Raw genomic sequence first — 115343 nt, 5'->3', positions numbered from 1 at the left:
AGTTACTCTTATGATTGTGATAGTAAAGGATTTATGAGTGGTGAAAGATTTTTTAGAAGCAATGATAATCTTAGAACTTTCCATGTAAAAGAAGAGTATTACTATAAAAAAGTAAAAATACCAAAAACTTGTTGAAGTTATAAGTAAAGCAAGAGTAGTATAAATGATCTAGCCATAGGGGGATTGTATCCCCACTTTCGTGGGGCAAGACTTAATAAGTCTTGACAACAATTATACAAAGTAGTATAATTACGATGAATGCAATTTTTAACATACATGCTCTCCTTTCTATGGAGATATGATATGCCGTAGGGGTGCCACCCTATGGCATATCCCTATAACGCAATTATATCATTATTATTTACTAATTTTTCTTAAACTCTATCTTTTTAATAATTGAAGGATAAATAATATGGATGAAAATGTAAAACAAGATATTAAAAAATTATCACTTGATAGAATTTTAATTAACAATGGATACTATTATGATAAAGAAAAAACATCTCAAAACTACAAAGTAGTCAAAAACGATAATGAAAATAAAATTATCATATCTCAAACTAAAAGCGGCAATTATCTATATTTTAATAAAACTGCTAACAATAACTAACCTACTTTGAATTGTATAAGAAATCTGATAAAATAAATATTATTGATAATAAATTTAATGCTTGTAATTAGAAAAGTATAAAAATAATAATGATTTTTATCAGTATAAAGTTATTTAAAAAGATTGTTTTATTTTTTTATTTGAATGTCAATTCATATAAGTCTTAAATTTAGAGCTACATCAAAAACTGAAATTTACAATAAAATAATTTATATAAATATAATATTAAATAAATAAATTTTTCTAATCTCGTTTTTTTTGATATCCTGCCGATTGCAAATCGAATTTAGGAAATTAATTAAATGAAAAATATCCTTTTACTAGGTGGTAGTAACTCTGTAATGGTAAATGGCTTGCAAAAAGCGTTAAAAGAGTATGCAAATGTGACAAATTTAGCTTGAGGAGGTACAACAAGCCTTCAAAATCTATATGAGATATATAGGCCAAAAAATCAAGAAGCTATCAAAAATGCTGATTTAATAATAACTGAATCTGTAATTAATGAACTTATTAGGCATAATTATTCAAAGGAAAATCTATCTTTAGATATAATATTTAAAAATTTGCAATATTTATATGCAACTCTGTATGAGTTTAAAAAGCCAGTTTGTATATTATTGTTGCCATATAGGAGGACTAAAAATTTTCAAATAGTTATCAATATGCATAGATTTTTGGCTAATTATTATGGGTTGAATATTGTTGATATACAAAACTACTATCAAGATAATGAGATGGTCGAGTTTGGAAATAAATTTGATGCTCATCAGTTAGCCGTAGTAAATAGATATGTTGGCAAAGAGATTGCTAAAAATGTTGATTATTTTAAAGTTTCAAATAAAAATTTAGATATTAATTTACCTGAATTTAAAATAGTAACACCGGAAAATATGCAAAGAAATGGTAATTTTAAAATATTTAATGCTAAGAATTCGGTTTTTGATGAAGTGATTTATAGATTAGATAAAGATAATAGTTTGATTATTGACGGATATAAAGGCTGGCAAATTATTGGAATGCATAGCTGGAATTTAGAAAATAATGGAGAGATTACGAAGCTAAAATGGAATGCCCTTATTACACATTGCGGCTCAATTCATTTAAAAAATATAAATCAAAATATTGTTAAGTCAACTTCAAAATTAAACACGCTTTGCGAAATTCAAGCTGAGCCGCTAATTGATAGCAGTCTTATAATTAAATTTAATGATGAAAATTTGCCAAATACTGAATTCCATGAAGCGGCACAAAGTTGGCTTCCAAATTCAATATCTCTCCCATATTTCGACCTAATTGCCTTTTTCTTATGCAAACCAAACCCAAAGATGAAGCTGTTTGATTTAAGCGTTATCCCGACCGATATAGATATAGAGATTGATAAAGATATAGATCGCTCTTATCTGATACCAAATCTAGTATTTTTTAAAGATTCTATGGAGTTTATAGATGAGTATATTAGTCGTCTTTACCCAAATATTGTTAAACATATCGATAGTGTTCTAACACCACAAATTATTAAAAAAACTGAGGCACAAATCTTATCACAATTAAACAAAAATACGCCACAAATTCAGCCATCTATGCAGCTATCGCTAGAAGTAGAAAATAAAATTCTAAAAGATAAAATCAAAGAGCTAGAAACTAATTACCAAAATATTGTTAAACATATTGATAGTGTTCTAACACCGCAAATTATTAAAAAAACAGAGGCTCAAATCTTATCACAATTAAACAAAAATACGCCACAAATTCAGCCGTCTATGCAGCTATCGCTAGAAGCAGAAAATAAAATTCTAAAAGATAAAATCAAAGAGTTAGAAACTAGCTACCAAAAAGCCATAAAAGTTAAAAATCACCTAATCTATAAACTAGGTCAGGCTCTAATAAAAGCTAATAAAAACTGGTATAAAGGTGGATATATTAAATTTATATTTGAAGCTATGAAAATTAAAAAAGAACATAAAAATAAAGATAAATCTAATATATAAAATAAATTTAGAAAATATGTTTTATCATGCAAGGCTTACAATGACAAATTTGGCGTAGTTTTTATTATTGCAAGCTAAATTTTTAAAAATTTCACCAAATTTGTTCTAAATTTCTATTAACTAAAATCAAATTCACTTAAATCTTTATCGCATATTAAATTTATTTTATGTTTTGTTTTTTTATGTTAGAATGTAAAGATCCAAAATAAATATATTTAAATTGAAAAAAAAAGGGGGGGGTACGATGAATTCTAAAGTTTCAAAAATCATTATTTTAGCATGTACTTGCTCATCTCTATCAGCGAATCAGTTTTGGGCTAGTGGCGTGAGTATAAATAGTGGTTGGAGTGCGTATTTGCAGTATCCAAATCAATGCTGGGGCGCCGTAGCTGGTAACACTCTTGGCTGGTGGCAACAAAATGTAGGCATTGAACTAAATTTAAAAGAAGGCGCACCGCAAGGTAATGAAGCTATCACGGATTGGTTTTATCAGAAATATCCACATATTCAAGGCGGATTACAGCCGTATCGTGGGATGATCTACTATCTTGAAGAGTTTTCGCCAAATATCAAAATCTACGAAAACAACAACAACCCAACATATTTAGAAAGAGAGTATGGTCCAACCAAGATTAGTGGAGCGCCATTTTGGACTGAGAGATATAACTATCAAAGTGAAGGTATCACAAAATCTTTGATAGAAAACTTCCAAACAGGCAAGGTCGTAGCTGCGCTTACTGATGATACTCACACGGTTACGCTTTGGGGGATTGAAGTCGATGAGAAAACTGGCAAGATCAAAAAAGGCTATGTGAGCGACTCTGTCAAAGATAAGGCTGGCCAACTCACTTTAAGAGAGGTTATAGGCAACTACGCCCCTGATAATAAGGGCAATGAAACTTTCCGCTTTCTTTATAGCTATTATGTATCTAGCACTAATACTTATGTCACCGATCTTTATGAGATTTATAGTATTACATATCTAAGCATAGATGAAGCTAGAAATAACGGCACATATGTAGATAGCTCTAATAGAAAAGATTGCTTATTGAGCGTTTTACCTGGTAGTGAGTGGGCTTGCGGAATTTCAACTAATGAAGGCAATCAAGGCTCAAGCAACACCGAAAATTCTGGAAATACTGAAAATTCAGGTAGCCAAAATAACGGCAACCAAAGCAACAGCGGAAATTCAAGCAACACCGAAAATTCAGGAAATTCAAATAATCAAGGCTCTACTGGTAATCAAAACACAAATCAAGGTAATACCGGTAGTGGTAGCACAACTCCAGAAAATGGTAACAACAACACCGGAAATTCAAATAACCAAGGCTCAAATAATAACGGCAATCAAAATTCCAACAATCAAGGCTCAAGCAACACCGAAAATTCTGGAAATACTGAAAATTCAGGTAGCCAAAATAACGGCAATCAAAATTCCAACAATCAAGGCTCAAGCAACACCGAAAATTCTGGAAATACTGAAAATTCAGGTAGCCAAAATAACGGCAACCAAAGCAATAACGGAAATTCAAGCAACACTGGAAATTCAGGAAATTCAAATAATCAAGGCGGTGTCTCTAGCGAAAATACCACAAATTTAATTACTCAATCTGTCCAAAATGAGGTAAATAAACATAGTGAGCTTAATCTAGCCTTAGAAACAATAGGTGATACAACCATATATAAAATCCAAAAAAACGGCAAAGATATAGCCTTATATAACCCAAATTTAAGCACTCCGCTTGTAATGAATAGAGGCTTGGTTAATTACAAAATTACCAAAAATGATAATGGTGGCATAGAGATAACCAAATCTACAAACCAAGCAGCTTTAAAAGAAGCCAACGACGCTTCTAAGCTAAGTATGGATATAAACTACGCCGATATCAATAACCTAAATAAAAGGATGGGTGAGCTAAGAGGCATTAACGCAACTGCTGGTAGCTGGGCTAGGATTTTGGGCGGACAGGGCAGTAGTGATGGATTTGAAAATAAATTTACCCATGTTCAAGCTGGTTTTGATAAACAAAGTCAAATTTCAAGCGGCTCTATTTTTAGCGGTATTACAGTAACTCACACAAGTAGCGATATAGATGGCGATAACGCAAAAGGCGATGTCAAAACAATCGGCGGTGGATTTTATATCTCTGGAGTATTTGATAATGGCTGGTATGTGGATGCCATCGCAAAATACACAAGAAATAACCATAAAATGGATTATAACTTCCCAAATATGAGTTTGAGCTTTTTGGATACAGATTATAATACAAACTCACTTTATCTAGGTGGAGAATTTGGATATAGATTTGATTTTAATAATTTTTATATCGAGCCTCAAGCCGAGTTTGTCTATCTCAACACTAGTGGCGCAACTCTAAATAGCAATGGATTTGAAATGGAGATTAAAGACTCTGATTTGCTAGTTGGTAGGGCTGGATTTAACTTTGCTAGAGAGGTTTGGCTAGGCAAGATTAGGGCTTATGCGCTTGGTGGGCTTAGCTATCAATGGGAGATGGTAAAAAATGCTGAGATTATAATAGATGGCGATAGCGCTAAAAACAATAATAAAGACTCTAGAATGCTTATGAATTTGGGTCTAAATATGGTAGCTAGTGAGAATTTAAGAATTGGCTTAACTTTAGAAAAATCTGCATTTGGTGATTATGATACAGACTTAGCTGTAAACTTAAATGCTAGATATTCATTTTAAGCTGGGTAGAGTGAGATATTTTTAAATTTTTATTTAGTGTTAAATTTATTTTGCTAGACTTATACGCAAATTTAAATTGGAGGAAAAATGAGTCTATATAATAGAAATCTCTCATCGCAACAAAATGAGTTTAGTCGCACTTATGAGAGTGAGCAATCTTTTAGCGCTAGAGCGACTTTTGTCAAGCAAACTTATCAGCTTCTTAGTGCTTCGCTTCTAGCGGCAACTGTGGGTGCATATATCGGCGTTGATTATGTTAAAAGCTTTAGTTGGATGCTTTTAATCCTTGAGCTTGGAATGCTTTTTGGGCTATTTTTTACACGCAAAAATCCAACTCTAGCTCTATTTTTGCTATTTGGATTTACATTTGTAAGCGGTCTTACTCTTGGCCCAGTGCTTAATACCTATATCGGTGCTGGTATGGGGCATATCATCACTCAAGCATTTTTGATGACTACTGTGGCTTTTGGTGGGTTAACAATTTTTGCTTTTAATACTAAGCGTGATTTTTCATCAATGGGTAAAATGCTATTTATCACACTAATTGTAATTGTCGTAGCTGGGCTTTTAAATTTATTTTTTCAAAGCACAATGTTAGCTACTATCATTTCAGCAGTTGGTGCGATACTATTTAGCGCATATATCTTATATGATACTCAGATGATTTTGCGTGGCGGATATGATAGCCCTGTGCTTGCTGCAGTTTCGTTGTATCTTGATATTTTAAATTTATTTATCTCTCTTCTTAATCTTCTTGGTATATTTAACCGAGAATAATCAGAGCCACCGCTGTGGTGGCTTAACTAAATTTTTAACTTTTTTTGCTATAATCACGAGCTAATTACACCAATCAAAGGATACTCGTGAGTTCAATTCTTCTTATTATACAAGTTTTGCTAGCAGTGATTTTGACTATTGTCATATTACTACAAAAGAGTGCTTCTATGGGTCTTGGAGCTTATAGCGGAAGTAATGAGAGTCTATTTGGCGCTAAGGGTCCAGCTGGATTTTTAGCTAAATTTACATTTTTTATGGGGTTTTTGTTTGTTATTAATACCATAGCCCTTGGATATACATATAATCAATCTTTGCGTGATTCTGTAGTTGATAGTGCTAAATTTGACTCAATCCAAGCACCGCAAGCCCCAAATACCAACATAATACCTACAGCACCAGCGGCATCAACAGCTGAAAATAACACAACAGCCAACTAAAAGGATAGATATGCTAAATGAAATTTACAACAACCAAAAACTACACAACGACAAAGCGCTAGAGGCTCTAAAGCGTGATTTTGCAACACTTCGCACAGGTAAGGTAAGTATTAATATCTTAGATCATGTACATGTAGATTACTATGGAAGCTCTACTCCATTAAATCAAGTTGCCACCGTTTTGGCTACTGATGCTAGCACAATTACCATCACTCCATGGGAAAAATCTATGCTAAAAACTATCACTACGGCTATCCAAGCTGCAAATATTGGCGTAAATCCAAATAACGATGGCGAGAGTGTTAAGCTATTTTTCCCCCCTATGACAACTGAAGATCGTCAAAAAAATGCCAAAGAGGCAAAAGCGATGGGCGAAAAAGCAAAAGTAGCTATTAGAAACATTCGCAAAGATGCTAATGATGATATCAAAAAAATAGAAAAAGATAAAACTCTAAGCGAAGATGAGATTAAAAAAGGCTATGATGAGGTACAAAAAATTACCGATAATTATATCACCAAAGTAGATCAAATAGTAAAAGATAAAGAAGCTGAACTTTTAAAGGTTTGATATGAATTTAGAACAAATTTACAAAGATGCTGGAGCATATTTAGAGGGACATTTTTTACTAAGTAGTGGTAACCACTCACAATTTTATCTACAAAGTGCAAAGGTTTTAGAAGATCCGATTTTAACAGGCGTTTTGTGCGATAAGTTATTTGCTAAAATTGCTGAGGCTGGGGTTGAATTTGATAGTGTTTGTTCGCCTGCGCTTGGTGGAATTTTAGCTGGATATGAGCTAGCTAGAGCTGGTAAAAAAAGATTTATTTTTACTGAAAGAGTTGATAGCGTGATGAGCCTTAGACGTGGATTTAGCGTAAAAGAGGGCGAGAGATTTATAATATGCGAAGATATAATAACTACTGGAGGCTCAGCCTTAGAAAGTGCTAAGATTATTGAGAGTTTAGGTGGCGTTGTAGTGGGATTTGCGGCGCTTGCAAATCGTGGATTTTGCTCTGTTAGTGGATTAAATAATGAGAGAAAAGATAGCTGTAAATTGCCAATTGATAAACCGCTTTTTGCTCTTGGTAATTTTGAATTTGAAATTTACTCACCAGAGTCTTGTCCATTGTGTAAAAATGGCTCAAAAGCATTCAAGCCTGGGAGCCGTGGCAACGCATGAGTAAGGCTATAGCCGCAAATATTTTTAGCAGGATAAAGGCATTTATTATGGATATGTTCTTTATCGCTGCCCCTCTTTTGTATATAATGACTTATGTAGTTTTAAGCGGCAAAGATGAATTTCAAAGCAATCAACTAGCTATATTTTTGGTTTGGTTAGTTTTTGGTGTTATTCAGTCTATGTTTTTTGCTTTTAAAGCACAAAGTCCAGGATATAGAGCTCAAGGCATATATTTAGTAGGGTTAAATGGCAAAAAGGCTAATTTGCTTATTTATATTCTTAGATACTTTTTCTTTATAACTACCTTTATTATAGGGGGATCATTTTTTTGCTTTTTTAGAAAGGATAAGCGAAATTTACATGATCTTTTAGCTGGGACAATCGTTGTACAAAAAGGCTAAATTTAGATATTAAGAGTTTATTTATCTTAATTTTGATATTATTGCATTTACAAATTTAATTAAGGATTTAATATGTCAGTAACTTTCAAAGGTACAGCAGTAGAATTAGAAGGAAATGTTGTAAATGTAGGCCAAAAAGCGCCAGAAGTTGAACTAGTAGCTAAAGATCTATCTAGCCTAAAAGTAGGCGGCGCAAGTGGAAAATTCCAAGTCTTAATAGTAGTCCCAAGCCTAGATACAGGAGTTTGTGCGACTGAAGCTAGAACATTTAACCAAAAAGTAGCTAGCAAAAGCAATGTTGAAGCTACGGTTATATCGCTAGATCTTCCATTTGCTATGGGGAGATTTTGCTCAACTGAAGGAATCGAAAATTTAAGAGTGGCTAGTGATTTTAGAGGTGCTAAATTCGGTAAAGAGTATGGTGTTTTGCTAGCTAGTAGCCCGCTTGCTGGATTACTAACTCGTGCTATTTTCGTTATCGATCCAAATGGTGTTGTAGTTTATAAAGAGCTAGTTAGCGAAATCACAACTGAGCCAAACTACGACGCAGCATTGAAAGCTATCGGCGGTGGTTGCGGTTGCGGCTGCTCTCACTAACTAAATTTTAAGCGTTATTATACACGCTTTTTGCGAAATTTGGAGCTATAATCGCTTTTGAATTTCGCTAATTTATACTAATTTCAATCCATTTTCTACTATTTAGCTATTTAAAGATTTTTATTATTGTATAATTTCACTCAACCATCATAGATAGAAGGAAAAATATGAATTTAAGCCTTAAATTTAGACCGACAAAAATCAGCCAAATGGTAGGTCAAGATGATATTAGAGAAATTTTTACGAAATTTATAGAGAATAAAAATATCCCGCATAGCTTGTTTTACGGCACAGCCGGAAGTGGTAAAACTACGATGGCCAAGATCATTGCTAAGGAGATGGATTATGAATTTTTCGAGCTTGATGGGGCTAATTTAAAAAGTGAAGAAGTCCGTAAAATCATATCCAAATTTGACGGCTCACTATATTTGCCACTTATATTTATCGATGAATTTCATCGCCTTAGCAAAACCCAACAAGAGACGCTTTTAATCCCAATGGAAGAGAAAAAATGTATTATAATTGGCGCCACCACCGAAAATCCCAAATTCTCTGTAAGTAGTGGAATCCGCTCTAGGATGATGATATTTGAGTTTAAACCTCTATCTTATATGGATTTGGAGCTTTTATTAGCTGATATTCAAAAGAGTGTATATTTTGAGATTGATGAGAGTGCTAAGGATTATCTCATCAGCTCTAGTGGCGGCGATGCTAGAAGTATGCTAAATTTGCTAGAATACGCTCTAAGTGTGGATAAAAATATAAATTTAAAGATTTTAAAAACCCTAAGATGCTCTAGCTTTAGTGAAGGTAGCAGTAGCAAAGATACTCACTATAATCTAATAAGTGTGATGATAAAGAGCCTAAGGGGCAGCGATATCGATGCGGCGATATACTATCTTGCAAGGCTCATAGCAGCTGAGGAGGAGCCTGAATTTTTGGCTAGAAGGATGGTGATTTTTGCTAGTGAGGATATAGGCAATGCCAATCCAAATGCCCTAAATGTAGCCACAAATACCATGCTAGCAGTATCAAAAATAGGCTATCCAGAAGCTAGAATTATCCTAAGTCAATGCGCCGTATATCTAGCTAGCTCGCCTAAATCCAACTCTAGCTACAAGGCTATAAATTTCGCACTTGATTATATAGCTAAAAACCCAGCCTTACCAGTGCCACCATATCTTATCAATACGGATGAGGCCAAAAAAGATTATCTATATCCGCATGATTTTGGCGGATGGGTGGAGCAAAAATATATGCAAAAAGATATTAAATTCTATCATAGCAACTCTATTGGATTTGAAAAAACTTTAGATGATTGGATAGAAAAAATCAAATTTAAAAACTAGTTTATAGTGAGGCTAATAGGGTATTTTTAATCTTAATTTAAGTATTGATTATGATTAAATTTGCTAGAATAGCCACTTTATAAATTTCATAATTAATAAAATAAAAATAGGGGGGGGGTGTAGTGCGAGAAGTGTTTTATATAGCTGGATTTGATCCTAGAAGCCCAAAATACTACTACTCCATCTTTAAAAACAATATCCATAAAACAAGCGCAATAGAACAAAATGAGCTAAATATAAGCAAATTCCAAATAGATGATTCACCATATTTTAATGTCGATTATAAGGGCGTTAAAACCAAATATAATTTTCTCATTTGGAATGATATAGTAAAAGAGCATTTCTGTAAAAGATTTTTTGAAGTTTTTGGGGCTTTATTTGTGGCGCTCTTTAATTACCCTATATCCGGCGCTGTCTATATGGTAGCTAGATACTCACGCACTCAATTGATTGCTGGATATTATCCTATAGTTTTTATATTGTTGTCATATTTTTTGACGGGATTTTTTTGCTACGGGCTTAGCTATTTTATCCAAAATTATATTTTGTGGATCATTTGTTCTATTTTACTCTTTTATCTAGCTACTAAAGGGATATTCTATCTAGGGATGAATGCGGGGATGTTTTGGCTACTTAGCATTTATAGATTTTGTTATAAATATGCTAGAAGCGAGATTAAAGGCATTAATGAGAGAAATGAGAGCTTTGCTAATGAGATTATAAAAAGCTTAAAAAATAACCAAAATACCAATGACGAAGTGATGATAGTAGCGCATAGCGTTGGGGCGATTATAGCTATTAGTAGCGTGGCAAGAGTGATAGAAAAAAGCAAGATTGAAGGGCTAAATATATCAAATTTAAAGCTTGTTTTAATAGGCGGATGTATCCCGCTTGTATCATTTCATAAATACGCAGATAAATTCAAAAAAGAGCTTGAGATAGTAGCAAATTCTGGCATCACCTGGCTGGATTTTAGCTCTAAGATTGATGGAGCATGCTTTTTTAAGGTAGATTATATCAAGCTTTTAAGGCAAAATGCTAAATCGCCAAAGCTAATATCAGTTGGATTTTTTAAAATTTATGATAAAAAAACATACAAAAATATAAGATATAAGTGGTATCAAGTTCATTTTTTGTATCTTAAAGCAACTCAAATTCGTGGCGGGTATGATTATTTTTATCTAACCATAGACCCCGATAAACTTGAAGATAAGAAATTTTAAGGAGTCAATTATGGGAGTTTGTCCATTTCACCCAAAACCGCATAGTAGCAAAGCCGGGCTAATAACGACATTTTTGCTCAAGCGCAGATCGTGGCTAGATGGTTTATATGAAAAAAGCTATAAGATGAGAGCTGGCAGAGTTAAGATGCCTGGATTTGATCTTTTTGTGGTAAATGATCCTAAAGAAGTTCGTAAAATTATGGTAGATAATGTCAAGGAATTCCCAAAAAGCGATATGCTCCATGAGCTTTTAAAGCCCCTTTTGGGCGTTAGTATTTTTACTACTAATGGCGAGGTGTGGAAAAAGCAAAGAGAGCTTTTGCGACCTAGCTTTGAGATGACTAGGATTAGTAAAGTTTTTGATCTGATGAGTAGTGCGGCTGCTGATATGATGGATAGATTTAGAAAATATTCTGATGGAACTATTGTTGAGGTTGATGAGCATATGACATTTGTAACTGCAGATGTAATATTTCGTACTATTATGAGTTCTAAGCTAGATGAGATAAAAGGCAAAGAGATATTGCATGCATTTGTAACATTTCAAGAAGAGACTGCTAGAACAGCTATTAGAAAGTTTTTTTGTGTGCCACAATGGCTTTCAAATATTCTTGGAGAAAATAAAAGAATGAAAGCTGGAGCTGTAATTAGAAAGAGTCTTTCAGATATCATTAAACCTAGATATGAAAATTATGAGAGCGATACATATTGTGATATTCTCTCATCGCTTTTACATACAGTAGATGCTAGTAGCGGGGAGCGTTTTAGTTTTGAAGAGATTTTAGATCAAGTATCAATGCTATTTTTAGCAGGCCATGAGACAACAGCAAGCTCTCTAACATGGACTCTATACTGTTTAAGCCTTGATCAAGACGCTCAGCAAAAAGCATATAATGAGATAATTAGCATTAATAAAGATGGCAAATTTAGCATTTCAGATATTAAAGAGATGAAGTATTTAACTAATGTCTTTAAAGAAGCTCTAAGACTATATCCGCCAGTTGGATTTTTTGCTCGTCAAAGCAAGGGCGAGGCTAAAATACGAGATAAGGTGCTGCAAAAAGGATCAGGAGTTGTCGTTGCACCATGGCTAATTCATAGGCATGATGATTTTTGGGATGCTCCACATGAGTTTAGACCAGATAGACATAATGAAAATATTCCAAAAGAAAAATATATGCCATTTGGGTTAGGTGAGCGAATTTGTATCGGACAAGGCTTTGCTATGCAAGAGGCGATCATAATTTTAGCTAATATTTTACGCGAATTTAAGTTGGAGCTAAAAGATGGGTTTATCCCTGATGTTGTCGGTAGGCTCACAGTTCGCTCAGCCAATGGAATGATGATTAAGATGAGCAAAAGGTAGCAAGTTTGAGATTTAAAGAGAAGTTAGCTGGGACGGTGCTTTTATGCGTACTTGTCCCACTAGCTGTAGTGGGTTATATCTATATTGCTATTGTAGGGACTTTTGGTAATCCAGCTCGTGCTAGACAGGCAGTTAGAGCGCTTGATCACTTTGTCAATGCAGCTGTATTTAATGGATATGCATGGGAGTCAGTCTCTAGTCACGCATGGAGAATGCGTCATAAAAGATGGGCTAAAATTGTTATTTTCATCACCGATAAATTTCAAAAAAACCACTGCCAAAGAGCCAATAAAAGAGAGCAACCAATTATCGATCTAATGCTCTCAAGAAGGCTAAATGAGCAGACAATAGGTATAAAGAAAAAATAATAAAAATTTAATTTAGATATGTAAATATGTAAAAAGATAATTTTAAGCTCTTTATTACTTGATTTTAAGTAGAATTTAGCACTTAGTATTTGAAATTTGAAAGATTAAAAAATGAAAAAAATATTATCAATTTTGACTATTTTTGCTACTGCAGCAATAGCAATTGTACCTGTTAGTTCTATAAATTCAGTCAATTCAGCTACGGTAAATTCTCAAGCTCAAATTGCAAACTCGCAATCTCAAGCTGCGCTAATCCCACAAGATGCCAATCTCACTATAAGTGCCACAGAGCCAATTCAAATGGTTTTTGGTGAAAATTTATTTAATGGCAACTTTACAATGGTAAGCCAGCATATTTATAATCCTGATTATATTTTGGCTATTGGCGATATTGTAAATGTTAAGTTGTGGGGCGCATATGAGTTTGAACAGCAGCTTACTATCGATTCACAAGGTAATATATTTTTACCAAAAGTTGGGGTTATTAAGCTTCTTGGTGTGAAAAATTCAAATTTAGTAGCAGTTATCTCAAAAAGTGTAAAAAGAGTATTTAAAGAGAATGTGCATGTATATGCTGATATGGGAATTTATCAAAATGTATCTATATTTGTTACTGGTAATGTAAATAAGCCAGGCCTTTATCAAGGGCTTAGTTCAGATTCTCTTATACAGTTTATAGATAAAGCTGGCGGTATAAATCCACAATATGGAAGCTTTCGCAATATTACTGTAGTGCGAAATAACCAGCCATATAAGAGTATAGATCTGTATGATTTTATGGTCGATGGCAAGATTGAGATGTTTGCTTTAAAAAATGGCGATGTGATCTTGGTTGGTAGTGTGGGAGCATATATGAGTGCTAGTGGAGAAGTGCTACGCTCATATAGATTTGAGGCTAAAAATAACTCAATGAGCCTAAAAGAGCTAGCAAGACTAGCAGGAATTAAGCCAGTAGTAACCCAAGCTATAGTAAAAAGCTATAATAATAGCCAAATTCAAATTACTAGTTATCCTTTAACAAAATTTGATTCTGTGAAGTTAAGGGCTGGAGATGCTGTGGAGTTTATGACTGACCATGCTGCAACTGAAGTGCGTATAAATATAGATGGCGAACATAGCGGAGCTCGTGCGATTGTTGTACCTAAAGGGACTACGCTTGGCGAGCTTATGGAAAAGATTGGATTTAATGCGCAGTCTAATGTAGATGCTATTCAGCTTTTTAGAAAAAGTGTAGCAAAAATGCAAAAAAATCTTATAGATTCACATCTAAGGGAGCTAGAGTCTATCGCTCTTACGACATCATCAGCTACTACGCAAGAAGCTCAAATCAGATCTGCTGAAGCTAAATCTATTTTGGAGTTTATAGAGCGTGCTAGGCAGGTTGAACCAAAAGGTCAAGTAGTAATTAGCAATAAAGATGATATAAATCAGATTGTTTTGCAAGAAGATGATACGATATATATCCCAACTAAGGATAATATAGTAATTGTCCAAGGCGAAGTTTCTATGCCAGGGGCGTTTACTCATGTGGCTGATTCTGATATAGAAGATTATATCGAGATGGCAGGAGATCTAAGCGCTAGGGCCGATAGTAGTAGAGTTATACTTGTTGCAGCTAATGGCAAAGCTGGTAAATTTAGAGCTTCAAGTGGCGAGAATGTCTATCCTGGAGATTCAATTTTGGTATTACCAAAGGTAGAAGGCAAAACTCTTCAAGCTACAAGTATCTTAACTCAAATTCTATATCAACTAGCAATCGCTGCTAAGGTTGTGGTAGATTTATAATAGCAATTAGATAAACAGATTTTGTTTATCTAATGCTTAAAGTTATATTCTAACTAATCTATCGACTATTGCTCTCTTAACTTTATAAGCGTATCATTTAAAATTGTAGAACTGGTGCCTTTGGTATATGGAAAATAGACAATCCGAACGTCAACTTCATTAAATTTAGCCTCCATCTCTTTCCAACTTGGAGCATTAAACCAATCATCACCAACAAAAAGAACATCAAAATGTAGCTTCTCCCACATTTTAAACTTATCTAGTTCCTCTTGTGGTATTGCAGCATCTACATATTTTATATTTCTTACTATCTCTATTCTTTCTTCAAATGGTATTACTGAATCGCTTGCACTTTTACCCCAAGCAAATACTCCATGACTTCTTACTAAAACACCTGGAATTGCCATATAATCTATATTAGTAAAGGTTTCTATTATCGCTTTTCCAGTATTTTTCTCATAATTTTCTATTGCTTCTACTTCATTTAAATGACGAGCAATAGGAATGGAGTCATAAAAATAATCAGCATGTGTAGTACTAAAGCTTTTATCTCGCAACCAGCTTGAGCAAATGAGGTGGCATGGCTAGAATGAGTATGTGTAATACCTTTAATATTCGGAAATGCTTTATATAGCTCTAGATGAGTTGGAGTATCAGAAGATGGATTATGTTTTCCTTCAATTTTATTTCCATCTAAATCCAAAATAACCATATCATCAACTTTCATTTTATCATATTCTACGCCAGATGGCTTAATAACAATGCAATCTCCATCTCTGGCTGACACATTGCCCTAAGTAAATATCACAAGATTATATTTAACAAGATCTAGATTCACTCTAAAAACTTGCTCTTTTAGCTCTTTAAAAATCTAATTCCTTTTTTATTTTAAAAGTATTTTCTAAGCCAATATTTATGTCATATAGTGGACTCCATCCTATATTAATTAGCTTTTGAGCTGATAAAACGGAATCTGCTTGTTTAGAATATCCTTTTAGTTCTATCTCATTTGGTAATTCAAATTTAAGATTTACATTGGCTATATTTGTTAAGATTTGAGCATATTGAGCTATTGTTGTTATTTAATTTGGATTGGCTATATTGTAAACTTTAGATTTTACACCATTTAATAATATAAAAAGCAAAGCACTAACTGTGCATCAGCTACATAAGCGATAATATTTAGAAAATATCATAGGATTATCATAAAAATATTTTAGATATTGTTTTAACCTAGATGGGACTAGGCTATTGATTTTACCGCCGTAATTAATAGTGCTATCTTTTCTTATTGTGTAGTTATAGAGCTTTTTAGGCAAGATGCTAATTTTATTAGCCTTAGCAAACAATACAATCCCAAAATAATTATCCTCGCCGTGAATATCTAAAAATCTTAAATTTATATTTTTTAGATAATTAACATCTATCATCACCCAGCAACCACTAGCAAAGCTATGTAAATTCATATTTTGGTTTAATTCTAACCACTCTTTATTTGAGATGATGGTTTTGTCTTGAAGATTATAGTTTTCAATACTAGTTGGAAATATTTATATTAATTATTATGGAATATTATTTTTTATAATAATTTTTTTATATGTATTTAAAATAAATTTCGATATAATTTCAACTTAGTTAATCATTTTTAGGTTTGGTAAGAAATATGAGTGATAAAAGCGTCGGCGTGATAGTGCCTATTTATAATACTAGTCAATACCTAGATAAATGTCTAAATTCTATATCTTCACAAACTTATAAAAATATCAAAATATTTCTTATAGATGATGGTAGCACAGATAAAAATGTAGATAAGATCATCCAATCTTACATCGCAACTGACGCAAGATTTACAACTACTAAAATACCAAATTCCGGTCAAGGTGTAGCTAGAAATTTAGGTATAGAGCATTTTTTAAACATAGATAAAACAGATTATATACTCTTTGTCGATTCTGATGACTATATAGATGAAAATTGCATAGAAGAATTGGTATCAAATGTTGGTGATTCTAACTTTATATGGTTTGATTTTAGATATAAATTTATCAATTCCAAACCACATAATCACTCAACTAGTATTGAAAACTATAATCTACAAAACAAAACCATCATCTCAAATAAAGAGTGGTTAGAATTAAGCCAAAATATGAATTTACATAGCTTTGCTAGTGGTTGCTGGGTGATGATAGATGTTAATTATCTAAAAAATATAAATTTAAGATTTTTAGATATTCACGGCGAGGATAACTATTTTGGGATTATATTGTTCGCTAAGGCTAATAAAATTAGCATCCTGCCTAAAAAGCTCTATAACTACACAATAAGAAAAGATAGCACTATTAATTACGGCGGTAAAATCAATAGCCTAGTCCCATCTAGGTTAAAACAATATCTAAAATATTTTTATGATAATCCTATGATATTTTCTAAATATTATCGCTGTGGTGGTGCTGCTGTTATGCTCTCATCTGCCATTAAGGATTTTAAAAACAATAAAAATACATATAAATTTTTAGAAAAAACCTTTTTAAATCGCTATTGTATGTTAGCTATAAATTTACAAAACTTCCCAAATGATCCGTTAGGATATAAAAGATATCTACCACTTGCACAAAAATATGCCAAAGAGCATAATATCGGAGCCTTCGCTCTTGTGCAATCAAGTGTTTATTACTGGATTGGCTTAATACTAATTAGCTCGAAAATTTCATTTTCACATTTTTTAAAAACCCCATTTTATATCTATCAAATTTTAAAAGACAAAACCTACACTAAAAAATATGAATTTGATATAGATAACTACTGGGATAAAGATTATGCATTAAGAGTGCTAAAACATAAATCTTATAAATTAGGAATTTTGATAAGTAAAATTTATTGATATATTGGAGCATAAATGTCACTACAAAAAAAGATTAATAAGCTAAAAAGAGAGCCAAAGCTATTTTTTAAAGATATGTTTTTAAAAAGATATATTCCATTAAAAAACAAAGTCAAATCCGCAACCCCAAAGAAAAAATATGGATATTGTAAATACGCTATTGTTTCTGCTGTTTATAATGTAGAGAAGTATTTGGATGATTACTTTAAATCGATTATAAATCAAAGATTGGATTTTAAAAATAACATACATATTATATGTATAGATGATGGCTCAATCGATAATAGCGCAAATATCATAAAAAGCTATCAAAAAAAATATCCAAAAAACATAACATATATTTATAAAGAAAATGGCGGCCAAGCAAGTGCTAGAAATTTAGGGCTAAAACTACTCCAAGAAGACCCTAATCTAAAAGATAAATTTACTTGGGTTACATTTACTGATCCAGATGATTTTTTAGATAGAGATTACTTTTATGAAGTAGATGAGTTTTTGGTGAAGAATAGGGATGATAGCATCTCTATGATAGCTTGTAATCTTATTTTTTATTTTGAAAAGCATGAGGCTTATAAAGATACACATCCTCTAAAATTTAAATTTCAAGAAAATATAACTATATTGCCTAATTCAAATTTAAATAAAAACATTCAGCTTTCTGCTGCGACTGCTTTTATAAATTTAAATACCATAAAAAATACAAAACAAATTAAACCAATTTTTAATGAAGAGATTGTAAATTTTGAAGATGCATATTTTTTAAATTTACTATTGATACAAAATTTAAATCAAAAGAGTGCTTTTTTAAAAAATGCAAAATACTATTATAGAAAAAGGGGAGATGGAAGCTCTACGCTAGATAACATAGAAGCCGCTTATAAAAAACAGCTAATCAAAAATGGATATCTACTACTACTACTACTACAAAACGAGGAGTTGCTTCAATCTATCCCGATCTTTACCCAACAAACTATTTTATATGATTTGATTTGGTTTATTAAAGACAATATTAATAAAGATAATTTTAGTTTTTATTCTAATGAAGAAAAAGAAGAATTAATTGCTATTTTAAAACAAATTTATAGCAAGATTGATTCTAAATTAATTTTAGAGTTTAATTTAGGCGGATGTTGGTTTTTTCATAAAGTTGGTATATTAAATTGCTTTAAAGGAGAGTATCCGCCTTCTCAGATTACTTATATCGAAAACTTTAATTGCGCTAAAAGGCAAATTTTATTATATTATTTTACTCCTGATGATAAGGATATCTATTCTATTAGAATCGATGGCAAAGAAATCTATGCAGATTATGAAAAAACAACTCAATATGATTTCCTAACGCATGTTTTTGTTTATCAAAAAAGACTTTGGATTCATATCCCAGAAGACTCCAAAAAGCTAGAAGTTTTCATCAATGATCATAGAGCTAGGATTACCTTTGGTGGTAAACAACATCAAAGCTTAGAGATTAAGCAGCTTGAAAGTAAATTCAAGTTCAATCCAGACTTCTCTTGGCTGCTTATAGATAAAGATATAGCCGCTGATGATAATGCTGAGCATTTTTACAGATATATGATGAAAAATCATCCAACTCAAAATATAGTTTTTGCATTAAGAAAAGACTCTAAAGATTGGAATAGATTAGAAAAAGAAGGATTTAATCTAGTAGATTTTGGCAGTTATGCATTTGAGACTACTCTTAAATCTTGCAGCAAGATAATATCTAGCCATATTGATGGTTATTTGACAGAATACTTTGGCAAGAATACTCTTGATAATAAACAATTTATATTTCTTCAGCATGGAATAACTAAAGACGATATTTCAAATTGGCTAAACGATAAACAGATTGATTGCTTTATAACATCTACTAAGAATGAATACAGCTCCATTGCAGATAATTTTAATCATTATAAATTTAGCAATAAAGAAGTAGTCTTAACAGGCTTTGCTAGACATGACTCTCTACTTGAGAAAAATAAAACAAACACTAAGCAAATTCTTATTATGCCAACATGGAGAAAAAATCTAGTAGAAACAGTTAGCCGTTCAGCTCAAAGAGATTATAAAGATGGATTTAAAGATAGCGAGTACTATATAAAATGGAATGATGTATTAAATAGCAACATGCTAAAAAATATATATGAAAAATATAATTATAAAATAATCTTTAATCCACATCCAATTATGATGCCGTATCTTAATGATTTCACTATTCCTGATTTTATAGATATAGCAGATACTGATGCAAGCTTGCAAGATCTATTTGCTAACTCTAGTATGATGATAACAGATTATTCATCAGTAGCCTTTGAAATGGGATATCTTAAAAAACCAGTAATCTACTATCAATTTGATGAAGATGAGTTTTTTAATAGTCATACATTGACCAAAGGATATTTTGATTATAAAAGAGATGGCTTTGGTCCTGTTGTCACTACTCAAGAAGAGTTTTTAATAGAGTTAAAAAATTTAGTAAAAAATAATTGTCAAGTAGGTGAGCCATATAAATCAAATATGGAAAATACATTTGCTTTTAGAGATGGTAAATGTTGTGAGAGAATTTATCAAGCAATTTTAGAGCTTGATAAACCATATGAATCAAAAATTACAATAGAACAAATAAGGCAAAAAGCTAAAGATGCCTTAGAGCACGAGTGCTTTTATGAAGCATCTTGTAGATATAGATATATTTTGGAAAATTCTGAAAATATAGATATATCTGATGTAGAACAATATCTGTATTGTGCATTAAAGTCAAACAATGGATATGAAGCTAGTACGTTTCTTTTGAATATCCAAGATAAAGCTCAGTTTAATACTCATATCAAAATAGAACTGATAAAAGGAATATTGTCTAAAAATAGTAATTCTAAAGAGGAGATAGAGTGGGTACTAGATACTTTAGAAAATATTCAAATAGATAGCAATGATAAATTAATGCTAACTTGGGCTAAACTTAGAATATATATCTATCTTGAAAAACGAGAAAAAATAAAAGAAGCTATTAATATTCTTAAAAATGAATTTAATATATCAAAAGATGAGATTGATTTAGAATTATATCTTTTAAGAAACAATATTTTAGCAGCCTCTGTGGGGGGGGGCGATAAGGTTCTTCATCTAATGAATTACTATTTAAGAGAGATGGTTGGCAATTATAAGGTGTTTGTTTAAGAAATAATTTATTTATAATGAAAGGAAAATTCAATGTTGCATGAATATAGTGATAATATAGAAAGAATTTTGCCAGTTTTAGAGCAGAATCATGAACATAATATGCAAAAAATGGGGGGGGGAGGTGTAACTAATTTTTTATTATTTAATTATACTATTTTAGGTAGGGTAAATTTAGGAGATTATATTCAAACTATAGCAGTATATAATGCACTTAATGAATTATATGAAAATTATAATGTAGATTTTTTTAATAGAGATACATTAAGTTATTTTTCAATTAATGATAGTAAGTTAAGTAATAATCCTATATGTATAATGCAAGGTTATTTTGCAAATAAAAATTTATGGCTGCCAAATAAGTCAATATTAAGCATCTTTGTAGGTACTCATTTTAATGGATTAGCGATTGATTATTTGCGTCATTTTTTATCTTATAGACCGGCATATTTTATCAATAAAAAAATAGGATGTAGAGATTTGTGGACTTTAGAACATTGTAAAAAATTGGGTTTAGATGCCTATTTATCTAGATGTCTTACATTAACTTTACCAAAGAGAAATACTCAATCTCATTCTAAAGTATTTTTAACAGAAATCCCGGATGCCTGGTTGCAATACATACCATCTGACATAATTAGCAACTCAGAAAGTATTAGACAAAGAACCGTATCATTAAATAGCTGGGATACTGCAGACTATTATAAAGCTGCTGAAAAATTGTTACAAAAATATAAAAACGAGGCAAGTATGGTCATAACAACTGCCTTATATTGTGCGGCACCTTGTGTAGCTATGGGGATTCCTGTTGTTTTAATTGCTGCTAAACCTAAAGAAAATATGTCCAGATTTACAGCTCTTAATAACATTATACCAATTTACACTGCTCAAGATCTCTATGAAGGCAAGATCGATTTTAATCCAAAAGAACCAAATATTGAGGATTTAAAAAAAATGATGTTAGAAAATTTAAAATTTAGCATTTTAGAATCGCTACAGATATTGACCAAATCAGATTCAAAATTATTATCTGAAATTAGAAGGGAAATATTTATATATGATAAATTATAGATTTAATAAAGTATATTTTAGGATATTAATACAAAGACTAAATATACTTTTATTTTTAGTGAATTCCGATAATAGACAAGGCATATGTGCGTTAGATGATTTGAAAAATATATCGAGATTAATTAGGATTAAAAATGGATAAAAAAAGATTGGCAATACAATTTTTTGGTCATTTAAGAACATATAAAGATACTTGTGAAAGTTTTTTTAAACATATAGTTGAACCTAATTTAAAAGATGGCTGGGAAATTGATATATTTATACATACTTGGGATAAGATGAGTGAGCCAGGACGTGGAAAAAGAGAAGGTCTATATGATACAAGGCAAGTTACTCAAGATGATATAAAAAATGTTAATAAGATATATAAACCAAAATGTTTTGATATAGATCATTTTGATGGAGGTGATGGTTTACTTCTAACTAAAACAAAAGGTAATATTTCTAGAAATAATTATTGTCAAAAATATAAAATACATTATGATTATATTTTATATATTAGATTTGATTTGTTGTTTAAAACTGATTTATCAATAAATAAGTGGATAAATTTATATGCAACTTCCCCACACTTAAAAAGCGTAGGTGGTATTCCAAAAAAACATTGTTTTATGGCTATTAATCCTTTTAGTTGGTTAAAGGTTATTGATATGAGACTTGTTAATGAAGGTGATTTATTATATTTCTCCAATTGTTCTTTTGATAATCCAAAACCATGGACACAAAATGATATTTATCCAATACTAATTGATTATTTTTTATCTCATGATTTTTTTATAAGAAGAGGTGAATATGTTCTTGAGGATAAGCGTAATATTTTTTATAATTTTAAGTCTGTCATAAAATCCCAAAAAGAAAATATAGAAAACTTAACAACTCAACTGGATACACTAAACAACCAAATCAACTCCATACCTATCAAAAAACAATCCTTAGAGATTTCAAACTTAGAACAAGATCTAATAAATAAAAAACTCAAAGCACAAATTTTAGAAAAAGACCTAAGATATGATTACAACGCAATCCAAGAAAACAAAGAGTTGAAAGAACAAATCAAAGCTTTACAGCTAATAGGCAAAGAAAATATAAATCAACAAAGTATATATACCGCCAAATCCCGTATCCACAATCAACTAAGCTATAAACTTGGTCAAGCTATGATAGCAAACTCTAAAAGCATATGGGGATATATTAGAATGCCTTATGTATTAAGCTATATAAAAGATATGCATAAAAAAGAACAAATAGCCTATAATGAAAAAGTTAAAGCTAATCCTAATCTAAAACTTCCACCAATAGAGTCATATCCAGATTACAAAGAAGCCTTAAAAGAAAAAGAGTGTCTAACATATAAACTTGGAGAGGCTATGATAGAAGCCGATAAAAGCCCACTAAAATTAGGCTACCTAAGCTTATGGTTTAAGTGTAAAAAGATTAAAAAAGAGTGTTAAGTATATATATCTTTATCACCAACATAAATTTAGTACCAATAAATCTAATATTGTGCTAAATTTATATTTTATATTTAAATTATCTCTATTACAGTTATAAAAATTAAATCTAAATCCATTAATTTAATAATAATTTTCAAGATTATAATATATATAATATTATGGATATATAGGGATTTAACAGCTATTTAGTTAAAAACATAGTAATAATATATATATAATATAAAGTGTTACTAAGTTACAATTTCTCCATATAAATTATCAAATAGTTAATTGCTATATATTTACTATATGATATAGTATATAACTTTTATAAAATTCAATCCAAAGGACCCAAATGTCTAAAATAGCTATTCTTAGCTCTTATATCTTTGTTATTTATATCTTGTAGTGCTATAAACCATATATAATTAGTAGAGATGATGATATTGGATTTGCTGGTACTCCATCGCCATCTTTAATCGCTCCAATCTAATTACAATCTATACCATTTATGCAGTCTAATAGCGATATTAATAGTGGCAATATAAATATGGACTTTAATAATATCAACGAGCCACTATTTTTAAACTCTAATACTCAAATTATCCCACCAAAGCCAAGCTTAAATATAGCTCCCCCATTTATAACAGCAGCTCCAGCTTTTAATGGAGTAGGAGCTCCATCAGCACCACTAACTATAATAAACCCAAAGGGTGGCTCAGCAATAACAGTTTGGGCATTAGCTTCTGGTAATTGGCTATGGGGATATACCTTGGATAACTCTAAAGAGTTTGGTAGAGCTAGGTCGTGGCAAGTTCTAAATCTAGGTAATGATATAGCTTTGATTATAAATTTCCTTACTAACACTTGTATCCATGATGAAGGTGGTGGTATCACTCACAGAGATTGCGATATCAATAACAAATCCCAACAATGGCAACTATCAGCTATGGATAATGGCGCCATTCAGATAAAATCTAGCGCTTCAAACAAGTGCATCACAACAGATCTTGGCTCACTAACTCAAACTGGTAGCTACTATAGTCTTGCTATGAGAGAGTGTAATTTTAAGCCAAATTTTAATCAACAATGGGTATTTATCCCTGAAGCCGCACCAACCTCTCCACTCTTAGGATACCAACAATGAAAAATATATTAATCTTATTATTTAGCTTTATAAGTCTATATGCTAATATAGACGATTTTAAAACAGCCACTTGGAATATGCAAGGCTCAAGTGCTAGTAGTGAGGCTAAATGGAGCATTAGTATAGCTCAAATGTTCTCTGGAGCTAATGGGATAGATGTCTTAGCTATCCAAGAAGCTGGCACCTTACCTGCTACAGCCGAGCCAACAGGAAGGGAGTTTAGAGCATTTGGTACTAGTGTGGTTGTAACTGAACATGTATGGAATATAGGCACCAGACTAAGACCTGATCTAATCTTTATATACTATGCTAGGACAGATTTAGGTGGTAATAGAGTAAATTTAGCCCTAGCTAGTAGAAGACAAGCTGATGAAGTATTCTTACGACCACCTCCAACAACAGCCTCAAGACCAATGCTAGGAATTAGAATTAATAATGATGCATTCTTTAGTATTCACGCATTAGCTAATGGTGGAGCTGATGCTTCAGCAATTGTGCATAATATAGATCTATTCTTTCAAAGCACCCCAACCCTAGCTAATACCAATTGGATTATAATGGGAGATTTTAATAGAAAGCCTGTAGATCTACTTAGCACATTTGAGCTAGAATTAAGACTTAGAACTAGAATAGTTACTAATAACGCAATAACCCAAATAAGCGCTAGAAGAACTCTAGATTATGCTGTAGTAGGTAACTCTAATAGAGCTATCGCACCAGCGCCACTACCTCAAATCTCAGCTAGCACATTCTTTAGTGGATTTAGAACTCACATAGCAAGTGATCACTTCCCTGTAACATTTAGGAGATTTCCATGAAAATAGCTATAAAAATATCTTTAATATCTTTAATCTCTATATTTATCATCGGTTGTAGCGGAGCTAAACCTGATATGAGCTTTTTAAAGCTTGATAGCTCTAAGGGATTTGCAGGAGATATAAGCAAAGCCCCAGATGAGACAAAAGCCCCAGATAGAGCTCCATTATTAAAAGATAAAAAAACACAAACACCAATCTTAACTAGCTCAAATAATCAAGATGGGTTTGATCCATTTACCTTGCCTCTAAGCCTAAGATCTCTTGATACAGGTATGCCTTTGGTGGTAAATTTAGGTAAATCAGATGAAACCTTTAATTATAATCTAAGAGAGATTAAGGCATTTGAGCCAACTATAATTAGCGAGATTAAAAGGGTTGATAGCTTTGCACATTTAAGCCTTGAGTATGTTCAGTTTGTATCAGCTAATGATATAAATAGCTGCCTTGGGATTGATGAGAGTGGGTTTTTTACTTTAAAAAATTGTATTGGGGATTTAGATAAAAAGAGATTTGAAACTGTATTTCAACTAATACCTCTGCTTAGTGATGCTGTAGAGATAAGATCATTAGTCTTAGGTGGTAAGGAGTGTATAAGCACATTTTTTAACCCAAATTTAGAGCCATGGCAAAGAGTAGGAATAAATAGATGTGAATTAAGAGAGGGCTTTAGCGTAGATACATCTAAACTTTGGGCGATAATGCCTGAAATCAAACAAGCAGCTATAATCCAACTGGTGGATTGAGCAGGTAAAGATTATTGTACTTAAATAGATTATATGGGGTGTAAATACGAATGCCCCATATGTATTTTTATTAATTTCTTATCATACTTTATAGATATTTTTATTATTTATCAGATATAATTGCAATTAAATTTACTAAATCCAAAGGATATGTTTTGGTTAGTTTTATAGTTCCTGTGTTTTACAAGGATCAAGATTCATTTATATATAAACGCGCTATAGAATTGATTAATAAATTTAGCTATCACTCAAAAATTGAGGTTATAATTGCAGATTCTAGCAAAAATCCTATCTTGCAAACTGTAGCTAGCAATATTAAAATTATTCATACTTACGTTGGAGATAAGGTTTTTTCTCCATCTAAAGCCCGCAATCAAGCAGTTAAAATAGCAACTAAAAAATATATATTTTTTTACGATGTTGATATGGATTATTCAGGTGAGTTTGAAGATTTGCTATTTAGTGAAATTGATAATATTTTAGAAACAAATAAATCTAAATTTATAGCTATTCCATTTTTATATCTTACGCAAAAAGGAACAGTTATTTTTGAGTCAAATAAAGATTTAGCGCTATTTAAAAATAGCTTTTTGAAAGGTCAAAATGATCTAGTGGAAAGTATTTCGCCAAATAGCTCAGCGATGGTGATGAATAGAGAATATTTTATGGAAATTGGAGAATTTGAGAATATTTTTTCTGGTCATGGTGGTGAGGATTTTTATCTTATTCATTGTCTTTGTGCGCATAATCCGCATTCGGTTAAAAATGACGATTATTACACAGATTTCAAAACTCCATTTATAGCAAATGCCAAAGGGTTTAGACTTTATATGGCGTATTATTCATTGCCAAATTTTTTTAAAAATTTAATTTTAGTACATAGATGGCACCCGCGTCCATTAAGTAATAATTTTTACTCGCAAAGATTAAGAAATGAGAATCTTTTGCAAGAAAAAATGAAAGCTTATGATAAAAAATTTACAGGGTTGATTTGGCAATCAACTACCCCAATGCCAGATATTGAGGAATTTATTGAAACTCTTATGAAAAATTATGGATATGATACCGAGCGCTATCCAGGATTTTTTCACTATGCTAACGGTGTTAAGCCTATCAAGCGACCACTAGCAAACAAGATAAGAAAGCTTATAATTCGTCCTAGGGAATTTTTTGCAGATATTAAATTTATAGGTCGACTGGTTCAATGAACGGTTATCTGTTTTACATTAAAAATATTTTAAATATTTTTACAAATAGAGTCTTTATTGGATGGGGAAGAAAACGGACTGGTCAATTTGCTTGCTTTTTATCAGTTAAATTTAAAGGTAAATTTAAACTTTTAGAAGATGGGTTTATCCGCTCGGTTGGGCTTGGGGTTGATGGTGCTAAGCTCCTTAGTGTCGTTGAAGATGATTTTGGAATTTATTATGATGCTACGCAGCCAAGCCAACTTGAGCATATACTTGCTACGAGTGAATTTAGTGCCAAAATTATTTGCGAAGCTAGGTGGTGTATAGATTTTATTATTTCTAATCGTATATGCAAATATAATAATGCCCCAGATATCACCCAAGAATTAATAGAAAAATATGAGCTAAATAAAGGCAAAAATATCCTTATAATAGCCCAAACTAGTGGCGATGCGTCGCTGATTTATGGTCTTGGGGATAGGGTTAGTAGTGATGAGATGATAAGGGCTGCTATAGATGAAAATATCGGTGCTAATATACTTTTAAAGATCCATCCTGACGCACTAAATGGCAAGAAAAAATCTGATATAGATATATCAAATTTGCCCCCGCAAATCAAAATCATCACTCAAGATATAAATCCAATTTCGCTTTTAAAACACATAGATAAGGTATATACTAAAAGCTCTGGCATGGGCTTTGAGGCCTTGATGTGTGGGTGTAAGTGCGTCTGCTTTGGAATGCCATTTTACGCTGGTTGGGGGCTAAGTGATGATAGGGTAAAAGCCCCAAGTAGGCGAAATAGAAAGCTAAGTATAGAGCAGCTCTTTGCTGGGGCATATATGATTTATGCTAAATATATTGATCCATATAAAGGTGAAAAAACTAGCTTAAAAAGCCTTTTGCCACAGATAAATATCATAAAAAATTCTAAATTAAATATGGATAATAATAAGAAATTTTTATTTGGATTTTCTATTTGGAAGCGAAAATTTATGGTGCCATTTTTGGGCGGAAATTTAAATTTCATAAGCACATTTAGCAAAGATCCACTTCTTTTAGCACTAAAAAGGGGACTAAATCCTAGCTCATTAGTCTATATCTGGGGCAAAAAAGAGTATCCAAAACTACAAAAATGGTGCGATGAAAATGGCGTGAGTATCACAAGGGTAGAAGATGGATTTATCCGTTCCATTGGGCTAGGGAGCGATCTAACTAGGCCTTATTCTTTGGTTTTTGATGATGAGGGAATATACTTTGATACCACATCGCCAAGTAGATTAGAAAATATCTTAAACTATCATAAATTTAGCCCTTATGAGTTAGAAAGCGCTAAGAAGCTTAGAGAGATTTTAGTAAATAGTAAAATTTCAAAATATAATGATGATAAAGATGTTATAATAACACATAAAAATAGTAAGATTGCTTTAGTTATCGGTCAGGTTGAAGATGATGCAAGTGTAAGGATTGGTGCTGATGGTATGAAAAATATCGAGCTTTTACGCCTTGCTAGACAAAATTCGCCCCATGCTTATATAATTTATAAGCCTCACCCAGATGTCGTAAGTGGAAATAGGGTTGGTGCGGTAAAGACTACAGAAGCATTGAAGTATTGCGATGAAGTGCTTGAGGGTGTGAGTATGCCTACACTTTTAGATATCGCTGATGAAATTCATACAATGACATCGACTAGTGGATTGGAAGCGATTTTACGCAAAAAAAGAGTAATTTGCTATGGGCGACCATTTTGGGCGGGCTGGGGGCTAAGCGATGATAAAAAGTCTCAGCCACGAAGGTATAGAAGTCTAAGTAGTGATGAGTTAATAGCTGGGGCATATCTGCTCTATCCTAGATATATTCATCCACTAAATTTAGAGGCATGTGAAGCGTGTGATTTAGTAGTAGCACTTCAAGAACAAAAGATAAGGTTGCAACAGCCTACAAATGCGCTATTGCATAAGATAAAATCTTTATATGCAAGAGTTGGGCAAAAGCTTTTATATGTGGTTTTATTTGTGGTAAAAAGATGAGATTAGAAGAGAGAATTACTGGTATTAAAGGCAAAAATGTCTTGCTTTTACAAGGTCCTATGGGGGATTTTTTTAATAAGCTTGATAATATTTGTACCAAAAAGGGTGCTTTTGTAACTAGAATTGGCTTTAATGCTGGTGATGCCTATTTTTCTAAAAGCAAAAATTATATCGCATATAAAGCCAAGCCAAAGCAGTGGCCTAAATTTATAAATAAATTTTATCAAGATAATAATATTGATATTGTCTTTTTATTTGGGGATTGTAGATTTTATCACAAAATGGCTATTAAGATAGCTAGGAATTTGGGGATTAGCGTTTATGTCTTTGAAGAGGGGTATTTGCGTCCTGGATTTATCACAATGGAGTCTTATGGGGTCAATAACCACTCTAAAATGCCTAGAGATAGGGAATTTTATGATGCTTACAAGCCACTAACCAAGCCATTTTCAGCTAAATCCACCTCTACTTATGCCTTAATGGCGTGGTGGGCAGTGCAGTATTATCTCATAGCAAATATATTCTATTTTTTATATCCTAACTACATTCATCATCGTGATTTTTCGCCTATTAGAGAGGGATTTTATGGGATTCGCAATCTTTTTAGAAAGATTAAGTATAAATTTAGCGAAAAAGATTTAAATGAGCGTTTAAATGGGGAACTAAGTGAGAGATACTATTTTGTAGCACTTCAAACTCATGATGATTTTCAGATTAGAACTCACTCTAGATTTAAGACTATGGAGAGCTTTATTGAGTATATTATCTCATCTTTTTCTAAGAATGCGCCTAAGGATATGATTTTGATCTTTAAGCATCATCCGATGGATAGAGGCAAGAAAAATTATAGCTCATATATTGGCTATTTAGCTCAAATTTATAAGGTTGAAGGGCGTGTGATGGCTGCATTTGATGCTCATTTGCCTACAATAATCAAAAACTCAAAAGCCGTAATTTTAATCAATAGCACCGTCGGGTTAAATGCCCTAAGCTACTCTAAGCCTGTAATTTGCCTTGGAAAATCTATGTATGATATCAAAGGCCTTACAACAAAAGATATAAATTTAGATAAATTTTGGACTATTCAATCTAAGGTTGATAGTGAGCTTTATGCCAAATTTAGGGCATATTTGGTGGATAATACACAGATAATTGGGAGCTATTATCTAAAAGATGGAGTGGAATTTAAATAATTTTTGGGCTGATTTGTAACCTTATTTTGCTATAATTTATCAAACAATTTTGCGGAGGATATAGTGCTAAATGTCATAAGGGCGCTATTTTTTAGAGAGCTAAAAACTAGATTTGGCAAAAATAGGCATCTAGGATACTTCTGGGTAGTTGGTGAGCCTTTGATGCAAATTCTTGTTATCACTACTTTAGTAACCTTGATCCGTGAGTATATTACGAATTTATCTATCCCTGGCGGGACGCCTATTTTTATGTTTTTGGCTTGTGGGATAATTCCGTTTTTTATGTTTAGAAATATCGTTACGCAGCTTATGGGTGGGATAGCTGGGAATTTAACTCTGTTTTTTTATAAGCCGGTTAGACCAATTCATGTATTTTTAGCTAGAACTTTGCTTGAGTTTTATATGTACTCTTTGATATTTTTTTGTGTGATGGTTTTAGCAGGATGGATAATGGGCTATGATGTCTTGCCTAGGGATTTTTTAGCTATGTTTGCTAGTTTGGCTTTGATGGTGTTATCTGGATTTAGCCTTGGTGTGATATTTGCGATTATTACGCATTTTATGGAGCCACTTAAGATTGTTTTGACATATTTTACAGCTGCTTTGTATATACTATCTTGCGTGATTTTTCCTATTTGGATAATTCCATCTAATATATTAAAATATATGCTTTACAACCCTATGCTTCATATTTGCGAGAGTATAAAATATTATTATTTTGATGGATATCCGCTAGCTGATGGTGTGAATTTGGCTTATCCATTGGTTTTTAATATAGTGCTATTATTCATAGGATTTTGGTTTTACTATTATAAAAGAAGAGAATTAGTAGCGAGCAGACCATGATAAAATTAGACAATTTAACCAAATTTTACCCACTAAGCAATGGTGATAAGCACTTTGTCTTTCGTGAATTTACCTTTACATTTCCTGATGATTGTAGTATTGGCCTAATTGGTAGAAATGGCGCTGGTAAATCAACTCTTATGCGACTTTTGAGTGGGGCTGATATCCCAAATGCTGGCAGAGTCATCACTGATAAGAAAATCTCATGGCCGGTTGGTCTAGCTGGTGGATTTCAGCACGCACTTTCAGCTAGGGATAATGTGAAGTTTGTAGCTAGAGTTTATGGATATAGGGGCGAGGCCTTAGAAGAGAAGGTGCGTTATATTGAGGAATTTGCCGAGATTGGCAAATACTTTGATGAACCGATGAATACCTACTCTTCTGGTATGAGATCTAGAATTGGATTTGGGCTTAGCATGGCTTTTGACTTTGATTATTATTTGATAGATGAGGCTGGGGCTGTAGGCGATGCTAAATTTAAGAAAAAAAGCGATGCTATATATAAAGAAAAACTAAGCAATTCCAAGGTTATAATGGTATCGCACAATATGGCCGAGATAAAGCAGTGGTGCGATAAGATAATCTTAGTAAATAGCGGAATGACTACAGTTTATGATGATGTAGATGAAGGAATTGAGATGTATAAAAGGATATGCAGTTGAATAAAAGAACTATGATTTTAAGATCTATTAAGGATCTAAAGCAACACAAAGAGCGTCTAAATAGACTTGATAGTTTTAAAACTGTGATTTATATAATGATTGTGGTGATATTTTACTATACCTTTATCGCTGCTGATAGATATGTTAGTAATGTCTCTCTAAGCGTTAAATCCACAGATGGTAGCTCGCCAGTATCTTTAAGCGGGATAGAGAGTTTAGTAGGGGTGGCATCTAGTTCAACTGAAGATATCAAGCTTTTACAAGAGTATATAAAATCCTTTGATATGCTCCAAAAACTTGATGAAAAGATAAATTTAAGATCGCTTTATGAAAAGCAAAAATTAGATCTATTTTTCCGTATCTACTCATCAACTAGCAAAGAGAGCTATCTAAAATATTATAGAGATAGAATCCATATATTATTTGATGATACAACAGGGCTTTTAAATGTCGCTGTAGAGGGCTTTAGCCCTGAAGATGCTCGTAATATCTCGGCTGCTATTTTAGAAGAGTGTGAGAGATTTATAAATGAAATTTCGCACAATATCGCTAGAGAACAGCTAAGGTTTGCCCAAGGTGAGCTAGAGAGTGCTAAACAAAAGTATAAAGATGCCAAAAATGAGCTTTTGGCTTTTCAAAATGAGTATGGAGTCTTTGATCCGCAAAGCCTAGCTAAAACCAAAGCTGGATTTATCACTGAAATAGAGCTTCAAATATCCAAAAAAGAGACCGAATTAAACACTATGAGAAGTTATCTTAATGACAATGCGCCTGAAATTGCAGCTTTGAAAGCTGAATTAAGAGCGCATAAAGAGCAGTTAGAAAAAGAAAGACGCAAGGTAGCATCCAATGCTTCTCAAGATAAATTAAATGATGTTGTGGCGCAATTTGAGGCTTTGTATCTGAATTTAAGCTTTGCTGAGGATGTCTATAAAACCGCTATCACAGCTGTTGAAACAACTAGAATTGAGATTGGTAGAAAGGCTAAGCAAGTAGTAGTGATCCAAAGCCCATATGTACCAGATAGTGCTGCGTATCCAAAGAAAATGTATAATATCATCACGATTTTTGTGATTTTGACGCTGATATTTGGGGTTGTTAGGTTAGTTCGTGCTATCATCGATGAGCATAGATATTAATCTATGAAAAAACCATATAAAAACGGAATTTTATTAGCAGCGACTAGTAACTCCGCCTTTGCTATCGGGACAATGGTAGCAAATATCGCTGAGGTGATGAGCGGTGAAGTTGATATATTTTATATCGTTCATGATGGATTTACTCAAGGTGAGCTAGAAGCGTTTGCTAGGGTTGCTGGTGGAGCGAAGGTTAAATTTATTAGTTTTACCAAGGATGATTTTGCTAAGAGATTAAAGCCACACACAAATAACCAAAATATCTTAAATTCGCCCTTTTTCTCTCGCTGGACACATATGGCTTATGGGATGTTTGAGCCACTTTTGTTGCTTGATGAGTGTGAGTGTATAGTCTATCTTGATTTTGATATTATGCTACTTAAAGGAATTGGCGAGCTATTTAGATTGAAGGGTTATCACTTTAGCGCTCATAGGGGCAAGAGCCTTTTAAATCCAACACTTAGGGATTATAATGGCGAATTTAAAGATTGTAGAGTTTATAGAAGTGGGATTGTGGCCTACTATGATACAATCCCAAACCCAAAAGAGTGCTATAATCAAATTTACAATTATAGCGCAAAATATGGAGCCAATGACCAAGGCGTGCTTAGCTTATTAATCTTAGATAATAAATTTAAAGTCAAAAATCTAGGGTATGAATATACTGGTAGTACATATTGGCGCAAGAGTATTGGCTATCCTATTATTCATGCTTGGGGGCGAGATGGGCGGTTTTGGAATAATGAGCTAGTTTATCAATTTTGGGGCGAAATTTGGGATAAATACTACCAAAAATGGCTAAAATGCGGTGGCAGCGAGTATAAAGGAGGCTTCATTTGTAAAGCCAATTACGCCATAGAGAGAATAAGATATCACTTAGCTTACAAACTTGGTTATGCGATGATAGAAAATCACACAACTATATTTGGCAAGATTAAATTGCCTTTTATTTTATTAGCTATCGCTTTAAAGCATAGACGCCAAAAGATAGAATATCACAAAATTATCCAAACCAAACCAAATTTAAAAGTCCCACCAATAGAGCATTACGAAGATTACAGATCCGCCCTAGCTGAAAAACAAAGCGCACCATACAGACTAGGCCAAGCCCTTATCAAAGCCACCAAAACTTGGTATAAAGGGGGATTAATAAAATTATATTTTGAGATAAATGAGATAAAAAGGGATAAAGTAGCGAAAACATATAAAAGCAGGGTTTTATAAAATATATTATGTATATAAATTTAAGCAATTTTGAGTTGAGGCTTTTTCTAATCTATTTTTTGCTATTTCAAAATAATTTTCATCTTTTTCAATCCCTATAAAATATCTATTTTCCATCACAGCAGCTACACCAGTAGAGCCTGAGCCCATAAAAGGATCTAAAATTATATCATTAGAATTCGTATGAATTTTAATAATCTCACTCATTAAAGCTAGTGATTTTTGAGTAGGATGAGATGTTCGCTCTTTACCGGCTACTACTGGAAATTTATATAAAGAGCGTAGATAAGGGTTATTATCAGGCTTGTTAAAAGTCCATTTAGCACCTTTTTTAACAGCCCAAATGGCAAATTCCATGTCTTGGACATAGCGCCGATCAGTGTTTCTTGGCATAGGATTATTTTTTTGCCAGACTAAAATATCTTTTATTTCAAGGTTTGAACTTTCACAAACTTTACAAATATCGCTAATAAATCTATAAGAGCAAAATACAATAAAAGAGCCGTTTTTATCTAAAATTTTAGAAAATTTTTCTATCCACTCAAGTAGAGCAAAATTATTATCCCATAATCCAAAATCCACGCCTTGACGAGGATTTTTCATAGTTGAGAAATTGTTTTTTTTTGATATATTATAAGGTGGATCCGTGATTATATGATTTACTTTAATATTTTTTTCTAATGCATTTTCTATCCAGCAAAATGCATCATCTCTAAATATTTCATATTTTTTCATAACAATTCCCTTGCTATTTCATCCGCTAGAGCTTTAGCTAGTAGCGGTGGGACTGCGTTGCCGATTTGCTTACAAACTTGCGTTTTTGAGCCACAAAATATAAAATTATCATCAAAGCTTTGAATTCTAGCTGCTTCCCTTGGCGTAATAGCCCTATTTAAAAAAGGATGCGAGTTTGTGCCATTACTTGGTGTGTCAAATCTAGTATCAATAGTAGGGCTTAACTCATCCCATTTTAATCTACCCCAAGTAGTGCTAAATTTTTGTTTTCCGTGAAGCTCTTTTGGCAAATGTTCTTTTCCGCTTTCTTTTGGTATCATTTTTAGTTTTTCAAGTGCTATTTTGGAGTGATTGCTAGCTTTGTGGTATTGTAAAAACTCACCTCTAAGCATTTTTTGATATTGGCTTTGTGGTTGGTTTTTGTACTGGCTTGTTATTTGTCCTTCACCGCTTTCTAAATAAGCAAGATCGCTAATTGCGTCTTTTACATTTACAGAAATTTCTTGCTTTTTAGGGAATTTTAATTTTTTATTTTTTGCAGCTAAAAAAAATGCTCTTTGTCTATTTTGCGGTACTCCATAGTCTTTTGCATTGAGTATATCACAATTTACTTGGTAGCCTAGCTCTTTGATTTTTGATAAAATTTCATTTTTAAAATATCCATTTGAGCAAGCCAAAAGATTTTTTACATTTTCTATAACAAAAACTTCCGGTTGTAATTCTTTTACAAGATCCAAGTATTCTAAAAATAAAAAATTTCTAGGGTCATTTAATCCTAATTTTTTGCCCTTTAAACTAAAGCCTTGACAAGGAGGGCCACCTATTATCATATTGATTTTAAGCTCTTTTGCTAAATTTATAATTTGCTCTTTTGTGTTTTTATTTGCGATATCGCCACAAATAGTTTGTGCGGATTTAAAATTGAATTTAAAAGTTTCTATTGCTGAGTTTTCAAAATCAAGAGCAAGCAGGGTTTTAAAATGTGGATTTTTGTCAAAACCAAGCGAAAAACCGCCAGCACCGCAAAATAAATCTAGAATTCTAAACACAAAAGTCCTTTATCTTTTTGTTATAATACAAAAATTCAATTTATAGGAACATAAAATGAAAGTTAGCGAATTTTTAAATAATACTCAAAGCCCTTTTGTTTTGGGAGCATTCTTTTCTAGGTATGTGATAGAAAAAGAGTTTATAAAAACTATATCTCAATACAAACCTACAAAATTTCTTGATGATAGTATTTATAATAGTAGTTTAGTATCATATTTGGATGCGCTAAATTATCAAAGCAGTGATGGAATTTGGAAGTACAAAAGTAAAACCTCATTTCAAATTGTATTAGAAAATGATTTAGATTTAAATAATGATAGATTTTATAAGCTATTGCTTCGCAAAATTATGTTAAGCCCATTTTTTATAAGTGAAATTATGGATGATGATAAAAAGGCATTTATAAGAGGATTTTTTGAAATTCGTGGTAGCGTGGATACAAGTAGGCCATATTTAAGCCAAGATTATTTTTTTAACTCAGAACTTGAGTTAAAAAGAGTAAGACTTTTAATGGATAATTTTAATATACCAGAAGGAGTTTTTAATATAAATTTTAGAGAGTTACAATCACAATTTGTAAGTGGGGAAAATAGGCGCAACACGCAACTTCGCATAAATTTGTTTTGGTACATTAAAAATATAGGTTTGATAAATGAATATAAGGCAAAAATAATCAAAGAAGTTTATGAAATTAACTATAGAAGAGATATTGATAAAATATTCTATTTTGAGTGCGATGAGCCAAGCTTTACAAGAGCAATGATAAATGAACGATTGGGATTTTATTTAAATACAATTTATGGCAAAAATTTAAGTAATTATGAAATTGATAAAATTCGCAAGGATTTAGAGTTTGAAGAAGGGAAAAATGATGAATTTAGGCGGGATGCAAATATAGTAAAATTTATGCGTATTTATGCTCCCGATATTTGCGCTGCTTGTAATGATATTTATGATATTAAAGATAGAAGTTTTCTAACACGACAAAATCGATATTATACAGAAATTCATCATTGTATATCAGTAGGCAAAGAAAAGGAGCTTGATGTGTTGGAAAATCTTGTCAAACTCTGTCCGACTTGTCACAGAGCACTAAGTAAAGGTTCAGCAAAAAATGAATATCAAAAAGAACTAATTAAAAAAATTCTAAACACAAATAAACAAAATTTAGAGTTTGCTAAAATAATATTTAATAGCAACGATACTAATCTTTTAGTAGAAAAAATACAAGAAAATTTAAAATAAAATTAATTAATTTGAAAAACTTGATATAAAAGGGGATTAATAAAATTATATTTTGAGATAAATGAAATAAAAAGAGGTAAAATAAGAAGATAAATTATCAAATTTTAATTATAATTAAAGCGTGAAAATCAAAAAATTTAGCTAAAATTCAAAAATTTCAAACTTAACTTTTAGTGGAGTAAAAAATGTCAAAATTAAACATAGACCAAAAAAAGATTAAACAATTATTTGAAGATAAAAGATCTGATTTTTTAATACCTGATTATCAACGCCCTTATGCTTGGGGAGAAGATGAGTGTCAAACTCTTTGGAAAGACATTTTTGATTTCGCTTTTCCAGATAAAGAACTTGAGAAATTTAATTCTGATGAAGAATATTTTTTAGGCCCTATTGTAACTTTTGAGAATAATAAAAAGCTTGAAGTAATAGATGGGCAACAAAGACTTACTACTTTAATGCTATTGCTTAGGGTTTTTTATAAAAGACTTGAAAAAATGAAAGATGAAAATTCTATGCGAACAAAGCAGAACTTGGCACAATGTATTTGGAAAAGTGATGAATTTGGCAATGAAAACAAAGAAAAATTAAAAATAGATTCTCAGGTAGCCTTAGATGAACATAAGAATGAATTTTTAGAAATTCTAAAAACTGGTGATGCTAAAGATTTTAAAAGCCAGTATGCCATAAATTTTAGGTATTTTGAAAAAGAAGTAGATGAATTTTTAAAAGAATATCCTAGTTATTTCGCTTATTTACCAACTAGAATTTTAAATAATTGTATTTTGTTGCCTATTGAAGCAGATAATGAAAAAACAGCACTTAGGATTTTTTCTACTTTAAATGATAGAGGCAAACCGCTAGCTGATGCAGATATTTTTAAAGCACAATTTTATAAATTTTATGTAGCAAAAAATCAAAAAGATGAATTTATAGAAAAATGGAAAAATTTGGAAATTTTATGTAAAGAAGTATTTTCTAAAAAAGATAATACTTCTACTGATGAAATTTTTAATCGTTATATGTATTATCAAAGAGCTTTAAAAGGTAATAAAAATAGCACAACAGAGGGTTTGAGAGATTTTTATGAAAAGGATAGTTATGCTTTATTAAAAAGCGATAGGACTTTTGAGGACTTGCAAAACTTGGGTAGCTTTTGGCAAGCAATTTCTATTCAAGATAAAAATTATTTTGATGAAAATACTTTAAGATGGCTTTTTATTTTAAACTATGCCCCAAATATAATGTGGGCAAATATCACTTCTGTATATTTTATGAAAAATAAGGATGAGCAAAATCAGCTTGATAATATAAAATTTGCTAAATTTTTAGAGAAAATAACAGCATTTATTTTTGCGTATTCTTTTATATATCCTAGCGTCTCTCAGCTAAGAATACCTATTTATAGCGCTATGGTAGATATTATTAATGACAAGGAAATGGATTTTTCAAAGTTTTTGTTTGAAAAAGAAAATTTAAAAACATTTATACAAACTCAAAAATTTAGCAATAATAATTCAATAACTCGTTCTATGCTTACTTGGTGGTTTTTAAAAGATAGTACCCAAAAAACACCAGGATTAACTGAGTAATTTCAAATAGAACATATTTACGCAAAAGAAAGAGCAAAAAGAGAAAATTTTAGTGGCAATGAAATAGAATTTATTGGCAATAAAGTCCTTTTGGAACGAAAAATAAACATTAGAGCAAGTGATTTTAGTTTTGCTGACAAAGAAAAACATTATAAAAAATCACAAAATAATGAATTAAACTCTATACATAAAAACTATAGTGAATTTGGCAAAACCGAAATAATAGAAAGAAATAATAATATTATAAATGATTTTATTTCTTTTGTAGAAAAAAACAATTTAATTAAAACAACAAATTTATTTTAGTTATATTAAAAGGAAATAAAATCTCATATAAAAACCGCTAAAATCATACTCTCTCAGCCTTGCCTTATATATAAAAATTTCGTGGGCAAGTTTTTGTGATAAAATATGGCGGTGCCCAAGCTATGGTAGATGTAGCTGAAGCAGCTAGAAAAACTTTAGATAAGCTAAGAGCTGACCTAGGTTCAGTACAAAATCAATTAGTAGCTACTATAAATAATATTACAGTTACTCAAGTAAATGTAAAATCAGCCAAATCTCAAATAAGAGATGTAGACTTTGCTAGTGAGAGTGCAAACTTCTCTAAATTTAACATACTAGCCCAAAGTGGAAGCTACGCTATGAGCCAGGCAAATGCTGTACAACAAAATATATTAAGACTACTACAGTAGCTTAAATTTAAATCTTTAATAGCTTAAATTTACTCGCAATGCTTAGCCATTGCGAGGGTTTATTAAATTCTAGTAATATTTATCAAATAACACTTATGTAAAAAATTACTTTATATTTATTAAAAATTTGCAATGACGATTTAAAGTATAAATTTGATTTAAATCATCCTAATTTTTACTAAACTTAGATAAAATTACCTAAATTTAAATAATATAAAATTCAAAAAAAGGTTATAAAATGAACAATATTTTCACAATTCCAGCCACTGGTTATGCGATGTTATCTAAGGATTCTAAATTCACTCCAATTGAATTTACCCGTCATAGTGTAGGAGATAATGATATATTAATTGAAATTCTATATTCGGGAATTTGCCATAGCGATATTCACACGGCCAAAGATGAATGGGGTGGTACGAGCTATCCATGTATTCCAGGTCATGAGATCGCAGGTCAGGTAATAGCTGTAGGTAAAAATGTAACTAAATTTAAAATTGGCGACTATGCTGGAGTTGGTTGTATGGTAAATAGCTGCGGTGAGTGCGAGGCGTGTAAGGCTAGTCAAGAGCAGTTTTGTCAGCAAGGAAAAACAGTTTATACCTATAATTGCCCTGATTTTTTCCATGGTGGCAAGATAACATTTGGTGGATACTCAAGCAACATTGTAGTAAGTCAAAATTTCGCTATTAAAGTTCGAGCAAACGCCCCATTAGATAAAGTAGCTCCACTACTTTGTGCTGGAATTACCACATATTCGCCACTTAAATTTTCTAAAATTAAAGCCGGTGATAAGGTTGGTGTAGCTGGATTTGGTGGGCTTGGAATGATGGCGCTAAAATACGCAGTCAAAATGGGCGCACAAGTTAGCGTATTTGCTAGAAATGAGAATAAAAAGGCCGATGCTCTAGCCCTTGGCGCTACTAGTTTTTATACAAATACAGATAAAAATATCGTTAATGAAAGATTTGATCTGATTATCTCGACAATTCCAACATCATATGATGTTATAGCATATATTGATCTGCTTAAATTTGGTGGAGAGTTAGCTATTGTAGGGCTGCCACCTTATAAAGAAGCACCAAGTGTGAGTATAATTGATCTAGTACATAAGGCTGGTAAGAAAATTTATGGTTCATTAATTGGGGGAATTAAAGAGACCCAAGAGATGTTGGATTTTTCGCTTGAAAATGAAATTTATCCAGAAACTATACTTATTACTCCAAATCAGATTGATGAGGCGTATGAAAAGCTAACAAACGGCTCAGGGCAGTTTAGATATGTGATTGATATGAAGGCAAGTAACTAGAGTGGCGTTTGCGATTTTTGCTATTTCAATGGCGCTAATTTATACTAGGCCGTTTGGACTTCCAGTGTGGGCTAGTGCGGTTGCAGGTGCGATAGCGGCTATGATGTTTGGCGTGGTGAGCGTCTCATCTGCTTTTGGCGTATTGGCAATGGTATGGGATTCTACTTTGGTGCTAGTGGGGCTAATTATAATTGCTATGGCGTTTGAGCAGATGGGATTTTTTGACGCTTTGGCTGGGAGAATTATTGGAAAATTTGCTAAAGGTAGTGGTGGAATTTATAGGATTGGAACGCTTAAATTTTTTGCTCTTATGATGGGATTGGGTCTATTTGTAGCTACATTTTTAGCAAATGATGGGGCAATTTTAGTGCTAACCCCTTTAGTTTTTGCACTATTTTCTAATACTAAAGATGAGCTAAGTATAACCACACCCTTAGTGGCATTTTTATTATTTTTTGGTTTTTTGAGTGATTTTGGTTCTAATGCTTTGATTATCTCAAATTTAACCAATATCATAACTGCAAAGCTTTTTAATCTCTCATTTAAAGAGTATTTTGAGGCGATGGTTTTAGCCCAAATTTTTGCTTTTATTGCTGCGTGTGGGTTGTTTTGGTTGGTGTTAGCTAGGCGACTTCCTGCAGTGCTAGAGTTTAAGCTGCCAGCTAGAAGGATTGGGTCTAGGAGATTTTTGGCGTGTCTATTTTTGCTGATTTTGCTGCCTGTTGGGAGTATGATTTTTGAAGAAATGGAGTTGCCAATTAGCCTATTTATCTTGCTGGTTGCACTAATTTCTATAATGATGCAAGATAGTGGCAAATTTGCACTTTTTAAGCGTGCACCTTTTGGCGTAGTAGTCTTTAGTGTAGGGCTTTTTGTGATGGTTTATGGTGTTGGAATGGCTGGGATTTTGGAGTTTTTACGCCAAAATATCCAGATGCTTGCTGGGCTTGATAGATTTAGTTCGCTTCTTGGTATCGCACTTGGTTCAAGTATTGGCTCAGCATTAATTAATAACTTGCCAATGGTAATGCTAGGAGATCTTGCGCTTAGGGATTTTGGTGCTGATATGGGGCTGATTTATGCTCATTTACTAGGGTGTAATATCGGTTCAAAGCTTACGCCAATTGGTTCGCTAGCTACGCTTTTATGGCTTGCAAATCTTAAGCTTCGTGGGGTGAAAATATCCCTTTTAGATTATTTTAAATTTACTTTTATTTTTAGCCTTGGCGTGTTATTTGCAGCAGTTTTAGGCTTGTGGATTGGAGAGAGTTTTGACATTTAGAACGCATTTAGCAATTGGAGCCCTTGGAGCGATGGGCTTTGTGAGTGCAGTAGATTTAAGCGGTGTGGCAAATTTAGATAAAACACAAACTGCTTATGTGGTGGGGTTGATTTTATTTGGTTCTGTTTTGCCTGATATTGATGAGCCTAGAAGCTTTATTTCACGCAAATTTCCACTGATTTCGCAGATTACTGCGACATTTTTTAAACATCGTGGACCAACACATTTTTTATTTATTCCGGTGCTGCTTTTTGTAGCGTGGGCGATTTTTGGGCAGATTGCATGGGGGGCGCTAGGATTTGGTATGATTATGCATCATGTCGGGGATATGCTAACACCTAGTGGAATACAGGGATATTTTTATCCATTTAAAAAGCGTTTTGTGGCTCGAATTTTGCCTAAGAAAATAGCAGTAAAGACTGGCTCAACAGTTGAGATGGCCTTAGTTTTGCCAGCTATTTTAGCAGTTGATGGACTTTTAGGAGCAAAGATTTTGGGCTTTGATATTGATATGGGTAGGATATTGGAAATTTTAAATTTGATTTAAATTCACCTACTTAAATCTAAAGAAATATAATAAAATCACTAAGAATTTCAAATTTGCCAAATTTGGAATTCTTACAGAATTTTTGCCAAATTATACTAGGAATTTTAGTTTTAATTATATTTTAATTTTATTTACTCTATTTATATTTTGATGTAGATTGACTGCTTTTTTGCTACTATTAGTTTAAAGATCTCCATAGCACCACATACCAGCTTACACGCTTTTTTTATTCGTCTTTTGCTAATCAAGTAAGCAAAAGCAAAAAGCCTGTATCAAATTGACTCAAACGGAATAAATCAATTTTTTATAAATAAATTTTTAAGATTAAATTAATAAGAGGGGGGCTATAATTACAAACAATTTTTTAATAAAAAGGAAAAATATGAAAAAATATATGGCTTTTGCTCTTTGTGCATCAGTATTTTGTGGATGTGCCGGTTCTATCTTAGGTACTTCAAATTCGCAGATGGATTTTAAACAAGAATTTGCAAATCCAAACTGTCAAAATACAGACTTCTTACAAAAACAAATGGAGAAAGTAAATAAAAATGATGATCCTATTTTTGTAGCCATTAACGCAGGTAGCATTGCTAGGTCTTGCGGGGATTTTAATAAAAGCAATGAGTTTTTTGACCTTGCTGAGAGTAAATATAAAAATGATGTTGATTTAGAAAGCATAGGTAAAAAAGGAGCAAAGATTGCAACAAACCTAGTATTGAGCGATGCTTTTAACGACTATGATGGAAATATGTATGAAAGAATAATGGTAAATACTTATAAAGGATTTAACTTTATGAGTCTTGGAGATTATGAAAATGCTAGGGTTGAGTTTAATAGAGTAGCACTACGCCAAGAGGTGGCAAAAGAATACTTCAAACAAGAAATAGCAAAAGAAAAGAAAGAACAAGAAAAAGCTAAAAAAGATCCTAACTACACAAAAGAAGTCCAAGACGGCATTAAAGAAATAAAAAGCGAGTATGAGCACCTTTTTGATGGGTATAATGTAGCAAAGGAATTTACAAACCCTTATGCTAGCTACGCTCAAGCCGTTTTTAGTTTTATGGATAAAGACTACGCAAAGGCCATAGATAAATTTAAAGAAATCTCAGCGATAAATAAAAAAGCAGTGCCTTTTGAGAAAAACTTCAGTAAAGCAGCAAATAGCGTAAAAGGTGGTAAAAACTACATTTTCTTAGCATTTGAAGATGGGTTAGGCTCTGAAAAAGATGAGTTTAAACTAACAATTCCATTGCCAATAAATGGCAAGATAACAGCTACTTCCTTAGCCTTTCCAAAAATAGTCAAGAGAGATGCTGGTCTAAAAACAATTAGTTTAAATGGAGAACAAAGCTTTGAAATAGCAAATTTTGATGATATTTTTGCTACAGAGTTTAAAATAGAACTTCCTGGGATTATACTAAATAGCATAATGTCTAGCGTAGCAAAAGGAGCAGCAGCTGGTGCGGTTGCAAATAATACAAGCGGTGTTGCTGGCGGCTTAGCTAGTCTAGGGGCTGGAGCCTTGCTATCAGAAATAAATAAAACCGATACTAGAAGTTGGCTAAGTCTACCAAAAACAGCAAGTATCGCTATGGTGGAAAATACGGGCTCATATATCATCAAAGATAGCAATGGCAACGAAATATCAAAAGGCAATATAGAAAAAAATAAAAACGCTCTAATCTGGGTTCGTTCTGTAAGTGGTAGCAAACCTTTGGTTGTAGTAATGGAAAAATAATGAAAAAATTTATTATTTTATTATTTGGCTTATTATTTGTAAGTTGCGCTAATAATCAAGATGTGGTTTTACAAGATCGCATCTATGATTCTAGCTTAGTAAGCTTTGAGAGTATCGATATGGATATCGTAAGCGACATTAGAAAAAACTTTAACGCTCTTGGACTTTTACAAGCTCAAGTTATCTTGAAAAGTAAATTTGATAAAACTATTTTTTATAAAATTGACTGGCTAGATGATAGTGGATTTGTCCTTAGAAACTCCATAGATGAACACTATCATAGTATCGAGCTTAAAGCCCATAGAGAATTTGTGCTAAATAAAATCGCACAAGACAAAAGAGCAAAAAGCTTTAAAATTTATTTCACTTCAAAAGGATCAAAATGAAAAAATCATTTTTAGTTTTAGCAAGTGCATTTGCCTTGCTTTTATCAGGTTGCGCCACGCAGCCAAGCGTAGGAAATACAAGTGCAGGCAGTAGTGGAGATATGAGTACTATGCAACTAAGTGGTGATGACTTTGAGCTAGCAGCTGAGACTATGATAAATAGTTTGCTTAGTGATCCGGCATTTGCTAATCAAAAGCCAGGGGTCAGAAAAGTTGTAGCTATCGGTAGAGTTAAAAACGACACTGCTCTTCGCATAGATACAGAGAAGTTAACAGCCAAAATCACAAGGGCGATGAGACAGTCTGGCAAATTTGTGCTAACAACAGCAGTAGCTGCTGGTGGGGCGCTTGATACTATGAGCAGGGATGTAAGAGAGTTAAGAGATGACGATGAGTTTAATCAAAAAACAATAGCTAAGAAAGGTACTATGGTTGCTCCTGATTTTTCTTTATCTGGAAAGATCCGCCAAGACAATATCCAAGTAGGTGGAAAAACTAGAGTTGAGTACTTCTTTTTACTTCGCTTAACTGACTTAAATAGCGGTCTTGCTTACTGGGAAGATGAAAAAGAGATCAAAAAACTAGGTAGCTCAAAAAGCGTGAGCTGGTAGAAATTTGATTTAAAATTTAGGAATTCTAGAATTCTACCTTTGTTTTAAATTTTTATTTTAGAATTCCTAATATCTGCATTTAAAAACTTAAATTTACTTTCAACTAAAGGACACTAAATGAAAAAGACATTATTATCAATAGCAGTTTGCGCCTCACTTGCTTTTGGGATGGGGGATAAAACAGATTTAGAAATCACAGAAGCAGATGTAAAAGAAATAAATCAAATGGCAGTGCCAGAAAAGATAAAAAAACAAGAAGATATGAGAACTTGGTTTAACAACATGAGAAGAAAATACAAAAAACCAGATAATAAAATATTTACCGCTAGCGTTGCAGTAAAGGGGCTAGATACCGATCCGCAATTTGCTTTGTATGTTCAAAATGCCTTTGATAGAGCATTTTTGCAAGTTAGAGCAGAACAAATTTTAAATAAGGCACAAGAAGTAGCTGTAGACGAAGTTGCTAGTAATTTTAGCACAAATGCTAATGACAAGATCAAAGAAGATGCTTTAAAAGAAAAAGCTAGTGAGGGGTTAACACAACAAAAAGCAGTTGCTAGTGCAGAGCTTAATCATGCAAGAGAACAAATGAGAGCAAAACTAAAAAAACAAGGATTAAAATTTGATAGTATAGGAAGCTTTTTAGAAAGTGTATTGAAAGATGTAAGCGATGAAGAAATAAATGCTGCTCTTGCCAAACAAGGTGTTACAAATTTTGCTAATCTTAGTAGAGAAGAGAAAATGAATACTTTTAAGCAAAATTATGCCAAAGAAATATTTAAAAAAGGTAGTGGTGATATTGTGGGCTTAGTGCCTATTCAAACTTATTTGAGAAAAAAAGAAGATAGTGGCGCATACGAGTTGGGTCTTGTAGCAGTCGTATCCCCAAAAACCGTTCAAATCGCAACTGATCTAAGAAAAAAACAACCTACAAGAGTAAAAGGCAAATGCCAAAGCCTAGAAGAGCAAATTCCTATCGATAATCTAGAAAGTGTTTATCAAATCATAGGTCCAAGACTAGCTTATAATGAAAATTGTGAGCCTGTTGTTGTCTCTTATGCACAAGGCAGTTTTATACCTTCAAACGATGATATACAAAACCAGTCGCTATCTCAAATAGCTGAGCAACAAGCAGATATAAGAGCCGATGCTTATATCACAAATTTCATTTATTCCAATGTAAATACACAAACACGCGATAAAACAGAAGAAGTAGATATGGCTAATGCTGTGCTAAAAGCAAAAGTAACTGTAAATCTAGATGATGGCGAAGCTGTAAATGCTGATGAGGTAGATGGAACGCTAGGAGAAGAGCGTATAAGAGAGACAATAAATTATTTTTCTAGCAGAATTGCTTCTACTTCAAAAGAGACGCTAGTAGGTGTGGAGACTTATGGTACCTGGGATACGCTAGATGAGCCTTATGAGAAATATCCTAGAGTAGTAGGCGTAGTAAAGTATTATTCAACTTCTCAAATCGCCAAAACAAAAGATTTTTACAATAAAGTAAGCAAAGGTGTAGAGCCAGCTGTTAAAAAAACTTCTAACACCGGTGCTGTTAGCAAAAAAAGCTTTAATAGCAACACAGTAGATGATTTCTAGGATAGAGTATGAAAAAATATCTATTTATATTTGCTTTTTTGGCTTGTGCGCTAAATGCTGAGGTGGTAACTCACACTAGCACCAAAACAGCTACGGGAGAAGGGCATGGCCTTACAAGGGAAGAGGCTATAAATAACGCAATAGTTGAAGCTGTCGGTAAAATTAGCGGTGTAAATATAAGCTCAATAAAAAGATCGAGCACCCAAGCGATAAGCGATAATAGCGGCTCAAATATCGTAGATGCCTATTCAAATGATATCAGCAAAGCCACAAAAGGCAAAGCCGATAGCTATGAGATTATCAGCGCTAATCAAGATAGCACAGGCAAGTGGGTAGCAGTAGTAGAGATAAAAAACTCAAAAACTACCAAAAGCTACAAAGCCCCAGGCCTCGATAATAAACAAAGACGCAGTTTAGCTGTATTTAACGCTAGTAATGGAGATACTAGAGGGCTTGGCGAAAACCTAAAAACTCATATAATCTCAAATTTAACTAAATCAAGAAAATTTAATATCCTTGATAGAGATAATGGTGGATACTATGAGATGGAAAAGGCTTTGATTAAAAGTAGCAATGCTAATAGTGATGAAATATATAAGCTTAAAAATGTTCTTGGTAGTGATTATCTTATGATTTTTGATATTAAGGCCGCACAAGCTAGAACAAAACAGAGTAATCTAACTGGCCAAAAGATCACAAAAGCAGAAGTTGCAGTGGATTATCAAGTGATTTTATTTGCCACTAGGGAGGTAAAATATAGCAATACTCTTGCAATGAGTGTAAGCGTAAAAGATGATCTAAAATCAAATGAAGCGGCATTCAAAAAAATCGCTGATAAGATAACAAGCGATATATTAAACGCTATTTATCCCTTAAAAATCGCTAGTGTAAATGGGCAAGAAGTGGTATTTACACAAAATTTAAGCGTAGGCGAGAGATTTGAGTGCTTTTCTCAAGGCAAAGCTCTAAAAGATAGTTACACCAAACAAAGCACAAGCGATATGAGAGTAGAAACTAGGGCTGGGCAAGTAGAAATTACTAGAGCTGATCCAAAGCTTAGCTATGCTAAGATCATAGATGGTCAAATGAAAGAAGGCTACATTTGTCGGCCATTAGGTGGTGGTTCTGGCCCAGGATATAGCGAAGGTCGTGATGCAAACTACCAGTTAAATGATGGTGGCGGCGTGAATTTGGGATTTTAAGCTATTTTACCAAACTTTGCGAATTTAAAAATTGAGCATTAAAAAATTCGCAAAGTTGAGAATTTGAAGTTAATACTTTGCGAATTTACGCAATTGTGCGGAATTTGGCTTATAGAAAATTTTTTGTGTTGTATTTGGTAAATGTCGTTTTCATTTTATAAGCTTTTAATATCACGCTTAGAGGACTCTTTTTGTGTCTTTTGGCGTGTATTATCATCTCGCCTAAGATACAGCAAAGCCCAAAAATATCATCTGGAATTTCGCTATTTAAATTTAGATTATCTAGTGGTTTATCTATTAAATTTTTTATCACAAAATAGCCAAAAATGCTTTTTAAAGCTTTTAAAATCTCAAAGCCTAAAGTAGCAAAAATCTTATACTCATTTATATCATTTCTCATAGCCATAAGCTCATCTTTAAACTCTGGTGTGCTAGCAGCATACTCCCACCAAATATCATTGATATTTCGATTTTGGCTATCGGTATAGCTTTTTAAAAACCGCCAAGGCTTTTCGCCATAATGGATGATTTTGGGCTTTTTATAACTTTGCATAAACTCAGCCCTAGAGCAGTTAAGGCGGTGATTTTGCTCATCTTTACAGATCGCAAAACAGAAGCTAATGGATGAAAAATTATAGCTAATAGGTAGCTTTAAGAGCTTATTTGCTGGGATTGTAGCGTTTAATAGATCTTGATCGGCGGCTTTTATATAGGTGGCATTTTGGGCTAGGGATTGGCATTTTTGTTCTATTTTATTCTCTATATAAGCCTTTGTGTTGATGAGTAAAAATCCAGAATTGAAGTAGTCATTTGTAAATTTATGGGTGATTATATTGCTGTTTTGTTTATACTTTATTTTGCGTTTTTTGCTTCCGGGGTCATTGATAGCAGCTAGGATATTATCCTTTAAATCAATAGCAAAAAGCTCCCTTAAATCGCAAAGGCAGAGCATATCAGAATCTAGATATAAGCATCTATCCACACTTGGATTGAGATAGTTTTTGAGTTTTAATCGGTAATAAGGCAAAAAGTTGCTATGTGCTGCCCCAGAAACTGGAAAATCACTAAACTCATCATCATTTAAAATATGAGCGATAATCAAGCAAGGGTAAATCTCATTAAGGCTCTTTTCTAGGGCTTTTAGCTTATTTTGTGTGGCGGTTGAGACTTGGTCGCTTAATATATGAAATACATAACCTTCAGCTCTATTTTCAGCACTTAAATCATCGAAATTTAAATTTTCATAGCTACTAAATGAGCTATTAGGTGGCATTTGCGGGGTAGGTTTTTGACAAAAATCTTTGAAATGGAGATTTAAATTTGTATTTTTGATAATACTATTTATAAGCACCGCTGTGTATTTGATATAATTTTCATCTGCGCTAAATACTATATGGAACATTTTAAGCCTTTTTTGCTATAATTGCGCCAAATTATAGCAAAATATGGTAATTTTAGAGGTTTTGGAGTTGGAGATTTATCTTGAATAGTGTGAAAATATCTATAATAATTCCAGTTTATAATGTAGAAAAATATATCAGCCAATGCTTAGAATCTGCAATAAATCAAAGTTTAAAAGATATAGAGATTATAATAGTAGATGATTGTGGAAGTGATAAAAGTATGGATATCGCCCAAGAGTATGCTAAAAAAGATAATAGAATAAAGATTATTAAAAATAGCCAAAATATGGGATTATTTTTAACCAGATGCGAAGGGATTAAATCTGCAACAGGGGAGTATATTTTAAATTTAGATTCTGATGATTTTTTGGATTTAAGGGCTTGTGAGATAGCTTATAATGCTAGCAAAGATGGGTATTATGATGTAGTTACATTTGGGAGTTATTATTGGAATAATAATAGCGCTAGTGTGTTTAGCGAGTTTGAGACATCTAGCTTTGATAGTGGGGATGAATTTGGTAGTTGGCTTTTTAGAAGTAAAAATATATCTTGGAATATCTGGGGTAGACTGATTAAAAGGGATATCTATCAAGCGAATTTGGATTTTTTAATGAGTGTTGATGCAAGGCTGATAATGGCTGAGGATGTGCTAGCTATGTTTGTGATTTACCACAATTGCCAAAGGCTAAATTTCATATCTGATATGCTCTATTATTATAGATATAATCCAAACTCAAGCACCAATGACAAAAGCATAGAAAATCTAAAAAATTGTATAGATAGCTTTGAAGTAGCAATTGCCAAGATGAGAGAATTCGCATCAAAAAATCAATGCGATAAGAGATGGCAAAAGCCCTATATATCGCTTGGTGTACATGAGTGCGATATCCTTAAAAGGGCATTGAAAATCAAAGAGGGGAAATTTGGGCTGATGGATAAGATCGGAGCTTTTATAGAGGGTAGGTGGTTTGTGATTAGACGCAAATTAAGAGTTAAATTTGGGATTTAAAGGAAAATAATGCTAAAACCAAAAATATCTATAATAATTCCAGTTTATAATGTAGAAAAATATATCAGCCAATGCTTAGAATCTGCAATAAATCAAAGTTTAAAAGATATAGAGATTATAATAGTAGATGATTGTGGAAGTGATAAAAGTATGGATATCGCCCAAGAGTATGCTAAAAAAGATAATAGAATAAAGATTATTAAAAATAGCCAAAATATGGGATTATTTTTAACCAGATGCGAAGGGATTAAATCTGCAACAGGGGAGTATATTTTAAATTTAGATTCTGATGATTTTTTGGATTTAAGGGCTTGTGAGATAGCCTATAATGCCACTAAAGATGGGTATTATGATATTATTAAATTTAATGCTTATAATTATGAAAATGGCAATACTACTATATTCGATAAAATTTTAGAAAATGATAGCTTTGAATCTTTAGAAGAGTATGCTAATTATATGTATAGACAAAAAGGCTATCCGAGATGGAATTTGGCTTTTATATTGATAAAAAGGGATATCTATTTAAAAGCTTTTGAAATTTTAGATCTCAAATATAGGATTACGATGGCTGAGGATGCTTTGATGAGTTTTGTGCTGTGGAATTTATCAAATAAATTTCGCCATATTAGTGATATTTTATACTATTATCGCAATAATCCTGATTCATCTACCAAGACCAAAAACAAAGAGATAATCGCTAAAAATTCAAAAGATAGAATATTTGTAATTAATAAAATAAAAGAGATTTCAAAAAAGCATAAATTTGATAGGAAAATTGCTAAAGTATTTATAGATAATTTGAAAATTCATGAATATTACGATAGATTGATTTATCATCAAATAAGCAAAAGAGTTTTTAAAATTTATGATAAATATTTTAGATTTAGAGAAAAACTCAGAGTTAAATTTGGGGTATAGGGAGTTTGGATTGAAGATAGCATTAATAATGAATGATATTACCATTTTTGGCGGTGTTGAGAGAGTTGTGGCGAATTTGAGTAATGAGTTTATCAAATGTCATGATGTTTGTGTCATTAGTCTATATAGTACAAATAATAATATACAATTTCACTATTCTGATAAGGTAAGGATCATCAAGCTTTTTAAATTTCAAAAGATATATCTTAAAAGTACTAAAAATCCATTATTTAAGATATTGAGGGAGATATCTCGCCCATTTGTTAGGATGATTAATAAAATTATAGATAAAGGGCATATCAAACGAGTAAAAAATAGTATAAAAAATCTCAAACCCGATATTATCATAGATAATACTTATGATTTTATCAATGGTGGTTTTTTTGGTAATGACCAGTGTATAATCAAAATTATACATGCTCATTTTGATTGGTATAAAAAGCTTGATTTAAATGGGTTTTCAAATTTGGTTTTGCTCTCATCGCAAGAGATTGATAGATATAAGGAGATTTATCCTAAGGCGAATTTTTGCGTCATACCTAATTTCATCCCAAATATCCCAAATTTAAATACCAATTACTCTCAAAAAGTCGTGCTCTCAATGGGGCGCATAGAAAAAACAAATCAAAAGGGCTTTTTGCGCTTAATCGATATATGGAAATTAATCCAAGATAGCAGTGAATTTAAAGATTGGAAATTACATATTGTAGGCGATGGAGAGTTAAAAGAGCAGATAAAAACTAAGATAGATAATCTAAATTTATCTAACTCTATAATCTTAAAACCATTTACTAAAGATGTAGAGAGCGAGTATCTAAGTGCTAGCATATATGCTATGACAAGCCATTTTGAAGGTCTTCCTATGGTGCTGATAGAGGCGGGGACTTATGCCTTGCCAACTATAGCCTTTGATATCGCCACGGGTCCAAGCGATATAATAGAAGATGAAAAAAGCGGATTTTTGATAGAAGATAATAATCTAGATGAATACGCCAATAAACTAAAAATATTAATGCAAGACGAGAGCTTAAGAGCCAAAATGGGCGAAAAAAGCAAAGAGATAGTCAAAAATAAATTTAGCAAAGAGGTGGTGATGAAGCAGTGGATGGAGCTGTTTAAGAAGATTAAAAATCAAAATAATTCTTAGGAAATGCGATGAAACAAAAGGAAAATGTCGATAATATAGTTTTTTTCAATGGTGTTTTGGATATTAGAGCCGGAGGACCTTCTGGATATATAGCAAATCTAAAAGAAAGTATTTCTCAATACCATATTTCTAGTAGTATTGCCTTTATCTCAATGGATAATGTTATTATTAAAAAGCATCAATATAAAATACAAAAAAACATTGCAAGGATTTTTTCATTATTCATTCCAATAAGAAAATATAGAAAAAAATTAAGAGAAAAAATATTTGCTTTTTTAATCCGAAAGGCATCATTTAATTACTTAGAGATAGATGCGATAGAATATAGGGGATATATCAAGCAATTGGATAAATATCAGTTTAAAACAATTATTTGTCACCATGTGAAGGATGCTATTTTTATTAAAAATTATTTAAAATATAGAAAAATAGAAGCAAAGTTAATGCTAATGTCTCACTCTCCAGAGCCAATGTCAGAAGAAGCGTATCATCTTGCGAAATTGGAACAAGATCAAAATGCCGATAAAATTTATGCTATGCTTCAAAAAATAGAAAAAGATGCTTTTAATCAAGCGGATGTTTTGGTTTTTCCTAGTAAAGAGGCTATGGAGCCGTATCTGAAAGGTTTGGATTATTTCGAAGAATTAACTAAGAGTAAAAAATTAATGTTTATTAGAACATGTTGCGCTAGGTTAGATATTGAAAATAGTATTAGAGATATAAGGGAAGAATTTGGTATCAAAACTAAATATATAATATCATTTATCGGCAGACATACCGCCATTAAAGGGTATGATGTATTAAAGAGCATAGCAGATAAAATACTAGCTAAAAGAGATGATATAACATTTGTAATTGGGGGAGGGCAGACAAGCGAAATATCACCCCTTGACCATCCTAGATGGATAGAATTAGGAAAAATAAATCCAGCAGATTTACTAAAAATAACAGATTTATTTATTTTGCCAAATAGACAAACTTATTTTGATTTAATTTTAATTGAAACTTTATCGTCTGGCGTGCCTATTTTGGCTTCAAATACTGGCGGAAACAAAACCGTATATCAAGACACGCAAGCTATAGAGCTTTATGATAATCAAGATGATTGCATAAATAAAATAGAAAATTTCATCGATACTTCTAAAGAGTATAAAAACCAACAAAGAAAACTCGCAAAGATTGCATATGAAAATAATTACACTTTAGAGCACTTTGCAAAAAATTATAATAATCTTATAATTAATCTTACAAAAGAGTGTGAGCAATGAAAAATTTGGTAGTTGGAGCTGGATTTTCTGGGGCAGTAATCGCAAATTTAATTGCTACAAAACTCAATGAAAAGGTTGTTGTAATAGACAAAAAATGCCATATTGCGGGCAATTCATATGATTATAGAGATAAAAATGGGATTATGATACATAAATATGGTTCGCATATTTTTCATACTTCAAATGAAAGAGTTTGGGATTTTGTTTGTCAATTTGGTAAATTTAATCAATATATGCATAAAGTGATAGCTCTAATCGATGGTATAGAGACTATCATACCTTTTAATTTCAATACTCTTTATGATCTTTTCCCGCAAACAATGGCAAGGCGTTTAGAAGAAAAGCTTTTAGAAAAATTTGAATACAATACAAAAGTGCCAATATTAGAATTTCAAAAACAAGATGATAAGGATTTAAAATATTTATCAAATTATATTTATGAAAAGGTTTTTTTGCATTATACTATAAAACAATGGGGAGTTTCGCCTAGCAATGTTGATGGTGCTGTGACTGCAAGGGTGCCTGTGTATTTAAGCAAGGATAATAGATATTTTCAAGACAAATATCAAGGTATTCCACTAAAGGGCTATACTAAGCTTATTGAAAATATTTTATTTCATAAAAATATTAAAATTAGATTAAATACTGATTTTAAGGATATTAATAGCAATAAATTTGATAGGATTTTTTATACTGGGTCGATTGATGAATATTTTGATTATAAATATGGACAACTGCCTTATCGTAGTGTAAAATTTGAGTTAGAAGAGTATGAGAGGGAATTTTATCAGTCTAATTCGGTTGTTAATTATCCTTGTAACTATAATTTTACACGAATTCATGAATACAAACACTATCTTCAAGATAAAACCGATAAAACAGTAATTGCCAAAGAGTATTCAGAGGCTTTTGAACTTGGAAAAAATGAAAGATACTACCCTATACCAAAAGAAGAAAATAGAATATTGTATGAAAAATACCTAAAAGAAGCAAATTTGAATAAAAATATTTATTTTTTAGGTCGCTTGGGTGACTATAAGTATTATGATATGGATAAAGCTATTTTACGAGCTATTGAATTGTTTGATGATTTAGTCGGTATAGGTAAAATATAGATTTATATCTTATTTCAGAGCTATAAAATCATTATTACACCGCCAATCAAGGATTGGCGGTATTTGTTGTTGGGATTGATGGTTTTACTCCCACCCATCTAATGCATTTTGTAGCGTATCAATCGTAGTTTCTACCATTCCAGCCAAGCTAAAAAAGTAATACCCATGCTGGCGTACATATTCAAAAATTTTCTTATCACGTTCGCCTTTATTATTTTCAGGTTTTACCATTAGCGCCATAAATTCTAGCTCTTGATGAATACAAAAGTTATATGCGGTATACATATAGACATCATTAAAGACTTTATCACTCTGTAGTGTCGCCTTTAGTCGCTCGATTCTATCTTTTAACTCATAAAATTTAGCATATCGTGGCTCTTTGTTAGCGGCTAAATCCTTATCAGCACTCTCTACTAGCTTGCTAATTTTCTTAAATAGTTCAGTAATTAATGCTTGTCTATCCTTGCCAACTTTGATGAAATTTTCTATTATTGCTCTTTGTTCGCTTAGTTTTTGTTGGCTAAGTTTAGGTGAAATAGGCTCTGGTTTTATCAGTTCTTTTTTAACTCCAGCACCTATTAATTGGCTTACAAGCTCACCAAAAGGCATCTCAATAGCTCCTTTAATCCTAGAGCCGCCCTCAGTAGCATTATATACTTTTACATCTGTATAGGCATTTAAAGCATCAATCATCGCTTCAAAATAGTTTCTAAAAAGATCCCAGGTTTTAGTGGATTTTACCTGCGTTTTGCCACCATAGCCTAGCACGGTTGTGATATTTGGTGTATACTCTTTAGAGGCGATAGTAGGTGAGGTCTCGCCAAATACCATTCCCTTAGCATGTGTGGTGCCATCGCTTGCCATTGCTAAATCCTGCCCGATAAATATGATTTGTTTACAGCCTAGTTCTATAGCCAAATCAAATGCAAAATGCGCTGTACTAGGACCTTTACACATATAGTTTTTACTATCCTCGCCTAGGGCGTACTCAAATTTAAGTGGCTTATGAGCAAAAACTGCATTTCTACCTTTTAAAAGTCCGATGGTATTTGGATGAATAAGTGAACTAGCTACAAAGGTTATACCATTATCAAATTCACTCGCTTTAGAATTAAAAAATTCACCACTTTCAACAATTCTCTCCATTGTAGTAACAAAATCTGGCTTAAGGTTATTAAGCTTTAATATCGGATATGAAGCATCCGCAGCGATAAGAATAGCATATGGCGCAACCTCTCTTAAAAGCTCAAGCTGCTTAGTTAGACTAGGTCCAGTAGAGACTATGATGGCGGTTTTATTGCGGTTAGTATTTAGATTTAAAACATCTTTTAGGCTATAATTAGCGTAAAAATACGGCATATTTGCTACGACATGCTTCATCCCTATAAGGGTATCTTCGGCTGAATTTCCGGCTGATTTGATATCTAAAAGCTGGGTGTTTAGTAGGCTTTTATTTATAGCATTTGCGCTAGATTCATAATTTTTAGCATAGTAATCATTATAGATATGAAAGTCATAACTTCGAACATTATAAATAACATCTTTTGAGCCACAAATTATATGTAGATATGACTCATGTAAGTAGCTAGTACAAAGTGGCACAAAGCGATTCTCACGCATATCTTTGCTAAAATCATTTAGATGAAGTACTATAAAAAATATCTCAATCTCAGGTTCAAATACTATAATCTTTTTATGATTTTTATTTTCTAGTAGGGCTTTGTAGAAGTTGCCATTACCAAGACCATAGAAAAATAGCGATGGATAAAGAGAATACTCTTTTTTAAATTTGTTTAGCATATCGTTAGTATGAGATGCTGGCGAGCCGCTATAAAGTGGCTCTTTAGTGTGAGTGTTGATTATATTGATATCTAAGCTACTTTTACCAGCAAATACATCAAATTTACTATTGCTTTTTAAGTCATAAACTGCCTTTGCTAGGTTGAAATTTATCTGACAAAGGGCAATTATATTATTTATAAATAGTGTTGTTCCGCCATTTGCTCTTATATCTTTATCGATTGCTTGGTGAAACTCTTTGACTGCATTTGGGTCAACTTGGTGGTTGTAATTTTTATTAAATATATTATCCATTCCATCGCCTTATTAGATTGTGTTTGATTTTTAAGCTATCTAGCCATTTAGCTATTATGAAATTTTCAGCCTCATCAATGCTGCTAGGCTGAGTGTAATATCCTAAAATTGGTGGAACAATCCCAACGCCTATACTGGCAAGTTCGGCCATCTGGCGTAATGATATAGCATTTAATGGTGTTTCACGCACAGCTAGGACTAAATTTTTTCGCTCTTTTAGCATTACTGCAGCTGCTCTTAAAAGAAGATTATCGCTAATACCGCAGCTGATTTTAGCTAAAGTATTTATAGAACAAGGCGCAACTATCATAGCATCAAACATCGCTGAGCCGCTAGCTGGAGCTGCGCTAATATCATTTATATCATAAATTTGAATTTTGCTATCAATTTTTTGGCTTAAATTCTCTTTTTGCATAGATAGTGTAGCGTTTTGAGTTATAATTAGGCTAGTATCTACGCCTAGAGAATTTGCATTATTTGCTAATTTGATTCCAAGGTGAGCGCCACTGGCTCCGCTGATTGCTACTATTAGCTTCACTCTATTATATGTCCTACGAATTTAGAGTAATTATCTATTATATCTTTACCTTTTCTAAAGCCTAGAGCACACCCTTCAAAGGCAAAAAACATTCCAGCTTGATAGCTATCGCCGTTTTCATCTTTAGCAAAATCAGCAAACTCTTGATATAAAAATTTGCCACTTGCATACTCTCCATCATTTTGTATCTCTATGCTACCATCGCTATTTATTATAGATACATTTGCACCCTCTCTGGCTAAAAAGGGCTTTTTGACCTGTTTTTTACCCTTTAATGGCTCAAAGCTTGATTCTAGAAGTAGCGGATGATTAGGATATAAATCCCATAAAATTTTCATAATTCCTTTACTTTGAAATAATAAAGTATAGGCTGGATTTAAGATTATGGCTTTTTGGTTTTTGATTATGTTTTTTATGATTAGTGCTAGGTCGCTCTCATCAATAGCAATCATCTCCCATGGAATTAGTTTAAACCAATACTCCCAGTTTTGCTCATTCCAAAATATTCCATTTTCATCATCAAAGCTCACTTCATCAACAAAGGCAAAATCACACTCAAATCCAGCATCTCTAGCAGCAGATTCTAGCAATCTTGTAGTATTTTCATCTTCAACACTTCCGGCTATAGAGCTAAAGAGAATCTTCCACCCTTCATAATACTCATCAAATGCGCTAGTATCTTCTTGAAGCGTTACAAGGCGTTTGAAATTCTCTACTAAAGCCTCATATACATCATTAAACTGAGCTGCTTCATCAAGATTGTTAAATTTAAGCATTGCCCATTGGATTATCGCTGTTTCAAAAAGACTCGTAGGCGTATCGGCGTTAAATTCAATTAATTTAATAGGCTTACCATCTATGCCACCAGCTAAATCAAATCTACCATAAATATGCCAATGAACATCATTTTCCCAGCTAGCTTTAATAGTATCAACTAGATTAAATGGAATCCCAAGCTCATGGAATAGATCATTATTAATAACATACTCAGCAGCCGCTACATACATATCATATAGCTCATTTGTCGCTTCATAAAAGGCCTCGGCTTCATCTTGGGTTATGCTTACTAGCTCATTAGATATATATCTGCTACCATCAAGATCGGTATGCCAGCCAAATCCGATACTCTCTAAATATCCATTATCAAGTGGTTTAATTTTTTTAAGCTTCACTTTTGTCCTTTTAATAGATTGATTTTAAATGCTTATTATATTTTAATAAATTAAATTTGAGCTATATTTTATAAATGATTTTACTATAGTTTTTTATCATTGTAAGGAGCTTGAAAAGTGTGGTAATTTGTAGCAACAATCAAATATTTTACTTATTTTTATATTAAATCTAAATTTTATATAAATTTTACTGAATTTAGATAATAATATTTAATTTTGCTAAATTTAGGCTCTCTTTTTTATCTCAAGTCTCTCAAAGTCAAACTCATCAGGGTGATTTATAGCATAATTAAACTTATTTCTATCAATTTTTTTATCCCAGATTCCTATGATTAGACAAGCGACTGCGTTGCCACAGAGATTTCCCACCGCACGCATCTCACTCATAAATTTATCAACCCCAAGTAGCACCGTCACAGTCACCACAGGTATGACATCATGCATAGAACCAAGCGTCCCGGCTAACACCACAAATCCAGATCCCGTTACGCCCACAGCGCCTTTACTAGTAACCATCAAAATTAGTAAAATACTAAGCAAATGTGAAAAACTAAGCTCTATATCAAAAGCTTGAGCCAAAAATATAACGCAAGATGATAGATAAATATTTGTACAATCTAGGTTAAAAGAGTAGCCAAAAGGGGTGATTACGCCGACGCAGCCTTTGTGAATTCCAGCGCTTTCTAGCTTTTTCATAAGTGGAGCTAAGGCGACTTCGCTTGAGCTAGTAGCAAAGACAACTAGCACCTCTTTTGCGATAAAGCGCATAAATTTAAATATATTTACCTTAGCTAAGTAGCAAATCACGCCAAGCACAACAAAGATAAATATCAAACACGATACTAGCATAGTCCCAAGCAGACTTAGCATACCAATGAGACTCTCAATCCCAAATTTACCGATGAGATAGGCCATCGCACAATACGCCGCTAAAGGGCTAAGCCACATAAAAATACTAAGGATTTTTAGCACCCAGTGTTGGGCTTTTTCAATAGGTTTTATGAAAAAATCTTTAATTTTCTTTGGTGCGAAGCTTAACGCAATTGCTGAAATTAAAGCCATGAAAAGCACTTGAAGTGTATTAGCTTTGATAAATGGGGTGATAACGATACTTAGGGCTAAAAGGGCGTTTTTAAACACACCTAAAACAAAGCCAAATCCGCTAAGCGTACTTAAATCATCATAGGCAAAAAGCGGAGTTTTTGGCACTGCGTTTGCTAGTATCGACCAGATCGAGCCTACATCTTTTGAGACCCCAGAGAATTTCTCTACGCTACTAGGATCAAAGGAGTTAGCATCTAAATGCATTCCTACGCCAGGCTCTAATAATAGCGAACCTAAAATACCAACAGCCAAAGCCACCGTGCTAACTACTTCAAAGTATATAAAGCCCTTTAAACCTATACTTCCAAGGTCTTTCAAGCTCTCTAAACCCACAATGCCAGCAATAATAGTAAGAAAGATAATGGGCCCTACCATCCACTTTAAAATCATGATAAAATAGTCAATTCCAAATTTACTATCAATGCCAATTTGCGGAAAAAAATAACCTACGAAAATACCAAGCACTATTGCTAAAACAACCCAAAATGCAAGATTTTTAAACACTCCAAGCATACTAAAACCTTAAAAAATAGAGAATTCTAGCACAATAAAACTTAAATTTAGCAAGAAATCAAGGTGAATTTCAGATATAACTATATCATCGTAAAAATCAATATCGCATTACAAATCAAAATAATTTATTATCTATTCTTTAAAGCCATAGGCCAATCTCTGTGGTATAATCTGAAATTTCATATGAAATCACCAAAAAATGAGTTTAATAGCAATATTATAAATATTTTTTAGCTAATTTTATAAAAATAAATTTATATTTAACAACTGCTAAACAATTTAGATTTATAATATTCCCTTATTATTTTAAGGAGAAATTATGAAAAAATTAGCCCTAGTCTGTCTGTGTGCTTATGCGCTCAATGCTGCTTCGTTTAATGCACCTATGAGTGAGTATATAACAGAGCTAAAATCCGAGGCTCTAAAGCTAGATCCAAATTTTAAAGATTTTGATGCTTTAAGGGGTGAGAAAATCTTCACAACCAAGCATATAGGCAAAAATTCTCAAGAGCTTTCTTGCCAAAGTTGCCATGGTAACGACCTCAAAAAAGAAGCTACCAATATATTCACTAACAAAATTATCCCACCGCTCTCACCAAGTGTTAATCCATCTAGGCTAAGCGATGTCAAAGAGGTGAAAAAATGGCTAAAAAGAAATTTCAAAGATGTCTATTTAAGAGAGGGAACCGCCATAGAAAAGGGTGATGTCTTATACTATCTAATCAAACAATAAAGGATAAAAAATGAGATTTTTACTATTTGTATTTATAGCGATTTTAAGCTTAGAAGCAAAGGGGCCAGATGTAAGGCCGGTTGATAATGAGCTATATAAAAAAGAGTGTGCCACCTGTCATTACGGCTATCAGCCTGGACTTTTACCGACCCAGTCGTGGGAGTTTATAATGCAAAATTTAGAAAACCACTATGGGAGCGATGCGAGCATTGATGATGAAACAAATAAAAGCATTCTTAGCTATCTTTTGGCAAATGCTAGCCAAAATGCGATGAACTATAAAAGAAGTGCGAAAATCACAAAATCCCTAGAAAACGGCGTTTTATACAAGTCAATAACTGAAATTCCATATCATATCAAAAAGCATAGAAAGATAGAAAAATGGATGATAACGCAAAAAGAGGTCAAAACTCTATCTAACTGCACCGCCTGTCACAAAAAGGCCGATCAAGGCATCTATGGTGATGATAGCGTGAATATACCAAATTATGGGGTTTGGCGTGATTAAAAGCTATATTTGGAGTTTTGCGGCAAGATTTTCCCATCTTGCCTTGATACTTAGCTTTGCTCTTGCTTATGTGTTTAGCGAATTTGATGATTTGGTGTATTTTCACGCTGCTTTTGGCGTGATATTTGGTGTGGCGATCGTATTTAGAATAGTTTGGGGATTTGTAGGGACAAAATACTCTAAATTTAGCGATTTTAAATTCCAAGGATTAATTAGCTATTTTGGCTCATTTTTGGGTAAAAAAGAGAGATTTATCGGTCATAATCCCGCTTCAAGTATAGCAATTATCATTATATTGGCCCTTGGATTTGTCTGTGTGGTATCTGGATTGGTGCTTTATGGCGTGGATAAAAATAGCGGGATTTTCGCTTTTTTATACGATAGTTATGCGAAATTTGAATTTACAAAATCCATCCACGAATTATCAGCAAATACCCTTTTGTTTGTAGCGATTATCCATATTTGTGGGGCTTTGATAGATAAGTTTATACACAAAAATGATTCTGTAAATTCCATGATAACAGGCTATAAGCTCACTCAAAATGATGAGAGCATAAGGGCAAATTTAGCTCAAAAAATATTTTGTTTTGTCTGGATTTTGGCTATTATCGCAATATTTTTATATATCTTTAATAAAGATAATTTTATCTTAAAATCTCACGCTTTAAAAGTAGATTATAGCGCGCAAAATGCCGTATTTGCCAAAGAGTGCGGTAGCTGCCATATGATCTATGCGCCATTTTTGTTGCCTAAAAAATCGTGGGAGATTATGATGGCAAATTTAGAAGATCACTTTGGTGATGATGCTAGTGTAGATGAAGAGACAAACAAAGAGATATTAAATTTCCTAAGATCCAACTCAGCTGAACAAAAAGGCAATAAAACAGCATTTAATATACTAAAATATGCTCAAAACGACCAAAATATCGCCATCACTCAAAATCCATATTGGATAAAAAAGCATAGAAAAATAGATGAAAAAATATTTTCAAAGAGCGATATCAAATCCAAAGCAAATTGCGCAGCTTGTCATAAGGGGATCGAAAATGGGATAATTAGCGTAATTGAGTATGAAAAGATAAGATAATTTTTTAATTTAATTTAATGCCATAAATCGCCGCTTTGTTCATCTGATAGTGATAAATTTAGAAAATAGATTTTAAACTATTAAACACTTTGGGCGATTTTTTTCATCTTAGCTAGTAGTTTTGATCGCTCATTATCATCTAAATTTCCATATAATAGCTGATTCATCGCTTGCATAAAGTCAAATGCAGCAAAGAGTTTGGCGTCATTATTTGCCTCTTTGGTGGCATTTGAGATGGCTGAGTTTATATCGCTAGAGTTGTTTTTTATCCCTTCTAAATTTTGTAAAATTTCATCAAATTTGCCACTTTCATCAAATTTGGCTTGATTTGTGGCTATTTTTATTAATTTTGTGGTTAGCTCATTGTCTATTGTCATATTCTAGCCTTGTATTGTGAATTTGCACAAGCAAATTTTAGACCAAATTTCACCATTAATTAGCTTGACTAAGAAGTAAAACAAATTTATTTTTACACTTATTAGAGTTTTGAAAGGTTGTTAAGTCAGTGCGTACTCAAAATTTTCGCCGTCGTTTCATCTATAAGATAAAACGCCTATTGTGAAAATTTTGTCGCAAAGCTGGGCTTAGCTCAGCTGCGAAGTAAGAAATATGGGTCACCCACTCAAGGAAACCACCCTAAAGGGGTCGCATTCGCTGGTTTTGTGCATGTGGGGCTTTGCTATAAAATTAAAAATTATATCTAGCCTCAAATCTTAAATGTTTATAATCTCCTGGATCTGAGTCTCTATTAATATATGAATACCAAGCTTTAAAATTTAGCTTTTTGCTATATTTATAATCCACTCTAGCTACGGTTTCATACTTATTGGTAGTTGAGTTGTTTAGTTTGTGTGTTACTTCGCCAGATACATAATCAGCACCTACTCTTACTTTGTTAGCAAATGTATAGCCAGCTTTTAAAAACCAATGTTTACCTTCGCCAGTTATGAAAGAGTATTCTAGTATATCTTCACCAGCGTCTATAAAACTACCTTGGTCTTCAAATGAGATTAACGACACTTTATCTGTATCAAACCATACATAACCAGCATTCGCATCAAAGCCAAAAGCTTTAGCGCCAGCTTCTATAGCTGCAAATTTAGCATCATCTAAAGGCACCCCTTTTAAACCAAAATTTTCTGCCCACATACTTGAAGTGGCATATTGAGCTTGCAAGCTTAGGTCTATATCAGCTATATTTGTTCCTATTAGTAAATCAGTAGCATATAGTTGAGCTACGCTATCAATAGCGGCATACCATAGTTGGAAGCTAACTAGATCATATGAGCCAATAGCAGCTACACTATAGAGATTTCTATCGGTTACATATTCTGGTTGCTTGTAGTTTTTCTTGCCGATTAAAAAATAATTTGTTAGAATATCACTATCATTTTGAAGGTTATCAAATGCCATACCAGTTAAAGTAAGCCCGTTAATATCGTTATTAAGCACTTTAATACCAGTACCTACCATATCATCAGTAAAGAATGTGCCTAGCACTTGGCGACCAGCTGTGATAGTAGTGTTGCCAGCTTTGTATCCTAGATAGAATTGGCGAACATTGAATGTTTGACCATAATTATCATAGCTAAAGCCTGTATCCTTTGTCCCTACCTGGGTAGCAGCGTTATAATTTTGGCCAGAGTTATCACCGCTATCATATCTAAAGCCGATAACGCCAAAGAAGTTATCATCTAAAGCAGATTGAACATTTATTTCAGATGTAAATCTATGCCTATTAATATCAAGAATATCATATTCACTATCATAGATATCATACCTATATCTTGAATACCCTGATATATCTATATTTTTAATAGTCTCTTCAAGCGTCTTAGCGTTTGATACGCTTGAGATGGTAGCTACGCTTATAATAGCAAATAAGCTTAGTTTGACTAATTTCATTTTTATCTCCATATTTAAATATAAATTTATAAATTGTAACAATTTATCATTTAATATTTACTAAAAATTTGATAAATTATTATCTATTATTTACCAAAATTTAGCAATCTTTATAAGTGATTAGTTTAAATCAATAGCGGTAAAATCACTAAATTTATTTGCTTATTAGCGGTAAATTTGGGCTATATTAAACGCTTTTTGCGATTTTTTCCATCTTAGCTAGTAGTTTTGATCGTTCATTATCATCTACATTTCCATATAATAGCTGATTCATCGCTTGCATAAAGTCAAATGCAGCAAAGAGTTTGGCGTCATTATTTGCCTCTTTGGTGGCATTTGAGATGGCTGAGTTTATATCGCTAGAGTTGTTTTTTATCCCTTCTAAATTTTGTAAAATTTCATCAAATTTGCCACTTTCATCAAATTTGGCTTGATTTGTGGCTATTTTTATTAATTTTGTGGTTAGCTCATTGTCTATTGTCATATTCTAGCCTTGTATTGTGAATTTGCACAAGCAAATTTTAGACCAAAATCTCATCCGCCAGTAGCTTGGGTTGAGCCACTTCCGCTTCCACCACCAAAAAATCCGCTTCTAGCGTTGCTACCGGCTTTTGTAGCAGAAGTTGCGGTGGAGGCTTTGTTAAAGCTATTTACGCTTCTATTGTATGCGCTTGGGTTGTTGTATGCGCCTTGGCGTGAGTTTTGGTAGGCTGGGTTATTAAAGAGTTTTGAGCCGATCCAACTACCTATGATCGCACCTGCTGCGCTAGCTAGGATCGCTTCGCCTAGACCTAAGCCACCATTTCCGCTACTTAAATTTGAGTTTGTCAGACCGCTTGTGCCGGCGTCTATTTTGGCGTTTTCTTCTTGAAGAAGTTTGTCTATTTCAGCTTGGCTTAATAATCTTTCACTCATTACGCCATTAGCATCGCTCTCACGCAAAAATACTCTTGTATCATTGCTTGGGAATTCATCTGCTATTTTATAGCTTCCATCGCTTGTTTTTTCTATAAATACGGTTGCGCCTTGTTTTTGGATAGTTTGGGCTGTGTTTGTGCTATCAGACTCGCCACATCCTGCTAAACCAAATGCTATTATAGCGCCCACACCGCTAGCTATGCTTATATCTTTTAATCTTTTGATATGCTTCATCTTTACCCTTTAAATTAAAGTGAAATTATAAAAATATAGATTAAATTCAAATTTAACTTATCTCATATTTTAGTTTATACTCGCCAAATTCATTTTTAGCAAATATATCTTTGTTATAGTGTTTTTCTATAATTTGCCAAAATTTGGATTTGCTAATGCCTATAAAATTACAAAAATCCTCCACGCATCTAGGGTCTAGTGCGTGGTCTCTCTCTTTGACTAGCTTTATTGCTTTATCTCTACTCATCAGTCCATATCTAACAAACCTAGCAGCGTAGTCAGTAGCCATGGCGTGGCCAAATTTAGGATATTTCATCCAAGCATGGACGATATATGCTACGCTATCTACTTGATCGAAATCCTCTACAGTGTGAGTTCTATCCCATTCGCTTTTTAAATCGCTAAAGCCTCTGCTTTTAGCAAAGATATAATTAGAGTATGAATTCCACTTGATAAAATAGCTTAAATATATAGGTTCAAGGCTATCTATATCCAAATTTGAGCTATTTGGGTCATAGAATAATTGTAGATCTTTAAGGTCTATATCTACGCCACTTAAATCAATATCGCTTGCTACGCCATTTAAAAATATATCTTTAGCGCTTGGAGTCTCTACTGCGTCGCTACCACCATACTCGTAGCTAACATTTTCGCCATATACCAAAAGCGGAGTATTAAATTTCGCCGCCATAGCAAATGGATAACTATATATAAGGCGATCTATATACCATGTTGGTTTGCCATATTTTTCAAATGTGTAAAGCATTAGGGCTTTTTGGGTTTTGATATTTGGTTTTAGAGATATTATATGACAACCAAATTCTTCACTTAAATTTCTTAAATTACTCTTACCAGCTTTTGTCATTGTGAAGTTATCCTCAACGCTAAACAGCACAGGATTCATCCCTAAAACCTCTTTTATGATATGGACTTGAAAGTGGCTATCCTTACCGCCACTTACAGCAATAGCGCAGTCATAGTCATTTTTGCCATTTCGACCTCTGTGTTTATCGCATAAAGCCTCAAGCTCTTTAAATCTAGATTTGTAATCGATATTTTTCTTATTTTCGTGATTTATACACGCACTACATTTAACTCTTCCATCATCTAGGGTAGTAAATTTAATCCCCGGTCTGCTATCAGGCATAACGCAAAAATCACAATATCGCATTACCCCCCCCCTAAAATCTCCATTCATCTATATATCCTTTTTAAATTATTTAAATTTGAAGTTGCGTTTAAAAGCAACATATCAGCTATAACTAGCCTTGCCATTGCCGTAGCTACCACGCTCCCACGCACTCCAATACATGGATCATGTCTGCCACGCAGCTGGCATATCGTCTCATCGCCATTTAAATTTAGAGTTGGTTGAGCCTTAAAAATGCTTGGCGTTGGCTTAAAATAGCTCTTAATCACAATATCACTTCCATTGCTAATACCGCCTAAAATCCCGCCACAATGATTGGTTATAAAGCCGCTTTTATCCATGTAATCATTATTTTGACTTCCAAGCATATTAGCCACGCTTATCCCATCTCCTATCTCTACACCCTTTACTCCATTTATCCCCATCATAGCACTAGCTAAAGCAGCATCAAGCTTATTATATAGCACTTCGCCTAGTCCAGCAGGGGCGTTTTTGATGATAGTTAAAACACTAGCCCCAAGGCTATCATTTGAGTTTTTGGTATTTAGTATTAGCTCTTTAGCGCTCTCTTCTGTGGATTCATCAGCCCAAAAAATCTCACTAGAATTCGCAAATTCAAAGTCGATTTTATCAGCTTTTATATCGCCAATTTGCCTTACGCAACTTTGGATATCTATATCAAATTCTCTTAAAAGCAACCCCGCAAATGCCCCACCAGCAACCCTTGCTACACTCTCTCTAGCGCTACTTCTACCACCACCCCTATGATCTCTAATCCCAAATTTAGCAAAATATGTATAATCAGCATGCCCTGGGCGAAATAGATCTTTGATATTATCATAATCTTTGGAGTGTTGAGAGGTATTAGCCACTATAAAGCCAATAGGGCAACCGGTGGTAAAACCATCATAAATTCCGCTTAAAATCTCTATCTTATCACTCTCTTTTCTTGAAGTGGCATATTTGCCACCGGGGCGACGCCTATCAAGCTCACTTTGGATAAAGCTCATATCAACTTTAATACCGGCTGGAATTCCATCTATAACCCCACCTATAGCTACGCCGTGACTTTCGCCAAATGTGCTTAATCTAAATTTAGTCCCAAATGTATTCAATAACTATCCTTTCATTGAATTTAATATCTCTAAAGCCTTTAAAGCGCAAGCCTGCTCGGCTGATTTTTTGCTATTTCCTATGGCTCTTGCGATCTCTTTGCCCTCTAATATCACCGCCATTTCAAAGCTCTTTTTATGATCTGGCCCACTTGAGCTTATTAGCTCATATTTTGGTGCTAAGCCTATCTTGGCTTGAGTGAGCTCTTGAAGAGTTGTTTTGTAATCTTTAGTTAGATTTAAGCTGATATCGGGGAAATTTGCTTCTAATAAAGCTATAAATATGCTCTTCACTTTTTCTAATCCACTCTCTAAATATATAGCCCCCATCAAAGCTTCTAAAGCATCGCTTATTAGGCTTTGTTTCTCTCTGCCGCCGTTATTTTCTTCAGCGGTTGAAAGATACAAAAACTCGCCAAGCCTAAGCTCTTTGGCTATCTTAGCAAGGCTATCTTCATTGACTAGTGAGGCTCTTAATTTGCTTAGGTCGCCCTCTTTTTTACCTTTAAATTTGTGATATAGATACTCACCTACTATCAAGTCTAGCACCGCATCACCTAAAAACTCAAGCCGTTCGTTATTGATAGAGCTTTTGATACTTTTGTGAGTTATGGCCTCTTTGAGCAAATTTATATTTTTAAATTTATATTTTAAAAGCTTTTGAATCTCTGTTAATTTATCCATAATAATCCTTTTTAATCCTTTGTAAGCTTCATCGCTGCATCTTTGGCTAGTTTGTCACATAACTCATTTTGTGGATGGCCGGCGTGGGCTTTGATCCAGTGGGCTTTGACTTTGTGAATTTGAGTTAATCTATCTATCTCTTGCCAAAGCTCTATATTTTTAACATTTTTAAAGCTCTTCTTTTTCCATCCATCTAGCCAAGAGTTAATCCCATTTGCAGCGTAGCTACTATCTGTGTAGAGATTGACAATACAAGGCTCTTTTAGGGCTTTTAAGCCATTGATGATGGCTAAAAGCTCCATTTGGTTATTTGTGGTATCTAGCACTGCTCCGCTATCATTTTTGGTATATTTTTCATACTCTAAGATATAGGCCCAGCCGCCATTTCCAGGGTTATTTAGGCAACTACCATCGCTAAAAAGAGATACTATTTTCATCGCTCTCCTTTATAACATTTGGGATAATAGCACAACTTCCTAGCCTAGCGCAGTGATTACACCGATAAAAAAATAGAGGATATGAACCTTTACACTCCTTACAGATATAGCTAAAACTTAAAGTAGCATTAAGGTTATTATCCCTAGCGACCTTTAAAAGATTTAGATTAAAATCAGTGATTTGAGCGTTATTTAGTCCCTTAGCGCCATAAAGTTCTTTATACTCATCATCATCTAAAACCCCATCATTTAGATACAAAATATCTAGGCAGTGAGCTAAATCTGGCTTTATATTTATTAAATTTACATCCTTGCCATTTATGATAAAAAGCTCTAAAATCATACGACTAACTAGCTTAAAATCATTAGCAAATTTAGCCATTTTAGCAACTTTTTCTTCAAATTCCATTTGGCTATTTTTAAGCTTTAGCGCCTTTGTATAGGCAATCTCCTGGGCGACATCTACGCCTTGTTCTTGTAATACATCAAGCACTTCTAGGCTCTTATCGTGCAATCTAAGCTTTTCAAATCCAAGCCCAAGGTGGCTAAGCGCATCAATATTTTTAGGACTAATCTTAATAGCTTCTAAAAATACTTCTATAGAGCGCTGCATAAATCCAGCTTTTAAATAGGCCTTGCCTAAATTTAAAAATATTAACTCTTTTTGAGATTTTGTGATTGCTTTTTGAAGGGCGATTAGATAAATGGCTATAGCTTTATTAAACTCTCCGCTTCTAGCAAAAATTCCAGCAAGTGCATTAAGTGAGCCTGAATCAATATCAAGGCGAATTAGCATATCTTGATATTTTTGGTCTAGATTGCTTTGAGATTGAAATTTATTGACAAATTTATCTATGCTATTTTTTTGATCTTTAAGCGAAAAAACTCCCCAAAAATAGCTAAAAATAGCTACCAAAAGAAGCACGCTAAAAAGCACAATAAGTCCAAAAATAGGATCTCTATACTCAATGAAAAAAAAGTCCAAACCAAACTACCTTGCTAAATTTAATGGCGATTATAGCTAAATCAATGTATAATCTCGCTTATGATATCTAAAAATAGTATAGAAAATTTAAAAAATATAGTTGATATTGCTGATGTTGTAGGCAGTTATATACCGCTTAAAAAATCTGGTGCAAATTTTGTATGTGTCTGTCCATTTCATAATGACAAGCATCCATCAATGTCTATAAGTCCTAGCAAAGGGATATATCATTGCTTTTCATGTAAGGCCGGTGGAGATGCGATTAAGTTTGTAATGGAGTATGAAAAATTAGGATATGTTGAAGCTATTGAAAAATTAGCAAGCATATATAATGTCGCATTAGAATATACAAGCAGCAAAAATGAATCAAAGATAGATAAGAAAATTTTAGAGAATTTAAATTTGCATTATAAGACGCTTTTGTATAAAAATCCTGAAGCTCTAAACTATCTAAAAAGTCGCTCCATCACTGATTCTATCATAGAAAAATGGGAGCTTGGCTGGGCGGCATCTTCGCAAAATACACTAAATTTACTTCAAAATGAAAATATCGAGCCAAAAGAGGCCTTAGAAGTAGGCGCTATAAAACAAAATGAGAGTGGATATTACGCTAGTTTTATCAATCGCATAACATTTCCTATATATAATCATCTTGGGAGTTTAGTAGGCTTTGGCGGTCGCACCATTAGCGATAATCCGGCCAAATATATCAATAGCCCACAAAGCCAAATTTTTGATAAATCTAAGATATTTTATGGCTATGATAAAGCTAAGAATGAAATATATAGATCACATTCTATTGTAATTTGTGAGGGTTATATGGATTGCATTATGCTACATGCTGCTGGGGTAAATAACGCTGTAGCAGTCCTTGGCACGGCTCTAACTCAAAAGCATATACCTTTAATACAGCGTGGAGATATCAAAGTAACTCTAAGTTTTGATAGTGATAGTGCTGGAATTAATGCAGCCTTTAAGAGTGCAAGGCTACTTATGGAGCATCAAATAGATGGTAAGGTAGTATTAATTAGTGGTGGCAAGGATCCAGCCGAACTAGTAGCAAGTGGCAGGGAGATGGAGCTAAAAGAGATATTAAAAGGTGGAATGGAGCTTGGGGAGTTTTATATAACTCAACTTGTAAAAAATTTAAATCCCAAAACCCCAATAGAGATAGCAAAATCACTAAAAGCTATTCAAGAGTTTAGCTTTGGTTTAAATCCAATTGTAGCTGATGCGTATGTGCCTTTAGTATCTACACTTTTAAGGATCGATCCGGGCTCATTTAGACTAAGTAAGATTGAAAAAAGAAGAGATAATTCAAATTTAGCAAAAACTCAAACAAATACTCAAATTCAAAATCTTCCAGTTATAGAAAAAAAGGATATCGCAGAGCTATCAATTTTAAAAAATATGCTTAAAAATCCTGAGTATTGTCAGATTGTAGAGCAGTATTATGGGGTTGAAATTTTTAAAGATAAGGCTACATATAGAGCAGTTACAGGTTCGCAAAGCCAAAATAATGAGCATATAAGAGAGCTAGAGTTAAGCCAAAATTTAGAAGAGTATAAGAGTGTAAATGAGCTTCATAATGCTATTAGGCCACTTGCTATTAGGTATTATGAAGGGCTTTTAAAGGGTGGCGGGCTTAGTATCGAAGAGATTATCGAGTGTAAAAAAAGAATATCAATTTTAAAAGGAAAAAGATGAAAAGAAAGTGTTTAGCACTATTTAGCGGCGGGCTTGATAGTATGCTAGCTATAAAATTAATTACAATGCAAGGTATTGAGGTTCATGCTCTAAATATAGATATAGGATTTGGCTCAGACCCAGCTAAAAATGAAACTCTAGCCAAAAGAGCAGCGATGGCAGGGGCTACATTTGAGAGTGTAAATGTGCGTAGCAAATATCTCCAAGATGTGCTATTTAATCCTAAATTTGGATATGGGAAGCAGTTTAATCCATGTATTGATTGTCATGGATTTATGTTTAGAACGGCTATTTCTATGCTTGATGATTATAATGCTAGTTTTGTAATTAGTGGAGAGGTCGTAGGCCAAAGGCCGATGAGTCAGCGAAATGATGCGATGGTACATGTCAAAAATCTAGCCGATGATAAAGATGATATAGTGCTTAGACCATTATGCGCTAAGCTTTTAAAGCCGACAATGCCAGAGCGTGAAGGCTGGGTAGATAGAGAAAAATTGCTAGGATTAAATGGTCGTGGTAGAAACGCTCAGCTAAATTTGGCTAAAGAGTTTGGATTTGATGAGTTTGAAAGCCCTGGTGGAGGCTGTCCATATACGATGGAGGGCTTTAGTAATAGAATTAGGGATTTTATCAAATATGATAAAAATATGAGCGAAGACGACCTTCAAAGCCTAAGATATGGCAGGCACTTAAGGCTACCAGATGGCGCTAAAATGATAATTGGCAGGGATCAAAATGATAATGAAAAGCTTGAGGCTTTAAAACTTCAAAAGATGGATAGTATAAATTATGATGGAATTATAGGAGCGCATAGTTTTATAGATAAAAATGCAAGTGATTTAGATAGAGCTTTGGCTGCAAAATTAGCAATTAGTTATTGCAAAAGCGAACCAAATGTAGTGTATAAAGCCAAAATAGGTGATAAGATTATAGAAGCCACAAAATGCGACAAGAGTGAAGCTGCAAAATATTTTATCTAGGATTGGCGTGGGTAAATTTCAAAAAGTTTATATAGAAATTGGCGATGTTTGTGGGTGCGAGTGTAGCTTTTGCCCATCTGTAAATTTAGCTAAATTTGGCTCTATGGATTTGGGGCTTTATGAGCGGATTTTGTCACAAATAAGGGGCAAGACAAGGGCGATTTGCCTTCATCTTTTAGGCGATCCGCTAGCAAATTTAAATCTAAATAAATATCTAAGCTTAGCTTATGATAATGGCTTTAAAATAGATCTAGTCACAACGGGCAAATACCTTAAAAAGCATGATTTTAGCGCACTTAGTAAGGCTCATCAAATTTCATTTTCTCTAAGTGCCTTTGTGGATAAAAATGCCAAATTTAGCGAAAATTATATAGATGATTTACTAGCTTTTTGTCAATTTACTCAAGAGATAAAAAGTGAAATTTTTATCAATTTTAGAATCCAAAAACATATGATAAATGAGCCTAAATTTGAGATGATTAAGGCTAAATTTGAGCAGTTTTTTGGGGTGAAAATCGGTTGTAATGAGAGTAGAGTTCGCCTAGCTTATAAGATATTTTTGGTTTTTAAAGAGTATTTTGAGTGGAGAGAGCCAAACTCGCAAAATCCAAGTAAATATTGCCACGGCCTAATCTCGCAAATCGGCATTAAAAGTAGCGGAATCGTGGTGCCTTGTTGCGTAGATGCTAACGCTAGGATAAACTTAGGCAATATCGGCCAAAATAGCCTAAATGAGATAGTAAATTCCCCCAAAGCTAAGGCTATAATAGATGGATTTAAACAGGGAAAAGCGATAGAAAATCTATGCCAAAAATGCGAATATAAGGCGACTTTGGACTAAATATCGCTTATTGTTTTGTAGTTTTTAAATCCTAATAAACTCATCCTTATCCAAGATAAAATTCAAATTATTTAAGCAAAATTTAAATTACAAAATTTTAAGCCAGAGAGCCTTAAATTTCAGCCCTATAACCTTTTTAAACCTAGCAAATTTAATCTATAAAATCTCTATCAATTCACTAAAAATTCGCTCTTATATGCGCTCTATACGCATTTACATACTCATCCACTTTTGGATTTTTTACCACATCATTACAGATGAAACTAGGTAGCGCTTTCATGCCGCAAAACTCCATTGCCTTATGCATAGCAAAGGTTACGCCATCGCACCCACGCCCTTCAAAAAACTCATTTTTATCATTAAAGGCCGTAATTGGCGCATTCCAAGTGGTGCTTATCATATATTTTTTATTCACCGCTATCCCGCCTGTGCCATATCCGTGCTCAGGGTCGCTTGCGTGCCTGCCATCGCTTTTTAGCAGGCTTGCTGCTGCAGCCATGAAAACTTCATCAAGGTATTTTTTTACTATCCAAGGCTCACTCATCCACCAGCTAGGATATTGCCAGATTATAGCATCCGCGCCCAGCACCTTTTTTGTCTCAGTTTCTATATCATAGCCATCATCTATTCTTGTGCGTAGAACTTCGCATCCTTTGGCTTTTAGCTCCTCATCTGCTATATTACAAAGCAGGGTGCTTAGCCTGCCACCGCTACTACCAAAATTTTTGCCACCATCTAACATTAATACTTTCATTTTTGCTCCTTTTTTGCGTCTTTTAGCAAAAATTTCGCTAATTTAAAAAAGCCTAAAAGCTTTTTGGGTCAATCACGAAGCGATATCTAGCTCTTTTTGCTACTACATCACGCCAAGCCTGATTTATCTGCTCGCCAGTGATTTTTACTATATTTGGGCGAACTCCAGCTTTAGCGCAAAACTCAGCCATTTCCGCAGTCTCTTTCATACCGCCAATTAAACTAGCATTTAAATTTACTTTTGTGCTAGCTAGATTTAAGGTTTGGGTTTTTTGGCTGAAATTTATAGGCATACCAACTAAAGTGAAACTACCAAAAGGCTTAACCATCGCAATATATGGCTCCATCTCAAATTCATAAGGAATAGTGCTAAGCGCAAAATCAAATTTAGCCCTAAACGGTGCTAAATCATCGCTGCTACGCACTAGCACGGCTTTTGCGCCCCAGCTCTCTATATCTTTGATTTTACTCTTAGTAGTTGTAAATGCTGTTACCTTCGCACCTTTAGCAATAGCGATTTTAATCCCAAGATGCCCTAGGCCACCAATACCGATGATCGCTACATTATCACCTTCTTTCATATATTTCATTATAGGCGAGTAGGTGGTGATCCCAGCGCACATTAGCGGGGCTGCCTCATCCCAGCTAAGCTCATTTGGAATATGGATAGTAAAATGCGAATTTACAACAAAATAATCACTATATCCGCCCTGGCTTATGCCAGTAGGCTCTTTAGGATATGGATACCCGTAGGTAAAAATCGTATTTGGGCTGTATTGCTCCTCGCTCCCAGCCGTAGCGATATCAGTGTTATCCACCATGCAGCCTACACCAGCTCGGTCACCGATTTTGAAGTTTTTGACATTTTTACCCACTTCACGCACTAGGCCCACTATCTCATGACCGGGTACTTGCGGATAAATTTGCTTACCCCAATGCCCTAGCTCTGTGTGTATATCGCTATGGCAGATACTAGCAGCCATCACTTCTATTAAGATATCATCATCGCCCACAGCTCTACGCTCAAATCTCCACGGCCTCAACTCGCCACTCTCATCAAAAGCCGCCCAACCTTTACAAGCGATATTTGGCTTAGATGCTGCGCCAAAAAGATTTGTACCAGCGCCGATTGCCACGCCAGCAACGGCTGCTTTTGCTAGGAATTCTCTACGCTCTTTGTTTTTGATTTCATTCATTTTTACCCCTTTAAAAAGATATGAAAAATTATAAAACATTACACCAAGTGTAAGTCAAGAGGTTTTGAGAAATTTAGAAAAATTTTGTTGAATTAAATAAGTTTTTGATAAATTTGTGGAATTCCTTGAAGTTTTGGAATTCCAAAAAATTCATATCATTTTAAAGATAGCCTTATCTCCACGCTGCTTGTGCCTAGCAGCTTTTTTAGTTCATCTTTGCTTATGCCATCTAATTTGCCAAGGCGAGTTAGTGACCATGAGTTTGTATCGTAGGCTAATACGAAAGTTTGACCGCTATAAAGAATTATATCGCAAGGCTGCATTGTGATTTGCTCATCATTTCGTGGCAACGGCGATGGTAGTTTGCCGCTTTTTTCAAAGCCACCATAATCACTAGCATTTATGATGATATCGCCTTTTTCTAGCTCTTTATATAGAGCCAAAGCCCGGCTATTTTCAGTCAAAACAGCCTTTAACTTTTGCTCATTTATGATAACAAAAATCTCCATTTTCTCTCCTAAAACCAAGCTAAAAAGACAAAAAAGCGATAAAATCACTCGCATTTTTTGCCACCTTTGGCGTGTGGGTCGCTTTTGGCTTTTATGGCAGTTTCGTAGAATTCAATTTTTTTATCCACGCAATCAAGCGCACCTTTTATCTCATCAAGCTCATTTAAAATTCTACTTTTTTCTTCTTTTATCATCGCTAGGCGAATTTCTAGCGTGCTATCGCCTTTGATAGCTAAATTTATATACTCTCTAAGCCGTTTAACGCTCATACCCATTTTACGAAAACGCACAACCCATTCTACCCACTCTATATCATTCTTGCTAAAATACCTAATACCGCTAGGGCTATGCTCAACCAAAGGAAAAAGCCCATTATCACACCAATAACGCAAAGTGCGTGGGCTTACGCCTGTTTTTTGTGAGACTTCTATGATTGTGTATGCCATTATTTGCTAGCCTCTATTACAGCGGTGGTGGCATTTAGTGAGCGTGGATAGCCTATAAGAGCGATATTTGCGTTGATTAGGGCGATTAATTTTTCTTTATTTAAGCCTTGAAGAAAAATAGCTTTTGCGTGAGCCTTCATCTGTGCTGGTGTATCTCCTTGAGCCGCTAAAAGAAAAAATGTGATAATCTCACGCTCGATAAGGCTTAAAATTTCAACCCTAGCATAGTAATCCCCAAAGCAATTTTGGCTTAAATACCTGCCGATTTGTGCGTAGTCGCCACTCATACTCTGCGTAGTAGCACTGCCAAAAAGCTCTATTTGTAAATTTTGCCCATTTTTAAGTCTATTTTCATCACTTTCTAGGGCAAAATCTGTGATTTTAACCCCTTTACGCTTATAAATTTCACTTGTAACAAAGATAAATTCCCTAATCCTAGCCATACCAAGATACGCCGTGCTTTGGCGTAAAAGCTCCATTATCTCATCAGCTTTTAACTCGCTTTTTTCTACTCTTTCTTGCCATAGCCTAACTGAACCAGATGCTATTATCGCAGCTAGATTACTAAGCTCAATCTGCCTAGGACTTAGGCCAGCTTTTATGGTATCATTTTTACTACTTTTCTCAAAGTTTTCAAATATCGCTTTAAGCGTTGTATCTTCTATATCTGCGCTCATCAAAACACCCCCAAACACCGCAAAAACAGCTAAAATCTTTTTCATTGAAGTTCTCTTAAAGCACTTTCAAACTCTTCGTCGCTTACTTTTTCTAGCCAAGTGGTTTTATTTGGCATACCCATTACTGAAATGTGTGCCATTTGCGTGGCTTTACCACCTGCGTGAAAATGCTTAGCGTCGCTATCTATTTTGATAATTGAGCCAGGCGTAGCTTTTATGGCTTTTTGCCCCTCTATTTTTACTACGCCCTCGCCACTTAGGATGATTAGCAGCTGACCCTTTTCGTGTGTGTGCCAATGCGTGCGAGAACAAGGCTCAAAGGTTACTAAGCTAGCATTAGCACTTCTGCCACCCTGTGCATCATCAAAGGTATTTAGATAGGTAGTGCCGGTGAAGTATTTGCTATACGGATTTATCTCACCACGCTCAAATGGCAAATCTTGCGAAAAAGCCGCAGCTGCTGTGCTAAGAGTTAAAATAGTTTTTTTCATTTTGCTTCCTTTAAAATTTATCTAAAATTATAAAACATTACACTAAGTGTAAGTCAAGAGAATTTATAAAAATGTTGTAAAAAAATGAATTAATATATTTTATATTAAACATTAGTTTTATAACTCATCTCTAAACACGCTTAAAGAGTGCTATATTAAGCTACAATCTATTTTTTGCTGATTTTCATCTATATAATAAAATAATTTTAACTTTAAAATTTACTATTTATATAATTTTAGTTAAATTTAGTCAAAACTAAATTTAACTATAGAGACTTTATCTAGTTTTTTGTAGAGCCTTAGCTAGATAGCTCTCTGTGCTAGTAGAAATATCAATCATAGGATAAAGATAGAAAATTCCGTGCGAAGTAAAACCAGAATTTGTATTTGCCAACTCATTTTGACTTAACTCATCATAAAGCGCATACTCAAATTCTACTAAAAACTCAATCAAACCAATACTATCAAAAAGTGCTTCATTTGAGCCAAAAAGATTTAGCTCAAATGACTATTTAAATTTAAAAACCAAGGACGAATTAGAAGCACTTATAGCGAGGCAATGACTCTAATACAAACACAGTGTTGCCCTGGTGTCGGAGCAAACTCGCTACTTTCATCAATATCAACAATTTTAAAGCCATTTTGGATTAAATTTGCTTTAAATATATCTTGGTCTATAAATCGTCGGTAGTGACCATCGCTGATGAACTCACGCTTGCTAATGGCTTTGCCAATACCAAATTTACTATCATTTATACTTCTAGCCTCTACAACAAAAGCCAAATTCGATCAAGCTTGCTTTGTTTTTATTGCGCAAAAAATTATTAAATATAAATTTAGCAAATTTGCTAGGCTCTTTAATTTCATCGTGTTCTAAGCTATAAAACTCATCCCAATAGGCACTATCTCTAAGCATTACTCACCGCCCCAAAAAGTATCACACCCCAAGCTAGCACCGCCGTGCAAATAGATATAAATACAGCCGCACTCCCACAATCCTTAGCTACCTTAGCTAGTGGATGAAAATCAGGACTAACAAGATCTATACAAGCCTCAATAGCGCTATTTAAGCACTCCATCGCAAGGATAAAAAGCAAGCTCATTCCAAGTATAATTTGCTCTATGCTACTAAGTGGCAAAAACCAAATAGCTATAAATAAAGGAGTAATTATAAATAACTCAATGCGAAATGACTTCTCACCACGCCACATTGCCTTTATGCCACTTAATGCGTATAGTGTGTTGCTATAAAAATGGTATTTTGGCTTCATTTAACTCCTTTAATTTAGTAATCTTCTATCCAAGCATCTAGCCATTTTGTATAGATCTCTCTATAATCAATATTTTTCCTAACAAAATTTATATCAATACATTTTGTGTGACTTGATTGTTCTAGCATAGCAAGGGCTTCAGTTGTAATCTCTACGCCTCTTGAGTTTGTATTGGGTTTTGGCAATTTTATATATCTATCTTTACCAATTAAATTTAATATTTCTAGTTGAGATTTTTTAGAAAATAATAATAATTTGCCTTGAGAATTCCAGCAAATCTTAGCTATCATCATAGCGCAAGATGGTTGATATCGTTCCTTAAATTCAGTTGCTTTTTGATGATCTACAGTCCAGATTAGTTTAATTGGCATCCAAGATTTATTTTGTGTTGTCATTGTTTTTATAGATAGTGGTTCATTATTTACTATTACATCAATTTCAGGTGCAGTTATTGGAATATTTGGATCTACGATATCTATGCCAAATTTATACATTAAAAGTGCTATGAGAATTCTCTCTCTAACAGAGCCTATTTCCATGCCAAGTTTGCCATTTCTTGAGCTTTCTAATTCTGCTAATTGAAATAGATGAGGTAATTTATTTTTAACCCTTTTTATAATTAGCTTATCATCAAATAGTTTATCATAAATACTCATTTAAGCGCCTTGTTGATTTAAAATATCTTTTAACATTTGTGCTAAGTGCCATGCAAATACTGGAGCAACGGCGTTACCAACTTGTCTATATGCGTCTGTAGTGGATTTGATAAACTCAAAATCATCTGGAAATGTTTGGATTCGTGCAGCTTCTCTTGCCGATAATCGCCTTGGCAAACTATAGTGAAATTCGATATTACCGTGATGTTCGGCTCTCATTGTTGGAGCTGGTTTATTGGCTTTTGTGATGGTGTTGCCTTGTTTGCCTTGACATAATTTAGCCTTCGAGTAACCGCTATTTGGCAATGAGTTATGTATGCGATCATCTTCTAAATCGCCAATCGCTTCTTTGATTGTAACCCAAGGCCTTAAATTTGCATTCAAATCTGCTGAATGTGTAGGCATAGGCCAGTTTAATTTAGCCTTTATATCATTTCTTATTCCAATGATTATAACACGCTCTCTAGTTTGTGGTACGCCATAATCTGCAGCATTAAATAGTTTATATTTTACTTCGTATCCAAGTTTTGTAAAATCGTCGGTAATGGTTTTAATAGCTAAGCCATTTTCCCATGATATTAATCCTTTGACATTCTCAGCTAAAAATAGCTTTGGTTTTAGTCGTTTGATAGTTTTGGCCATACTTTGGTATAGTTTTCCTCTTTGAACATGTAAGCCTTGCCTTTTACCAGCTAGGCTAAAATCTTGACAAGGAAACCCGCCTATTACTATATCAGCGTATTTTGGTAGTTTAAAATCATTATCAAACAAAGAGTTATTTTGATGATTGTTATCTAAAATATTTACAATATCACCACATATCACATGTGTGTTTGGAAAATTTAATTTTAGTGTTTTGGTGGCTTTTTCATTGATATCATTAGCCCAGATAATTTTAAATGGATTTTTATTATAATCTTTACCAAGATAGCAAAATCCTCCACTAATTCCCAAATCCAAACCACCGCATCCGCTAAATAAAGAGACAACTGTATAATCTTGCACTGCTTTTCCTAAATATAAATTGCATGTTATATCCCAATAGCTAAAAATTATGTTTTATAGAGATTTGTCATAATTTTGAGCCAGAATTATATCTAAAATAAATTTAATATTACAATCAAATAATCATAAATTTAAGTTATAAATAAAATATATTTTATATTAAATTTGATAAAATAATGGGTTCAAAATCATATAATTAGGCGGTCAAATGTCCTCTAAGCAACTATCTTTAAAAGCCCTTAGCGTGCCTATATTTTTTGAATTATTTTTGCGGTATTTATCGCTTATTATCAACACCTTAATGGTCGCAGCGCACTCAAATTTCTTAGTTGGTGCTATGGGTGTGGGTAATCAAATTTTAGATATTTTTATCACGATTTTTACCTTTTTAAGTATTGGTTGTTCAGTAGTTATAACTCAAGCTATCGGCGCTAGGGATAAAATTTTAGCCCGCAAAGCCATCCATCAAAGTCTATTTTTAAACTCTATTTTAGGGCTATTTTGTTCTGTTGGGATAGTTTGGCATGGTGAGTTGATTTTGGAGCTAATGAATGTCCCAAAAGAGCTAATGGCTCAAAGCTCAATCTATCTATATATGCTTGGAATTTGCCTATTTTTTGATGCGGTTGGGATAGTTTTAGCGTCGATAATTAGGGTTTATAATAGAGCTTATAGCGTTATGTTTGTTACTATTTTGATGGATGGAGTTACACTTATTGGCAATTATTATGTATTGAATTTCACCCAAAGTGAGCTTTTTGGTGTGGGGTTATCTACTATAATCGGCCGTGTGGTGGCTATAATTATTTTGATATTTATACTCATTTATATACTGAAATTTATACCTAAATTTAGTGAATTTATCAAGCTTGAAAGAGCTGTTATAAACAAAATTATCAAAATCGGCGGCTGGGCGGCTGGGGAGAATCTACTTTGGATAGTCCAATACACAATCGCATTTGGTTTTGTCGCTAGTTTGGGCAAAGAGAATTTAAGCGTTCAAACTATCTATTTTCAAATTTCGCTATTTATAATGTTGATAGGCCAAGCAATCAGCGTGGCCAATGAGATTATAATTGGCAAATTAGTCGGCGCTAAAAAGCTACAAATAGCATATAAACACACTTGGCGAGCCTTGTATGTTAGCGTTTTGGCATCATTTTTGGTAGCATTTGCTAGCTTTGTAGCCCAAGATGAGACAATGAACGCACTAAATTTAAATCCAAGCTTAAAAGAGCTGATGATACCGCTATTTACGCTATCAATCTTCCTTGAAGTAGTAAGAACATTTAATATTATAATGGTAAATTCACTTCGTGCTAGTGGCGATGCGAGATTTTGCTTTTTTAGTGGAGTGGTGTTTATGTTTGGGGTTTCGTTGCCTGTGGGATATATTTTATGTTTTAATTTTGGGCTTGGCATTTTGGGAGTTTGGATTGGATTTTGTGCTGATGAGGCGCTTCGTGGATTTGTAAATTCTTGGCGTTGGAAGAGCAAAAAGTGGCAAACCAAAGCCGTTGTATAAAATAAGATAAAAAATATATTAATTAAAATTAAACTAAATTTAGGCGAAAAAAATGTGAATATTGAGCCTTTAAACCATCGTAAAATCGACTTTAAGTTTATTTTTATTGACAAACAAATTAAATTTCATTACAATTTCATTTACATTTTTATCTTTTTGGGGAAGGAGGATAAAGTGCAAAGTAGTAGTAAAAACTCTACATTTATGTGGTTTTTAGTTGTTGTAGCTATCATTATCATAGCTGCTGGATATACTTTTTACAATGCTAAAGGTATGTCGTATTTTAGCGATGATAGTGCCGCTTGTAATAACTGCCATGTAATGAATGATGTATATGCTAGTTGGCGTAAAAGCGCCCACTCAAGAGAGATAAACGGCAAGCCAATAGCAAGCTGTAATGACTGCCATTTGCCTAATGAATTTGTAGATAAATGGATAGCCAAAGCCCAAAGTGGCGTATCTCACGCTTATGCATTTACCTTTAAGCTAGATGATTTACCGCAAAATTTCACTGCAACTAAAATGAGTAAAAATATGGTTCAAGCAAACTGCGTTCGCTGCCACTCTCAAATGGTATCAGTAGTGGTAAATCCAACAACAAAGATAAATCATGCTAATGAGCAGCTAAGCTGTGTTAAATGTCACGCTAGTGTAGGCCACACTCGTGGATTTTAGGCTGATTTATGAACTTTGGCAACAAAGTAAATTTAATTTCACAGAAAGGATATAGAGTATGAAAAAGGCTCTTTTGGCGATATTAGCCATTATTGTTTTGATCGGCTTTGTTTTATTTAACAAAGACATCTCAAGCAAAAAAGCTCAGCCTGATATGGCTGGTGCAATCTCTAAAGATGTGGTGACTATGAGTGATGATGATCCACGCTTTAATGTCTGGGGTAAAAATTTCCCTGAACATATGGATATGTATCAAACAGTCGAAACCGAAGCACCGTTTGAGACTGAATTTGGCGGTAATCACTCTTATTCTAAATTGATTAGATATCCGCAACTTACAATTTTATGGGCGGGATATCCATTTTCAATAGATGCAAATGAAGAGCGTGGCCACTTCTGGATTCAAGTAGATCAAATGGATACAGCAAGAAACAATAAAGATTTCTTAAATTCACATGGTTTTGCTGCTTTTAATGGTCAGCCAGCTGCTTGTATGAATTGCCATAGTGGTTGGACAAAATGGCTAGAAAATAACGCTGCTTTAGGTGATACTCCTCGTGAAAAATGGGTTTCATTTAATAGTGCTAAATACTGGACAATGGTCAAAAATATACCAGCTCTAGAAGGCATCACAGAAAATAGCCCAGAACACAGCGGCCCTCATGGCGGTAAAAGAATGGGTGTTGCCTGTGCTGATTGCCATGTACCAAATACAATGGAACTTCGTGTAACTCGTACAGCTCTAATTAACGCTTTAACAAAATGGAGAGGCTATGAGCCAGATCCTGTAACAGGTGTGAAAGCTACTAGAAGTGAGATGAGAAGCTTAGTTTGTGCGCAATGCCATGTTGAGTACTATTTCCGCCCAACAGGTGAAAAAGTCAAAACTATCGGTGAATCAATCGCTAGTGATACAGATAAAAAATGGTGGAACGGCACTCAAAAAACTTATGATGAATTTGATAGCTGGAGAGATGGCAACAAAGCTACTGAAATTGAAGTTGCTGGTATCGAGCTAGTATTCCCATGGAAACAATGGGGTAAAGATAAACCATTTAGAATTGAGATGTTTGATGAGTATTATGATGAGAATGTAACTCGCTCTATATTCCCACAAGATTGGGCTCACAAAATTACAAAAGCACCAATGCTAAAAATCCAACACCCAGAAACAGAGCTATACTCAAGTTCAGTTCACGCAGCAAATGGTGTGAGTTGTGCTGATTGTCACATGCCTTATGTAAGAAAAGGCTCAAGCAAAGTGACAAATCACAATGTTACTTCTCCGCTTAAAGATATTAACGCTGCTTGTAAAAGCTGCCACACTCAAAGCGAAGAGTATTTAAAAGCACAAATTAAAGATATCCAAAGATCAATCGCATTTGACCTAAGATCAGTAGAATACGCTACAGTAAGTCTAATCAACGATATCAAAAATATGCGTGATAGACTAGCTGCGCTTCCTGAGTTCCAAACAGATGGAAAAGCAGATGACAAAAAAATCTCTGCAGTATTAAAAGAGGTTTTAGAACTACACAGAAAAGGCCAAATGAGAGGCGACTTCGTAGGTGCTGAAAACTCAACTGGTTTCCACAGTCCAAGAGAAGCTAGTAGAATGCTACTTCAAGCGCTAGAAATGGCTAGAATGGGTCAAACTAAACTAGCTGAAATAGCGCTACAATATGGATTTAGCGATTTTAAAACTAGCAATTTAGGTTTTGAAGATATCCAAAAGTTAAATCCAGGTGAAATTCGCTACAAAGTAGATCTAAACGACGCTCGCCAAAGCACAGCTAAAGGTCATAAAGCTGGTGATAGATATTATGAACATGATAATATCAATGATGGCCCAAATGCGAAGCTTTTAGAGCTAGACAAAAACAACAAACCTTATAATCATAAGGTACTTGACTAATCTATAAGCTAGATAGGGCGGGGCTTAGGCTCCGCCTCTTATATTTATAAATCAAATTTCATTCTATTAAATCTAATAATCATAATACAACTATTATCACTTTTTATATCAATAAAAAAGAATTTATAATTTTGTTCATAATTTTGATAATTAATATTATCATAAGTCTTCCTTAGCTACTATTTTACAACTAAATCAACAAAAGGAAAAATAGATGAAAAAATTACTTTTAACTGCGGCTTTTGCTTGTATGGCTTTAGCTAATGAGATAAATTTATATAGTGGCAAAGGGCTAGATCCAAAACTTGCTAATATGTTTGAATCCCAAACGGGAATTCAAATAAATATCATAAAAGATAAAGAGCAAATGGCTAAAATGAACGCACCAGACTCTAAGGCTGATCTATTTATGGGTATGGATGTAAGTACATTTGCCAAATTACAAAATGATGGCAAGCTTGCTCCAGCTAAATCTAAAATTATAGATAGTATCGTCCCAGCAAATTTAAAAGATGAAAATAATGAATGGATAGGGCTATCTAAAAGAGCTAGAGTAATCGTCTATGACAAAAAGGCAATTGATCCAAAACTAATCCAAAATTACGAAGATTTAGCAAAACCAGAGCTAAAAGGCAAGCTATTAATGCGAACATCAAATGTCTCATTTAATAGATCCTTACTAGCTTCTATCATTGCAAATGATGGCGAAGATAAAGCCAAAGAGTGGGCCAAAGGCACTCTAAATAACCTAGCTAGAGATCCAAAAGGCGGCGATAGAGAACAGGCTCGTGGCGTATATGAAGGAATTGGAGCAGTAGGCGTGATGAATAGCTACTATATTATCACGCTACTAAATTCTAAAAAGCAAAGCGATCAAGAAACGGCCAAAAGTCTAGGCGTAATATTCCCTAATCAAGATGGCCGTGGAACGCATATTAATATCACTGGAATCGCCCTTTTAAAATCTAGCCAAAACAAAGATGCAGCAATTAAATTTATCGAATTTATGCTAAGCAAAGAGGCTCAAGAAATTTTAGTATCCACAAGCCACGAATACCCAGTAAATAAAGATGCCAAACCAAGTAAAGAGATTGCAGCATTAGGCAAATTTAAAGAAGATAGCATATCGCTTAATAAAGTTGCTAATGAGCTAGAAAACGCACAAAAAATCTATAAAGAACTAGGTTGGAAGTAATCTAGTACCATTAAAAGCATTATACTAGTAAGCTGTGGTGATTTTATATTTTTATGGTGCAACTAGCCACGGCTAAAGCCTTGCTTTGTGGAATTTGTTTTAAATTTGCTTTTTTATTATATTTAGTAATGCCACAAGGCAAACCCATTATATCCTATTTTTTAAGATCTTTTTATGATTTAAATTTGGCATATCATTAAATAGGCGTAACAATCTTACGCCATTACATAAAATGCCTCAAAAATTAAAATTTGGAATGCTATTTGCTTAATAAGCCAAAATTAAAATAAATTCTAACACAAAGGATAAATTATGATGGGAGCATTATGGTCTGGAGTTACTGGTCTTCAGGCACACCAAGTAGCGATGGATGTCGAAGGTAACAACATCGCCAATGTAAATACCGTAGGCTTTAAATACTCTCGTGCGAGTTTTGCTGATCTATTTAGCCAAACTCAAAAGGTAGCCACCGCCCCACAAGGCGACCTAGGTGGTAAAAACTCTATGCAAATTGGCCTAGGCTCCACGGTTAATACAGTTACTAAAATCTTTAAACAAGGTACAATCCAAACTACTGATAAACAAAGCGATATGGCTATCCAAGGCGATGGGTTTTTTGTCGTATCAGCTGATGGTGGCAAGACCTATATGTATACTAGAAATGGCGACTTCAGCCTAGACTCTCAAGGTAATTTCGTAGATCGTAACGGCTATGTAGTCCAAGGCTGGATGAGAAACGAAGATACCGGCACCATCGATCCTACTAGCCCATTAAGCAATATCATAATAGAACCTGGTATGGCTATGGAGGCTAATCCTACTAGTGAGCTAGCTATAATAGCCAATCTAAACTCAGGCTCAAACATCGGAGCTAAAAACTCACCTATCTATACTCTAGACCATTATAATGATTTTTTAGATGCTAATGGTAATGGCCTATGGGAAGATGGCGAAACTAAGAATCCAAATGACCTAAGCAACAACACCTACTACATAAACTCAAATAAAGAAGTAGCAGTAAAAGAAGCCGGCGTAGACCTAGGCGTAGTATTTAACGGCTCAGGTGAAGGGCTAAACCTAAGAGAAGGCCAAGGTATATGGGTTAGCTACGCTGATGCAAAGGCTACATTTGGCGAACTTCCAAATAATGCTGGGCAAGGCACTAACAAATATAAGCTACATATCTCAATCAACGGTATAGAGATACCAGCTACTGAGTTAACTAAGATGGATGAAGTAGTCAAAAAGATAAATGACTATACGCCTCAAACTGGAGTTATAGCTACGCTAAATGGTGATAAAGGAATTCAGCTAACAAATACAAATAACCAAGGCACTACCGATGCTACTAAAAATATCAAGATTAAAAAACTAGAAGGCGATACCACATCTATCCAGACAACTAGCGTAATCACAGCCTATAAGTATACCTACTCTTCAGGCGCTGGAAAGACTGCTGATCATAGCTACAATGACGGAGCTGCTAGAGTGGTAAAGACTACAGAGGATCTAAGGCGTGCTATGCAAACAGATGCTAGAGAGTATGTCAACTACGCTGGTAAGAATGTCTCAAATGCAGTAAATGGTGCTACATACTTTGTAAATGCTGTTATAGCTAGGATTAATGAAAATAGATGGAATGGTGGTCCTGTAAATAATCAACAACAATTAGAAGCAGCTATAGCAGCACTTAATGACGGTATAACAGATGGTCAAGCAATATTTAATAACCTTAAAGGTAAAGGCGTAATATCTGAGCCAATTTCAGAATCAGCTGTTGCATCTATAAGTAAGATTATATCTGATATAGACGCTATCGGTCTTGACGCTGGTAATCAATACAATAGTGCAAATGATATAATAGAAGCCCTAAAAGCTCTAATAACAGATGATAAGCTAGCGCAAATGGCTCAAGATGAGTGGGACTCTCCGCTAGATGCTGATGGTATTGGTAACTTTAATAACAATACTGCAAATAATTTGCCTGCCCCAGAAGCAGATGGCTCTCATGCTAATGGCACATATAGAGATATAAATTTAAATGATGGTGTGCAAGTAACTGTAAATGAAAAAGGACAATTTGTCTTTAGAAATCCAGCTGGTGATGCAAGCTACGGCCAAAATGATGGACACACTACGGTTAATCAAGCTCAACAAGGTGGCACAGATGTAAAAGATAGCGCAGATGCCTACACTGATACCAATGGTCAAAAGAAAACACCAGCAAATGCAGACACATACACCAACGACTACGCTATGCAAATAGCAGTAAGCGGCTATAGTAATGCAGCTCAAAATGTAAATGAAAACTCAGCTCTAGCTGATGTATTTAAGGCTCTTGGTGGGAGTCTAGCCACAGGTACAAGTGAAAAGGTATCAAGCAACCTAACAATGTCTAGCCACGCAGCTACTACTGAGATATATGATAGCCTAGGGTCTAAGCATGAGATTAAATTTGAGTGGAGAAAGGTAAGCTACAGTCCAGAAAATGGAACCGAGTGGTCAGTCCTAATCCAAGTCCCAGAACCAGGTGTACTAAATGCTGATGGTAGCGGATTTTCTAATGTAGTATCTGGTTCAGCTAGATTTAATAATGATGGAACCTTGCTAGGATTTACACCTACTACTTTATCATTTACGGCAAATAACGGCTCAGCACCAGGACAAGGTATAGAGCTAAACTTTGGTAAAATCGGTGACTCTAATGGCCTAAGAAGTAACGACAACCCAAGCGCTACTGATAATATAATCCAAGATGGCTATACTGCTGGTAACCTAGTAGGTACTAGAATCGATGAGGCTGGTACTATCATAGGTAGCTTTAGCAATGGTAGAAGCTTTGGACTAGCACAAGTAAGCCTAGCAGTCTTTAGTAATAACGAAGGCTTAGAGAGTAGATCTGGAAATATATTTAGCCAGACTGCCAATAGTGGCGATCCTATCTTTGGCGCAGCTGGAACTAGCAGGCGTGGGACTATTACAGCAAGTGCTTTAGAGATGAGTAATGTGGATTTAAGTAGGGCGCTAACTCAGCTAATCGTAGTCCAAAGAGGCTACCAAGCCAACTCTAAAACAATAACCACAAGCGACCAGATGCTTACTAGCTTATTACAAATCAAACAGTAGGCTAGGTAACATTGCGGGGACTTTCCCCGCTTTTATCGATATAGAGCTTTTGCTAAATATTTAGCAATATTTTGAGTTTAAACCTTTACTACGCTAAAATTAACCTAATTCATTGGAAATCATTATACCGCAATTGAAATCAAAAATAATCAAAAAACTAATAAAGTATGATAAAAAAGGGAATTGAAACGAATTATAAAAGATTGATTGAAACTTAAAAAAAGCTTAATTGGTGGAGTTAAGCACAGCCAAAGTAAAAAGCGACTTAAAAAGAAGATTTAACATATTTATCCTTAAGAAGTGAATTTTGGGTATTATTTTACAATTTTAAATACAATATTTGGTTAAATTTGGCTTTCTTGCGGCGAGGTTGATTAAAATTCGCCGCAATTGTAATGGCTAAAAATTCGCTGCAAAAAATGGCGGCGGATTAAGTTAGATTGCTTATTGGTTCATCATTTATATAGGATTTTAAGATATCTTTTAGCTTTGTATCTAGTTCTTGGGGTTCTATGATTTTGATATATGGGATCCAAGCTTTTATAATGTTTAATAGCTCATCATCAAAAGCAAACTCTACATCTAGCAAAATTCCGTTTTCATCATCTTTGATTAACTTATAGCTTTTAAATACTTGCTTACGCTCAAAATACTCCCTAGCCTTGGGCAAAACTAGGATTTTAGCGTTTTTTAGGCTAGTGCTAAACCATTTGAGATTATTTGATTCTATCCGCTTTAAAAATGTATTTGATGGGGTGAAGTGTTGCTCTAGTGGTTTGTAGCTTTTGATTTTAGATAGGGTGAAGTGCTTTAATTTGGCCTTTTCATCACCTAGGAGATACCAGACGCCAGCTGTATTTATGAGCTTATAGGGTTTGATTGTGCGCTGTGAGTCATTGTAGTAAAAGCTGATCACGCAGTGCTCTAAAATAGCATCGCTTAGTAGCTCAAATAGATCTTTTAACTCTTTGGAGTCCTGCTTTGGTTCGCTTGATACGATAAGGCTTTTAGAGATTGTGGTGCTTAGTATATCAGCTATCATTGGGGTGTCTAGCTTGGGGTATAGATCGGCTACACCGCTTCTTTTGGCGAAGGTTTTGATATCCCCAAAGCTTAGCAATCCATCTTCGTATTCTGTGCGTGAGATATAGTATTTTCCATCTTTGCCTTTTTGTATATCTACGGCGCAATACTCTTTTAAGCGTGCGATGTCTCTTTGTAAGGTTCGCAAACTAAGATTAAACTCACTACAAAGCTCGCTAGGATTTAGCCCTTGACCCAGATATAGCATTTTGAGCATTATCATGAGTCTGCGGATCATATTTTCGCCATTTGAGCCATTGGAATTCATCGGCCGCCTTTGAGTTTGCCTATGAGTTTATCTATGAAATTTCCGCTAGAAGGGATCATTATTGTATTGCATTTTGGGCAGGAATAAAAATTTATCACACAGCCAGCGGTGATTACTTTTTTCTTGCCACATTTTGGGCATTTTAGGGTTTGGATATGTGGGACAAAGCCGTTCATTTTCTCTCCTTTTTTAAATTTGTTTTGAGCGATCTATTTTGGACTCTTTGTATAGGGCGTTTAGCTTGGATTTTAGCTCCAAACAAGTTATCAAAATACTCTCTTGACCTATGCCTAGGATCGCATTTCTGATCTTTTGGGTCTCTTTTATGGTGGCGTTTTTGCCGTGGATATTTTCGTTTCTAATATCTTTTAAAATATACATAAAATTAAGTATTTTATAATAAAAGCCATTTTTTATATCATTTGGGACTAGGTTTTCAAAGGTGCTAGATATCTCGCTTTGCTTCATCAAATAGCCATATGAGCCTAAATTTGGTTTATGTGTGAAAATATCTTTTAGCTGATATTTTATCCCTTGGACATCATATCTGATGGTTAAAAGTTCAGGATTATGATAACACAGATAGGCAAAAAGAGCTTTAAAAAGAGAGTAAAATTCTCTCTCAACGCTCTTAGAATACTTCACCAAAATAGAGCTAAAATCATTTGACATATTTTTTTGGTTTTGTATGTATTCGATCTCGGCCAAAACTACCGCATCTATGGTATCGCTCATTAGTTTATCGATATTTGCGCCAAAGCAGTATCTAGATAGGGTTTTTTTGGTTTTTAGATATTTTTTGGTTTTATAGATATCTGTGTGGTGTAGGATTTCATCTTCGAAATAGTTTTGGTCTTGGTCGATGATGAGCGGATATACATAGTTATTGCCATATAGGGCGTAGGTGTGATTATCACGCAAAGGCAAGGTGATACGGGACAAAAAATAATCCCTCACACTCTCAAATTCATTTCTATAAATTTCACGCATATCCGTGATGACAAACCAGCTCTCTACTAGCAAATTTTGCTCTTGATAATACTTAGGCGCTATGGCGGTGTGGTCATCGCTACTGATCTTTACCACCTTAGCGACATATAAATTTGAATAATCCGTGATAAAAAGCTGAGTGAAGCTATCAGGATTTGTATCATTATATATCTTTTCTAATTCGCCCTTAAAGGGGTGTGGCATATTGTTGTTTTTGACTCGCACCTTGCCAAATGCCACCTTGCCACACTCTTTTAGAATATCTAAATGCGCCTTTATCAAATCGCTATTATATCTTGGGTTGTATAGGATTAGGAGGTTATGCATAATTTATCCTTTTATCTCTTGAGCTTTTGCTTTCATAAGCTATTTTACTTCAAAGTTGAAAAAACCAGTTTTTTGGACAGCAGAGTTTGCCTCTTGGATGGCCTTTGTACTGCCTTTTGGTTTTTTGGGTAAGTCATCATCACCATCTAAATCAATGGTTTTTCTAAGGTCACTTAATTGCTCTATATCTTTTGTGGTGATTTTGTTAGCATCAGCATCCCAATCATACACAGCACCAAAAATAGCATCAATAGAACTTTTAAGCTCTTTAAAAGCCTTTGTTAGCTCTTTGAGAAGTTTTTTACACTCATCGCTATAAGTGCTACTAAATATGCTTTTTAGATTTTTAGCGTATTGATCTACTTTAAAAGTATGTTCTTCGTTTTCTTCATCATCGATATATGCCATCTCTATGGTGATAGAGTGTAAAACCGAGAAAATCTTGTCATTATCGTCTTGCTTTTTTACCAAAGCTTTTTCGTAGCTTTGATATACTCTTATTAGATTTGTCATTACATTTTCTTGGCTTTTTGAGTGCTTATTGTTTATTTGAGAGAGGATAAAGTCAAATAAAGAAAGCTTATGATATCCATACTCTTCTATATCCGTTGAACTATATAGGCTAATTCCCTCATACTCTATACCCTCCATATCTAGGGTATCTTTTAGATTTTCTAGCACTTCATCTAAATCGCTTTTAGGTCTTTTATCAGCTTTTGTTATTATGAAATATAGCTTTTTGTTCTCTAATCCTATTGAATTTAAAAACTTTATATCGCTTTCAGTGATATTGCCCCCACTTGCATCACAAGATATGAGCCAAAGTAAGCTTGAAGAGTTAGCTAGAAATTCTTTGGCTGTATTGAAATCTTGGGCTCTGTTGCCATCGCTATTTGGATTGTATCCTGGGGTATCTATAAAGCAGATATTTTGGTATTTAGGGTCATTAAACTCACTGCTAACTACCAAAAAAGGTAAAATATCTTTTAGATTAAAATCAAAATTTAGTCTATTATCTGCATTGTGTGTAAGACGAGAGAGAATATCAGGGGCAATTTTGCCTAGATTTGCCACTCCATTGTTTTTAGAAATTCCGATAATCTGGTCTTTATCGCTTGACATTACATAACTTGGAATTGCTGTTGTAGGGTCTATAGAGATAGGTAGTTGGATATCTTTTGATTTTAAAAAGCTATTTACAAAGGCTGATTTACCTGCGCTAAATCCACCGCCAACTGCTATAACATGCTTTGAGAAAAGCTCAGCATAAGCTGCGATAATAGCCATTTCACTCTCAATAGCTTTTAAATTTAATACCAAATCTCTTTCGTTTTCTACGGCTATTTTTTTGGTAATATCATAAAAGTTATTTAGATATTTGTTGAAATTGCTTAGAGTTTGATTGTTTGGCTTGGCTGATAAAATTTCGTTTATTATTTGTAGTTCTTGCATTGTCTCTCCTATTGATTATTCTTTATACCATTTTGGTAGTCGTTTTTTATTTGGTGGTTGTTTTTTAGCACCAGCACCAACAGCACCAACAGCACCAACAATACTCAAAAGATCAGCAGCAAACGTATCGACAACATCAGCTCCACTAAAAAACATATTGTTCATATTCTTTACATTAGATACATTCCAGTTATCGAGCGATTGGTTGAAGCTAGTGGCACCAGCGAACATATAGCTCATATCAGTTACATTAGATACATCCCAGTTATTTAGCGGTTGGTTAAAGCTAATGGCACTGCTGAACATATAGCCCATATTGGTTACATTAGACACTTCCCAGCTAGATATATCTGAGTTAAAATTTACAGCACCAGCGAACATAAAGCTCATATTGGTTACATTAGATACATCCCAGTTAGATATATCTGAGTTAAAATTTTTAATACCTCTGAACATATTTCTCATATTTGTTACATGAGAGACATCCCAGTCTTCTATACCGCTAAAATCGCTTCTTTTACTATCTTGAAATAATGCAGAAAAATCACTCACTTCGCTTATATCTATCTCGCTTAGCTTTACACTCTCATGGGAGACTAGCTCTCTAAGCTCTTCATTGGTTTTTGGGTGGTATTTATACTCAGCACTGCTTGCTTTTTTAAGCTTTTCATTTACTGGTTGATTTTGTATTATATTTTCTAACTCTTTGGCTTTTAGGATTTCGTTATTAACCTCTTTGAGTGGTAGAGTATAGCTACTAAGTGATAACTCTATATCACTTTGGCTTAAAAATGGATTTTTGATACTTGCTTTGGCTTTTTGAAACTCGGCTTCTATATTGTTTTTTAGATTATTAGCCTTTGTGATTTGATCTTTGGATATTTGTAGATATTTGTTTTTATCGTTATTATCTACTTTTTTTGGTTTGCCATTTGGGGAGTATAGGTTTTTTTCTATTAGATTTTTAAGATTTAAATTATCTTCTTTTAAAGCCTGTAATTCACTATCGAAATTTGAATTTTCATTTAAGACATTAAAGAGAATTTTCTCTATTATCACTTTATCTTCTTCACTACTCCAAAGCAAGTGAGCTAGAAGAGCTAGATCGTATCTCTCCACTGTATCTCTATCACTTAGTAAAGCAGCAGTTTGGAGTAGCTCAGCGCACTGCTTCCAGCGTCTGTCTGATATATAAGGGGCTTTGAAATTTTCGGGGAGTGATTTAAGACCTAGGATTTTAAGAGTTTGCTCTGTATTTGTCGCTAGGGACTCTATGGTTACTTTGATATTGTGTATTAGCTCTAGGGCATCGGGGCTTATCTTTATCTTCTCTTTGTCTTTTAAGATTTGCTCTAGCTCATCATAGGTAAATCTCTCTTTGCAATTTGGAGCTTTAGAGCTAGGTGATTGAAGTAGATTAAAGAAATTCTCCTTTTCATCTAATGGCTTTACAAAATACCTTAAAATCATCCTATCATATAGGGCTTCTAGACCTTGATTATCTGGTGGAAACTCATTACTAGCACAGACTACGCCTTTTAATGGGACTTTAATATCTTTATTACCATCTCTATAAATTCTCTCGTTTATTATAGTAAGTAGTGTATTTAAGATAGCTGGTGAGCTCTTCCATATCTCATCTAAAAAAGCAAAATGAGCAGTTGGCAAGTATCCATCTGTTTTTCTTGTTAGATTATTTTTTTTAAGTTCTGCTATATCTATTGGCCCAAATATCTCTTCTGGTGTTGAAAATCTATTCATCAAATAGGCAAAAAAGCCGTTATTTGACTCTTTACTTTCATCTTGTGAATTATCTGTGATTTTAAATGCTAAGCTAGCTCTCCTTGCTATCATAGATTTTGCAGTTCCAGGAGGCCCATAGAGAAATATAGACTTCCCAGCAAACATAGATAGTAATACTAGCTTTAGGCACTCTTCTCTTTCGAATAAGCCAGAGCTTAGCTCTTTTATGATATTTTCTATTTTGGTTTTATACACTAATCATCCTTCATTTGTTGTTTTAATTCACATAGAATGCGAATATTTTTTGTATTTGAGTCATAGACCCAATGCTTGTCAAAAAAATCCTTTTTGCCAGAATTGCCATCGACATCTAGTAGATAGAATTTGTTTTTTTGTTTGCGTTTTTCTTCTATTTGTTTGTGTAGGTTGCTGTCTATGTAGCCAAAGTCCCCATCGCTAATTACTAATAAATCAGAATTTTTGTAATTTTCTTTGTTCATCTGCTCTACACCTACTCTAAGTCCAGCACCTACATCAGTTCCGCCATTAAAGCTAAGCTCCAAAAAATCATTAATTTTATTTATCCCCATAGCTCCGCTCATATCAGTACATATAGTGCTAGTGCTAAAATTGATTAAATAGCAATTTCTATTTTCTTTTCTAGCCTTAGCAGTTAGCATAAGGGTGATGGCCTTGGCTATGGTCTCAGGGCTGCCCTGCATAGATCCGCTAGTATCTACGCATATGATGATGGGGCCTTTTTGGTCTTCTTTTTTGCGCTCTTTTTCTATCTCCTTTTCTATCTCTTTTTGACCCTCTTCTTGGTTGCTTATAAGGCCTTGTTTTTCAAAACAAAATAGCCTATTTTCTATATATTTCAAATCAAACAAAAGCTCCAAATCCTCATCATCCAAAAGCGACATCTCTTGTGGGACGATATTCTCTAAATCATTGCCTAGAGTGATGCCTATAATCTCTTCTTTATATCGTTTTGTAGGTGTGGTCTGCGTGTAAGAATATGCGGTTAATTCCATGATTTTTTCTTTATATAGCTCTTTTTCTTCATTTTGCATACGCCCCAAAATATCGCAAATATCCATAAGAGCTTTATTGTTTTTAATCATATTAAAATAATTTAGAATTTGCGCTATGCTATATCTGCTTAGATTGCCTTTTTGGTTGCCAAAGCCTTTTGAATTTGCTGCTATATCACTTAGATCGCCGAAGTCTCCTAGCACCTTTTTTTGGTATTTTAGGTCGCCTAGATTGTCTAAATCTAAGGCGTCATTGACCATATCTACCGCATCGCCAAATAGCCCATCATCACCGAAAAGCTCTGGCGCTTGCTTCTCTAGCTCTTTGGCTTTTAGCATAGCGTCAAACCACGCTTGCATACGCTTAAGAAAGTCATTGCTCATAGAGTTTTTGGTATTTTCTGCCCATTTTTGGGTTTTTTCATCTAGGGTATCGCTCCATTTGCTTATAGTGAAATTTCTTAGCTTTGAGATCTCATCAAATTTAAATTTTGGATCATCGGCTGATTTATCTGAATTTTTCGGATTTAAAATTTCATTTTTATTTTGCTCTATGAAATCAATTTTTTGATTTGGATTGAACTTTTTAAAGCTAGACAAATCATCTTGAATTTGCTTTTCTAAGCCCTCTAGGGAGTTTGAATTTTTCATACATTTATGCTCAAAAAGCGTTAATTTCTCCTCTTCAAAAGGTGGATTGGCTAGCTTGGCCTCTATCTGCTTTGTCTCTTCTTCTAGACTCTCATCAAATTTCGCTTTTATCTCTGGGTCTTCTAAGAGACCGTGAGTGTTTAATGTATTGTTATTTTCTTTTTTCATCGTTTCTACTCATACCATCGTGGTAGGGGATTTTGGGCGGAGCCATAAAAGGTATCAGCTTTTGAATCTCTATCATTTATCGATATTTTCCAAGATGCTAGTGGCTGGTTAAATGATGTAGCATTATAAAACATTTCACGGATATTTTTTACTTTAGATACATCCCAGTTATTTAGTGGTTGGTTAAAGCTAGTGGCGCCGACGAACATACCGCTCATATTTGTTACATGAGATACATCCCAGCTAGATATATCTGAGTTAAAATTTACAGCACCAGCGAACATACCGCTCATACTTGTTACATGAGATACATCCCAGCTAGATATATCTGAGTTAAAATTTACAGCAAAAGCGAACATAACGCTCATATTTGTTACATTAGATACATCCCAATCATTTAGCGGTTGGTTAAAGCTAGTGGCACTGTTGAACATATAGCTCATATCAGTTACATTAGATACATCCCAGCTAGATATATCTGAGTTAAAATTTTTAGCACCGTAGAACATACCGCTCATATTTGTTACATTAGATACATCCCAGTCTTCTATACCGCTAAAATCGCTTCTTTTACTGTCTTTAAATAATTCAGAAAAATCACTCACTTCGCTTATATCTATCTCGCTTAGCTTTACAGCCTCATGGGAGACTAGGTCTTTAAGCTCTTCTTTAGTTTCTGGGTGATATTTATACTCAGCACTACTTGCTTTTTTAAGCTTTTCATTTACTGGTTGATTTTCTACTATGTTTTCTAACTCTTTGGCTTTTAGGATTTCGTTATTAACCTCTTTGAGTGGTAGAGTGTAGCTACTAAGTGATAACTCTATATCATTTTGGCTTAAAAATGGATTTTTGATACTCGCTTTAGCTTTTTGAAACTCGGCTTCTATATTGTTTTTTAGATTATTAGCCTTTGTGATTTGATCTTTGGATATTTGTAGATATTTGTTTTTATCATTATTATCTACTTTTTTGGGTTTGCCGTTTGGGGAGTATAGGTTTTTTTCTATTAGATTTTTAAGATTTAAATTATCTTCTTTTAAAGCCTTTAATTCACTATCGAAATTTGAATTTTCATTTAAGACATTAAAGAGAATCTTCTCTATTATCACTTTATCTTCTTCACTACTCCAAAGCAAGTGAGCTAAAAGAGCTAGATCGTATCTCTCCACTGCATCTCTATCACTTAGCAAAGCAGCAGTTTGGAGTAGCTCAGCACACTGCTTCCAGCGTCTGTCTGATATATAGATAGGTTTATACTCATCACTAGATAAAAACTCCTTGCGATACTCTTTATCTTGGTTTAGTAGTTGGATTTGGGATTTTAGATCGCAGATTAGATCCATTGTGTTTTGCTCGAATTTTATATCTTGGGATTTGATGGCTATCTGCTCTAATTCACTAATGCTAAAAGGCTCTAAGGGCTTTATATCATTGGATTTTTTGCTTTTGAAAAGCTTTTTGAAATTCTCACGCTCTTCTAATGGCTTTACAAAATACCTTAAAATCATCCTATCATATAGGGCTTCTAGACCTTGATTATCTGGTGGAAACTCATTACTAGCACAGACTACGCCTTTTAATGGAACTTTAATATCTTTATTACCATCTCTATAAATTCTTTCGTTTATTATAGTAAGTAGTGTATTTAAGATAGCTGGTGAGCTTTTCCATATCTCATCTAAAAAAGCAAAATGAGCAGTTGGCAAGTAGCCATCTGTTTTTCTTGTTAGATTATTTTTTTTAAGTTCTGCTATATCTATTGGCCCAAATATCTCTTCTGGTGTTGAAAATCTATTCATCAAATAGGCAAAAAAGCCGTTATTTGACTCTTTACTTTCATCTTGTGAATTATCTGTGATTTTAAATGCTAAGCTAGCTCTCCTTGCTATCATAGATTTTGCAGTTCCAGGAGGCCCATAGAGAAATATAGACTTCCCAGCAAACATAGATAGTAATACTAGCTTTAGGCACTCTTCTCTTTCGAATAAGCCGCTTTTTAAAGTTTCTATAGTCTCTTTTATGCGTTTTTCATAGTTTGGCATATTTATCCTTCTATTTGGTCTAGTTGGTCTAAAATGGATCTATATCTGGCTAGGCTAGACTCTTTATCTTGGGCATCTTTGGCTAGTTGCTCTATCTTTTCTTCATAAGAGTTTATGAATTTATCACCTATATTAGCATTTGAAATAGCTTTATCAAGAGTAGCGCAAATTGCTTTTATATCAGCGTTTGTTCTACTTCTTAGCTCACTTTGAAAGCTTTCAAGCGCATTTAAAAACTCATCACGCTCATAGCCCACTAGTTTGCCTGATTTTTGCAAGGCGGCAGGCAAGGTAGTATCATAGCTAAACTCAGGTAATGAAATATTTGCTATTATATTTCTTACACTTTGCTTTATCATATCAGCGTCTAAGGCTTCATCTCCTACGCTTTCTTGAAGTGAAGTTAGCAGGTCTTTTAAAATAGTTTTTTTCCACATTCTTATATTGTCGCTATATACATCTCCTAGTATATTGCTTATTTCTATAACAGCATCTTGAGCTGCTGTGCGAAGTGATGAAGCATTTAAAGTATCTATTGATACTTGATACTCTTTGGTTTCATAGCGACCACCAAATATATTCCGATGCCATAAAAATCCAGCACCTTTATCTATGCTTTTGGTTTTTGTTACAGTCTCAGAGCCTTTTGCATTTTCACTAGCACTTGAAATGCCACCAAAAAGAGCTTTTATTTGAGTGTTTAGCTTTTCTTTTAGCTTTGAGCTTAGCTCAGCTCCGCTATCTTCAAAGGCTGCGTTTGCGTTTATTACCACCTTTGATTTTACGCTTTTGATTTTTTCGATTTGCGCTTTTAGCTCCTCTATATCAGTTGAGTTTAGCACTTCTATTTTTTTATTTATTATCGCACTAATTTCATTTTTGTATTGATTTAATGCGCTTTTTTTACTAGAAATAAAATCATCCATTATACCTTTAATGATTTCATCTTTTTCTTTGCGAACATTTTCTAGCACTTTTAAAATCTCATCTATATTTGAGAGCTTTTTGAGATTTGATATAGCTGTTTCTTTATTAGAAAAATAATCACGATAATGCTTTTGAAGTAAGCCCAAAGCATGAGTAGCATTTTCATCTTGTAAATTATCATAATTATTTATAATCTCTGTGCTTATACCAGAGCTATAAAGCACATTAAAGCGAGTTAATTGTTCATATATTTTATCATTATAAGAGCTTTTTTTATTTTCAAATACATTTTTTTGTTGTCTTGAAAGTGGAGTAAGTGCTCTTTGAATAGCCTCATCTAATACTCCATTTCCTATCACCTCTGGTGCAATTAGCTGTAAGTCAAACTGCGATGCTACTATGTGAAACTCTTTTATTCCATTTTTTTCATTTACATTGCTTAAAAGCTCCAAATCAACATCATTTAAAAACTGCCCAGCAGGAGATACCAAAAATACTACATCGCACTTAGCAATAAGTTCTTTTGTGCGATCCTCTCTTGATACGATAGGATCATTTACGCCTGGAGTATCTATGATTTTTACATCTTTTAGCATCTCTTCGTTTAATTTAAGTGTAATTGATTTTGTAAAAGGCGTGTATTCACCACTAGAGCCTACATAGTTTTTTAGTTTTTCATTTAGTTCATCATAGCTAGAGCAAGTCAATATTTCTTTCTCTCCAATAGAACTAGCATTTATACCACTTTGCTTTATTTGCTCATATTGCTCATAATAAGCATAAAGAGAAACTTCGTCTTTTAGTTTTTTAATCGCATATTCTCTAGCCAATTCTTGTAGCTTGCTATCGCTTTCGCCTGTTCTATTGTTTTGTTTTAATTCAGCAAACCTTTCTTTTTGAGAATTTTCTAAAATATTTTGGCAAGTAGCATGATTTGATTTTATTGTTTCTATTTCATCTTGGCTATAATACTCTATGCTTGCTTCAAACCTATCACCATACTCTAAAACAGTAAGTGCCGCAGTCATTGGAGTAGCAGCCTTTGGCAATACATTTTGCCCTTTAAAAACAAGAGCATTTAAAAGTGAGCTTTTCCCAGCTTTCACACGACCTAGAATTCCTATTTTTAAATCTCTTTCTGGCTCCATTTTTTCATCAAGCGCCTCTTTTAGCTCAGCACTTGGCCTTATGCCGTGTTCTTTTTCTATGCCTTGAAGCTCGCCTACTAGGTCATTTTCTTGCACTAGATTTTCTAGTGTCTGGCTCATTTTTAGTAGATTTTCCATTTTTTCTCCTTTTTAGATATTTTTGATTAGAGTTTGGATCTCGACTCTTCTATCTTCTAGATATGAAATTTTATCTTCTACTTCACTTATTGCTAGTTCTTTCTCTTTTTGGGCGTTTTTTATCTCATCTTCTTTTTCTGACATTTTTTGAGTAAATTCTTGGCTTATTGCGTTTATTATCTCGTTTGTTGTTTTGGCGAAATATTCATTTAGCTTAGGGCGAATTTGGGATAATATGCTAGGGATTACTTCGTTTCGGACTTGTTCTTTTACGGCTTCTAGCCTTTTTGAGTCTGCTATTTTGCCAAAGATTCCAGGCAAAATAGCAAAAACAGCACTTAAAATTGTCCCTACTATCGGATTTATAGTAAAGCCTATTTTAGCCAAGGCTTGAGTGGCTAATGCTCCACCACCTATACCTATTGCACTACTTACTAATGCACTACTTGATTTTTTATTGATATCGCTGTTTAATAGAGTATTTGCGACAAAACAAGCCCCAGAGACAATCTCTTTTAACCCATCGGCCCAAGTCTGTATATCAGAGGCTTTCATATCTATATTGCCTATACTAAGCTTGAAGTTATCAATCACATTTTGTTGGATACCGCTTAATCTCTTTTGAATTTCAGATGGTAGAACTGAGTTTATAATATTATTTATAGCGCTTTGTATATCTCCACCATTTAGTGCAGATTGGGCTAGCGTGGTGGCGTTGCTACTAAGTGCGGAGCTAACGACGCCAATGATACCTTCTATATTGGTATTATTGTATTTGCTATTGGCGTTATCTATGGCTTTTTTCTTTTCTATCTCTATTTGAGATATACCATTTTTTAGCTCATCGATAGCATTTATAGCATCTTGTTTATCATATCTTAGAGCTGAAATTGTGGTATTGATGGTAGACTCCATCTCTTTTAAATTCATACTTATATGTGGCTTATAGATACTCTCAAACAGAGATTCTATATCAATATCTTTTAAGATTTTCTCTAATTTTGCTCCTGAATTATCATCTAATAACTCTATATCTTTGCTATATCCAAATTCCATTTCTAGCGTATCTTTGGCATAGCTTTTGATCTGCTCTATATCGCTTTGTGGGAGTAGATTTGTCTTACTTATACATAGTTGAAATTCCTTGCCTCTTGTGTGAATTCCATTTAATTCTGTAATATAAGTTTTGGTTATGGTCTTTTCATCCGCACCTGAGAGCAAAGCGATGAAATACACTCCGTTTGGCATATATCTATTGATAGCTTTATTGTGCGTAGCGATAGGCGCATTAAATCCAGGCATATCTACCAATACGATAGGATCGATCTCTTTTAATTTTTGATTATTTAAATATAGTTTGATATGGTTATAAGTTTGTGCTTTTTCTTCTACTTTTTCAAGTTCGTTTATTTTAAAAACATCTATGCTTTCATCATCTTTTATAGCTTCTATTTTTTCTTCACTGCTATATCTTAGCTCTGTGGCTATCGCAGTTTGCGGAGTGATTGCGACACCTAAGACATTAGAGCCTAAAAAGCTATTTATAAGACTTGATTTACCAGAGCTAAATCCACCGATTACAGGCACCAATAACTCTTGATTTTCAATACTTTTAGTAAGCAGACTTAGCTCTTGGATCTTGTCATTTAGACAATCTGTATTTTGAGCGATATTTATGGCTTTATTGCCACATTCAATGTATGTTTTTTGTTTGTTTGTCATTATTTCTCCTAAATTGTAAAAAGATTTATAATTATATCCACACCCTATAAAAATAAGATTATATTTAGGTTAAGAGTATGGATTTAAGCTTTTTATAAGTAAATGATAAATTTTCACCACCCCCATTAGCGTAATCCTAGCCACGCCAAACTCTCATAAATCAAATTTATAAGAGTTTGGCGGATTTGACATCAAAATTTGATTATACCCCCCCCCTGTCTTAAAACCTACTGATAAGAGCGCTTTTATCGCTCTTTTTCATCGGTATTGGTAGCGCAAGACTATGATTGGTTTGTCTCGCAGGCATTGGTATTGCGTGGTTGTGCTTGATCGGCGCCACAAGGCTCTGATTTGTTGGCACCTTCATTAAATCCAGCATTCATAGACATAGCACCAAAAATCTTAAGCAAAGCCTCTCTTGTCTCTGGCGATACCTCATTGAGATCTAAAATCGTGCGGTGATCTACTTCTTTGCCTGTGATCTTGGTTTGTAGCTTATCAAGAGCAGTTAGCGTAGTCTCTTCGACTTTCTCAAGCGCATCATAAGACTTCCAAAGACCATTTTCTAATTTATCCAATAAGGTATCTTTGATGGAGTAATCATCGCCATATATCTCTCTGGATTTTTCCACCTCTTTGTCTAGCCATTTTTTGGCCATGAAGCCCGCTGCACCTAGTGCGATCGCTGCTATTGCGTATTTTGCTTTCATTGTTTGCTCCTTGTAGGTTGATTTATAGACAGAATTATAACAAAGCCAGATGACACAATTTGTCGTTTTATATAAGATTGTGAAATTTTGTGCGGTATTTTGTTTGGTAAATGTAAAAATATGGTTTTGAGAAATTTAAAATTTCGGTTGGATAAATTTAGCCCAAGTTATAGCAAAAAATGAAAAAATTTATTTTTGATAAGAATTAAAAAGCAATTTTTTCTATTTGAATTTAAAATCTTTTATTTGATTTTATGAGTGTTTAATGCTATTAAAATTAGCTATTGATTTTAAAGATTTAATAGTGTAGAATTAGAGAAAAAGCGATAAAATGGATAGAGAGAAATATATAGAGTTATATTCAAGCCCACGCATAGATAGCTATAGTAGTATTGATGAGCATGAAGCAAACTTTGAAATGCTAGGCAGTATAGCGCCGAAGCTAGCTAAAATAGAAATCATCATTAGAAATAGAATTGATAGAAAAATGTGCGAAAAAAATCGACATTGGATGTTTGATTTGGCAGATAGTATAAGGCTAGATGATGATGAAGGTAGGATAAAAGAGCATGATATTTTGGTTTCTAGGCAGACTTTTGGGTTTTGGATAAGGGTGGTGGAGTATTATAAAATTCATAGCTGTGCGTTTGATAAAGAGTTTTTAGATGGGTTTTCTTTTAAAAAATATTATGAGAAAAATAAAGAAAGGTTAAATAAAATACCGCTTAGCAACTACCAAAAGGCTTATGGTATATTGCTACTTACAAAAAGTATTAGAAATAGAGCTTTTCATTTTGAAAATTTATTGAAATTAAGGGCATTGGGAGTTCCTAGATTGTCTGTTAGGGTGGATTTTAGCAAAGAGAAATTTTATTATTTTAATATTAAGCCAAATATGATTATTCAATATTTAGATGATATTTTACAAAGTTTTGATAAGGAGTTGAGCTAAAATAAAATGGGGGAAAAGTATCCCCCCCGAAATCAAGGTAGCATTATACTAAAAAATGCTTAAATAGTGATAAAATCACAGATGGCACTTTGGTAAATTATCTAAATTATTTTGAATGATTAAAAAGAAATTTTGGTATCAAAAAAATAATTTAAAAATTTAGTTTTGAGAAATTTAAATTTTCGGTTGGATAAATTTAGAATCTTTGGATTGAGATATTTAGAATTGCAATTCTTGGGGATTTAAAAGGGTTCAAAAAAAGGTAAAGCTTAAAAAATCTTTAAAAACCCAAATAATATAAATAAGATTTACAAAATTCAAATAATATTTTAGAATTTAATTTGATATTTGCTATACAATTGATACGTAGTTTCTACCATATCTAAAAGAGGCTTCTACATATGGCCTAGAGCTTATAATACTACCAAAGTCATATCTAGATAATATACCACACCGATATATCTACTATCGCCATCTATCTTAATTTTTTATCCATATACTTTATAAATAGCTCTTTATATGTATGCTTTTTAGCTCCATTTAATAGATTAAAATCCTTTCCTAACTCATCAAATTTATTTAGTAGCTTAATAGTATCTCTCCTAGCCTTAAGCACATTATAAATTCCAACTCTAAACTCTCCTAATTTGTATTTATGTTTTTACCATATTTGTCATAAATAGTAATTGAAAAAACCTTGCTTCCTTTAGGATTGATATAAATTTCAAGCTCCTTAGGATTTCCCACAACAGCAAAATATCTTTTATCTTTTATCTCTAAAAGCTCGATATCTTTAATCACTCAAACAAGCCTTTGAAATATTAGCCATAATAACTCCTTTAATAGTGACTTAATTAGTAGTAAAATTTTTTGAGAATTAATAGTATTTTTTCAAAATCAATTGAGAAAAAACAGCAATAAAAAACCCTCTCCAAGTATGAAAAATAGGCAATAAAACTGAATAAATAAAAAAGGATTTGAATAGATATAAGATATTAAATGGTGGAGTTAAGCGGGATCGAACCGCCGACCTCTTGAATGCCATTCAAGCGCTCTCCCAGCTGAGCTATAACCCCATTTAAAAAACATATCGTAATGATACATTTATTTTGCTTATAATTTTATGAAATTTATGAAATTCAATAAAATAGATAAAAATAGATAAAATTTTTTAAAATTTAGTAAAATCAAATTAAATTTTAAGGTTTCTTTTGCTATTATTCAATTTCCAAAATTGATGCGGGAATAGCTCAGGGGTAGAGCACAACCTTGCCAAGGTTGGGGTCGCGAGTTCGAATCTCGTTTCCCGCTCCATATTTAGCCCAGGTGGTGGAATGGTAGACACAAGGGACTTAAAATCCCTCGGAAATTACTTCCGTGCCGGTTCAAGTCCGGCTCTGGGCACCACTAGCATATGGCGACATGGCCAAGTGGTAAGGCAGAAGCCTGCAAAGCTTTTACCCCCAGTTCGAATCTGGGTGTCGCCTCCATATTATACAGGATTTATATGCGTTATATATTTTGTGCTTTTATCTTGTTATTATGCGGATGTTCTAATACTTGGCACGGAGTCAAAGAGGATTCTAAAGATGCCTATGAATGGTCTAAAGAAAAGGTCAATCAAGGTGCTAGCTGGGTAGAACAAAAAACTTCTAAATAATATACTCGGGAGATGGCTGAGTGGTCGAAAGCGGCGGTCTTGAAAACCGTTGAGGTGTGAAAGCCTCCAGGGGTTCGAATCCCTTTCTCCCGGCCACTTTTTATAATCTACACTTTTAAGGCTCTTTTTTTATGCGAAGCACTACAAAGATCCATGGATTTGCTAAATTTAAATTAATCATTATTTTAGCCTTTATGTCTAGCATTGCACCGCTATCTACAGATATGTATCTGCCAGCGCTATCGCATGTTCAAAGTAGCTTTTTAGCTAGTGAGTTTCTTACTCAATTAAGTCTTGCTAGTTTTTTTATAGCATTTGCTTTGGGGCAGCTTATCTATGGTCCTTTAAGTGATACATTTGGGCGTAAGACTCCCTTGATAATTGGAATTTTGATATTTATTGCTTCAAGTCTTGGGTGTGTGCTAGTGGATAATATCTATATTTTTATTACTTTGCGATTTTTTGAAGCGCTTGGCGGTTGTGCTGGCGTGGTGATTGCTAGGGCTATTGTCAATGATAGTTTTGATATCAAAGATGCTGCTGGAGTGTATGCTTTAATGATGGTATTTTCATCGCTTGCGCCTATGTTATCGCCGACATTTGGTGGGCTTTTGCTTAGCTATTTTTCGTGGCAAAGTATTTTTGCGGTTCTTTTTATGTTAGGGATTTTGCTACTTGGGTTTATTATTTTTGGACTTAAAGAGACTCAGCCAGTACGAACTAAATTTTCTCATCAAGCTACTATTGCTAGTTATAAATTTGTCCTAAAAGAGCAGATATTTATACTTTATAGTCTGCTTGGCGCATTTGCTTCGGCGGTGCTTTTTGCCTATATTACTGGTTCATCATTTGTTTTTATGGGGCATTTTGGCCTTAATGGGACGCAGTATGGGCTTCTTTTTGGTATTAATGCACTTGGATTTGTACTATTTGCTAATATTAATGCTAGGCTTACTAGAAATTTTAATTGTCAAAATTTGCTTAAATTCGCCCTATTTATAATGCTTGGAGCGCTTGTAGTAGTAAGCATTGGAGCGCTTTTAGGGCTTGGATTTTGGATTTTTGAGGCTGGAATTTTTGTAGCTATTAGTATGCTTGGATTTATTTTGCCAAATGCTACAACATTAGCAATGGCAAGATTTACAGACCACTCTGGTACCGCCTCAGCTGTGCTTGGGACTATGCAGTTTGGATTAGCTGGGGTAATTGCTTTTGGGGTTGGAGCGCTTGGGGCAAATACTCCGCTATTTCTAGCTTTAGTAATGTTAGTACCGTGTACTTTAGCAGTTATTTTACGCTTTAAAACAATATAGCTAATATAGATTTTAGCTCTTACTAAAATCTATATTATTTTAATCTTTATATACACACTCAGCAAAGATAAATTTATGCTCATTAGGGAGTGCATTATATATTGCATTTGCTAGATTTCGAATCTCCCAAAGGGCACTTTTAGAACTTCTAAGGCTTAAGAAATTTTGTAAGCTTCTAGCGTTTATACTCCAGCTTAATTCTGTTTTATAGCTCTCTGGAAGGCAGTATTTGGCTATATCTAAGCTTGTGTTTTGGTTTAGAATTTGGCGCAAATTATCAAGTGCGTTTATGCTTGCGTTATCTACAAATTCATTGCTAGTTAGCACTATATATCTACTTGCATTTTCAAAGTCATTAGGCTTAAATTCGCTTTCATTTTTTAGCTCTTTTAGGGTGTATCTAGTGGATTTGACGCTTAGGCTAGCTATGCGGTGGCGAGCTAACTCTTGGAGGCAAGCTCTGCTAATGCCTTTTATATAAAAGTTATAAAATAGATGCTCTAGCGTGCTTGCGTGTTTGAGTTGATTGCCTACTCTATCGATTAAAGCTAGATCTATTTCGCCGCCATTATCGCCTTTATCAAAGCTTTGCCAGCAGGTACGAATAGCGTTAGAACAAACCCATAGTGGCGTGTGATTTAGCAGTGTTACTTCCATTTTTGCCCTTATTTATAGATTACTACTTGTTCTAAACTTTGGCGAATTTTAGCTGGTGCTTCTTCATCGCTATATCCTAAAGCAATTACAAGAACAGGTCTAAAATTCTCTCCTAAATTTACAAAATCATTTAATTTATCTGCATCAAAACCAGCTACAATGCAGCTTTTAACACCTAGACTTTGAGCGATATTGACCATATTAGCACTTGCCATATAGCATTGTAGTGATGCGTAGTGCATTAGCTCTTCATCGGTTTGCGGGTTAAACCTTGCTGCGAAGTGATCAAGGGCTTTTTGAAGTCTCTCAGGAGTGCGAGGTTTGCGATCTACTTGAGTTCTTATAAAATCACAACCCTCTTTTAGATCGTTGCGTGCGATGATGATTATAGCGTGGCTACATCCGCTTACTTGGGCTTGATTATTACAGATTTGTCCTAATTCTTTTAAATCGTTTTCTTTGCTAACAACCATAAATTTCCATGGCTCCAAACCGCATGAGCTAGGACTTAATCTAGTAAGATCTAAAATTTCGTTTATAGTCTCTTGATTAATTTTTTGGCCATTAAATTCTCTACATGAATAGCGTTCTTGCATTATTTTCTTCATTGTTTTTTCCTTTTTGGTTTGTGCTGATTTTGATTTGAATTTTGTAGATTATAGCGGTATTTTATCAATAGTTGGTGAATTTGGGTTAATGGATTAAACTCTAATATTTTTGTATAAATTTACTATTGCGAGCTAGATACATAATAATCAAAGATTTTACTATTTGATTATAGAATAAATTAAAAGTCAAATTAAGCAGTAGATCTATAAGATTAACTGCTTAATTTAGTTAATAATCTAACAAGATATTTAGATAAATGTAACTAATAAATCAATCTAAATTTATCTATTTTTTTGACATTCTTTTGCGTACTGTTGGGTCTAAGTAGCGTTTTCTTACTCTAATATTTATTGGAGTAACTTCTACTAATTCATCTTCTTCAATCCACTCTAAAGCACGCTCTAAGCTTAGTTTGCGTGGTGGGACTAGCTTGATTGCATCATCGCTGCCGCTAGCTCTTACATTGGTTAGATTTTTACCTTTAATTGGATTTACATCCAAATCATTTGGTCTGCTATGTTCGCCAATAATCATACCTACATAAACTTTTGTTTGCGGTTCGCAAAATAGCACCCCACGATCTTGAAGGTTAAATAGCGAATATGCAAGAGCCACGCCATTTTCCATACTTACTAACGCACCATTGCTTCTATGTTCAACTGTGCCAGTAAGTGGTCTAAACTCTAAAAAGCTGTGATTCATAACACCTTCGCCTTTTGTATCGGTCAAAAATTGACTTCTAAAGCCGATAAGCCCACGAGCTGGAATCTCAAATTCGATTCTAGTTTGACCATCTCCAGTAGGATTCATACTAACCATCTCAGCTTTTCTTTTGCCAAGCTTTTCAATTACTGCTCCAGTACAATCATCTGGTGCATCTATTACAAGTAGCTCAAATGGCTCACATTTTACTCCATCGATCTCTTTTATAATTACTTCTGGCCTACCAAGACAGAACTCAAAGCCCTCTCTTCTCATATTTTCAGCTAGAATTGTAATTTGTAATTCACCACGACCGCTTACTTTAAATTTGCCTTCGCCTATATTTTCATATTTCATAGCGATATTGGTTTTCATCTCGCTCTCTAGGCGTTCATCAAGTTTATTTGATGTTACATATTTACCCTCTGTACCTGATAGCGGGCCATCATTTACGCTAAATACTACGCTTAAAGTAGGCTCTTCTATATGAAGTGGATCAAGTGGCATTGGTGAGTTAGGATCTACTACGCTATCTCCTACATCAAGAGCATCAAATCCGGCAATTGCTACGATATCTCCGCTACTTGCTGTATCTATATCTGTGCGTTCAAGTCCTAAAAATCCAATAAGTTTGCTAATTCTACCTGTGGTTTTGCTACCATCTGCTTTAGCTAGCATTACATTTTGGTTTTTGCTAATTGTGCCATTAAAGATTCTCGCAATACCGATTTTACCAACATAATTATCATAATCTAGTGTGAAAACTTGAAGTTGCAGTGGATTTTCATCTTTGCCACTTGGAGCTGGAACATGATTTATAATAGTTTCAAATAAAGGCTCCATATTGATATTTTCATCTTCTAGCTTATGTTTAGCATAGCCATTTTTTGCCGCAGCATATACGATTGGGAATTCAAGCTGTTCATCATTGGCATCAAGTGCAACAAATAGATCAAAAATCTCATTGATAACTCTATCAGGATCGCCAGCTGGTTTATCAATTTTATTTACTACAACAATTGGGCGAAGACCTAAAGATAGGGCTTTTTTTACAACGAATTTGGTTTGTGGCATTACGCCTTCTTGTGCATCTACAAGAAGTAAAACTCCATCAACCATCTTTAAAACACGCTCAACCTCACCACCAAAGTCGGCGTGTCCTGGAGTGTCGATGATATTGATTTTATAATCTTTATAGCGAATAGCTGTATTTTTGCTAAGAATTGTGATACCACGCTCACGCTCGATATCATTGCTATCCATAACTCTTTCACCTATATTTTGGTGTTCTGTAAATGTGCCCGATTGTTTAAGTAGCTCATCTACCATTGTTGTTTTACCGTGGTCAACGTGTGCGATGACGGCGATATTTCTGATATTTTCCACTAGATTTTCCTTAAATATTTTCAAATTTTTAGGGGCGATTATATCTAAAAGTTGCTAAATTTGCTTTGAATTTAATAAAGATAATATAAAGCCTAAAATTTGGAATAGAATTTGCTATATAAGGCCAAAATTCTTAAACTAGGATAGCAAATGCAAGGTTTAAACGAAGCGCTATTAAGCTCAAGTAATTCCACTCAAGTCCAAAGCAAACCTGTTAAAACTGAACAAAATGAAGGCGATGATAGCTTTTATAAAATGATTGAAAATAGCGTAAAAGAGTATGAAGATTCTAAAGCTTCACAAAACTCTCAAGAAAATAATCAATCAAAATCGCAAGAACAAAGCACCAATCAAACCACACAAGGCTCTAGTACAAACTCTAGTGATAAAACTGCTCAAAACTCTAATCAAACAAATAGCGCTAAAACCGATAGCTCACAAAGCGATAAAATGGTTCAAAATAGCGCTTCAAATTCAGCCCAAAGTAGTCAAAATACAGATGAGATTATGCTAGAAAATGCTGATTTTATAACGCTTTTAAGCCTTTTAGAAGCTAGTGATGGTAGTACTAAAACAGGCGCTAATCTGCTAAGTTCAAGCTTAAATAAATTCTTAGCTACTGAACAAAATATTAAAGAGCTAAAAGGGGCTAAAAATCTGCAAGAATTGCTAAATTTAAGTGAAAAATTTGGCCTAGGTCTAAGCAAAATAAAAATCTCAAAAGATGGTCTTGAAGCGCTAAAAAATGAGTTTAAAAACCTAAATGCTAAAGGGTTTTTTAATCAAATTCCAGCACTAAATCAAGCTATTGATTTAAATGTAATTACTAAAAAAGATATAGAAAAGGCACTTCAAAAAACACAAAAAGATGATAAAAGTGTCTTAAGCAAACTAATGCAAGGTCAAAGTGTAGAAATAAGCGATGATATAAATTCAGTCAAAAAGCTACATCCAGAAGCTAAAATCGATACTCAAAAAATCACCCAAAAGCTTGCTCAAACTGCTGAGCAAAAGCTAAATCAACCTTTTGAGCTAAATAAAGAGATTAAAGATACTAAAACTACTACAACAACTACACCAAATGCTACAAAATCTCAAAGCATATCTAGCATTGATGATTATTTAGCAAATATTATGCAACGAGCAATGAAAGAAAGTAGCGAACAAAGTGCTAAAGTGGCTATGACAGCTACTACTGATTTAGCCAGTAGCAGTGTAGAGACAAGTTTAAGTGAACAAACCACTCAGGGCATAGAATCAACTAGCCAAACAAATTCTCAGGTAAAAGATATTGTAAATAGTGCTAAATTAAATGCTAAAGAGTTAAATTTAAGACAGGTTTTTGATAATTTTGCAACTCAGCTTCAAGAAAAAATTAGCGAATACAAGCCGCCAATTACAAGATTTCACCTAACGCTAAATCCAGGAAATTTAGGCGAAGTCGAGATTACTCTAATTAATCGTGGCTCAAATTTGCATATAAATTTTAACTCCAATAATCAAACTATGCAGCTATTTATGCAACACCAGGCTGAATTTAGAACCAGCCTTGTAAATATGGGTTTTAGTGAGTTATCAATGAGCTTTAATGATAATGCTAATAAAGAACAAAGCCAAGGTCAAAATAAAAAGGCAAAATTTGTTAGTGAAGATAGCGAGCTAACAGAAATAGCTCAAAATGAAGAGAGTGTTTTAGAAGTAATACTACCAAAGTATTTCTAAATTTGGAATGCAAATTGCTTTAAAGTAAAAATGTAAGAAAAAATTAGGAGAGCATCATGGCAACATCTATTAATCAAACACCACAATTCACCACTGATAAATGGGCGGCTAATGAAGCCAAGCAAAAAGCCGATAGCGTAACAGGTGGAGTAAATCCAAATTCGCAATTAGATAAAGATGCTTTCTTGAAGCTTTTATTAGTTGAGTTGCAACACCAAGACCCAACCGAGCCGATGGATAGCGCAAAAATGCTAGAACAAACCAGTCAGCTAGCTACAGTTGAAATGCAAGAAAAAACCAACCAAGTTATGAGCCAATTAAGCGCGCAGATGCAAGCAAGTGCTTCACTAAATGCTATGAGTGCATTAGGCAAGATGGCAAATCTAGCTAACTCAGTAGCCAAAGATACGCCATCATCTCAGGTTGATTTTAGTCTATTCTTCCCAGTTGATGCAGTTAGCGGAACAATTGAGATATACGACTCAGTAGGTAATGTCGTTCGTAATGTCAGCATAAGTGATATTAAATCTGGTGTAAATCAATTTAGATGGGATGGTTTAAGCAATAGCGGAGAACCAACACTTCCAGGTGAATATTTAGTAAAAGCTAAATATATAGATGCTAATGGCGGCAATAGAGAGACTGTTTTAGGTCAGTATCCAGTCGAAGCTGTTAAATTTGAAAAAGGCGTAGCATATATCAAAGTTGCTGGTGAGTTTGTAGCGATGGATCAAGTTAGAGAATTTACTGAATCAATTGTACATAATACAGTAAATTCAAATCAAACTAATTCAAGCAATAAAGAAGAAGAATCAGAAGATGAAGATCTAAGTGATAAACCACAAGATGCTAAAGATAAATTAGCTAAAGATGAGAGTCAAAAAGATGAGGTAGTTAAGTCATGATGATAGGATTTTATAATGGCGTAAGTGGTGTAAAGACTGCTGAATTTGGTCATAGTACTATTGGAAATGATATCTCAAATATTAATACAGTTGGCTATAAAAGCTCTACAGCAGAGTTTAAAAGTCTATTTTATAGTACTTTAGCAAGTGCATCTAGCTCGCCGGTAAATTCGCAAATCGGACTAGGCTCGACCAAGATGGCTACATCTTTGAATTTTACTCAAGGGAACCTTCAACCTACTGATAATGTTTTTGATATGGCAATTAATGGAGATGGATTTTTTGGGTTAATGGGTGCTAATGGCGAGCAGTATTTTACTAGAAATGGTGAATTTACCAAAGATAGCGATGGAAATTTAGTAAATAGAAGCGGTATGTATCTACTAGGTACAGTCGCTCCGCTAAGTAGCGCAACATTAGGAGAGAGTGCATTAAATAAACTAGGAGTAACAGGTGGAAATGTTGAGGCTTATAGTATCCCAATTGGCGATAGTATTAAGCTAGGTAGCGTAGATTCTCAAGGTAAAATTCAGCTCCCAGATGTGCTATATACACCATCATCGCCAACAACACAGGTAAGCTACTCAGGCTATTTAAATTCAACTATTTATACTGAGCCTCGTAGCGTAGAGCTTACTAGTGAGAGTTTTGCAGTTGAAGCTAATAAAGATACTAATAAAATCACTATTACTGGCGATTTAAATTTAACTCCAGAGATCCATCATCCAAATAAAGCTAATAACGAGGTAATGATCACTATCACAGATGCAAAAGGTCAAAGTGTACAAATAAAAGCCTCAACTCAAGCTGATGGAAAATTTTCAGCTGAATTTGACAATAGCAATGCAACGACCAAGCTAGATTTAAATGGTGAACTAACCTACTTAGCTAGTGCAATGGTAAAACAAGAAGTAGCTACTCCGCAGACATTTACTACTGATATTTGGGCGCCAAACGGGGATAAAAATATTTTAAAACTTGAATTTACTAAGCAAGTTCCGCAAGGTCAGCAAATCGCATTTGATGCTGTTGTAAGCGTGGTTGGCCCAGATGGAAATATTATCAGTGCTACACAAGGCGAGCTAAGATATAATCAAAAAGGTGCATTAGTTAGTAATACTTTAGGCGCTATTAATAATGGTGGGGCAAATTTAGAACTATCACTAGGAACACCATATAATCCAGCAGTGCCAAATACAGGCTTTGATGGATTAAAGCCAGCTGAGCAAATTAGCGCTGAATTAAGCGTTTCAAAAAATGGCAGATCTGAAGGTTTGCTAACTGAATATACAATGAGTGATAGCGGGGATATTTTGGCTGTTTTTGATAATGGCGATATGGCAACAGTAGCAAAGGTTGCCCTATATCACTTCCAAAACAATCAAGGCCTAAACAAAGCTAGCGAGAATACTTATCAAGCTAGTGCAAATTCAGGAGAGCCGATATTTTATACTAACGCTAATGGCGAAGTGATTTATGGGGCAGCGATTCGTAATCATATGCTAGAGATGAGTAATGTGGATTTAGGTGTATCGCTAACTGATATGATCGTGATGCAAAAGATGTTTGACGCTAGCTCAAAATCCATAACAACTGCCGATGAGATGATAAAAAATGCTATAAATTTGAAACGATAAGAGCTTTAGCGGTTCTTTTATTTTAGAATTCTAAATTTATTTGGAATTCTAAATTTTC

At 33.8% G+C, this 115343-nt stretch carries 106 protein-coding genes, 5 tRNA genes and 2 pseudogenes; 66 read left to right on the top strand and 47 right to left on the bottom strand.

Annotation, left to right across the window (positions count from 1 at the left end):
* The first annotated feature begins 412 nt into the window (after positions 1-412).
* The 14 genes from CIGNP103_RS06585 (at position 413) to CIGNP103_RS06520 (ending at position 14792) form a co-directional block, all read left to right on the top strand.
* Entirely contained in the window at positions 413-610 is a 198-nt protein-coding gene (locus CIGNP103_RS06585; protein ID WP_086241913.1) for a hypothetical protein, read from the top strand.
* A gap of 662 nt (positions 611-1272) precedes the next feature.
* Entirely contained in the window at positions 1273-2598 is a 1326-nt protein-coding gene (locus tag CIGNP103_RS08075) for a hypothetical protein (protein WP_141081463.1), read from the top strand.
* A 244-nt stretch (positions 2599-2842) separates the two neighbouring features.
* Positions 2843-5308: an autotransporter outer membrane beta-barrel domain-containing protein gene (locus CIGNP103_RS06575; RefSeq protein WP_086268806.1), complete on the top strand. Its 2466-nt coding sequence runs from the start codon at positions 2843-2845 to the stop codon at positions 5306-5308.
* A gap of 87 nt (positions 5309-5395) precedes the next feature.
* Positions 5396-6085: a Bax inhibitor-1/YccA family protein gene (locus tag CIGNP103_RS06570; protein WP_086225451.1), complete on the top strand. Its 690-nt coding sequence runs from the start codon at positions 5396-5398 to the stop codon at positions 6083-6085.
* 86 nt (positions 6086-6171) lie between these two features.
* Entirely contained in the window at positions 6172-6522 is a 351-nt protein-coding gene (gene secG / locus CIGNP103_RS06565; RefSeq protein ID WP_086268805.1) for a preprotein translocase subunit SecG, read from the top strand.
* Positions 6523-6532: 10 nt separating this feature from the next.
* Positions 6533-7090, top strand: a complete 558-nt coding sequence (frr, locus tag CIGNP103_RS06560; RefSeq protein ID WP_086268804.1) for a ribosome recycling factor — start codon at positions 6533-6535, stop codon at positions 7088-7090.
* Between the two features lies 1 nt (position 7091).
* Complete coding sequence (gene pyrE / locus CIGNP103_RS06555; RefSeq protein ID WP_086241910.1) at positions 7092-7703, top strand: orotate phosphoribosyltransferase; 612 nt, start codon at positions 7092-7094, stop codon at positions 7701-7703.
* Positions 7700-8104 carry an RDD family protein gene (locus tag CIGNP103_RS06550; RefSeq protein ID WP_086241909.1) on the top strand — a complete coding sequence of 135 codons (405 nt, stop codon included), beginning with the start codon at positions 7700-7702 and terminating at the stop codon, positions 8102-8104. Before pyrE ends, CIGNP103_RS06550 begins: the two co-directional genes overlap by 4 nt.
* A 72-nt stretch (positions 8105-8176) precedes the next feature.
* Positions 8177-8701, top strand: coding sequence for a thiol peroxidase (gene tpx, locus CIGNP103_RS06545; RefSeq protein ID WP_086241908.1), 525 nt, complete (start codon positions 8177-8179; stop codon positions 8699-8701).
* Positions 8702-8868: 167 nt separating this feature from the next.
* Complete coding sequence (locus CIGNP103_RS06540; RefSeq protein ID WP_086268803.1) at positions 8869-10050, top strand: replication-associated recombination protein A; 1182 nt, start codon at positions 8869-8871, stop codon at positions 10048-10050.
* Between the two features lie 122 nt (positions 10051-10172).
* Positions 10173-11273: an alpha/beta hydrolase gene (locus CIGNP103_RS06535; RefSeq protein WP_141082233.1), complete on the top strand. Its 1101-nt coding sequence runs from the start codon at positions 10173-10175 to the stop codon at positions 11271-11273.
* A gap of 10 nt (positions 11274-11283) precedes the next feature.
* Complete coding sequence (locus CIGNP103_RS06530; RefSeq protein ID WP_086268801.1) at positions 11284-12639, top strand: cytochrome P450; 1356 nt, start codon at positions 11284-11286, stop codon at positions 12637-12639.
* A gap of 5 nt (positions 12640-12644) precedes the next feature.
* On the top strand, positions 12645-13007 hold the full coding sequence (locus CIGNP103_RS06525; protein ID WP_086232982.1) for a hypothetical protein: 363 nt from the start codon (positions 12645-12647) through the stop codon (positions 13005-13007).
* A gap of 111 nt (positions 13008-13118) precedes the next feature.
* Positions 13119-14792 carry a polysaccharide biosynthesis/export family protein gene (locus tag CIGNP103_RS06520; RefSeq protein ID WP_086268800.1) on the top strand — a complete coding sequence of 558 codons (1674 nt, stop codon included), beginning with the start codon at positions 13119-13121 and terminating at the stop codon, positions 14790-14792.
* A 65-nt stretch (positions 14793-14857) separates the two neighbouring features.
* Here the strand turns inward: CIGNP103_RS06520 and CIGNP103_RS08230 are convergent, their stop codons facing one another.
* The 3 genes and pseudogenes from CIGNP103_RS08230 to CIGNP103_RS06505 form a co-directional block, all read right to left on the bottom strand.
* Positions 14858-15199: a hypothetical protein gene (locus CIGNP103_RS08230; protein WP_180381239.1), complete on the bottom strand. Its 342-nt coding sequence runs from the start codon at positions 15197-15199 to the stop codon at positions 14858-14860.
* Positions 15176-15579, bottom strand: a pseudogene (locus tag CIGNP103_RS08225) (class II aldolase/adducin family protein); the annotation flags it as partial. The gene CIGNP103_RS08230 and the pseudogene CIGNP103_RS08225, both read right to left, overlap by 24 nt.
* Before the next feature lie 373 nt (positions 15580-15952).
* Complete coding sequence (locus tag CIGNP103_RS06505; RefSeq protein ID WP_086229962.1) at positions 15953-16258, bottom strand: hypothetical protein; 306 nt, start codon at positions 16256-16258, stop codon at positions 15953-15955.
* Between the two features lie 197 nt (positions 16259-16455).
* Here CIGNP103_RS06505 and CIGNP103_RS06500 point away from each other — a divergent pair, with 197 nt between their 5' ends.
* The 14 genes from CIGNP103_RS06500 to CIGNP103_RS06435 all read left to right on the top strand — a co-directional run bounded on the left by CIGNP103_RS06500 (position 16456) and on the right by CIGNP103_RS06435 (position 34343).
* Complete coding sequence (locus CIGNP103_RS06500) at positions 16456-17673, top strand: glycosyltransferase family A protein (protein ID WP_086268798.1); 1218 nt, start codon at positions 16456-16458, stop codon at positions 17671-17673.
* A gap of 15 nt (positions 17674-17688) precedes the next feature.
* Positions 17689-20850 carry a CDP-glycerol glycerophosphotransferase family protein gene (locus CIGNP103_RS06495; RefSeq protein ID WP_086268797.1) on the top strand — a complete coding sequence of 1054 codons (3162 nt, stop codon included), beginning with the start codon at positions 17689-17691 and terminating at the stop codon, positions 20848-20850.
* Between the two features lie 33 nt (positions 20851-20883).
* The gene (locus CIGNP103_RS06490) at positions 20884-21921 is read left to right on the top strand and encodes a polysaccharide pyruvyl transferase family protein (RefSeq protein WP_086241898.1); all 1038 of its coding nucleotides are present in this window, start codon (positions 20884-20886) and stop codon (positions 21919-21921) included.
* Positions 21922-22055: 134 nt separating this feature from the next.
* Positions 22056-23372, top strand: coding sequence for a hypothetical protein (locus CIGNP103_RS06485; protein ID WP_086268796.1), 1317 nt, complete (start codon positions 22056-22058; stop codon positions 23370-23372).
* 532 nt (positions 23373-23904) lie between these two features.
* Positions 23905-24501 carry a ricin-type beta-trefoil lectin domain protein gene (locus CIGNP103_RS06480; protein WP_180381805.1) on the top strand — a complete coding sequence of 199 codons (597 nt, stop codon included), beginning with the start codon at positions 23905-23907 and terminating at the stop codon, positions 24499-24501.
* On the top strand, positions 24498-25319 hold the full coding sequence (locus CIGNP103_RS06475; RefSeq protein WP_086268795.1) for a cytolethal distending toxin subunit B family protein: 822 nt from the start codon (positions 24498-24500) through the stop codon (positions 25317-25319). Before CIGNP103_RS06480 ends, CIGNP103_RS06475 begins: the two co-directional genes overlap by 4 nt.
* A complete protein-coding gene (locus CIGNP103_RS06470) occupies positions 25316-26062 on the top strand; it encodes a hypothetical protein (RefSeq protein ID WP_086268794.1) in 747 nt (248 codons plus the stop codon). The genes CIGNP103_RS06475 and CIGNP103_RS06470 overlap by 4 nt, the downstream gene beginning before the upstream one ends.
* Before the next feature lie 155 nt (positions 26063-26217).
* Positions 26218-27270, top strand: coding sequence for a glycosyltransferase (locus CIGNP103_RS06465; RefSeq protein ID WP_180381672.1), 1053 nt, complete (start codon positions 26218-26220; stop codon positions 27268-27270).
* Positions 27267-29282: a capsular polysaccharide biosynthesis protein gene (locus CIGNP103_RS06460; RefSeq protein WP_086235166.1), complete on the top strand. Its 2016-nt coding sequence runs from the start codon at positions 27267-27269 to the stop codon at positions 29280-29282. Before CIGNP103_RS06465 ends, CIGNP103_RS06460 begins: the two co-directional genes overlap by 4 nt.
* A complete protein-coding gene (locus tag CIGNP103_RS06455; RefSeq protein WP_086268793.1) occupies positions 29279-30475 on the top strand; it encodes a capsule biosynthesis protein in 1197 nt (398 codons plus the stop codon). Before CIGNP103_RS06460 ends, CIGNP103_RS06455 begins: the two co-directional genes overlap by 4 nt.
* Positions 30476-30538: 63 nt before the next feature.
* A complete protein-coding gene (kpsM, locus tag CIGNP103_RS06450) occupies positions 30539-31321 on the top strand; it encodes a capsule polysaccharide transporter KpsM (protein WP_086241385.1) in 783 nt (260 codons plus the stop codon).
* Positions 31318-31983: an ABC transporter ATP-binding protein gene (locus CIGNP103_RS06445; protein ID WP_086241386.1), complete on the top strand. Its 666-nt coding sequence runs from the start codon at positions 31318-31320 to the stop codon at positions 31981-31983. Before kpsM ends, CIGNP103_RS06445 begins: the two co-directional genes overlap by 4 nt.
* Complete coding sequence (locus CIGNP103_RS06440) at positions 31980-33122, top strand: capsule biosynthesis protein (RefSeq protein WP_442861925.1); 1143 nt, start codon at positions 31980-31982, stop codon at positions 33120-33122. The genes CIGNP103_RS06445 and CIGNP103_RS06440 overlap by 4 nt, the downstream gene beginning before the upstream one ends.
* Positions 33123-33125: 3 nt before the next feature.
* Positions 33126-34343: a hypothetical protein gene (locus CIGNP103_RS06435; protein WP_086268792.1), complete on the top strand. Its 1218-nt coding sequence runs from the start codon at positions 33126-33128 to the stop codon at positions 34341-34343.
* 6 nt (positions 34344-34349) lie between these two features.
* Here CIGNP103_RS06435 and CIGNP103_RS06430 read toward each other — a convergent pair whose 3' ends face one another.
* Positions 34350-35078, bottom strand: a complete 729-nt coding sequence (locus CIGNP103_RS06430) for a DNA-methyltransferase (RefSeq protein WP_086226103.1) — start codon at positions 35076-35078, stop codon at positions 34350-34352.
* The gene (locus CIGNP103_RS06425) at positions 35075-36127 is read right to left on the bottom strand and encodes a DNA cytosine methyltransferase (RefSeq protein ID WP_086226102.1); all 1053 of its coding nucleotides are present in this window, start codon (positions 36125-36127) and stop codon (positions 35075-35077) included. Before CIGNP103_RS06425 ends, CIGNP103_RS06430 begins: the two co-directional genes overlap by 4 nt.
* 55 nt (positions 36128-36182) lie before the next feature.
* Here CIGNP103_RS06425 and CIGNP103_RS06420 point away from each other — a divergent pair, with 55 nt between their 5' ends.
* The 12 genes and pseudogenes from CIGNP103_RS06420 to CIGNP103_RS06370 all read left to right on the top strand — a co-directional run bounded on the left by CIGNP103_RS06420 (position 36183) and on the right by CIGNP103_RS06370 (position 48331).
* Positions 36183-37373, top strand: a complete 1191-nt coding sequence (locus tag CIGNP103_RS06420) for an HNH endonuclease signature motif containing protein (RefSeq protein ID WP_086241390.1) — start codon at positions 36183-36185, stop codon at positions 37371-37373.
* A gap of 185 nt (positions 37374-37558) precedes the next feature.
* Positions 37559-38962: a DUF262 domain-containing protein gene (locus CIGNP103_RS06415; RefSeq protein WP_201790326.1), complete on the top strand. Its 1404-nt coding sequence runs from the start codon at positions 37559-37561 to the stop codon at positions 38960-38962.
* A 6-nt stretch (positions 38963-38968) separates the two neighbouring features.
* Positions 38969-39268, top strand: coding sequence for a GmrSD restriction endonuclease domain-containing protein (locus CIGNP103_RS08220; RefSeq protein ID WP_201790328.1), 300 nt, complete (start codon positions 38969-38971; stop codon positions 39266-39268).
* A gap of 110 nt (positions 39269-39378) precedes the next feature.
* Positions 39379-39657: pseudogene (locus CIGNP103_RS06410) on the top strand (flagellin); the annotation flags it as partial.
* Positions 39658-39895: 238 nt separating this feature from the next.
* Positions 39896-40963 (top strand): NAD(P)-dependent alcohol dehydrogenase, encoded by a 1068-nt coding sequence (locus CIGNP103_RS06405; RefSeq protein ID WP_086224986.1) that lies wholly within the window; start codon positions 39896-39898, stop codon positions 40961-40963.
* 1 nt (position 40964) lies between these two features.
* Positions 40965-42245, top strand: coding sequence for an ArsB/NhaD family transporter (locus CIGNP103_RS06400; protein WP_086268791.1), 1281 nt, complete (start codon positions 40965-40967; stop codon positions 42243-42245).
* Complete coding sequence (locus tag CIGNP103_RS06395; RefSeq protein ID WP_141031551.1) at positions 42223-42792, top strand: metal-dependent hydrolase; 570 nt, start codon at positions 42223-42225, stop codon at positions 42790-42792. Before CIGNP103_RS06400 ends, CIGNP103_RS06395 begins: the two co-directional genes overlap by 23 nt.
* Before the next feature lie 382 nt (positions 42793-43174).
* Entirely contained in the window at positions 43175-44530 is a 1356-nt protein-coding gene (locus CIGNP103_RS06390) for a hypothetical protein (protein WP_086268790.1), read from the top strand.
* Complete coding sequence (locus CIGNP103_RS06385; protein ID WP_086226096.1) at positions 44530-44916, top strand: YcfL family protein; 387 nt, start codon at positions 44530-44532, stop codon at positions 44914-44916. The genes CIGNP103_RS06390 and CIGNP103_RS06385 overlap by 1 nt, the downstream gene beginning before the upstream one ends.
* Positions 44913-45527, top strand: coding sequence for a penicillin-binding protein activator LpoB (gene lpoB, locus CIGNP103_RS06380; protein ID WP_086251190.1), 615 nt, complete (start codon positions 44913-44915; stop codon positions 45525-45527). The genes CIGNP103_RS06385 and lpoB overlap by 4 nt, the downstream gene beginning before the upstream one ends.
* A 117-nt stretch (positions 45528-45644) precedes the next feature.
* Positions 45645-47129: a DUF6844 domain-containing protein gene (locus CIGNP103_RS06375; protein WP_086268789.1), complete on the top strand. Its 1485-nt coding sequence runs from the start codon at positions 45645-45647 to the stop codon at positions 47127-47129.
* An 8-nt stretch (positions 47130-47137) separates the two neighbouring features.
* Positions 47138-48331, top strand: coding sequence for a CsgG/HfaB family protein (locus CIGNP103_RS06370; protein WP_086268788.1), 1194 nt, complete (start codon positions 47138-47140; stop codon positions 48329-48331).
* A 109-nt stretch (positions 48332-48440) separates the two neighbouring features.
* Here CIGNP103_RS06370 and CIGNP103_RS06365 read toward each other — a convergent pair whose 3' ends face one another.
* Positions 48441-49733 carry a glycosyltransferase family 8 protein gene (locus tag CIGNP103_RS06365; RefSeq protein WP_086268787.1) on the bottom strand — a complete coding sequence of 431 codons (1293 nt, stop codon included), beginning with the start codon at positions 49731-49733 and terminating at the stop codon, positions 48441-48443.
* A gap of 89 nt (positions 49734-49822) precedes the next feature.
* Between CIGNP103_RS06365 and CIGNP103_RS06360 the strand changes: the two genes are divergently transcribed.
* The 5 genes from CIGNP103_RS06360 to glf are packed head-to-tail and all read left to right on the top strand — an operon-like array spanning position 49823 to position 55194.
* A complete protein-coding gene (locus CIGNP103_RS06360) occupies positions 49823-50743 on the top strand; it encodes a glycosyltransferase family 2 protein (protein ID WP_236847424.1) in 921 nt (306 codons plus the stop codon).
* Between the two features lie 9 nt (positions 50744-50752).
* Positions 50753-51664, top strand: coding sequence for a glycosyltransferase family 2 protein (locus CIGNP103_RS06355; RefSeq protein ID WP_086239049.1), 912 nt, complete (start codon positions 50753-50755; stop codon positions 51662-51664).
* Between the two features lie 10 nt (positions 51665-51674).
* Positions 51675-52811, top strand: a complete 1137-nt coding sequence (locus CIGNP103_RS06350; protein WP_236847423.1) for a glycosyltransferase family 4 protein — start codon at positions 51675-51677, stop codon at positions 52809-52811.
* A gap of 8 nt (positions 52812-52819) precedes the next feature.
* Positions 52820-54079 carry a glycosyltransferase family 4 protein gene (locus tag CIGNP103_RS06345; protein ID WP_086239047.1) on the top strand — a complete coding sequence of 420 codons (1260 nt, stop codon included), beginning with the start codon at positions 52820-52822 and terminating at the stop codon, positions 54077-54079.
* Positions 54076-55194: a UDP-galactopyranose mutase gene (gene glf / locus CIGNP103_RS06340; protein WP_179187333.1), complete on the top strand. Its 1119-nt coding sequence runs from the start codon at positions 54076-54078 to the stop codon at positions 55192-55194. Before CIGNP103_RS06345 ends, glf begins: the two co-directional genes overlap by 4 nt.
* Positions 55195-55278: 84 nt before the next feature.
* Here the strand turns inward: glf and CIGNP103_RS06335 are convergent, their stop codons facing one another.
* From CIGNP103_RS06335 to CIGNP103_RS06320, 4 genes are all read right to left on the bottom strand, one after another.
* Positions 55279-57288 (bottom strand): motility associated factor glycosyltransferase family protein, encoded by a 2010-nt coding sequence (locus tag CIGNP103_RS06335; protein ID WP_086268785.1) that lies wholly within the window; start codon positions 57286-57288, stop codon positions 55279-55281.
* Positions 57281-57826 carry a UbiX family flavin prenyltransferase gene (locus tag CIGNP103_RS06330; RefSeq protein WP_086224974.1) on the bottom strand — a complete coding sequence of 182 codons (546 nt, stop codon included), beginning with the start codon at positions 57824-57826 and terminating at the stop codon, positions 57281-57283. The genes CIGNP103_RS06335 and CIGNP103_RS06330 overlap by 8 nt, the downstream gene beginning before the upstream one ends.
* The gene (locus CIGNP103_RS06325) at positions 57823-58998 is read right to left on the bottom strand and encodes a glutathionylspermidine synthase family protein (protein WP_086235137.1); all 1176 of its coding nucleotides are present in this window, start codon (positions 58996-58998) and stop codon (positions 57823-57825) included. The genes CIGNP103_RS06330 and CIGNP103_RS06325 overlap by 4 nt, the downstream gene beginning before the upstream one ends.
* Positions 58999-59223: 225 nt before the next feature.
* The gene (locus CIGNP103_RS06320; RefSeq protein WP_086233494.1) at positions 59224-60615 is read right to left on the bottom strand and encodes a cation:dicarboxylate symporter family transporter; all 1392 of its coding nucleotides are present in this window, start codon (positions 60613-60615) and stop codon (positions 59224-59226) included.
* A gap of 319 nt (positions 60616-60934) precedes the next feature.
* Here CIGNP103_RS06320 and CIGNP103_RS06315 point away from each other — a divergent pair, with 319 nt between their 5' ends.
* Genes CIGNP103_RS06315 through CIGNP103_RS06305 form a run of 3 tightly spaced genes read left to right on the top strand, consistent with a single transcriptional unit; the run spans position 60935 to position 62943 of the window.
* Positions 60935-61348, top strand: a complete 414-nt coding sequence (locus tag CIGNP103_RS06315) for a DUF1924 domain-containing protein (protein WP_086233493.1) — start codon at positions 60935-60937, stop codon at positions 61346-61348.
* Between the two features lie 10 nt (positions 61349-61358).
* Entirely contained in the window at positions 61359-61856 is a 498-nt protein-coding gene (locus CIGNP103_RS06310; protein ID WP_086226083.1) for a diheme cytochrome c, read from the top strand.
* The gene (locus CIGNP103_RS06305; RefSeq protein WP_179187334.1) at positions 61849-62943 is read left to right on the top strand and encodes a cytochrome b/b6 domain-containing protein; all 1095 of its coding nucleotides are present in this window, start codon (positions 61849-61851) and stop codon (positions 62941-62943) included. The genes CIGNP103_RS06310 and CIGNP103_RS06305 overlap by 8 nt, the downstream gene beginning before the upstream one ends.
* Positions 62944-63023: 80 nt before the next feature.
* Here CIGNP103_RS06305 and CIGNP103_RS06300 read toward each other — a convergent pair whose 3' ends face one another.
* From CIGNP103_RS06300 to CIGNP103_RS06260, 9 genes are all read right to left on the bottom strand, one after another.
* Positions 63024-63320: a hypothetical protein gene (locus CIGNP103_RS06300; protein WP_086268784.1), complete on the bottom strand. Its 297-nt coding sequence runs from the start codon at positions 63318-63320 to the stop codon at positions 63024-63026.
* Between the two features lie 310 nt (positions 63321-63630).
* The gene (locus tag CIGNP103_RS06295) at positions 63631-64848 is read right to left on the bottom strand and encodes a major outer membrane protein (protein WP_086226080.1); all 1218 of its coding nucleotides are present in this window, start codon (positions 64846-64848) and stop codon (positions 63631-63633) included.
* A gap of 187 nt (positions 64849-65035) precedes the next feature.
* The gene (locus tag CIGNP103_RS06290; protein ID WP_086252752.1) at positions 65036-65332 is read right to left on the bottom strand and encodes a hypothetical protein; all 297 of its coding nucleotides are present in this window, start codon (positions 65330-65332) and stop codon (positions 65036-65038) included.
* A 50-nt stretch (positions 65333-65382) separates the two neighbouring features.
* Positions 65383-66000, bottom strand: coding sequence for a UPF0323 family lipoprotein (locus tag CIGNP103_RS06285; protein WP_086241403.1), 618 nt, complete (start codon positions 65998-66000; stop codon positions 65383-65385).
* 52 nt (positions 66001-66052) lie between these two features.
* Positions 66053-67171, bottom strand: a complete 1119-nt coding sequence (locus CIGNP103_RS06280) for an N-acetyl sugar amidotransferase (RefSeq protein WP_086241514.1) — start codon at positions 67169-67171, stop codon at positions 66053-66055.
* A 23-nt stretch (positions 67172-67194) separates the two neighbouring features.
* Positions 67195-68265, bottom strand: coding sequence for a chorismate synthase (gene aroC, locus CIGNP103_RS06275; RefSeq protein ID WP_086241404.1), 1071 nt, complete (start codon positions 68263-68265; stop codon positions 67195-67197).
* A 3-nt stretch (positions 68266-68268) separates the two neighbouring features.
* Entirely contained in the window at positions 68269-68946 is a 678-nt protein-coding gene (gene rnc, locus CIGNP103_RS06270; protein WP_086226076.1) for a ribonuclease III, read from the bottom strand.
* An 11-nt stretch (positions 68947-68957) separates the two neighbouring features.
* Positions 68958-69383 (bottom strand): ribonuclease HI, encoded by a 426-nt coding sequence (gene rnhA, locus CIGNP103_RS06265; protein WP_086232231.1) that lies wholly within the window; start codon positions 69381-69383, stop codon positions 68958-68960.
* Positions 69361-70368 carry a tetratricopeptide repeat protein gene (locus tag CIGNP103_RS06260; protein ID WP_086268783.1) on the bottom strand — a complete coding sequence of 336 codons (1008 nt, stop codon included), beginning with the start codon at positions 70366-70368 and terminating at the stop codon, positions 69361-69363. The genes rnhA and CIGNP103_RS06260 overlap by 23 nt, the downstream gene beginning before the upstream one ends.
* Before the next feature lie 60 nt (positions 70369-70428).
* Between CIGNP103_RS06260 and dnaG the strand changes: the two genes are divergently transcribed.
* Genes dnaG through CIGNP103_RS06245 form a run of 3 tightly spaced genes read left to right on the top strand, consistent with a single transcriptional unit; the run spans position 70429 to position 73896 of the window.
* Positions 70429-72075: a DNA primase gene (gene dnaG, locus CIGNP103_RS06255; RefSeq protein WP_086268782.1), complete on the top strand. Its 1647-nt coding sequence runs from the start codon at positions 70429-70431 to the stop codon at positions 72073-72075.
* Positions 72072-73055, top strand: a complete 984-nt coding sequence (locus CIGNP103_RS06250) for an ATP-binding protein (RefSeq protein ID WP_086235633.1) — start codon at positions 72072-72074, stop codon at positions 73053-73055. The genes dnaG and CIGNP103_RS06250 overlap by 4 nt, the downstream gene beginning before the upstream one ends.
* A gap of 7 nt (positions 73056-73062) precedes the next feature.
* Complete coding sequence (locus tag CIGNP103_RS06245; RefSeq protein WP_179187335.1) at positions 73063-73896, top strand: radical SAM/SPASM domain-containing protein; 834 nt, start codon at positions 73063-73065, stop codon at positions 73894-73896.
* Between the two features lie 178 nt (positions 73897-74074).
* Here the strand turns inward: CIGNP103_RS06245 and CIGNP103_RS06240 are convergent, their stop codons facing one another.
* The 12 genes from CIGNP103_RS06240 to CIGNP103_RS06195 all read right to left on the bottom strand — a co-directional run bounded on the left by CIGNP103_RS06240 (position 74075) and on the right by CIGNP103_RS06195 (position 80900).
* A complete protein-coding gene (locus CIGNP103_RS06240) occupies positions 74075-74650 on the bottom strand; it encodes an NAD(P)H-dependent oxidoreductase (protein WP_086241408.1) in 576 nt (191 codons plus the stop codon).
* Positions 74651-74702: 52 nt separating this feature from the next.
* Positions 74703-75845 (bottom strand): NAD(P)-dependent alcohol dehydrogenase, encoded by a 1143-nt coding sequence (locus tag CIGNP103_RS06235; RefSeq protein WP_086268781.1) that lies wholly within the window; start codon positions 75843-75845, stop codon positions 74703-74705.
* 155 nt (positions 75846-76000) lie between these two features.
* Positions 76001-76354: a cyclophilin-like fold protein gene (locus tag CIGNP103_RS06230; RefSeq protein WP_086268809.1), complete on the bottom strand. Its 354-nt coding sequence runs from the start codon at positions 76352-76354 to the stop codon at positions 76001-76003.
* A gap of 44 nt (positions 76355-76398) precedes the next feature.
* Positions 76399-76800, bottom strand: a complete 402-nt coding sequence (locus CIGNP103_RS06225; RefSeq protein WP_086252759.1) for a MerR family transcriptional regulator — start codon at positions 76798-76800, stop codon at positions 76399-76401.
* Positions 76800-77522 carry a carboxymuconolactone decarboxylase family protein gene (locus CIGNP103_RS06220; RefSeq protein WP_086268780.1) on the bottom strand — a complete coding sequence of 241 codons (723 nt, stop codon included), beginning with the start codon at positions 77520-77522 and terminating at the stop codon, positions 76800-76802. The genes CIGNP103_RS06225 and CIGNP103_RS06220 overlap by 1 nt, the downstream gene beginning before the upstream one ends.
* The gene (locus CIGNP103_RS06215) at positions 77519-77968 is read right to left on the bottom strand and encodes a cupin domain-containing protein (RefSeq protein WP_086241412.1); all 450 of its coding nucleotides are present in this window, start codon (positions 77966-77968) and stop codon (positions 77519-77521) included. The genes CIGNP103_RS06220 and CIGNP103_RS06215 overlap by 4 nt, the downstream gene beginning before the upstream one ends.
* Positions 77969-78245: 277 nt before the next feature.
* Positions 78246-78422, bottom strand: a complete 177-nt coding sequence (locus CIGNP103_RS08165) for a hypothetical protein (protein ID WP_180381669.1) — start codon at positions 78420-78422, stop codon at positions 78246-78248.
* A 92-nt stretch (positions 78423-78514) separates the two neighbouring features.
* Positions 78515-78751 carry a hypothetical protein gene (locus tag CIGNP103_RS06210; protein WP_086268779.1) on the bottom strand — a complete coding sequence of 79 codons (237 nt, stop codon included), beginning with the start codon at positions 78749-78751 and terminating at the stop codon, positions 78515-78517.
* On the bottom strand, positions 78729-78884 hold the full coding sequence (locus CIGNP103_RS08160; protein ID WP_180381803.1) for a hypothetical protein: 156 nt from the start codon (positions 78882-78884) through the stop codon (positions 78729-78731). The genes CIGNP103_RS06210 and CIGNP103_RS08160 overlap by 23 nt, the downstream gene beginning before the upstream one ends.
* A complete protein-coding gene (locus CIGNP103_RS06205) occupies positions 78877-79239 on the bottom strand; it encodes a diacylglycerol kinase (protein WP_086241414.1) in 363 nt (120 codons plus the stop codon). Before CIGNP103_RS06205 ends, CIGNP103_RS08160 begins: the two co-directional genes overlap by 8 nt.
* A 14-nt stretch (positions 79240-79253) precedes the next feature.
* Positions 79254-79895 carry a ThaI family type II restriction endonuclease gene (locus CIGNP103_RS06200; protein ID WP_086241415.1) on the bottom strand — a complete coding sequence of 214 codons (642 nt, stop codon included), beginning with the start codon at positions 79893-79895 and terminating at the stop codon, positions 79254-79256.
* Entirely contained in the window at positions 79896-80900 is a 1005-nt protein-coding gene (locus CIGNP103_RS06195) for a DNA cytosine methyltransferase (protein WP_086241416.1), read from the bottom strand. It lies immediately after the preceding gene.
* A gap of 208 nt (positions 80901-81108) precedes the next feature.
* Here CIGNP103_RS06195 and CIGNP103_RS06190 point away from each other — a divergent pair, with 208 nt between their 5' ends.
* From CIGNP103_RS06190 to CIGNP103_RS06170, 5 genes are all read left to right on the top strand, one after another.
* Positions 81109-82425, top strand: coding sequence for an MATE family efflux transporter (locus CIGNP103_RS06190; RefSeq protein ID WP_086268778.1), 1317 nt, complete (start codon positions 81109-81111; stop codon positions 82423-82425).
* Positions 82426-82629: 204 nt separating this feature from the next.
* A complete protein-coding gene (gene nrfH, locus CIGNP103_RS06185) occupies positions 82630-83100 on the top strand; it encodes a cytochrome c nitrite reductase small subunit (protein ID WP_086225007.1) in 471 nt (156 codons plus the stop codon).
* Between the two features lie 58 nt (positions 83101-83158).
* Positions 83159-85015, top strand: coding sequence for an ammonia-forming cytochrome c nitrite reductase subunit c552 (locus CIGNP103_RS06180; RefSeq protein ID WP_086268777.1), 1857 nt, complete (start codon positions 83159-83161; stop codon positions 85013-85015).
* A gap of 214 nt (positions 85016-85229) precedes the next feature.
* On the top strand, positions 85230-86210 hold the full coding sequence (locus tag CIGNP103_RS06175) for an extracellular solute-binding protein (RefSeq protein ID WP_086268776.1): 981 nt from the start codon (positions 85230-85232) through the stop codon (positions 86208-86210).
* A 312-nt stretch (positions 86211-86522) separates the two neighbouring features.
* On the top strand, positions 86523-89336 hold the full coding sequence (locus tag CIGNP103_RS06170) for a flagellar hook-basal body complex protein (RefSeq protein ID WP_180381802.1): 2814 nt from the start codon (positions 86523-86525) through the stop codon (positions 89334-89336).
* A gap of 430 nt (positions 89337-89766) precedes the next feature.
* On the opposite strand, the gene CIGNP103_RS06165 is transcribed toward CIGNP103_RS06170, so the two are convergent.
* The 10 genes from CIGNP103_RS06165 to CIGNP103_RS06120 form a co-directional block, all read right to left on the bottom strand.
* The gene (locus tag CIGNP103_RS06165; RefSeq protein WP_086268775.1) at positions 89767-90687 is read right to left on the bottom strand and encodes a helix-turn-helix transcriptional regulator; all 921 of its coding nucleotides are present in this window, start codon (positions 90685-90687) and stop codon (positions 89767-89769) included.
* Positions 90684-90863 carry a hypothetical protein gene (locus tag CIGNP103_RS06160; protein WP_086224945.1) on the bottom strand — a complete coding sequence of 60 codons (180 nt, stop codon included), beginning with the start codon at positions 90861-90863 and terminating at the stop codon, positions 90684-90686. The genes CIGNP103_RS06165 and CIGNP103_RS06160 overlap by 4 nt, the downstream gene beginning before the upstream one ends.
* Positions 90864-90876: 13 nt before the next feature.
* On the bottom strand, positions 90877-92004 hold the full coding sequence (locus tag CIGNP103_RS06155; protein WP_086268774.1) for an HP0729 family protein: 1128 nt from the start codon (positions 92002-92004) through the stop codon (positions 90877-90879).
* A 39-nt stretch (positions 92005-92043) separates the two neighbouring features.
* Positions 92044-93456 (bottom strand): dynamin family protein, encoded by a 1413-nt coding sequence (locus CIGNP103_RS06150; protein ID WP_086241421.1) that lies wholly within the window; start codon positions 93454-93456, stop codon positions 92044-92046.
* Positions 93457-93471: 15 nt separating this feature from the next.
* Positions 93472-95454, bottom strand: coding sequence for a BspA family leucine-rich repeat surface protein (locus tag CIGNP103_RS06145; protein ID WP_086268773.1), 1983 nt, complete (start codon positions 95452-95454; stop codon positions 93472-93474).
* Positions 95454-97052 (bottom strand): VWA domain-containing protein, encoded by a 1599-nt coding sequence (locus CIGNP103_RS06140; protein ID WP_236847422.1) that lies wholly within the window; start codon positions 97050-97052, stop codon positions 95454-95456. The genes CIGNP103_RS06145 and CIGNP103_RS06140 overlap by 1 nt, the downstream gene beginning before the upstream one ends.
* Positions 97053-97057: 5 nt before the next feature.
* The gene (locus CIGNP103_RS06135) at positions 97058-99097 is read right to left on the bottom strand and encodes a BspA family leucine-rich repeat surface protein (protein WP_086268772.1); all 2040 of its coding nucleotides are present in this window, start codon (positions 99095-99097) and stop codon (positions 97058-97060) included.
* A gap of 2 nt (positions 99098-99099) precedes the next feature.
* Positions 99100-101310 carry a dynamin family protein gene (locus CIGNP103_RS06130; protein ID WP_086268771.1) on the bottom strand — a complete coding sequence of 737 codons (2211 nt, stop codon included), beginning with the start codon at positions 101308-101310 and terminating at the stop codon, positions 99100-99102.
* 12 nt (positions 101311-101322) lie between these two features.
* Positions 101323-103032, bottom strand: coding sequence for a dynamin family protein (locus tag CIGNP103_RS06125; protein WP_086268770.1), 1710 nt, complete (start codon positions 103030-103032; stop codon positions 101323-101325).
* A gap of 281 nt (positions 103033-103313) precedes the next feature.
* Positions 103314-103742 (bottom strand): hypothetical protein, encoded by a 429-nt coding sequence (locus CIGNP103_RS06120; protein ID WP_086244013.1) that lies wholly within the window; start codon positions 103740-103742, stop codon positions 103314-103316.
* A 331-nt stretch (positions 103743-104073) separates the two neighbouring features.
* On the opposite strand from CIGNP103_RS06120, the gene CIGNP103_RS06115 reads away from it, so the two are divergent.
* Positions 104074-104694 carry a hypothetical protein gene (locus CIGNP103_RS06115; RefSeq protein WP_086252775.1) on the top strand — a complete coding sequence of 207 codons (621 nt, stop codon included), beginning with the start codon at positions 104074-104076 and terminating at the stop codon, positions 104692-104694.
* Positions 104695-105169: 475 nt separating this feature from the next.
* On the opposite strand, the gene CIGNP103_RS08155 is transcribed toward CIGNP103_RS06115, so the two are convergent.
* From CIGNP103_RS08155 to CIGNP103_RS06110, 3 genes are all read right to left on the bottom strand, one after another.
* Complete coding sequence (locus CIGNP103_RS08155; protein WP_180381801.1) at positions 105170-105310, bottom strand: hypothetical protein; 141 nt, start codon at positions 105308-105310, stop codon at positions 105170-105172.
* A gap of 26 nt (positions 105311-105336) precedes the next feature.
* Positions 105337-105495, bottom strand: a complete 159-nt coding sequence (locus CIGNP103_RS08150; RefSeq protein WP_180381800.1) for a hypothetical protein — start codon at positions 105493-105495, stop codon at positions 105337-105339.
* Between the two features lie 199 nt (positions 105496-105694).
* Positions 105695-105770, bottom strand: a tRNA-Ala gene (locus tag CIGNP103_RS06110).
* 163 nt (positions 105771-105933) lie between these two features.
* Between CIGNP103_RS06110 and CIGNP103_RS06105 the strand changes: the two genes are divergently transcribed.
* The 6 genes from CIGNP103_RS06105 to CIGNP103_RS06085 all read left to right on the top strand — a co-directional run bounded on the left by CIGNP103_RS06105 (position 105934) and on the right by CIGNP103_RS06085 (position 107667).
* Positions 105934-106008 (top strand) — tRNA-Gly (locus CIGNP103_RS06105).
* A 6-nt stretch (positions 106009-106014) separates the two neighbouring features.
* A tRNA-Leu gene (locus CIGNP103_RS06100) sits at positions 106015-106101 on the top strand.
* A gap of 9 nt (positions 106102-106110) precedes the next feature.
* Positions 106111-106184 (top strand) — tRNA-Cys (locus CIGNP103_RS06095).
* A gap of 17 nt (positions 106185-106201) precedes the next feature.
* Positions 106202-106354 carry a hypothetical protein gene (locus CIGNP103_RS08145; RefSeq protein WP_179186992.1) on the top strand — a complete coding sequence of 51 codons (153 nt, stop codon included), beginning with the start codon at positions 106202-106204 and terminating at the stop codon, positions 106352-106354.
* Positions 106355-106360: 6 nt separating this feature from the next.
* Positions 106361-106450, top strand: a tRNA-Ser gene (locus tag CIGNP103_RS06090).
* A gap of 35 nt (positions 106451-106485) precedes the next feature.
* Positions 106486-107667, top strand: a complete 1182-nt coding sequence (locus CIGNP103_RS06085) for a multidrug effflux MFS transporter (RefSeq protein WP_086241428.1) — start codon at positions 106486-106488, stop codon at positions 107665-107667.
* 39 nt (positions 107668-107706) lie between these two features.
* On the opposite strand, the gene thyX is transcribed toward CIGNP103_RS06085, so the two are convergent.
* The 3 genes from thyX to typA form a co-directional block, all read right to left on the bottom strand.
* Entirely contained in the window at positions 107707-108324 is a 618-nt protein-coding gene (gene thyX, locus CIGNP103_RS06080) for an FAD-dependent thymidylate synthase (protein ID WP_086268769.1), read from the bottom strand.
* An 8-nt stretch (positions 108325-108332) separates the two neighbouring features.
* Positions 108333-108932, bottom strand: coding sequence for a nitroreductase family protein (locus CIGNP103_RS06075; RefSeq protein WP_086232256.1), 600 nt, complete (start codon positions 108930-108932; stop codon positions 108333-108335).
* Between the two features lie 286 nt (positions 108933-109218).
* Positions 109219-111021, bottom strand: a complete 1803-nt coding sequence (gene typA / locus CIGNP103_RS06070) for a translational GTPase TypA (protein ID WP_086268768.1) — start codon at positions 111019-111021, stop codon at positions 109219-109221.
* A gap of 150 nt (positions 111022-111171) precedes the next feature.
* Here typA and fliK point away from each other — a divergent pair, with 150 nt between their 5' ends.
* The 3 genes from fliK to CIGNP103_RS06055 are packed head-to-tail and all read left to right on the top strand — an operon-like array spanning position 111172 to position 115285.
* Entirely contained in the window at positions 111172-112743 is a 1572-nt protein-coding gene (gene fliK / locus CIGNP103_RS06065; protein WP_086232259.1) for a flagellar hook-length control protein FliK, read from the top strand.
* A 56-nt stretch (positions 112744-112799) separates the two neighbouring features.
* Positions 112800-113648, top strand: a complete 849-nt coding sequence (locus CIGNP103_RS06060) for a flagellar basal body rod modification protein (RefSeq protein ID WP_086228343.1) — start codon at positions 112800-112802, stop codon at positions 113646-113648.
* Positions 113645-115285 (top strand): flagellar hook-basal body complex protein, encoded by a 1641-nt coding sequence (locus tag CIGNP103_RS06055; RefSeq protein WP_086252778.1) that lies wholly within the window; start codon positions 113645-113647, stop codon positions 115283-115285. The genes CIGNP103_RS06060 and CIGNP103_RS06055 overlap by 4 nt, the downstream gene beginning before the upstream one ends.
* The last annotated feature ends 58 nt before the right edge of the window (positions 115286-115343 follow it).

The sequence above is a fragment of the Campylobacter sp. P0103 genome, assembly GCF_002139545.1.
Classification (GTDB): Bacteria; Campylobacterota; Campylobacteria; order Campylobacterales; family Campylobacteraceae; genus Campylobacter; species Campylobacter devanensis.
This window is presented reverse-complemented; position numbering and strand designations above follow the sequence as displayed.

What these genes read in the sequence shown, in the direction of transcription:
- CIGNP103_RS06585 (WP_086241913.1), top strand. Translation starts at nt 413, where the DNA reads ATGGATGAAAATGTAAAACAAGATATTAAAAAATTATCACTTGATAGA.
- CIGNP103_RS08075 (WP_141081463.1), top strand. Translation starts at nt 1,273, where the DNA reads ATGCATAGATTTTTGGCTAATTATTATGGGTTGAATATTGTTGATATA.
- CIGNP103_RS06575 (WP_086268806.1), top strand. Translation starts at nt 2,843, where the DNA reads ATGAATTCTAAAGTTTCAAAAATCATTATTTTAGCATGTACTTGCTCA.
- CIGNP103_RS06570 (WP_086225451.1), top strand. Translation starts at nt 5,396, where the DNA reads ATGAGTCTATATAATAGAAATCTCTCATCGCAACAAAATGAGTTTAGT.
- frr (WP_086268804.1), top strand. Translation starts at nt 6,533, where the DNA reads ATGCTAAATGAAATTTACAACAACCAAAAACTACACAACGACAAAGCG.
- pyrE (WP_086241910.1), top strand. Translation starts at nt 7,092, where the DNA reads ATGAATTTAGAACAAATTTACAAAGATGCTGGAGCATATTTAGAGGGA.
- CIGNP103_RS06550 (WP_086241909.1), top strand. Translation starts at nt 7,700, where the DNA reads ATGAGTAAGGCTATAGCCGCAAATATTTTTAGCAGGATAAAGGCATTT.
- tpx (WP_086241908.1), top strand. Translation starts at nt 8,177, where the DNA reads ATGTCAGTAACTTTCAAAGGTACAGCAGTAGAATTAGAAGGAAATGTT.
- CIGNP103_RS06540 (WP_086268803.1), top strand. Translation starts at nt 8,869, where the DNA reads ATGAATTTAAGCCTTAAATTTAGACCGACAAAAATCAGCCAAATGGTA.
- CIGNP103_RS06530 (WP_086268801.1), top strand. Translation starts at nt 11,284, where the DNA reads ATGGGAGTTTGTCCATTTCACCCAAAACCGCATAGTAGCAAAGCCGGG.
- CIGNP103_RS06520 (WP_086268800.1), top strand. Translation starts at nt 13,119, where the DNA reads ATGAAAAAAATATTATCAATTTTGACTATTTTTGCTACTGCAGCAATA.
- CIGNP103_RS08230 (WP_180381239.1), bottom strand. Translation starts at nt 15,199, where the DNA reads ATGGCAATTCCAGGTGTTTTAGTAAGAAGTCATGGAGTATTTGCTTGG.
- CIGNP103_RS06505 (WP_086229962.1), bottom strand. Translation starts at nt 16,258, where the DNA reads ATGAATTTACATAGCTTTGCTAGTGGTTGCTGGGTGATGATAGATGTT.
- CIGNP103_RS06500 (WP_086268798.1), top strand. Translation starts at nt 16,456, where the DNA reads ATGAGTGATAAAAGCGTCGGCGTGATAGTGCCTATTTATAATACTAGT.
- CIGNP103_RS06495 (WP_086268797.1), top strand. Translation starts at nt 17,689, where the DNA reads ATGTCACTACAAAAAAAGATTAATAAGCTAAAAAGAGAGCCAAAGCTA.
- CIGNP103_RS06490 (WP_086241898.1), top strand. Translation starts at nt 20,884, where the DNA reads ATGTTGCATGAATATAGTGATAATATAGAAAGAATTTTGCCAGTTTTA.
- CIGNP103_RS06485 (WP_086268796.1), top strand. Translation starts at nt 22,056, where the DNA reads ATGGATAAAAAAAGATTGGCAATACAATTTTTTGGTCATTTAAGAACA.
- CIGNP103_RS06480 (WP_180381805.1), top strand. Translation starts at nt 23,905, where the DNA reads ATGGACTTTAATAATATCAACGAGCCACTATTTTTAAACTCTAATACT.
- CIGNP103_RS06475 (WP_086268795.1), top strand. Translation starts at nt 24,498, where the DNA reads ATGAAAAATATATTAATCTTATTATTTAGCTTTATAAGTCTATATGCT.
- CIGNP103_RS06470 (WP_086268794.1), top strand. Translation starts at nt 25,316, where the DNA reads ATGAAAATAGCTATAAAAATATCTTTAATATCTTTAATCTCTATATTT.
- CIGNP103_RS06460 (WP_086235166.1), top strand. Translation starts at nt 27,267, where the DNA reads ATGAACGGTTATCTGTTTTACATTAAAAATATTTTAAATATTTTTACA.
- CIGNP103_RS06455 (WP_086268793.1), top strand. Translation starts at nt 29,279, where the DNA reads ATGAGATTAGAAGAGAGAATTACTGGTATTAAAGGCAAAAATGTCTTG.
- CIGNP103_RS06445 (WP_086241386.1), top strand. Translation starts at nt 31,318, where the DNA reads ATGATAAAATTAGACAATTTAACCAAATTTTACCCACTAAGCAATGGT.
- CIGNP103_RS06435 (WP_086268792.1), top strand. Translation starts at nt 33,126, where the DNA reads ATGAAAAAACCATATAAAAACGGAATTTTATTAGCAGCGACTAGTAAC.
- CIGNP103_RS06430 (WP_086226103.1), bottom strand. Translation starts at nt 35,078, where the DNA reads ATGAAAAAATATGAAATATTTAGAGATGATGCATTTTGCTGGATAGAA.
- CIGNP103_RS06420 (WP_086241390.1), top strand. Translation starts at nt 36,183, where the DNA reads ATGAAAGTTAGCGAATTTTTAAATAATACTCAAAGCCCTTTTGTTTTG.
- CIGNP103_RS06415 (WP_201790326.1), top strand. Translation starts at nt 37,559, where the DNA reads ATGTCAAAATTAAACATAGACCAAAAAAAGATTAAACAATTATTTGAA.
- CIGNP103_RS06405 (WP_086224986.1), top strand. Translation starts at nt 39,896, where the DNA reads ATGAACAATATTTTCACAATTCCAGCCACTGGTTATGCGATGTTATCT.
- CIGNP103_RS06390 (WP_086268790.1), top strand. Translation starts at nt 43,175, where the DNA reads ATGAAAAAATATATGGCTTTTGCTCTTTGTGCATCAGTATTTTGTGGA.
- CIGNP103_RS06385 (WP_086226096.1), top strand. Translation starts at nt 44,530, where the DNA reads ATGAAAAAATTTATTATTTTATTATTTGGCTTATTATTTGTAAGTTGC.
- lpoB (WP_086251190.1), top strand. Translation starts at nt 44,913, where the DNA reads ATGAAAAAATCATTTTTAGTTTTAGCAAGTGCATTTGCCTTGCTTTTA.
- CIGNP103_RS06375 (WP_086268789.1), top strand. Translation starts at nt 45,645, where the DNA reads ATGAAAAAGACATTATTATCAATAGCAGTTTGCGCCTCACTTGCTTTT.
- CIGNP103_RS06370 (WP_086268788.1), top strand. Translation starts at nt 47,138, where the DNA reads ATGAAAAAATATCTATTTATATTTGCTTTTTTGGCTTGTGCGCTAAAT.
- CIGNP103_RS06365 (WP_086268787.1), bottom strand. Translation starts at nt 49,733, where the DNA reads ATGTTCCATATAGTATTTAGCGCAGATGAAAATTATATCAAATACACA.
- CIGNP103_RS06355 (WP_086239049.1), top strand. Translation starts at nt 50,753, where the DNA reads ATGCTAAAACCAAAAATATCTATAATAATTCCAGTTTATAATGTAGAA.
- CIGNP103_RS06345 (WP_086239047.1), top strand. Translation starts at nt 52,820, where the DNA reads ATGAAACAAAAGGAAAATGTCGATAATATAGTTTTTTTCAATGGTGTT.
- glf (WP_179187333.1), top strand. Translation starts at nt 54,076, where the DNA reads ATGAAAAATTTGGTAGTTGGAGCTGGATTTTCTGGGGCAGTAATCGCA.
- CIGNP103_RS06335 (WP_086268785.1), bottom strand. Translation starts at nt 57,288, where the DNA reads ATGGATAATATATTTAATAAAAATTACAACCACCAAGTTGACCCAAAT.
- CIGNP103_RS06320 (WP_086233494.1), bottom strand. Translation starts at nt 60,615, where the DNA reads ATGCTTGGAGTGTTTAAAAATCTTGCATTTTGGGTTGTTTTAGCAATA.
- CIGNP103_RS06315 (WP_086233493.1), top strand. Translation starts at nt 60,935, where the DNA reads ATGAAAAAATTAGCCCTAGTCTGTCTGTGTGCTTATGCGCTCAATGCT.
- CIGNP103_RS06310 (WP_086226083.1), top strand. Translation starts at nt 61,359, where the DNA reads ATGAGATTTTTACTATTTGTATTTATAGCGATTTTAAGCTTAGAAGCA.
- CIGNP103_RS06300 (WP_086268784.1), bottom strand. Translation starts at nt 63,320, where the DNA reads ATGACAATAGACAATGAGCTAACCACAAAATTAATAAAAATAGCCACA.
- CIGNP103_RS06295 (WP_086226080.1), bottom strand. Translation starts at nt 64,848, where the DNA reads ATGAAATTAGTCAAACTAAGCTTATTTGCTATTATAAGCGTAGCTACC.
- CIGNP103_RS06290 (WP_086252752.1), bottom strand. Translation starts at nt 65,332, where the DNA reads ATGACAATAGACAATGAGCTAACCACAAAATTAATAAAAATAGCCACA.
- CIGNP103_RS06285 (WP_086241403.1), bottom strand. Translation starts at nt 66,000, where the DNA reads ATGAAGCATATCAAAAGATTAAAAGATATAAGCATAGCTAGCGGTGTG.
- CIGNP103_RS06280 (WP_086241514.1), bottom strand. Translation starts at nt 67,171, where the DNA reads ATGCGATATTGTGATTTTTGCGTTATGCCTGATAGCAGACCGGGGATT.
- rnc (WP_086226076.1), bottom strand. Translation starts at nt 68,946, where the DNA reads ATGGATAAATTAACAGAGATTCAAAAGCTTTTAAAATATAAATTTAAA.
- rnhA (WP_086232231.1), bottom strand. Translation starts at nt 69,383, where the DNA reads ATGAAAATAGTATCTCTTTTTAGCGATGGTAGTTGCCTAAATAACCCT.
- dnaG (WP_086268782.1), top strand. Translation starts at nt 70,429, where the DNA reads ATGATATCTAAAAATAGTATAGAAAATTTAAAAAATATAGTTGATATT.
- CIGNP103_RS06250 (WP_086235633.1), top strand. Translation starts at nt 72,072, where the DNA reads ATGAAAAGAAAGTGTTTAGCACTATTTAGCGGCGGGCTTGATAGTATG.
- CIGNP103_RS06240 (WP_086241408.1), bottom strand. Translation starts at nt 74,650, where the DNA reads ATGAAAGTATTAATGTTAGATGGTGGCAAAAATTTTGGTAGTAGCGGT.
- CIGNP103_RS06235 (WP_086268781.1), bottom strand. Translation starts at nt 75,845, where the DNA reads ATGAATGAAATCAAAAACAAAGAGCGTAGAGAATTCCTAGCAAAAGCA.
- CIGNP103_RS06230 (WP_086268809.1), bottom strand. Translation starts at nt 76,354, where the DNA reads ATGGAGATTTTTGTTATCATAAATGAGCAAAAGTTAAAGGCTGTTTTG.
- CIGNP103_RS06225 (WP_086252759.1), bottom strand. Translation starts at nt 76,800, where the DNA reads ATGGCATACACAATCATAGAAGTCTCACAAAAAACAGGCGTAAGCCCA.
- CIGNP103_RS06220 (WP_086268780.1), bottom strand. Translation starts at nt 77,522, where the DNA reads ATGAAAAAGATTTTAGCTGTTTTTGCGGTGTTTGGGGGTGTTTTGATG.
- CIGNP103_RS06215 (WP_086241412.1), bottom strand. Translation starts at nt 77,968, where the DNA reads ATGAAAAAAACTATTTTAACTCTTAGCACAGCAGCTGCGGCTTTTTCG.
- CIGNP103_RS08160 (WP_180381803.1), bottom strand. Translation starts at nt 78,884, where the DNA reads ATGCTTAGAGATAGTGCCTATTGGGATGAGTTTTATAGCTTAGAACAC.
- CIGNP103_RS06205 (WP_086241414.1), bottom strand. Translation starts at nt 79,239, where the DNA reads ATGAAGCCAAAATACCATTTTTATAGCAACACACTATACGCATTAAGT.
- CIGNP103_RS06200 (WP_086241415.1), bottom strand. Translation starts at nt 79,895, where the DNA reads ATGAGTATTTATGATAAACTATTTGATGATAAGCTAATTATAAAAAGG.
- CIGNP103_RS06190 (WP_086268778.1), top strand. Translation starts at nt 81,109, where the DNA reads ATGTCCTCTAAGCAACTATCTTTAAAAGCCCTTAGCGTGCCTATATTT.
- nrfH (WP_086225007.1), top strand. Translation starts at nt 82,630, where the DNA reads ATGTGGTTTTTAGTTGTTGTAGCTATCATTATCATAGCTGCTGGATAT.
- CIGNP103_RS06180 (WP_086268777.1), top strand. Translation starts at nt 83,159, where the DNA reads ATGAAAAAGGCTCTTTTGGCGATATTAGCCATTATTGTTTTGATCGGC.
- CIGNP103_RS06175 (WP_086268776.1), top strand. Translation starts at nt 85,230, where the DNA reads ATGAAAAAATTACTTTTAACTGCGGCTTTTGCTTGTATGGCTTTAGCT.
- CIGNP103_RS06170 (WP_180381802.1), top strand. Translation starts at nt 86,523, where the DNA reads ATGATGGGAGCATTATGGTCTGGAGTTACTGGTCTTCAGGCACACCAA.
- CIGNP103_RS06165 (WP_086268775.1), bottom strand. Translation starts at nt 90,687, where the DNA reads ATGAATTCCAATGGCTCAAATGGCGAAAATATGATCCGCAGACTCATG.
- CIGNP103_RS06160 (WP_086224945.1), bottom strand. Translation starts at nt 90,863, where the DNA reads ATGAACGGCTTTGTCCCACATATCCAAACCCTAAAATGCCCAAAATGT.
- CIGNP103_RS06155 (WP_086268774.1), bottom strand. Translation starts at nt 92,004, where the DNA reads ATGCATAACCTCCTAATCCTATACAACCCAAGATATAATAGCGATTTG.
- CIGNP103_RS06150 (WP_086241421.1), bottom strand. Translation starts at nt 93,456, where the DNA reads ATGCAAGAACTACAAATAATAAACGAAATTTTATCAGCCAAGCCAAAC.
- CIGNP103_RS06140 (WP_236847422.1), bottom strand. Translation starts at nt 97,052, where the DNA reads ATGAAAAAAGAAAATAACAATACATTAAACACTCACGGTCTCTTAGAA.
- CIGNP103_RS06135 (WP_086268772.1), bottom strand. Translation starts at nt 99,097, where the DNA reads ATGCCAAACTATGAAAAACGCATAAAAGAGACTATAGAAACTTTAAAA.
- CIGNP103_RS06130 (WP_086268771.1), bottom strand. Translation starts at nt 101,310, where the DNA reads ATGGAAAATCTACTAAAAATGAGCCAGACACTAGAAAATCTAGTGCAA.
- CIGNP103_RS06125 (WP_086268770.1), bottom strand. Translation starts at nt 103,032, where the DNA reads ATGACAAACAAACAAAAAACATACATTGAATGTGGCAATAAAGCCATA.
- CIGNP103_RS06120 (WP_086244013.1), bottom strand. Translation starts at nt 103,742, where the DNA reads ATGAAAGCAAAATACGCAATAGCAGCGATCGCACTAGGTGCAGCGGGC.
- CIGNP103_RS06115 (WP_086252775.1), top strand. Translation starts at nt 104,074, where the DNA reads ATGGATAGAGAGAAATATATAGAGTTATATTCAAGCCCACGCATAGAT.
- CIGNP103_RS08145 (WP_179186992.1), top strand. Translation starts at nt 106,202, where the DNA reads ATGCGTTATATATTTTGTGCTTTTATCTTGTTATTATGCGGATGTTCT.
- CIGNP103_RS06085 (WP_086241428.1), top strand. Translation starts at nt 106,486, where the DNA reads ATGCGAAGCACTACAAAGATCCATGGATTTGCTAAATTTAAATTAATC.
- thyX (WP_086268769.1), bottom strand. Translation starts at nt 108,324, where the DNA reads ATGGAAGTAACACTGCTAAATCACACGCCACTATGGGTTTGTTCTAAC.
- CIGNP103_RS06075 (WP_086232256.1), bottom strand. Translation starts at nt 108,932, where the DNA reads ATGAAGAAAATAATGCAAGAACGCTATTCATGTAGAGAATTTAATGGC.
- fliK (WP_086232259.1), top strand. Translation starts at nt 111,172, where the DNA reads ATGCAAGGTTTAAACGAAGCGCTATTAAGCTCAAGTAATTCCACTCAA.
- CIGNP103_RS06060 (WP_086228343.1), top strand. Translation starts at nt 112,800, where the DNA reads ATGGCAACATCTATTAATCAAACACCACAATTCACCACTGATAAATGG.
- CIGNP103_RS06055 (WP_086252778.1), top strand. Translation starts at nt 113,645, where the DNA reads ATGATGATAGGATTTTATAATGGCGTAAGTGGTGTAAAGACTGCTGAA.